This window comes from Pontibacter sp. GD7, from assembly GCF_058216375.1.
In genome coordinates, this window is sequence record NZ_JBYZMP010000003.1 from 230,686 (window position 1) to 346,028 (window position 115,343).

The following is a 115,343-nucleotide window of genomic DNA, read 5'->3' on the forward strand; positions in this document are numbered from 1 at the left end:
AGCCACAGGCCAGGTACACTTCCCATATAATGACCTGAAGGTACAACTACTGAACAAGCATGATCCCGATAACCCTGGTTTGGTTTTAAAGGCTGGTACCAGATTAATAAATATATTTATCATCAAATCCAATAACCCGTCAGCTTGGGGTAAATTTCGAGTGGGGGATGTTGAAGAGGAGCGTGATCCAAAGCGGTCTGTATCCTACCATATAAGCCAGTCCATGCTAGATGGAGTCACTTCCAGTTTGATGACAAAATTGGTGTATCAGATAGTCTCCAGATTTGTTGAACTATGACTTTGCTTGCTATCAAAGAAGTAGCTTCACTTACAGACTGTTTTAAAACTAGTTACGCTCAATGAACTGGACTAGAAGGTATTGGTAAAAGACCGGGAGTTCCTTTTACCAGCATTCGTCTGAAGTGCTGGAGCCAGCGCTAGAGCAGGGAAGCCTATTTTAGTTGTGGATGCTCTCGTGGTGTCAGAATAGTGTCCAAAATGCAAAAAAGGCCTTCAGTGATTACTGAAGGCCTTTTTAGTAGACCAACGGATGGAATTATCGAACCATTTCCACAGGGATTTGGCAGCTTTAGAAGCCAGTATAACCATAACCGAAGAATAACTTATTGAATCAGGTATTTCCTCATCATAAGTTTTGGGTTACCTACACCCCAATTATGAAACTCCATTTTATTATCCCTAATGCAGCATGCAAATTCTTTTTGTCGAAGCGTATAAATAAGGTTATTATAGGGATTAGAATTGGAAGGAAATAAACTTAGAGCATGAGTACTAGAGCAAGAGACCAACAAAAGAAGCAGCGCCAGAAAGAGTTCAAGGAAAGGAAAGAGCATCAGGAGGCCCTTAAAATCGCTTCGAAAAAAGGCAAAAGGAATTTATCTGCAAATGAATGCGAAATAGATAGGATGCCCAAAAGCGAAGACTAATTAGCAACTCTACTTTTTAATGCATTTTGAGGTGCTAAAATATCTTAAATGATACTTAAAGTGTTCATTGTAGACAGAAGCGTATGTTTGTGAGCTGTTGCTTCCAGATTCCTGAAAAGTTCGATAAGTCTAACCGAAAGTGAAATTTATCGAACCTAAAAAGGTACTGTGTTAAAAGTCAAGTAACTTAAGAGATTTTTTTCGTATATTTTATTGACGAAGGAGGGCTTCACTCGAGAGATCGGACGGAAGTTCATCCCGTGTAGGCAGGCCTGCTGGTCTGCCTACTTTGTTTCCAAAGACTTCGTCTTTGTGACGAAGGAGAGACTTTCTCTCCTGATCTCCGGAAGCCAAGGACCTGTCCTGAAACACCGTTCCGCTTTTCCACATGGAGTAGATGAGCAGCAGCAGTTTGCGCTGCAGACTCACCACGCCCACCATCTTACTTGCCTTGCCGGTGTTGACGCGCTGGTAAACAGTCCGCAGGGCTGCGTTGTGCCGGCTGGCCGCCAGGGCCGGGAAGTAAAGCGCTGCCCGGATCCTGCCGTTGCCTTTCTTGGAGATCCTGGTTTTGCCCCTAACACTGGAGCCGGACTCTCTTTCCACCACATCGAAGCCGGCATAGCTGGTGAGCTGTTTGGCGTTGCTTATCAAGGCAAAGCCCTGGGTCTCGGCGAGTACAATGGCCAGGCTCATAAGCCCTACTCCTTTGATGGTGAGCAGCTTGTTCACTTTCTCCTGCAGCCATCCCTCCTCCTGGAGCACCGCCTTTACCCGGGCCTCGCACTTGGCTATCTCAGTGTCAAACTTTCTGATCATCTCCCTGTGGGATTTGAGGACGAAGGCTTGGGGCTCATGGGCCGAGAGCAGGGCACTGAGCCTGTTGAGGAGCACGGTGCGCTCTTGCTTGAGGTCCGTGCGGTGGCGGGTGAGTTCCCGCAACGCCTTGAAAATCGGGGCCGGCGGTTGCCAGGCAGGCAGGTGGCGCTCCGCCCCCAGTTGGGCGATGACCCTGGCGTCAACACGGTCTGTTTTGCTTTTGACGTTGAGGCTCTTGCCCAAGTGCTTGACTTTGTTGGGCAGTAGAACAGAGACCGTCTGGCGGAGCTTGTGGAGGTGATAAGCCAGGGGCTCATAATACACGCCGGTGGCCTCCATCACAAACGTTATCGGTGGGCTGTCGCCGGTTTGCTTGCGTGCCCATTTAAGCAGCTGGTTGAAACCCCTGGTGCTGTTGTCAAAGGTTGCCACCTTGGAGAAGCACAGGCCGGATTGGGGGGAGAGTCTGCAAACGCAGGCGGTGAAGTCCTTTTTGGCGATGTCGATGCCCACGCACTGTCTTGTAGCTTGTTCCATAGCATGAGTGGTTATAGTTAGCGACCCTTCTTTCTCCTTCGTCTTGCCTTTTGTCTTACACTTGCTTATCCACGTTGATAGCCTTAAGTACTGTCCAGACTCTTAGAGAAAAGGTAGGGGGAATGGAGCTTCCTTTTTTACGGTATAGTACTGCTGACTTACCTGCCGCTCCATCTCTCATTCCCCCTGGTCAATGCACCTAGTCTAACTACGGTGAAAGGACCATTGTAAAACTTTGTATAAAGGTAAAAGCCGCTCCATATTATATGGAGCGGCTTTCAAGTAGCCCAAAGGATGGAATTACCGAACCATTTCCACAGGGATTTGTCGGTATTTGATGAGTATTTACAGCATAAACAGTCTTAGTCACTTTTCTTTTAATTCTTGACTATCCGTTGTGGGGTGGCATGGGCAGTTAAACTATTTACGCTCTAAAGTGCAGAAGTTAACGAACTGAAGTTGAGTATTTAAATATTAAGTTTAATCTAATGATTTTTCTTTTTCCTGTCTTTGTACCTTAAGTAAAATGTCAGGAGTGTAAGAAAAGACAAGAATACAAATAGGTAAAGTATGCTCATAGAATAGTTGCATTTATGGTGTAACTGTGTTTAATAGCAGATAAAAGCCCGCCGCAGTCAGCAGCGGGCTTTACAAATCAGCGCATTTCAACTAACTGCTTTGATCCGATATTGGAGCTTATAATGCTTTCCCATTTTTTTGCTAGTAGAAGCTCATTTGTGAAATTCAGGTTAGCCTCTCTGTCGTAGAACAGCAGGCTTATGTTAGCACGAGAGCCTTTAAAAATAAAGCTAAGCCTGATCTGGTCAATAACTCTGTTGTTGTTAACGTCTCGGTGATCATTGATGACCGTACATTTCTCTACCTCGGCCAGGCTAATGAGTGTGTAGCTTTCCTTATCAGTAACGCAAGTGAAGTAACACAGCACTTTTTTAGAGGTATCCAAGCCGATGGCATAATTTGAGTCCCAGAACTCGTAAAGCGAGAATACCAAACCTTGTTCTTTACCCAGATTGTCTAAGTGAAGCTTAATTTTGCTTTGTTCATTTCTTTGCTTTTTCTTAAAGAGAAAAATTGGCACAGCTATTAATATCAAAGCGCCTAATCCCATTATGATTTCTAAATCCATATTTTTTAAATTTTTGATTTTTAACAAACGATTAATGGCTACTTGCTGAAAGCCTGGAAATTCTACTAATGGACCAGTTCAGTTGGCTTCTTTGATACTTGCTTCTGTAGTTTGCTATGTCTGCGGCCATAGAGGAAGTAGATCACTACACCAATACCCATCCACACGATCAGGCGCAGCCAGGTGTCAAAGCCCAGGTTTACCATCATGTAGCCACAGATTAGTATGCCCAGGATAGGTATAAGTGGCACAAATGGCGTTTTGAAAGGCCGGTGAATGTTTGGATTGGTGCGGCGCAGGATGATAATACCAGCACACACGATCACGAAAGCCAGCAGCGTACCGATACTCACTAGTTCACCCAGCAATCCGATCGGGAAAATACCTGCTACCACAGCGGCTACTACGCCTGTGAGAATGGTGGTGACGTATGGCGTGTTGTATTTTGGGTGTACCTTGCCGAACATAGCTGGCAGCAGGCCGTCGCGGCTCATAGCAAAGAAGATACGCGGCTGCCCCATTAACATTACCAGTACCACCGAGGCAAGGCCTGCCACTGCGCCCACACCTGTAAAGAAGTATAACCACTTCAAAGCCGGACCGGCAGTCTCCAATGCCACCAGTACCGGATCCGGCACGTTCAGCATCTTAAACGGCACCATACCAGTCAATACCAACGACATCAATACATAAAGTAAAGTACAAACGCCTAATGAGGCCAGCATACCAATTGGCATGTCGCGCTGCGGGTTTTTGGCTTCCTGCGCTGCGGTACTTACGGCATCAAAACCGATGTAGGAGAAGAACACGATAGCGGCACCGGCTACTACGCCTTGCCAGCCATAACGGCTGCTTCCGTCGGTTAGAATTTCCTTAGCTGGGATGAATGGCTCCCAGTTAGCAGAGTTCACGTACTGGAATCCGAAGCCGATCACCAGTAGCACGATGGCCACCTTTACGACCACGATGATGTTATTGAACTTAGCCGACTCCTGTATCCCCACTACAAGCAGGGCAGTCATGACAAGTATAAGGATTATCGCGGGTAGGTTGATGATTGCACCTGTCAGTTCGAAAGAGTCGCCGTTGTAGGCAAGTGGGGCAGAGGCAATAGCAGTAGGGATGTGAATGCCCAGCGACTTGAGCAAACTCACAAAGTTACCACTCCAGCCAACTGCCACCGTAGCTGCTCCAAAAAGGTACTCCAGGATCAAGTCCCAACCGATGATCCAGGCGATAAACTCGCCCAGCGTGGCGTAGCCATAAGTATAGGCACTGCCGGCAATCGGTATCATGGAAGCGAACTCTGCATAGCACAGGCCAGCAAAAAGGCAGCCTAAGCCTGCGATCAAAAAGGAAATGACAATAGCAGGACCCGCAGCATTGGCGGCGGCTGTACCAGTAAGTACAAATATACCTGCCCCGATGATGGCGCCAACGCCAAGCATTGTCAGGTTAGAGGCAGTAAGCGTGCGCTTCAGGCCGTGCTCGCCACTCTCTGATTCTTTAATTAGTTTATCGACAGATTTTGTCGCAAAAATATTCTTAGCCATCTATATTTTGTTCTGTTAAGAGTACAGGAAACTGTTACAGCCACTTGTGAAGCAGACTGCAGCAATTTTCCGGTTGAATAAGTGTAATTTAGAAAGGCTGCGCCCGTGTAGAACACACCCTCAGGATAGGACAGGAGAAGTGGCTAAGGAGCATTGGGCAGTATCCGGAACTGCTCTGTGAGGGTAGAAAAGCCAAGGGTGGCTTTGGTTGGCATCAGGCGAAGCTTTGTTAGTTGCTGCACCTGTGGAGAATACACTGACACTAAGCCCGGCAGTACCGGATCTGGATTCGTAGCTCGTTGCGGTACAGAGGGCTCTTGCCAGGCTACTGGAAAAGCTTGCTCTTCCGTTGTAAGTTGTTCGGCGGATGTACTTAGTGAATTGCTGTCAGTATTAAGTTGTAGCTGCCCCGCCTTGAGGTAGCCAGAGAAGCATAGCAAACCAGCCCACAAAAGCAGTAGGGAGTACATCGCTATGTCTTTCTGGTTTTTCATTATAGATAGTTTATGCTTTAACTTCTGTTGCTTTGTTATGCAGTTTACTATTTCGATAACCGTAGGCGAAGTAGATTACCAGCCCCAGCGCCAGCCACGCTAAGAAACGGCTCCAGTTCGTCAGGCCCAGTTCCGTCATCAGGTATAGGTTAGTGAGTAGTCCCAGCACCGGGATTAAGGAGAGATTCCTGGTATAAGTTAGCACCGTAAGCACAGCCGTTACCACGATAAATCCGAGCAGGGGTATCTTATGCTGAAAATTTTCCCAGCCGCCGTTCATACTAAAGAAGGTATCCATTTCTTCTGAATTGTAACTGAACAAGAGTACTAAAGCAGCTAAAATCAGTAGTGGAAGTACATATTTTCCGTTGATGTAAGGCACCCTGAAGCCCTTATGCGCCGTAGTTGCCTCCTTTTGTTTTTCTTCCAGCAAAAGAATACCACCGCATACCAGCACAAAGGCGAAGAGTGTACCGATGCTCGTCAGGTCCGTTACCTCTGTCAGGTTCATGAACAAGGCAGGCACTGCTACCACTATACCCGTAACAATCGTGGCAAAGTATGGTGTTTTATGCTTTGGGTGGATACGTGAAAAGGCACCGGGCAGAAGACCGTCACGGCTCATGGTCATCCAGATGCGTGGTTGGCCGTATTGGAATACCAGCAACACGCTGGCCATTGCCACGATGGCACTCACGGCCACGATACCTGCAATGGCATCCAGGTTCACTCTCGAAAACACGTAGGCCAAAGGATCACCAACGGCTAGTTCCTTGAAAGGTACCATACCTGTAAGCACCAGCGCCAGTACTACATAGAGCACGGTACAGATCACGAGTGCAAAGATCATGGCACGTGGCAGGTCGCGCTGTGGATTCTCACACTCTTCAGCAGTTGTAGAAATGGCATCAAAACCAATGTAAGCAAAGAATACCGCCGATACGCCTTTCATGATTCCGGCCAATCCGTTCGGTGCGAAAGGCGTCCAGTTATCGGTACTCACGTAGAAAGCACCCACGGTGATCACCAGCAGGATTACCAGTAGCTTCAGCAGTACAAGAAAGTTGGCTGTGCGCTTCGACTCTTTGATGCCGATGTAGACGAGGTAGGTAATTAGCACAGTGATACTCAGTGCCGGAATGTCTGCCACTAACTTGAAACCACCAAGTGAGGGAGCCGTTTGCCATGCCAGATAGCCTTCTTGAATATTACCTGGCAGAGTAGCTAATGTTTGCCCTTGTGCCAGCAGATCCAGAGCTGTTTGGTAGCCACGGGATGCGCTGAGGTAGTCCATAGTCAGGAATTCTGGTATGCCTAGTCCTACGCCATGCAGCACCGCTGTAAAATAGTCGGACCAGGAAATGGCTACAGCAATATTACCAATGGCATACTCCATGAGCAGGTCCCAACCAATAATCCAGGCAATCAGCTCCCCGAAAGAGGCATAGGCATACGTATAAGCACTGCCAGACACTGGAATAGTAGAAGCAAACTGGGCATAGCAAAGGGCGGAAAAGCCGCAGGCAATGGCCGTAAAAATGAACAGCAGCGATACACCCGGTCCGCCTGCAGCGCTGGCATTGCCGATGGTGCTGAAAATGCCTGCCCCTATGATGGCAGCGATACCAAAGGATACCAGATCCTTTAGCTGAAGCGTGCGCACCAGATCAGTGCCGTGGATGTTGCCGTCCTGTTTATAGTCTGCCAGTAATGCCGTGGCACTTTTGCGGCGTGTCAGGTTCTTTATAAAGTTACTCATATTACGGCTGATCAACAGCTATCTGTAAAGTAGTTATGTGGTGGGTTTTTAGCTCTGGTTCAGCTGCGGGCTCAGAAGTATAAACTTTAGCCACCCAACGGGGAAAGACCAAGGTTCCAGCAAAAAGGTAAAGGTAATATGTTAGTAAGCGGTAGAGCAGCACAATAACGGTGGTAAAGCTGCCTAAAAAGGCACCAAAGAAGGCAGGGAAAGCTATCTCCGCAAAGCCTGAACCTCCGGGTGTAACAGATATCAGTAGCACGATTTTGTACACCAGGTTGCGTGCGAACACGATGAAGTGATCGGCCATACTTAACTCCGTAAAGGCCGCGATAAAGCAACCGATGATGGCATAGCGTGCTGTCCAGACAAAGGCAGTAGAGATGCTGGCATGTAACCAGTAACCCGCGCTTTTGGTGCGCAGGTGCTTAGAAGAAATCAATAACTCATTTGCATGGCGGAAAAGCGCCTGCCTCCAGCGTCGTAGTAGCCTGACCTGTCCCAGTCTGATCAGGAGCCGCTTAACTGCTTTCGGATTAATGAACAGCGCATAGAACATTGTGAAGGCATAGAGAGCAATCAGCAGGTATGAAGCAACGAAGGCAATGCCTAAGCTCTTCCGTACTGTTTCGTTTAGGGCTTCCAGTTCAGGCAGAATTTGTCCTCTTGTATACAGCAGCACCAGCGACACTGCCAGCACAAAGTACAGATTATCGAGCATGGCTGTTACCATCACCTGCGCAATGGATTTACCTAGAGCTATGCCTTCTTTGAACAGTATATAGGCCGCTATTGTGGAGCCGCCAACCACCGATGGCAAAGCACACGATGCAAATTCCCACAGCATGATCACCTGAAAGCTTTGTTTCCAGCTCAGCTTTTTATCGGTAATGTAACGGATGCGGTGCATGTAGCCATAGTCGCGTACCAGAAGTACTATCAAAGCCATTCCTAACCAGAAAGGACTTGCCTGCAGCAGCGTTTGTAATTGCCCCGGCTCATAGTTCTGGTAGAGCATACAAGCAACTACACCCAAGCCCAGCAGCATCGGCAGGATGAGCTTACGGGTAGAGAATTTTGCCTGAAGACTTTCTTTTGTTAACGCCATTTCAGTTCTTTTAAGCCCCCACTCTTTTGAGTTGGGGTAGTATTGCAGGCATTATCACCAGTGGCACCTTCTCCACTTTCACAGAGCTGGTGTCCAGCCCAAACCACTTGCTCTCGGAAGTAGCGAACTGCTTCAGGTTGAAGTACCATTCCATGATCAGGCGCTTCTTAAACGGAAGGTCGTTTTCGTAGGAGAGGAACTTCTCCAGCACCACAAAGCGGAAGTCGCCGATCAGGTGTTGTCTGCTCAGGGAATTGTAGCGGCTGGTGATGTCGACTTCACCGTTCTCTACAAGCTCCTCCACCACTTTTCGGAAGAAAAGGTTAATGCGCTGCTCCACCCGAAATCCCAGTTTAAAATCTATGCGAATCACATCATCCTCGGCAATGTGGCGTACCTTATACTCTGTAGTATAAGGCTCGTCCGTTGTTTCCACATGTATAAACCAGTAGATGTCGGCCCGCTTTGGCCGCTTCTGAAAGATAGAGTAGATGATCTTTGACTCCACTTCTTTCGGGTTGGCGGCGCTTGTCATGAACACCAAATGCGTGGTATACTTCGGGATTGTGTCATCTGAACTCAACTCTTTCAGGGCAGGCAGGTAATCTTTCAGGCGAACGTACTCCGTGAAGCTGCGCTTGATGTGGTAGGCGTTAATCCAGATGTACATCACCGTCAGCAACAGACCACCGATCAGCAATGACACCCAGCCTCCGTGCGGGAACTTGCTCAGGTTAGCCACCAGGAAAGCCAGCTCGATTGCCAGGTAAACAGCTAAGAACAGCGAAACCAGTACCTTTGACTTATATCTGGTGTGGAGGTAGTAGGACATCAGGATAGTAGTGGAGAGCATCGCCATCGTGATGGCCAATCCGTAAGCCGCCTCCATATGCTCCGACTCACGGAAGTATAGCACCACACCTACACAACCCAACCACAGCAGCCAGTTTACGCTTGGCACATACAGCTGCCCTTTAAGGTTAGTTGGATACACAAGCTTTACCTTTGGCCAGAGATTAAGGCGGATAGCTTCACTGATAAGTGTGAAGGAACCCGTAACAAGTGCCTGACTGGCAATGATAGCGGCGATTGTGGCTATAGTAATGCCAAAGAGTAGGAACCATCCTGGCATAAGTCCATAGAAAGGGTTCTCAGTCAGGAGTTTCCCCTCCTGTGTCATGAGCCAGGCACCTTGACCCAGGTAGTTCAGGATCAAGCTCATTTTTACAAAGGCCCAGCTTAGGCGGATGTTGGGTCTGCCGCAGTGGCCCAAGTCAGAGTATAGTGCCTCGGCTCCGGTGGTACACAAGAATACCGCTCCTAAAAGCCAGAAGCCATTCGGGTAGTTTGATAGCAGGTTATAGGCATAATAAGGATTTAGAGCCTGCAGGATCTCCGGGTGATGCAATAATGAAACTGCCCCAAGTGATCCCAGCATAGTAAACCACAGCAGCATGATCGGGCCAAAAGCCTTACCCACAATCTCAGTTCCAAAGCTTTGCATCAGGAACAAGCCTGTAAGTATAGCCAGCACAATGGGTACCGTTGGGATGTTTGGGTACAGGATGCGCAAACCCTCTATAGCGGAGGAGACAGATATAGGCGGCGTAATAATGCCATCCGCCAGCAGTGCTGCCCCTCCAACCATAGCAGGTATAATCAACCAATTTGCTTTACGCCTTATTAAAGTATACAAAGAGAAGATACCACCCTCACCATTGTTGTCTGCCTGTAGCGTGAGCAGCACGTACTTTAGCGTGGTTTGCAGGGTAAGGGTCCAGAAAACGCAGGAGATGCCGCCATATACCAGCGCTTCCGATATGGGAGCGTTCCCGATGATGGCTTTCATCACGTACAGAGGTGAAGTGCCAATGTCGCCGTAGATAATACCAAGCGATATAAGCACCCCTGCCGTGGAAACTGCATTGTCTTTAGATTGAAAACTCATTTAAATAAACTAAGTGGAAAAAGCCGCTAACGAGCAGCCGTAATGGTAGCTTTATTTTGTACTAAGGGCTTAGAATTATCTGTGTAGTCTCAGGCGCTGTTTAACCAGGGTAAAGACAGGAGGCAGCATTGATACACCGATGATTCCGAGCACCAGGAGCGAGAAGTTCTGCTTAATGGTGGGCATGTTTCCGAACAGGTAACCGGTCATGATGAAGAACACTACCCATAACAGTGCCCCTGCCACATTGAAGTATAGAAAGCGTCTGTAGTTCATCCTGGCCATACCTGCCACAAAGGGCGCAAATGTGCGCACAATAGGTATAAAGCGGGCATAGATGATGGTACGGCCCCCATATCGCGCATAGAACAGTTCTGCCTGGTGTAGGTGGCTCTGGCGTAGGAACCAGTAATTCTTATTGTATACTTTTGCCCCCAGTTTTATGCCTGTCAGATAGTTAAAGGAGTCACCAAGTATAGCCGCAACACAAAGTAGCCCAAGCAGGAGCAAAACATTAAGTCCAGCTGATGGAATGGCTGCCAGCGCACCCAGCGCAAACAGCAAAGAGTCGCCAGGCAGGAATGGCGTGACCACTAACCCTGTCTCACAGAAAACAATTATGAACAGGATCAGGTAAATCCATGTCTGGTATTCTTGTAACAGCACGTTCAGGTGCTGGTCGATGTGCAAAATAAAATCTAAGAGAGACTGGAGCAGCTCCATATAGAAAACCCGCAAGGGTATAAAAAATGATAGAAACGGATGTTCCTGTGCGTGCTGGCACAGGTAAATTAGCCTCTCTTATACTTGAGAGAAGGAAAGTAAAAGAAGTGTTTCTAAGGACCTTTGGTCAGGATGGTGTGCAGGCCGCAATCACCTTTAGAGGCAGGGTAAGAGTGCGGTGCCGGAGCTGTATTATGTGGCTGAGGGTATAACCTTTGCAGTAGTACCTGCAGGATTGGAGCCAGTAGTGACTTATCTAACTGAAGTACCGCTTCTGGTTCTCCCGATGATACTTCACCTGCAAACAATACCAGTTGGTTTTCTGCAGTAAAGTCTACATTTTCTTGCTGCTCAGTATCCGAAACTGGTGCAGCCTTAACGGTAACAGGCATGGCAAAAACAAAAACACTGCAAAGCAGGAGCGCCAGCAGTACGTTCAGTTTTTTAATAACCTGTATACCCATTGTTTTCATCGCAGCAAAGGAATGACGTTGATTTGATTAAAACAATAGGAAGGCTAACATATTTTGTTTCTATATAGTGCAGTTGCGCTACTTATCCTGATTTAGTTGTGGTATGGCTTTGTAGGAACAAGCCTGTTTACTTAAAGCTACACCAGAAGTATAAGAAGATAGCCTATATATAATGCCAGCAAAACTCCTCCTTCCCATCTAACTAATTGCCTTCCCTTACCTGTAAAGATGAAAATGAATAAGAGCAGGCCGGCTACTATGTTGATGGCTATATCGATGCCGGATTCCGGTTTTACCGGAACCTGTGTCACGACTGTTGATATGCCAAGTATAAAAAAGATGTTGAAGATGTTTGATCCCACCACATTGCCTATCGCAATGTCAACGTTGCGTTTTTTTACTGCTACTACAGAGGTGGCCAGTTCCGGTAAAGAGGTGCCAATGGAAACGATTGTAAGACCAATCACACGTTCTGATAACCCGAAAGCCTGTGCAATACTAACAGCACTTGTCACTATTAACCTGCCACCTATAATCAGTCCCGCCAACCCAATCAGCAAGTATAGCCCTGCCTGCAGGTAAGTGTAGTTTATCGTGGGGGTCTCATCCTCTCCCGATCCGCCTATAGCCAAAGAGATGTTATAAACTAAAAAGATGCAGAAAAACAGTAGCAGGATAATACCGTCTGTGCGCGATATGGCATCTGTGGCAAGTCCATCCAGAAACACATCATTCGCCAGAACAAGCACGGAGACCGCAGCCAAAAAGCTCAATGGAATTTCAAGCCAGGTTGTGTTAGACTTAACAGTAAGAGGATAAATAAGGGAGGTTATTCCTAGTATGCCCAGTACGTTAAAAATGTTACTTCCCAACACATTGCCCAGAATCATATCTGTGCTGTTATTTATCGCAGCGAAAACGTTCACAACTAATTCAGGGGCTGATGTGCCGAATGCTACAATGGTTAACCCTATTACGATGTTTGGCACTCCAAGTCTTGACGCAAGGCTGGAGGCTGCATCAACTAACTTAGTAGCGCCATAAATTAATGCCACAAATCCGGCTAAAAGTAGTAATACATCAGTCATTTCTACCTATAGTTTGATATTCTTAACTCCTGCAGTTTCTACTACGGGTACGCTGGCATTTTTACTACAATTATACATTCTTTATGGCCTAACGGTGAAAATCTGAACCTAAGCTTCAGCCTTTTTGTACCTTTGCCGGCTGCTTTCTTAACCTTAGTGTGTGCAGCGGGAAGAGGAGAATAATATATGAAATCTACACATACAGTACCGGGGTACATGGCGCAGCTGGACGGTCTTCGGGCAATTGCAGTAGCTGTTGTTGTACTTTTCCATTGGACACCGGAAGTGAAGCAAACGGGTTTAGGGGGACTTGGGGTGCAGCTCTTTTTTGTGCTGAGCGGCTACTTGATTACAGGTATATTGCTACAGGCACGCAACAAAGCCGAGGATCTGGGTGCTGGGAAAGCACAGATCATCAGGAGCTTCTACGCCAGGAGGTTTTTGCGTATTTTCCCGCTGTATTATGTAGTTATAGCCCTAGCAGCCTTACTTGGCTCTGTAAATGTGCTACAGTACCTGGGGTGGCACCTGAGCTATCTTACTAATTTCGCCATTTTTCAAGAAGGGCACTGGATAGGAGAGGCCTCTCACCTGTGGTCGCTGGCAGTGGAAGAGCAGTTTTACCTGCTCTGGCCGCTGGTTATACTTTATACCCCTAGGCGATACCTTGCTGTTACTATTGCCGGATTCATACTTCTTGCCCCAGCATTTAAATTATCGTGTCTCCTGCTTGGGGTAGAAGAGAGTAGGCTTGGCGTTCTTCCAATAAGTTCCTTTCATTATCTAGGGGCAGGATCACTGCTTGCTTTGCTCGGGATAATTGTCGCCTCTAATGAGAATAGGTGGTGGCGTGATCGGTTTAGTGCAGTTGTAAAGATAATAGGAATAATAGGTCTGGCTGGTTTTTTATTGCTGCATTTCTCAACTGAGTTGCTTAAAAACGCACCTGGCTTGGCAGTAGCTAAGGAATTCGGAATAATTGCGCTTTTTGTAAGTATAACTATGGGAGCAGCGCAAGGCTTTAAAGGTACGCCCGGGTGGTTACTTTCCTCAAAGCCCTTCGTTTATGTCGGACAGATCAGCTACGGACTTTACCTTTTTCATAATTTTGTTCCATACTTCACTGGAAAGCTGCTGCAACACTTCGAGATAGGCGAATTAAATCCTGTCTTGTTGCTAAGTATAAATACCTTTGTTTTGTTAGTTCTAAGTACAGCTTCTTGGCATTTTTTTGAAAGCAGGCTTAATAGTTACAAAAAACATTTTGTGTATGTAAATGCCTCGCATAAGCTAATTAAATAGCAATGCCATGGTGGGAAATAGTGTAGAAACTGAATGAAAAATAACCTAAGGGGAAATTATCAAACGAAAAAAGCCGCTCTAGTTTCCTAAAGCGGCTTTTTAGTAGCCCGTAGGATGGAATTATCGAACCATTTCCACAGTGATTTAGCAAATGTGGAAGAATATTTTGATCGGTATAATAAACTTTAAAACTTAGCTCAAATAGCTGTCTTACTGAATGATCCACATCAGCACACGTTTGTTTGAGGCCTGTATTTTCTCATCTATTTTTACCATCGCGTTGTCTGATACAGCCGGACATCCCCAGCCTTCCGGTGTGCCGGTAGGGTACACTTCCTCGTCGCTCACTCTTTCCCACGAATGAAAGACAATGTCTCTTCTGGTGGCATTATTGTTAGTGGGGTCCTGCCCATGCATCAGGTACTTTACCCTGATGCCCCACTGGCTAGGTCCGCGTTCTCCTAAAATATACTTTCCAACAGAGGAGCAATGGCTATTGTTAACATTACTTACTTTAGCCCGCTCTTTAGAAAGATCGCCAGCCCACGGGTTGTCGCACGCACCGTGGCTTACAAGGAAGCTGTCAGCTATGCTGTTGCTGTTCAGGTCCCACACAAAGAATCTTTTAAGCCCGGAGTGCATGCTTAAATCAATCAGAATGAAGAAATCTGTGTTCAGGTTTCTTTCCCTGCAGTACTGCTTGGCTTCCCTTGCCATTTCCTCCAGCTTTGCCAGGTCAGGCTCTAGCTTAGATTCTTCTGCAGAGAACATGTTTTCTGTGTCCATAGGGGTCCCACAGCTAATCAGCAGTAAGAAGAGTAAAGGGATAACATTTCTGAATGGCATGATAGCTTTAGGACTTTTGATAAAGTAATTTCCTCTTACCTGTATTCGCCTTGCTCCGCTTAACTCTGCTTAGCCTTATTTTCTGCACGATGAGCAGTAGTCCGAGCACTCCAGTTAGCATCGGCCACAGGAGAATGAAGATGAAGGTGTTGATCTCGTAGTATGATAGTCCTGTGAGGTTAGACAGGTTAATGACAAAGTCCGTGCAATAGGTAAATACCACCTTCACAACATGGGAGATTATTTCATACATGGCGGTTGCTGATTTTTCTGATTTGCAGCTCGATCAGTAGTGGCTTTATAAGCAGGTAGGAGAGAAGCAGCGGCCATAGTATTACCAGGAAAAGCACATTGGCTGCGCCATAGTTTCCTACCAACATTAAGGCGGAGATCATCCCGAAGTAAAGGGGATCAATAAACATGAAGAAGCTTTTTGATAGCTTCACATGGTTTTGCTTGCAGTAGGCCGTATAGTTATAGCACTTCCAGCTGCAGGCATCAGGTATGGCAATAGCTGTGTTCATCTTCAAGGTCTCCGTGCTCTTTTGTTCCACAGGCATGGTAGCCCTACAATATTCATTTACAACGATCATAGTTGTAAAGGCAAGCACCAAGGGAAGAAGGTATAAGGAAAGTCTTTTTAGAAAATTCATCTGTTTGCGTATTTATCTCCAGTCTATCGTGGTCAGGCTGTGTTTCTTTATTGTATTTAAACCCAACACTTCTACCCATTGCTCCTTATTCAGGGCAGTATGCACCATATAATCAGTCGCGTTTCCAGATTCAGCTAAATTGCCGCTTTCGCCAATGCCTCGCTCCGCTACTACTTTATTACTTTGCAGGTCCCACACAGAGTATCCTGTGTTGTCCTCGGCTATTAAATATGCGGCTTTACCTTCTATTAATACTTTCAGGTTCACCTTATCGCTGTAGTGGGCCGTATGGATTTCCCAGTCACTCGTCGCTCCGTCCTGGAGATCAAGCTGAATTGTTCTTCTTACCAAGCCATCTGCATTTAGAAAGTCTTCAGAATAAAGTGTGGCGCCCACTTCGCTATTTTGGGCAGTGAATTGTGCAGAGGCGAGTTGCTCCCTTGAAGTGCATGATGCCAGTATTAGGAGGGAAAGCAGTAAAATAATGTTTGTTTTCATGATAAGGAATAGGTACGCTTATACAAGTATAATGAAATTTATATATATTGTAAATGTGTAAATTATAGTTCACCATCAATGCACTTGTTGTCTGACAAGTCGATAACTTTAATTCAAGCCTACTTTTTTATAAATCAAGCATATGGTTCACTATGTTTCGATAACACAATCAAACCTATAGAAATTAATTAATCAGTTATGAAAACTTACAACGGAGCCATTGTGCAGGTAATAGGAGTGGGCGGCGCAGGCTGTAATACTGTTAATTACATCAGGCAGCAGCAACTACAGCAGGTACATCTAATTGCTTGCAATTCTGATATGGAAAGCTTAGATCGTTCTCCTGTAGAAGATAAGTTATACCTTGAATTGGAAGGTGAAGCAAACTGTAGCGAAAATGGTTACCCTGAAGCAGGTCGTAAGGCGGTTCTGAATCAGGAAGAGCTTATTAAGGCGAAGCTGCTGAAGGAAAGCTGCGAGATAGTGTTTATAGTTGCTGGTTTGGGCGGTGCAACGGGAACGGGCGCTGCACCTGAAATTGCCCGCATTGCCAAAGAACTTGGCCTGCTAACTATAGGTGTCGTAACCATGCCCTTCAGCTTTGAAGGCGAGCGTAAGCAAACTATAGCCGAAGCGGGCATTGCTGCCATGCGAGAAAATACGGACACAACCATAGTGCTTGCCAATGATAAACTACGTCAGGTATATGGTAACCTGCCTACAGGTGATGCATTCCGTAAGGTAGACGATTACATAGCAAATGCCGTCCGCGCTATCTCAGAAATAGTAACGGTAAGAGCTGAAGTAAATGTGGATGTGGAAGATGTGCGTGCGGTGCTGGAAGGCGCCGGCCCGGCTGTGGTGGGTACTGCAGTAACCGTAGGTCAGGGCAGAGCCTTACTGGCAGCGGAGCAGGCCACAGACTTTTCCTTACTCACTAAAACAGATATGGCAGGCGCAGGGCGTATTTTGCTATCCATCGTTTCTGGAGTGACGGCCGAACTTGACATGGAAGAACTGACCGAAATTGTTGAATACATTCAAGACAAGGCTGGCGAGCAAGCCGAAGTAATTTTTGGGCATGCTATTGACGATGAGTTGCAGGATAGTATTCGCGTTACCCTTATTGCATCCTGTTTTTCGGATAATTAACTATCAGATGCATCATTACAAGCTTGCAAAGTAGCGGATGTGGCTGGTGTAGGATACTATCTTTGTCCTGTACCAACCTACCCGCCTATGCAACAATCCTTGTCTTTTGTTCCTTACCCTTATGTATTGCTGCCCGACGAAAGCCTGAGCTTCGAGCCTACACTTTACGCAGCACCTGACCGCATCATCTGTAATGGTGAAGTAGCCTTCAAGACAAAACACTTCCCGCTGCAGCAGGCGCTTTCAGATAAGTTTAAAGAAGGATGGTCGCAGGAGATGGCAGATGAAATGGCCCGCCGGGTAATAAAGCAGGCTAAAGCAAACTTATTCGGGCGCGATCTGTATGTAAGCGCTTTTAATCTGCCTGCCTTTGCATTCTCTCATCTGCAGTTAGCCTACTGCGGACGCTACCCTGTTACCGGACGAGACGTAACCTATGGCTGGCCTTCTGGCAAAATCACCCGCATCACCAAAATACTTTATGGCTATACTACGGGCTTAGAATCCTGTGTGCTGTATGTGCAGCACGAAGAAGCTGCCCTCCCTGGCAGGGTGCATCATCAGTTAACGTTTAACATAGATCAGAAGTAGTTATGCGCCATAAACAGATCGTAACATTTTACATGCCCGAGCAGGTGGATGCTCGCAACGGTGAAGACCTATACACTCGTAGTCCCAACAAGCCGGCCTTACTTCTTGATAAGTTAAAGAATGATGGGCTAATGCCGTACTTTGATATGCGGAACTTTGAACCGTTTGCGCAGGAAGAGTTTTACCTTGCCCATACGCAGGAATATGTAGATTCATTTTTTACGGGAGCCAAACCTCTGGCTACCACCAACGGCCTTACCTGGAGTGAGAACCTGGTCAATTCTGTGTGTTACACAAATGCCAGCCTGTACCATGCTGTCAAATACGCCGTGCAGCACCCTGAAGTGCTCACCTTTAGCCCGACCAGTGGTTTTCATCATGCCAAACCTGATCGTGGCTCCGGTTTCTGCACTTTTAGCGGACAGGTCATTGCTTCGGCTAAACTGTACCGCGAGCTTGGCATCTCAGGCGCTTACCTGGACCTGGACCACCACTTCGGTAACTCCATAGAAGACAGCCGTAGTTTTGTGCCTGACCTGGGTAAAGCTATACCTGCCTATGCCAATGTAAACCTGAAGGGAACAAACGAAAGCTACCTTGCTGATCTGTACCGGAACCTGGCTATACTTAAAGAGAAGATACTATCCAAAAAGATTCATTATATAGTATGGTGCCATGGCGCCGACTCGCATGTATACGACGACCTGGGCGGAAGTGTAAATACAGATTACTGGTTGCTGGCAGCTGAACTGTTTTATAAATGGGTACTGGAAGTAGAGCAGGAACTGGGGCACCATTTACCGGTTGCAATGTCGCTGTTCGGCGGCTACCGCACAAATGCTTATGACTCTGTAATGTCGCTGCATACTGTTGATCTGGTAATGGGTGCCAACACTTTGCTCGGGCATAGAATTGCTTACGAGCCACAGGTGAAAGTAAATCCCTATATTAGCAAAGAGCCCTTTCGGGTTGCCATTGCGGCAGGAGAGACCACATTAGATTACTTGGACTAATATTTTGTAAGATTCCTATACTTTCTGAGTATATAATTTTGATTATATAGTATTTTTATATAATTTTGCAATACAATTCCCTTTATTTATTGGTTAGTGAGAGTAAAAGTGTTAAATGGGCCCTTTGTGTTCATTTGTGTCTGATTATCAACCTATAAACACCCTGTTAAATGAAAAGAGACTTTATTTGCCGCCAGTTAGATGAGATACGCACGTCCAATAAGCCCTTAGTGCTACATGAATCAAATGTAGACCTGAGCGGATTGAATTTATCTGGGCTTAACCTGAGCGGCTCTACCCTACAAGGTGTTTGTTTAAAGGGAGCTAACTTAAGTGGTGCAATTTTAAAAGGTGTTGCTTTTAAAGGCGTAGAACTGGAAGGGGCTAATCTGCAGGGAGCTTGCTTGGTAGATGCAAGCTTTGAAGGCTGTGATCTGAACAAAGCCAACCTGAAGGGTGCTGAAATGCGCTATACCAAAATATTCATGTCTTCTTTTCAAAGAGCCAACCTAACCAGAACAGACCTTTCAGGGTGTTCCATGGCTTACTCCGATTTTTCTCATGCCATGATGGATGAGGTAAACCTGTCTGGTGCCGACATCAACCTGATCGTGAATGAAGATGACGAGATGGATAAAAATGAATTCGCCTGTACTTCCATGTACGGTGCTATTATCACCTCTCCCGAAGTAAAGGTCTTTCTGATAGCAGAAGGAGCAGAGCTATAGTTTATACTTGGGCTATACAGTATTGATATAGCCCATCTAAACTTTTCATAACACAGCCTGTATGTTTTTTTAGAACTGTAACCAACAATAAATAATACATGATAGAAGTAATAGCTGGAGTTATTCAGCGAAGTGGTCTTTTTCTTATTGCCAGACGAGCGCCCGGCAAAAGCCTGGAAGGCTATTGGGAGTTCCCGGGCGGTAAAGTAGAAGCCGGCGAAACACATGAAGCCTGCCTGGCCCGTGAACTGAAAGAAGAATTGGACCTTGATGTAACGGTTGAAGAGTACATCGGCGAATCTATTTCCGGCGAAGGAGACAAGCAGGTACGTTTAGTCGCCTACGCCGCCAGAACAGAATACGAGCATATTTTTTCCAAAGATCACGACCAGCTAAAATGGGTCAGCATTTACGAGTTTGGTGACTATGATTTTGCTCCGGCGGATATTCCAATTATTAAAGCGCTGTTGATCAAACGAATTGCTATAATGGAACGTCTGGTGAAGGGAGTATAGTTTCTGATGATTTTCAATTGTAATGTAAAACCTTAACCGAAATATTATGATAACAAAGATTAGTGATTTTGTGACCTGCTTTAATAATATTAATAAAGAGGTACAGTTGGTGCGTTTTGCGGGGCAAAACTTGTATCATTCTGAACTAAACGGGAATCCTGACTATCAATTAGCTATAAATTTTATAGAATCTGCTGGTCACAATGATCCGGTTTGGTTTGACTTGTCAGAAAACAATATGAACATCTTACATCAAAAAGATGATTCTGGTAAGTTTATGTATTCTAACACGATTGTTATTGTGTTAGTGAATGATGGTCCCCGTAAGGGGGGGTATTTTATCAACACAAGAGCCAAGGACACTAACATCAAAACAGATACTACCATTCCTGAAGGACTAAGGAGGCTGAATTTTGTTCTAACTGAAGTAGGCCCAGACAAAAGACTTAATGCACCTAATGTTTGGAGATGCTATTTACAGAGATCAGCTACATTAGGATCTTTCTTCAGCATAGGCAGTGCCAACTCAGGAAATAAGGTTCCAATTCAACATAACAATCATTTATGTGAAGAACTAACTAACTGTGTTTATCAACTTACCCAGGATAAATAAAGAATTGTTGGTAGTGGTCTACAATGTATGATGCTGGAATAAGTATGGCAGCAAGGGTGTTTACAGGAAGTTATGTGCGAGATAACTATCCAGGTAAATTGCCCCTACTGCCACAGTGTGAAGGTAGTTAAAAACGGCGTAAAGCGCACGGGCAAGCAGAACTTCCTGTGCCATGGGTGCGGCAAGCAGTTTCAGTATGCCTACGGGAAGGCCGGCTGCCGGCCCCAGGCAAAGCAGCTGGTATTGAGCATGCTGGTGAGGAACTCCGGCGTCCGCGACATCGAGCAGGTGACGGGCGTGCACCGGCAGACCGTGCTCAGGTGGCTCAACCAGCGGGCCGAGGCCTGTGAGCTCAGGCCCCGCCTGCAAAGCTACGCCTCGGTGCAGGTAGACGAGGTGTGGACCTTTGTCAAGGAGCGGAAGAGGCGCAAGAGGTGGCTTTTCTACGCCTACGCCCCGGAGACGGGCGAGGTGCTGGCCTGGAGCTGGGGCAACCGCAGCCAGCACACGGTCAGAAGGCTCTACCGGCAGCTGGAGCACTTAAAAATAGGGTGCTTCTGCACCGACGACTGGCCGGCCTTTGCCAAGGTGTTGCCCAAAGACAGGCACAAGATAGGAAAGGCACACACCAGGCACATCGAGGGGGTGAACCTGTGCCTGAGGACCAGGAACAGGAGGATCGTGAGAAAAACGGCCTGCTTCTCCAAAAAAGAGCAGAACCATTACAACGCCATGAAGCTAATATTCTACTACAGAAACCATCATACATTGTAGACCACAACCGAATTGTTTTTGTATCCAAAGGACCGAAGAGCTTATGCATTACCTTTGGATTCATCTTCTTATGGTTAAGCAAAGAGTAGTTTACAAGCTTGTGAAGCTATAAGCTGTTAGGCTATCTAAGTTTAAATTTGTATACCATCATTAGTCTTAAATGCTCAAACACCCTTATCCTTCTTTTATTCCCTCTGCAGATGGAGGAAAGTTGTATGTTGCTTCCAATCGTTTTATAGGTGCAGGTAACTTTAGCTATGGAATTGATAGAGAGATTATAGAACAGGCTCTATTACAAGAATGTAAACAAAAATGGCCAGATAAAATTGCTCCGCAGATAGCTAGTGGATTATTAACTAGCTTAACCACTGGGTTCAGCCATAATTTGCCGATGATTAACGCGCTAGGTGTTCCTGATCATATAACGGAACAGGTACAACATGTTTTTTATGGGGATGTCGAGATTGCAGGACCTAAAGTAACTTATACTTGGCCAGATGGCAAAATTACCCAAGTCAGAAAAGTGATTAAGGCGTATTCCTTTCAAGACTCAAATGTGCTATATGTGCGACATGAGTCGGTACCGTCTCATAGCGAGATTAATTACTTCTTAAGTTTTGAATAGATCTCTAAACCTAGCCTTGAGTTTTATTTATTTGTACAAAGAGAGTTTTATGTAGTGCTAACATCTATAAAGGTATGATGCAAGTTCATTTAGTTCGTTCCAATAATTTTAGTTTTGAAGCTTTTGAAATGGTTCAGAACGTACTTAAATCTAAAGCAGGAATTATATCATTTATAGGGAGCAAATTCACATGTAGAAGCCTTGGCCTTAGTTTAGTCGAAGAAAACGACTCCGATAGTGGTACTGCAGATATTAGTTGGCAAAATCTTAATGATTTTTGTACCAGGTACCGGAAAGAAAATGGTGTAGCGCCAGATGATTTTGTCATATTACTCACACCCGAGCCATTATTTCTAAATTGGTTTACAGCTTTTGACGATGAAGAGAATAACATCTTTATCCGGACAGATGAGTGGGAGCAGTATTTAAACTGTAGCCCGGTATATCCTGTAGCTTATCTTGTGATGGCTCAGGTTTTACAGAAAGCATTTTATAAATCAACTGCCGTTAAGTTAGAATACACACATCATAAACCGGTAGGATGCATTAATGACTTTTGTAGCTACAAAAAGGATATAACTTTTAAGTTGCGTACGGCTGATATTTGCGTTTCCTGTTTGGAACAAATGATTCATGGTGGGCTAAAGCCGGAATACATCATACAAGCGCTATCACTCTTTGATGTCATACGTCAGGAAATGTTGTTTCGGCAGCGCTATCATTTAAACTTGGTACCCAAGAGCATTGCTATTAAGAGAAACAAGGGCAGAAAGAAAGGAATTGTTGTGGAGTTATTGGAGTCTCAACAGTTTGTTGAACTTAATCCAACACAATCCTTAGTTTACCTATTCTTTATAAATCATCCGGAAGGGGTAGTGTTAAGTAAATTGATGCATACAAGGTATAGGGAAGAGTTACTTTATCTTTACGCAAACCTTACCAATAGGAAAAGTAAAGATACTCATACGCTAAATCGATATGCAGGTATTGAAGGCACTATTGAGTCCTTAGTTACAAATGGCGTCATGCTTTCTCCTATCATTGCCAAGATCAAAAAGTTATTTATAGACAAAATTGGTCTTGAAAGCGCTAAGATGTACTACATTCAGGGCGAGAAATCAATGCCAAAGAAAATCAGCTTAGATCGTTCGATGATCACTTTTGATCAGGAAGTTATTGATTACGTGCTTGGACCATATCATTTAGCCGCAGCTGAAATATAATTCTGTTTTAGTACTTGCAATGTAGTGCCATTTATTAAAGAGAAGGTAATTGTATAACTATGAGAATCACTCTGCTTTTAAAAGCTACGTTACTGTTTTTGCTTCTCTCATGCGGCTGTATAAGCACAGTGGAAGCACTTAATAAAGCAAAGTTCTATACTAAGATTGAAAGGCTTTACCTAAGAGGCGAGTATGACGAAGTTTTAGAGGAGATCAGAAAGCTAGAGCAGGGAAGATTTGATCGAGAAGGCAATCTAAAGTATTCTCTTCGAAATGACATAACCTACTACCATTTCAAGCTGTCAGCGTTACTAAAAGGAAGTCAAAATAATAACCTCAGAGAGCTGGTTGGTCTATATAGTAGATTACAAGCACTAGATAGTACAGAACAGTATCTTGCGCTGCCACAATACAAATCTCTTCTAAAACACTTTAATCGGGCTGCCGAAGAGGTCATACAGACAGACCAGCTCACGCTAACAAGAAAAATCGTTAATATACTCGCAAAGCAGGGCGATACTATAAGGCTTTACAATAGTGTTTACCCTACGATTCAGACGTTAGAAAAAGCAAACAGAGCGGCCTTACAAGAGTTTTTGAAGAAGTATGACTTTACTGAGGTTGATGAAAAAGCACTAGCCGTTACAAAACAGGCTACAATCAAAGAACAGGCTTTAGAGTTAACCAAATCTCTGACTTATGATTTTGAGAAAGCAAGGGCTATCTATAGCTGGATTGTGTATAACATTACTTATGACTACAGCTATTCATACTACTTTGCCGGTGATACCTTCAGGAACAATTCAGGGGTATGTAATGGGTTTAGTTACTTGTTTAAAGAGATGTGCAATTACGCTGGATTAAATGCCACTCGTATAACTGGGAGAGCTCACAACGGAGCAGGCGTAGGAAGACATGCTTGGAATTCGGTGGAGTTATACGGTTATAACTTCTTTATTGAAAGCACATGGGCATCATGTGTCAAGGATAAAGTTGATTATTACTTTTTAGTAGATACTAAAGAGTTCTCGAAAACACACTTTCCAGATGCGAATTATTAATTCTTACTTCAATTGGAGAGCATGAATGAATTCTTTTAGCCACTATTGAGCTTGATTAATACCTCAGCATTTTAAACACTATGTAAAAGTCACTTACTAAATCTAATTTCCTGTTTGCTTAGGAATATGCCTACTTAAATATAGTTGTAAAAAAACTGTGGGAGCTTATATCTGATAACGGAGATATTTTAATTCTTCATTTTTCAAATACGGATTTTTGTATGCCTTGAATCTCACATCGTTTATGGTGTATGCGGAATGGGAACAGTAGTCTAACTACACTTCCTTTTTACCTATAAGAAGCTATTATATTCGTATAGATCTCTCCTGCAGCAGTCCATGTTTGATGTACAGTTTCTGCACCTGCTTTTTTAAATTCATCATCTATATAGCGTACGGTCTCCTGTAATGCAGCTTGATTCTTGTAATTTCGGGCTGGTTCTATGCTTGTAAGGAACTCTACATCGTGATAAAGCCTATCAGTTTATGCTTTCATGCGGCTTTACTAAAGTGTTGGTGATTATAAGTAATAAAACCCGGCTTACGCAATCAAGGATAAGCCGGGTTCTGTGACAATTTATCCGGAACTATGCATTACTCAATCTCTGCACCATGTTGGTTTCTAAACCTAAAAGGCGTAAAAAGCAGTTGCCTTTTTTTTACTAGCTCTGGCAGTATATCATCCACTTTTACCTGTGGGTTTTCAAACATACGGGTAGGTATATTCTCTAAATAGGCCAATTCCCCAACACTTAATTCAACAATGCCATGCCCGATAGCAGCATGACCAATAGAGCCACTAATGTTACTCCAGTCATCTGTTTTTGTTCCTTCTGGAGCAAAGTTGCAAAGCTCCATGGCTTCATATAAGTTCACATCCAAATTCGGGAATTCCTGACGGAGTTTTGCTTCATCTATTAATGTTAGCAGCAGGCCTTCGGGTACTTCAGTAAATTTAAACATAGTAGCAGCTTATAATTTATAGTTGTTTGTAAAGTCAGTAGTAACCTCTGAGTTTATTCCTGTTTAGGATCATCTTCGAAGTAATTCTCCTGTACATTTTCGTTCAGGTCCAGCTTTCGGAGATAATTCATTCTGGATGACCGCTCTTTTGCCCACATGGTGTTAGTACTTGCATCATTGGACTCAAACTTTAAGGTATTGGTAATAGAGATTGACATAGCCACCTGCTCTACATCATGGTTAGCTCCGATGTAGGTAAAAGTCCAGCCTTTTCCTTTTAGCTCTTCAATCAAAGATTTGATTTGCTTGCCGGTGTATTCTTTAGAAGCGTTCTCATAACCATCAGTCAGAATGGTAACCAGCACGTTCACGTTTTTTTCTTCTGTCAGGTCGTACTTTAGCTTGCTCACGCTGATGCCTATGGCGTCAAACAAAGGCGTCATGGAGTTCGGCTGATACATACGGCTGGTGAGTTCTTCCAACTCTGCTACCGGCACGCAGTATAACTTTGATTTGATACCGTCACCATTAAAGGTGTACAAGGATATAAAGTGCTCCTGGTCTGGGAAGTTGTCTTTTGCGCCTTTTATAGTCTGTACTACTTCGTTAAAGCCGGTTATAGTTGGTCGCTTAATAGACTCCATAGAACCGCTTTCGTCGAGGATGATCAGGTTGTGTATTTTTTTAGTGCTCATGTTAGGTGGCTTTGATTAATGAACGGATAAGAAAAAGGTGGCGGTGCCGGTTAAGGTCACCGCCTGGGGTAAGGGTTTAATTTAGCTGCGGCTTTGAGATTGGTGGGAGAGCCTGCTGCTCTGGTAAGCTGAGCAGGTCTACATCCTGTACCGAACTGCCTGCAATTCCTTTCACAGAGCCATAGATTCCAACAATATTCAGCAACGACTTTTCGAGCTGTTTCTCGCGTTCCTTCCAGAGCTTTTCCATTTGGGCGCGTTCGCGGGTAATGCCGCTCTTCATGCTGGCTATACCTTCGGCAACAGCCGCAAACTGTTGGCCGAACTGGTTACTGGTCAGGTAGTCGTAGAGCATTTGCATTTTGCTTCCTTTGTTCTCCTGGCTGGCAGTTGCGGCAGACACTTTCAATAGGCAGTCGCGCAATACCGTTACCATCGGGATCAGTTCCTGATAGGTACAAACCCACACGCCTTCAAACAAGCCAAAGTGCTGCATACCCCTCGGCAGTACTTCCGTTACCAGCACCATAATGTCAGCATTTGTAGCACGGGCATCGGCTTTCAGTTTCTCAATCCAGTCGTTGCCAAAGGCTTTGGTGCGTTTGCTTTCGTAGATGATGGTGCCACAGTCTTCGCCCAGGTTGCCGCGCACCGTCTGGACGGCATCCGCCCCGCGTACACCTTTGCCCACTTCGGCTATTTGGTCAAGTGGGAAAGTCTGCTGCAGTTTCTCTTCCAGGGCCAGCTCCTGTACTTCGCCTTGTAGCTGCATGGAACCCTGCTCGCTCTTGCGCTTCATTTCCTCCACCAGGCGCTTCATATCCTCTATCTGCTTGTCCTTCTCCTTGAGCTTGAGTTCGGTCTGCTCGCTTTCTGTCTGACGGATCTTTTGCTCCAGCTCTGTGCGCATGTTTAGAATGCGGTGCTCTGTCTCCAGTTCCAACTCGCGCTCTTTATCTTCCAGCTCACGCTGCCGGCGAAGCAACTGCAGTTCCTTTTCCTGCTTTTCTTTTAGCTTCTGCTCCATCAGGGTTTTCTCTTCTTTCAGCAAAGCCAGGTCGTTACCCATACTTTGCGTGAGTTCCACCTTCAGTTTGTTTTCAAGCACGCTACGTTCATGCGCTACCTGCTCCTGCACCAATCGGGCTTGTTGCTGGCGCATTTCCTCCAGCTGCTGTTTTTCTTTTTCCATTTCAAGGCGACAAGCCTCATGTTGTTTGTGTAGCTGGCTGGCCTGTTCGGCAAATTTGGACTTCAATTCCTGCTCTATGCGCGAGGCAATGGCAGCTTCGGGGTTAAACTCGTGTGAGCACTGTGGGCAGGAGATAGAGGTAGCGTTTTTCATAATCTATATAGCGTTTTGGTTATGAAAGCTACTTTGCAAAGCCGGTGCCAATGCCAGAAATAGAAAAAATGGTAGGTTTTTAGCCTTTGGTAAGTGTCATTTTCTGAAAAAGGGTATCAGAATATAACAGGGCAGGAGGTAAGGTGAAGTATTTTATAAAAGCAAAGCTTGGGTGGCTTTGCTCATGGATACCAGCGCCTGCTAGACTTTGCTTTTAAAGTGTAGAAAATATCATGACCTAAGGTGGCGCAGGTACAGTTCTGCACAGGCTAAGGCATCAGACAAAGCATCATGATGGTTAAGAGTAATATTATACTCTGTGCAAAGCATCTTAAGAGGCTTTTTGTAGATGCGATACGTGCATTGTTCCTCAAAAACAGGCTTAGGCAAGCTATAGTGGTAAAGGGTTTTGCTCAGGCAATCCATATCAAATTTTGAGTTATGGGCTACGACGGTCTGGCCGTCTATATAGGGCATAAGCTCCGGCCAAAGGTCAGCGAAGCAAGGAGCGTCTTTGGTATGATCTGGTGTAATGCCATGTATATTGATATTGTGGTATTGGTAAAAGTTGTCCGGAGGACATACTAATTTATTTACCTTCTCTACCACTTGTCCGCGTTCTACGCGAACCAGTCCAACCTGGCAGATGCTATGTCGCTTTCCCTGGGCGGTTTCAAAATCAATGGCTGTAAATGTATGTGGCATATTTAAGTTTGTTAGTTGTTATAGCTCAGGTCCTGAAATACCATGTCCAGAAAAGCATCTGTATTTCGCACATCGGTGGTGCGATCGCCAGTATTGCGGTGCAGACCGCCGTTTCGCCACTCGGCCAGCACAGCCGTATCTTCATTTTCGCTTACCGTACATTCTAAGGTATAGTAGCGGTAGGTTTCGCCGGGCTTGCGAATAGCAGCAGCCAGGTAAGCATCCGGAATTTGGAGTGGCTCCGGGAAAGTAAACAGAATGATCTCATGGCCATGCTGGTTCAGGCGTTTCATTGTATAGCCAGCACGGTCAGGTATAAGCTCAAAGCTGGTATTGAACCAAGCTTCGCGCCAGGTATCGTCCAAGAAGTTCTCATCGGGGTTGCTGTTCGCTGATCGGCCTTTGTGCAGTTCAAGTGTAGCCTCTAAGTCTGCCATCAGCTGCGCTATCACAGGGTCTGATTCATCTACTTCTTCCATGTCCTGTGACAGGTCGTCTTCAAAGTCTTCATCATCAAAGAAATCATCTGGCAGATCATGGGCATCTTCCTCAAAATCTTCATCATCAAACAGGTCTTCTGCCGTGATCAAATTTTCCGCTTGCTCGTCATCAAAAGCAAAATCAGGCATTTCGTCCTCAAAGTCGGAAGCCTCCAGACGCTTTTCTTCCTGTTCAGCAATGTGCCTGTCCAGGTCCGCTTCTCTTTCTGTCTGCTTTATCAGGTATGCTTCTTCGGTTGCTTTATCTGTCTCTGTAACTGCCATTGTTGTGCCGGCTTCACTTAAAAGGCCTTCGCCTTCCGGGTTGCTTTTAAGCAGCTGGTCTACTTGTTCTGAAAGTATAATATCAGGAAGTATGCGATGCTGCAGGTTATAATACAGGCGGTGCAGTTGCTCCAGGCGAGCCTGTTCAAAAGCGTTGTTTTCCATATCAGTTTGGATAGGTATGTTTTGGGAAGTATAAAAGAAGCAGGCTATAGTAGAGCCTGCTTCTTTTTAAGTTGTTAAAGCACTTCGGGGGATGCAGCGGTTTGCAGGTTGCCAAAGAAGTTGCGTTTCTGTAACTCCCAGAAGCAACGGGCTGTGGCGCTTACATCTACAAAACCATCGTGTGCTTCTTCGAAATACTCGTTAAACAGCTTGTAGTGCAGCTCCGACAGGGTAGGCCACTTATAGCCATAGGTGCCAGGTAAAGCACAGAAATTAGTGGTGCGCTCCATGGTGCAAATGTGATGCTTCTTAAACAGCGGGTGATTGATCTCAGCCCTGATAAACTCGGCACCAACAATATTCTTGTCGAAGTTTATGTTGTGCGCCACCACATGCGAGCAGGTGCTCAGCGCCTGCGCAAACTGCGACATCACTTCCTGCAAAGCGACTCCTTCTGTAAGGGCACGTTCAGTAGTGATGCGGTGTATCCTGCTTGCTTCGGCAGGTATGATAAAGCCATCCGGACGGATGATGTAATTGCCACTAGAGAGCCTCTGCCCTGTAGGTGAATAAACCTGCCAGGCCAGCTGTACCATGCGCGGCCAGTTGTTCGTATCGGTGTGCGGCGCTTTCCAGTTGCGTGGAAGTCCGGCTGTTTCGGTGTCGAAGAATAGGATCATGGGGTGTGGGTTAGACACCAATAAAATCAAGTATAACTTTCTCTGCTTGGGCCTTTGAAGAATAAGCTGGCGTTAACTTAAATCGTTTAACTCCAGACTTTTTAAGCCAGTCTGTCCAGAAAAGCTCAAGTATCTCTCTGTCTGTAGGAAAAACAGTAGTATTACCTGCAGCATTAAGTGACCTATCTTCCATTTGCATTACTAGTACTTCTAAGTCTTTTAAATTAGGATTTGCAACGGGCTTAATGCCATAGTTATGCTTTTCATAGAATTCTTTTAAATCTGTCATACCTGACTTTTTATAAGCTGCTCTGAAAGACTTTATAAGCTCGGAGCTCAGGTAATGGCATTGTTTCCCTTGACAGGCGTTTTTTCCAAACATACTAGCTTCAATGTAACCATCTGTTAATAGAATCATGATGTTTCGATACTCACTCGGATAGGTTTTGCCATTAAAAGATACTTGAGGTGGATCTTTCTTAATAAAGGTCTCATCTATACTCTCACTAAAGTAATTCCACAAATCCGCGCCAGCTGTATTTTTCGCCGCTGCAGAAGATACCCTGTTGTACTCCTTAATAAATGTAGCTTTATCTATTGCTAAGTTTTCAACTTTGTTTTTCCCATTTATATATTGGATACGCTGCAGCTGTTCTTTCTTGAAACGGGCAAAGTCTATTGTTAGCTTTTCAATATCTACATTATACTTACTAACAATATTGTTATTAATTATTGAAGTAGAGAATACATCATATTGATTCATCGCTCTACCATTAGTAAGTATCTTGGGATAAATATTGTTAAGAACTGAAGTAACAATATCGCTATCAGTAACAGGTCGGTTCTTTAAGAGCCTATTAGATAAATCAGGTGTGATAATGATATTATAGTGATAGGTAGTTTTAGGTAAAGCAGTAGTAACAGGCTCCATGTCCTTTTCGGAATTTGCTTTGGTGTCACAGCCCATACCAAAGAGAATTAAGGTAGCTAAAGTGATTTTAAAGAAATAATTGTATTTAATTAACATATGTTTAAGCTTTGATTCTACGGTCAATTGAATTGGTATGTAATTTAATGTTCTGCCATTCAGTAGCTGCCTCGGCGGCAAGCCTGCTCTTTTCTACAGCTTTAGCTATTGCATACTCATCATGTAAGAAATCATTCCATCCTTCTAGATAGATATTAATTCTATCTTTCATAGAATCGACTGAAATCGGGAGATTGTCGTTCTCAATGTGACTCTTGTAAATATCTGTGATTACATCAATGTGGTGAGACTTCATCGTAAACTCTGATTTACATTTTTCTATTGCGTTCAATCTCTTTGTTGGAAGCATATCTAGTTCGGCATCACAGATAATAACCTCGCTCTTATATTGAATAATATCCTTTTCGAATTGTTCGATTTCCTCTTTGAGATTAAATATTACTTTATTGTTTACTTCAATCTCTTGTTTTAGCTGCTCTACAAGTTTCTTACTTTTTTCAGCGTTAATGTCAGAGTTTCTTTCTTCGAAATAACTCATGAACTTATCAAAAGCAAATTTGAAGAAAAGCAAACCAGCAGCACCCATTACGAATACTAAATAAAAATTAGTGTCTTTGAATGCCATTGTTGCATGCCAATTCTCCGATACTTTATTGATAAGTATATTATTATTATGTATTGCTTCTGCTACCTTATATGCTATAGCAGCATCAATCACTATGATACCTACTGCAGAAAGAAAAATTGATACGAATTTATTTTTAGTAAATCTACCAGCCAATGCAAAAGCTAAAGGAAGAAATACAAAGAATAGAATAAATAATACAGCAACTCCCCCATGATTGATTGCTCCACTCAAAGCATTAGGATTAAAGACCTCTAATGGGAGAGGTTCTGCACCTGAGTTTTCCAGCCTTTCTATTTTTGAGTCTATCTCCGTAAATAATAGTATATAAGCGGCAGATGAATAGAATAGAATAAGGTATATTAGAAGTCCAAGATTTACTAAAGTAACAGGGATAAATTCAAACCATTTGAATGCAGGTTTTACAAAATCTCTCTCTTCTTTCTTTATCTTTTCATTAATGTCATGGTTTTTAACTTCAATCGCCGGAATTTTAGTTTTCTTAATATTCTCAATCTCTTTTTCATTTATAGAAATTTGTGATTGAAGACTAGCCTTCTTATTTGTAAGGTTTTCTCTTGTTATCTCAGTTTCAGCATCTATTGTTTGTAACTGTAGTTCGTGGTTCTCACGAAGCGCAACAACACTCTTGGTTTTTTGCTCTTCAATTTTAGTAATCAGACGAGCTTTCTTATCCTCAACTACATTTATGTCATTTATGAAAATAGAATATAAACTGTCGAGGCCTTTGCCAATTACCTGATGATCTCCATTATTAGCTTTGCTTCTGTCATAACCTTGTTGGCGAAGTAGCTCACGATCGAAGTTACTCACTTCAGCTGCAATCATAGAGTCAAGAACTTTTTCGTATTCAGTTCTTTTATCTACTACTTCAGCTACTTGTGGTGCTGGTACTTCAGCAGTTTCACTTGTACTGTCTACAACCTTTGCCTTATCCTTTTGAAATAAATTTGAAAAGAAATCTTTTGCTCTATTCAATGAGCTAACTGAAGCTGGTGCCATCTCTTCGGTTTTTTGCTTAATGTTTTCGAAGTTGCTAATGAAGCTATTAACTGTAGACTTATGGTTAGTAGCAATAATGCTTTCATGGTTGTTCTTCTTTGCATTAATAGTCCAGTTGTAAGAACCATGTAATACAACTGCTTTGTCTGTTACACAGAACTTTTGGTGCATAATACCATAGCCAGTGCTCTTTATCTTATACACTTTAGCTCCAGCATTTACTAGGTGCTGAAAGTCCAGCTTCTGATTATCTTTATTATCAGCGATAATGACTTCCACTTTAACCCCAGCCTTTGCTTTTTGAGTAAGTAGTTCCAGTAATTCTCCATCTGTGAACCAGGCAGAAGCTACAAGTATTTCTTGTTTTGCATCCTGGAGTTCCTTTACAATTCTTTCAAATATTTCCAGGTTATTATGGATTGCCTGTTGATCTAAAGTTTCATTTAGCATTGCTATTGGTATTAAGTTGTAATCAAAAAATATTTATCAGTTACTTTATTATTCTAAATATTAGTCTTCACTATCATTGAAATTAAATACTGGTTTAGCAGCTGTTTCAGCAGGGGGGGTGACCCAAATAACCTGCTCCAAAAAGTTTGCTTCATGGTAAAATATGTTAGTATTAATGAGTTTCTATGTAAATTCTATACCAGGTTTGGCAGGTACACTGATATGCTGCAAAACCACTTTAACCCACTTTGTAATTGAATGTGGGTGTCTGATTTTGTACAGGCATATCAGAATATGACAGGCTTGTGTGTTCAGGTAAGCGAGTAGGTGTAAGCTAAACCGGCATAGGAGTTACCTAAGTCAGTATAGAAACAAATTTAGAAAAATATGCAATAAATAGAATATTCAGGTTTTAAATTTTTTAGCCGGTAGCTTTTTGTAAATTTATACCAGTATTTTCCTGTATCAGCTATGAGCAAACTTTTAATATCCTGGGTAGCCCGGAACCATGATTTCGAGCGCTATGAAAACAATAGTTTTAAAGCCGTAAGTGCTTCTGGCCCACATTGCCAGTTCTACCAGCATTTCTTTAGATCAGGTAATTACGATAAACACCTGTTGTTATATTCTTCAACAGATCAGGAGCAATGGGTTGAAAGGCTGGAAAATGCGCTGCTCCACATTCAGCCGGATGCTGCCATAGAGGCCAGGCTTTTGGAAGTGAAGCGCGTGATCAGCTTAGACGAGATAAAACCGAAGGTAGAAGAGTTGCTGTTAAGTTTGCGGGAACATGAGATCGATATTTTCTTTTCGCCTGGTACTTCCATCATGCAGCTTAGCTGGTTCATTTGTCATCAGTCGCTTGGGCTAAATACCCGCCTGATCCAGACCAGCGAAGCAAAATTTAACAACGGACAACCACGTCTTGAAGAACTCTCTTTCGAGCGTAGCCAAACACCTCTTTCCGCTACGATAAAGCAGTTTCAGACAACACAGCCTAAAACTGATAGTCACTTCATTTTAACGCCAAGTATAGCGCCTGTCTATAAACGGGCCGAACAGGTAGCCCAAACCGATCGTGTTACTGTGCTCATACGCGGGGAAAGCGGTACTGGTAAGGAGCACCTGGCAAAACATATCCATACGATGTCGGCTCGCCATAATGCTGCTTTTCTGGCTATAAACTGCTCGGCTCTTTCGGATACCTTACTAGAGTCGCGGCTGTTTGGCCACAAAAAAGGCATGTTTACCGGGGCTGATAAAGACAGTATCGGCTTGTTTGAGCAGGCCGATGGAGGAACGATCTTCCTGGATGAGATTGGCGATATAAGTCCGCAGATGCAGCAGACGCTGTTGCGGGTGTTGCAGGAACGGGAGATACAACCGATAGGGGGTGAGGCTAAGAAAGTAAATGTGCGGGTAGTAGCTGCCACTAATGCGCCTTTGGAGCAAATGTGTAAAGAAGGCCGTTTCCGCTGGGACCTCTATTACCGCCTGGCCGTAGCAGAGCTGGAGCTACCAAACCTGTGTGACCGTGGAGTTGCAGAAGTAAAGCTATATCTGGAGCACTTTATTAAAGTAAAGCGTGTGGAGTTTGCTAAACCTAAAGAGTTAAAGTTTACAAAAGAAGCTTTTGCTGCAGTATTAAACTATACTTACCCGGGCAACGTGCGGGAGCTGGAGAACATGGTAGAGTCGCTTTACGTGTTCTGCGATGAACAGATAAACTATGCAGATCTGCCAAAGCGGCTGCGGCACCCCGATGCTGACCATTCCTTGCTGCTTGATGATGTAGAGAAGGCGCACATTATCAGGGTGTATCATTTGAAGAATCAAAATCTTACTCATACAGAGTTGGCTTTGGGTATCTCCAAAAATACCTTAAAGAAAAAGCTACGCTTGTATAAAATAATGACTGACGAAACAGAATTGGAAGAAGTATAAGCGGGTCAGTAATTGACACATCAGAATAAATATTGACAGTTTTTAGTGTCTTATTTAAGCTGTTAAACTCTTTTTTGATTTGGTAGCAGGTTTGCAATTGTCGGGCAAAACAACTTTAAAGATGATGCCTGATAACGAAAGCCTGCTGCACCAGATCCGTTTTATACTTTATGACGCGGGTACGCCGCTTTCAGCATACGAAATAGCTTACCGTCTGCTTACCACTAGACTGCAAACTTCTGAATCCGTGGAATTGCTTCGGCAACAGATATGCTGGGTGGTAGCTGCCAATCCGCTGCAATTGCTGCAACACCGTGGGCTGATAAGAGCAGCCAGCTGGCCAGATAGCCTGAAGCAAACTGTGGTGGCAGTACATCGTGCTTATACTTCTGCACTTATTACTGATCATGAAGATCTGCCGGAATGGTATCAGCCCATACTTTTAAGTCTGCTTTGTTACAGGTATTTATCTGAGGTTGAGGATAACGCAATTTCCGATCAAAGCCGGTTTAACTTTGTGTTGCAACATTCTACGCCACCACAATGGCCGCAACAATTAAGTGAAGTGTTGCAGGCTGTTACTCTTTCTGACCCTAAAGTGCAGGACCTGTTTACCTATGCTGCTTTGCGTTTGCCAGCTATTCAGGCCACTTTCCTTTACCAGGTTGTGCAGCAGGTGCAAAGTGCGGACTTCTTGGGTGCTGCGCCTTTTGCCTTTATACCTGTTGTCCGGAAGCTGTTTAGTGAGCAGATACGCGATGCAAGAAAATGGGTGCGGCTTAATACTGTGCCCAAACGAGAAGATAGTTTGGGTTAATTTTTTTAGGTTGTGTATCAGTAGTTTACCATGGATAAGATGCGCAACATCAAAGTGCAGCTTTGAAGACTCATTTTAAATGCAGACATTGTAATATCCTTATATTAGGCTGAAGTTTAACAACATCATATCAAACCAACTGAAAACAAATGAGCATTCTATCCCCTGAATCCGCACGCTATTACTACGACCAGATCCTATCCATAGAAGCTGCCGACGGGCCTAAGAAAACTGATAAATTTAAAGACCTCCGGGCTGTGCTTGATTCTCTATTTAAAGAGTTAACCAGCCAGGAAAAGCAATACTTTCAGAGCACGTTCAGCCGGTCAAGTTACGTTTTTGATAAGTATAACGTGGCCTCTGACATACGAGATGAGATAAACGGATTCAGAAGAAAGGCTAACGATGTAGTTCACACGGCTGGCGCCGATGTATCAGACGACGAAATGCTGACAGGCATGCGTGCACTTTCCCTGGCCATCAGCCATTTTGAAGGTGAGCCAATCCCGGAAGCTCTGCATACCCGCTTTAACGACAGGCCTGAGCTAACCTACCGCAGAAAGTATAAGCGCAACCACACGCATATAAAGGAGTTGGAGCTCATAGTTACCGAAGTGCAGCACGATCCGGCGGTTCCTAATAAAACAACCTTACGCGGCGATGCCGGGGAGTATGGTGATATAACGGTGCTGCTTTATAGTTCTACCGACCCGGATCGCAAGTGGCTGGATAACTTTGCCACCGCCGGAAAGATGTTGTCAAAATTTGCTCACGTCGCTTTTTATGATATTCAGCTCAACGAAGGCACAGAAAATGTATTCAGCACCAGACCTACCAGTATTATGGTAGTAGAGCCAGATTATCTGATCGAGGCATCTAAGCTGGCGGAGTGCTTTGATCGTGGTGGCATCAACCATAACATCTACCTGCTGGGCAAATTCAAGCAGTCGGAATCTAACTATAAAATGATGCTGGGTAACGTAGCCAACAGCATCCTGGACAGGCTGGCACTCAGCCCTAACACAACCCAGGCCGATATACGGACTGAGCCTATGAGCGAGCAGGCTTTTGGGTTACTATGTGTATCGCAGCAGGGTGGCCGCTTTAACCCGACCATGCTGGATACTATGCACAACGATGCAACGCCACATACGGCTGTAATTGCAAACGTGCTCGAAAACTACAAAAAGCATAAACTGCTGATAGAGCCAACGTATTTTTCTACCCGCTTCGGGCTACACGGCCGATTGGACATGATGGCCCAGGACCCCGCGGATGAGAAACGAAAGAATATCGTGGAATTGAAGAGCGGTAGTGCGCCAGGCATAAACTATAACGGTGGTTTGTGGGGGAATAACAAGGCTCAGGTACAATGCTACAACATGCTGCTCGAGTCTACTTTCCCGGGCCGTACTGGAGATAGCGCCATTTTATACTCAAACCCGGCTAACAACGAAGGGCGGCCTTTGCGTAACCATGCCGAGTCGGGGCAGTTACGCCAGGAACTGATGATGCTTCGCAACCTGGTGGTGCTGAATGAATTCTTGCTGGCCGAAGACCCTGCTAAAGTTCTGGCACGCTTTAAGCCCGAAAACTTTGGCCCCCGCGCGAGCTTTGATGAAGAACCTTTACAGGGAATATGGGCTGCTATGAAGAACGCCGAACCCTACGAGCTTCGTTACTTCCGCGATTTTGTAGGTTTTGTGGCCCGCGAGCAGCGCACAGCTAAAATAGGAAGCGATGAAGTGGAAGGCACTCCAGGCTTTGCAGCTTTGTGGCGCTCTACCCAGAATGAGAAGCGCAATACTTTTTCTATACTTGATTACCTGGAGTTTGAGAAGCTGACAGAGCACAGCGAAGTATACCTGAAGCGTGGCCTACTGTCGGATAAGATGAGTAACCTACGCGAAGGCGATATTACGATCCTTTACCCGCTGGTAGAAGGCGATGAGCAAGCTGCTATCAAACACCAGATCCTGAAATGCAACATCAAGCGCATTACTGACCGCGAAGTGGTGGTGGCCCTGCGCTCAAAGACCATGGACGCCGATTACTTTAAGAAGCACCCATACTGGGCCCTGGAGCGTGACCTGATGGAGAAAGGCTTTGATGATATGTATAAGTCGCTGGCAGCTTTTCTGCAGGCCCCAAAAACCAAACGCGATCTGCTGTTTGGCCTGCGTGCCCCTGAGTTCGGTACATTAAACTATACCGTTGCCGGCGATTTATCTGACGAGCAGCGTGAACTGTTGCAACGTGCGCTTAGCGCGAAAGACTACTTCCTGCTGCAGGGCCCTCCGGGCACAGGCAAAACTTCTTACATGCTGCGCAACATGGTTCAGAGCCTGTTTGATAGTACTGATGAGAACATTATGGTAATGGCCTTTACCAACAGCGCCGTGGAAGAGATCTGCCGCCACCTGGATAAGGCCGGTTTGCCCCACATCCGTCTCTCACGCAGCGGTTCTGCAGCCAACTGCTTTAATAAAATGGCCGAGCAGAAATCAGTAGTTGAGCTAAACAATGCGATAGAAGAGACACGCATTTTTGTGTGCACACAGGCAAGTTTCGGCGGCTTCAATCATATTGCTAAGCTTAAGAAATTTAACACCGTTATCATTGATGAAGCCTCGCAGCTGCTGGAGCCGCACCTGGTGGGTATACTTCCGTTATTCGGTCGTTTTATACTGATTGGAGATGAAAAGCAATTGCCTGCCGTTGTGACACAGGCCGATAAGTATACTTTAGTAGAAGACCCGGAACTGACGAAGTTCAATCTAAGGTCGCTGAAAAATTCGCTGTTCTCCCGCTTGCTGGCTACCTGCCAATCCAATGGCTGGGATAATGCCTATGGTATGCTTACCCGCCAGGGCCGTATGCACCACGACATCTGTGCTTATGTTAGCCGTGAGTATTACGAAAACAGACTTCAGCCTTACCCGGGTAAACAATTTGATGCTCAAACTACCTTTAATTCAGCGTCGGATAACAAGTATGAGCGGGCCTTGGCGAAATCCCGCCTGATATTTGTGCCTGCCCCGCGCGAATCCAAAGCAAAAGTAAGCGAAGCTGAAGCTCGTATAGTTGCCGGATTCATCAAAACAGTTCATAAAGTATACGCTGATAATTTCTGCCGGAATAGTGTAGGCGTTGTTACACCTTACCGTTCGCAGATAGCCACTATAAAGCGCAGCGGTACCGTGGAGGAAGCCATTATGAAGGAGGTGGACGTGGACACAGTAGAGCGCTTCCAGGGAAGCGAGCGGGATGTGATCATCATATCGCTCGCTGTGAACCACGGGAAGCAAATGAAGTTCCTGGAGTCGCTGACCGAGGATGGCAAAGTAGACCGCAAATTAAACGTAGCTCTTACTCGCGCTAAGCAACAGGTAGTAGTAATTGGCTGCGAAAGCGTGCTACGAGCCAGCAGCAGCTACCGGAACTTGCTGGACTACATACAGGAAACCGGCGGTTATGTAAACCTGGAGCAGATCTAAACTATAGAAGGGCAGGGGAAGAGATTTTCTCCTGCCTTTTTTAACTATTTTCCTGTCATTTTCTGATAGACTATGCTGCTTTTTGATCTGCTGTAACTGTAATAGCGGTGCTTAAGCTAAGTTTTAGGGGTTGGTATGATATTCTCAAGCGAGAAGAGTATGGAAGTTTAGCCGTGTCTCAAATATCAACAACGAATAAGGGCAGTCATTTCATTAAAACTTTGTGTTTATGGCACGAGTCGAAGACGCTCGTACCAGCAAATTAAAGTATAAAACGCATCGGCTCCTCGTAGGGCTAAGGGTAAGCCCGAAAGCTCTTTCGGATTTGCAATCCGAAAGCAGGTTACTATCAGGATTTTTAATCCGCTTTCATCCCTGCGAGCTTCCTATAGCAATTTTGGTGATAAATCGGATTGCAAATCCTCATAATATATACTTCGGGATTACAAATCCCGAAGAGCAAATACTTAAGTTGATAGCATTTACATCATTTTTAAAACTGAACTATGGCCTTCTTCTTTCGCAAATCAATCAACATCGGCCCGATCCGGATAAGCTTCTCTAAAAGTGGGGTAGGGATAAGTGTAGGTGTACCTGGTGCCCGGGTAGGTAAAACAGCTGCTGGCAAAACTTATGTAAGTGGTGGTGTGCCGGGTACGGGTGCTGGTTTTCGTAAATACATAGGCAGTAAAAACAAGAGCAAATAATAAAATGGATATAGCAGAAAGATTTAAGGGCAGTCTGTTGGGGCTGGCCGTTGGAGATGCTTTAGGCACAACGCTAGAATTTACCCAACCAGGCAGCTTTGACCCGATTACCGATATAATAGGCGGCGGGCCCTTTGACCTGGAGCCGGGCCAATGGACCGATGATACTTCTATGGCGCTTTGCCTGGCAGATAGTTTGATCCATTGCAACGGCTTTGACCCGAAAGACCAGATGGAGCGCTATGTGCGTTGGCTGCGGGAAGGGTATAGAAGCAGTACCGGCAGATGTTTTGACATAGGCAATGCAACTTATAGTGCTTTAGCAAATTTCGAAAGAACCGGAGAGCCCTACAGCGGGTCAACCAATCCTAACTCAGCCGGCAACGGCTCAATTATGCGCCTGTCTCCTGTGCCGCTGTACTTCTACCAACAGCCAGAGCTTGCCCTGAAGTATGCCGCTGACAGCTCTCGTACCACTCATGGAGTAAAAACTACTATAGATGCCTGCGTGTATATGGCAGGAATAATAGTTGGTGCATTGCAAGACAGGAGTAAAGAAGAGCTACTTCAGCCACTTTTCAGTCCTGTTTCAGACTATTGGCAAAAGTATAAACTATCTCCGGAAATAGAAGAAGTAGTCAAGGGTTCCTTTAAGGAGCATGATCCACCTTATATCAAAGGCAGCGGCTATGTGGTTAAATCTTTGGAGGCGGCGCTGTGGGCCTTTTACAATAGTAATTCTTTTGAAGAAGGTGCTTTACTGGCCGTGAATTTGGGAGAGGATGCAGATACCACAGGTGCTGTGTACGGGCAGATAGCTGGTGCTTATTATGGGGTGGATGGTATACCGGCGCATTGGCTGGATGTGGTGTATGATAAGCAGGGTATAAGTTCTCTGGCTGAGATACTGCTTGAAAAGTCGATGTCTGAATCTTATTAGGACTCATAGTGTCTATGGCGCGAGCGTCCTCGCTCGTGACCTGCTATAGCTGGGCCTCTGGCCCAGTTGGATTGCAAATCCAACGGTATAACAAGTCACGGATCACAGATCCGCGCCAGCAAAAAATAGAATGAAACGGACCTGCCCTCAAGGGGACAATTCTTCTAAACAAGGGCTTTTTCCATAAAAGTTATGGGACAGGATAAGGCTTCCTCGCTCGTGACTGGCTATAGTGTGGGCCTTCCCGAGTCAAGCCCGGGATCTATGACTGGCCCAGTCGGATCACAGATCCAACATGATATAAAGTCACGGATCACAGATCCGCGCCAGCAATTAGTAGAATGAAACGACCCTGCACTTGAGAGGACCGCAGGGGTATAAAGCTACGAAGCAAGTTGCTTTATATCAGTTAGGTTAGATATTTTATCAGGTGTAAACACCCTTATGAGGCGCCCTTCGGAGGTTTCGAACTACCGTTCTCACTTGTCCTCAAGGGGACAATTCTGGTATATCCGGTTCAGTTCCTGAAAAGTTGTGGGACATGATAAGGCCTGAACGCTTGCGCCATGGTAGTGGTAAAACTTAGAACTTAACGGCCCTTCCGGCAAGGGCAAACCTGCAGGGTATTCTTTCGGCTTCGTTCCCGTAGCGCAAGTTATTTTACAGTCCTTGTTATTTCAGGCCCAGCCGCGAGAACCTTTCCTGAATAATTTCTTTACAGGTATCCTTATAAGCACTACTCAGGAAACTTATATCAATAAACTCCTGCCACCTGGTTTTTGAGCGAACCATCTTTTTAAAGATGTTTTCCTGCTGTTTAGCGCCAAGCTTAGCAGTAGTAAATGCGGCTGTAAAGTCCTGGAGCTTTATTTTTTTCTTCTTTCCATTTAGGGCTAAAGCTAAATCTTCATCATCTGCCGGGTTAACAACAGCCGTTGCAACCATGTCGTAAGCCGGGGCAAGTATAGGACCCATTCCGGGTTGGTATAACAAAGAGAAATTCTTTAGGTGCATGTCAGCGTTGCCAGTTAGAAAAGAGAACAGAACCTGTTCGTAAAAGTTAACGACATCCAGCAACGGGTTCGCAGAATACTTCAGGATGGCCTTAGCTATCTGTTCATAAGAACCGCGGTACTTATCTTCTGTCAGCCTTTCGGTAAGCTGGCACATGTCTTCCATGTGCAGTTTCATTTGCGGAGTACGGTCAATGCGTTTTGTAATGTAAGCCAGCGAGCCAGATTGTAGCCGTATCAGGCTATGTGGTACCGTATTTATTTTGGCTATGCGGGCCAAGTGCATGGTGGCATCTTCCAGTTCGGGCAACTCAGGGTAGTGAGGGGTAGGAGGTTTAAGGATAAAGTTCCCCCATAAACCCACAATAGTAAAGCGCCCCGGCTCCTTTGGTTGTGCTGCCGGACTTATCTCCAATGACAGTTTAGGCTGTACACCTGTAACCGCTATCTGACTTCGTACCACCTGCTCAGCCAATGCTTCCATTTGGGTTTCACTATAGGGTAGAAGGGGAGGCGTGCTTTGCCCGAAAATTTTTCTGCTGCAGGCCTGGTGAAAATCACCTTCCCCAGCTGGTAGGATCTGGTAACAGTACAGACACTTCTTCATGGTCCTACTTCTTCAATAATAGGGAGTATACTTACAGCGCCTATGCAATCTTTACAGCAGGCTAAGAGCAGCCCCATTCTGTCACGTGGATTCAGCTTCCAGTTTTTTTCGGCAATGTCCAGCAACCAACCTTCAGGTATAAGCCCGTCGAAAAAAGGAAAAAGCACGTTGCTATGAAATGGTTCGTTTTGCAAAGGCAACGTCAAACTAACCGGATCGGGTGCACCAGAGGCGAGATATGCCGGATCATACAGGAAATGGTACCCATTTTCATCTTGTGTAAGCCACCCTGCAGTAGCGTCACGTATTTTTACCTCAGCTTTTCTCATTTAACAATTCTGTCCGGTTTAAAGGTAAGGCACCCACCTGGAAGCCAAATAATTGTAATACCTGGTTTACCTTGTCGAGGCGCAATGTTTCTTTACCTTGTTCCAGGTCTCTTATAAACCGTAGGCCTACGCCTGCCTTCTCAGCCAGTTCAGGTTGAGTTAGGTGTGCGGCAGCCCGTTTCTCTTTTACAAACTTTGCTAGTTTCATTTGTATACCCTTTCGGGTATAAATATACGATGTTTTTTAAATTTATACCTTATCGGGTATAGATAAGTTTATGTAAGCTGTTTCTATACCCGATAAGGTATAAATTTACCTTGCACAAGGCAGCAAATACCTTGGCCTCCGTGGCAATACAGTTACCAGGCCGTTCCAGATGTAGGTAGATGCCACTCCATCACAGTACCTCACGCGCCGCTCCGCTGGCTCCTGGCGTACCAGCCGAATGGCCTCACGCGGAATGTCATCGAAGGTGAAGATGTGATCATTATTCTTGAACAGGCCAGGGTCTGAGTACCAGATACTCTTGCACAGAGGCGTGTCGATCTCCCAGATGTCGTATAACCAATCAAGGTAGTTAGGATCATCGTAATCAAACATTTCTTCAAAGAAAGGCCACCAGAAGAAGTTGTTGAGCGCGTCCAGGTTATTGGCAAACACGGCAGGCGGGTACTTGAACTTTGGCCCGAAGCGCACGTCGTTGCGCGAAAGGATGCCGAGGCGATCAATGGAGTCGCGGTTCTCGGCGGGGGAGATGTGGTACACGTAGCGGATGGGCTTTACAGCCGGCAAGTTGAGATAATCTTCTCTGCACATAACAAAAATGTTTAAGATTTTGAACATGCCACTCCTGTTGCCGCACTTTAGACGGTTTCAGGTGATGGATAAATTGTTAAAATCTTGTGTGCAGAGCAGCAGTAGCTGCTAAATGGAGTTATATCATTTGGTACGGGTTACAATTTGTTAATTTGATTTAGATCTGAAATGGTTGATTTCCTGGAGCACCCATTCGAAATGAGTGCTCCAGGAAATCGCTTCAACTTATTTTAAATAATAAGCTTCTTTATAGTCTTCAAGTGCACCTTCAATGTCATTTAACCGTGCTTTCAACTCTGCGCGAAGAGCATAAGACTCCGGTTTATTATAGACTTCAATGGCCTCATTCAAATCTTCCATTTCACCTGCATCATCAAGTATAAAGCTTCTCTTTGTAGATAGCCAGGTATAATAATCATACGCAGTATCAGCTTTCATATAAGCCTGTTTTAGAATACGTTCAGCTTCATTATCCATGCCCATGCCTGCATAGCAGAATCCCTTAAGAACAAGGTAATCTGCCTGCTGAGGATTCATAGCCAGAGCCTGCTCGCAATCGTACAGCGCACTTGACCATGCTTCTTCTAAAGCATTTACCTGCGCTCTTCTGAGGTAAAGCTCTTCCAGCACCTTAAGAGAAGTTTCCTTATCTGACGACACTAGCTTAATGGCTGCATTTAAGTCAGCAATAGCATCTGTGTGTGCACTATTATTGAGAAACTGCTCAGCACGAAGTGCAAAGTATTCGTAGGCCTCATCATTTAACTCGATTGCCTTGTTAAGATCATTAAGGGCACTTATTTCTTTGCCGAGCTCGACTTTTAGGGTAGCTCTTCTATAGTAGGCGTAATCATCAGTAGGGCGTAGCTTTAGTACCTGGTCATAGTCACTCTTAGCATGACCAAGTTCATTTTCCATGATAAGCGACTCAGCTCTTTCTATGTAGTACACTACATTGCTAGGCTGTAATTCTATTGCTTTAGTATAGCAAATAATTGCCTGTAGCCAATTTTGCTGAGCATCAAAGGCTTTGCCCCTTTCAAAGTAACAGTTAGCTGAGTTAGATGAAGTAGCAATAAGGTATTTTTCTGGCTTGCACATAATTGAAAAAGTTTAACATTTTTGAACATACCAACCCCGTTGATCCCTTTGATCAACTTTTAAGGCATTGGAAATTGTTAAACTCTTGTGTGCAGTAACACCTTACTTATAAACTACATCATATTAGATAGGTTTTCTATGAGTGTTATTTCAAGAGCAAATATATTTATTTTTAATATATATCAAAAATAAATATACAAAAGTTGAGATTAGCAGAAAACAGGGCTTAGAATTAGTTGTGGGCTAGGTATTGTTGATGTGGCGGTAAATATTACAGCAATTGATACTGATTTTTATAGCTGACATAAAAATCCAGGACCCGTTGCAGGCAAAACAAGCATACTTCCAAATCCTTTGCACTCATGGTTTCTGGGTTACGTTTTGCGGCTGTGGCACTATGAGCTTCTGCATTACCAAATTCACGCAGTACATGCATATAGCTCTGCACCCACTTGGCTATACCCAAGTTGTCTAATAAACGGATGTTATGAAGTAAACTATAACTTTGACCATATTCAGGTGAGATGTCAGATAATATAAACTCTACCATTTTTCGGGAGTTCACACCCAGGTCAAAAGATCTGCACTCGCCGGTAATAATGCGTTTCAATTCCTTTACAAGATAGTCTGCCACTCCCAATGTTTCTATCTTTCCCAGCTCCCGAAGTATCTCCGATTTCAGTCCATCAATCATAGGGCCGTTTGCTACGCGCACGTTACTGCGACCCAGCACGGCATCCATCACTTCGTTTAATTGTTTGGCCTGCTCCTCATCGTGTACCACAAAAATGATTTTCTTCAGGTAGCGGGCATGCATTAAAAAGTCCAATGCCTGGTTTACCAGTATTGGCACAATTTCTTTTGGGTTAATACGCTGGCTACCGGTGCCGAGCATGGGCAAAGCAATGGTTTTGTTACGGTAACCTTTAATCTCCAACACCGACAGTACAGAGAACAAACTACGAATGGCTTCTTCAAACGTGAAACCCGTACCACGTATCTCCAGACAGATCAGATTTTTAAAGTTCTTATTTTCAAAGGGCTCTGATACCCAAGTGCCGAAGCTATCACGCAGGTCCAGCGAAGGTTGTTCGGCCAGAGCTTCCACATCTATACCCTGCTCATAAAACGACCGGATAACCGAACCCGGAGTTGGTACATAACTGCCTTTGTAAGCCGAGAAAGCAACCAGATCTACCTCAAAACCTAAGTTGGTAATATCGGCAGCATGCAGCTCAAACTCGCTGTAGCCCGATTTGGTTTTTATCTCGATGAAGTTGATTAGGGGCATAGAATTGAAAAATTTTGTAGAGTAAAACTAATCAAAAACTTTTAACGCTGCTTTAGACTTCACCTTTATATCGGCTTTAATGACTTTATAATTGGAAGATAGGTTAGTATATTGTATGCTCTATATTTAACATCTGTATAAAATGAAAACCGCTTACCTCCAACACATTCAAACAAGCTTTAATCCTGATTATATCCAGAAGAAATTTGAAGCTAAAATGCCAGCAAGGGATGAGTATGATCGAACTCATGTAAGGCCATCCCTCAGTCTGTATTACCCTAAAGAAATTGATGGTTATACTTATACTGATTATTTAAAAGATGTAGAGCAGGTATACACAAACTCTGGCCATAAGTATAGCGAAGAGCTGGCGCAGGTTTATACTTTCCTTTTCCTTAGCATTTACAAAGTAACTGGCAGCGCCCGCACAGCCATAGATAAATTAGAGAAATGCTTTACCAGGGCAAGTTTACAGATGGTGTTTCCGATGAAGGTAAACTATGCCGAAAAAGAGTACTTGAAGTTAGAGCGCTTTTTGTTTGGGAAGTTTAAACTGCAGGATGTAAAGAATACCATCAAGCGTAACATACCTACCACCGATTACTGGGAACGATACATTAAGTATAATAAACTGAATGAACTGGTAATGGAAGACTTCCTGGCGATACAGCGCGATAAGCAGGAAGTAAAAGTACTTAACATTTTGGAGTTGTATAGATACTTGCCGGATGGGTACCGTGATTTTGTGTTTGATGTATACTTTGAAGCGCTGAGCGAACTGAAGTGGAAACAGTTTTGGGAAGAGTTTAGCCAGGACCTGGCAGATGCTGTGGCATTTGGTATGGCCTTTTATGACAAGCGCATTTTTTATGAGATGGGCTTAGGTGATGGCACCCAATTTACCATGTTTACGCACATAGATGGCAATGCCCAACAAGGTTGGATGATACCTATTAGAACAGCTGGCCACCAGATACACTACGGTTGGCGCCATAGCATTGAGCATGTAAACCAGGCTGTAGAAGCTTACCAGGAAATGAAGCAAAGGGAAGAGAGTGAATTTTTGCACCTGCACGATGTGCTGAAGTCTTTTGCCACTACGGCTGCCATACATTTGCAGGACGACCGTACTTCCGATGCCTTTATAAACCTGACGGCTGGCCTGGACGCGGTGCTTAACGCTGATACTGAAGAAGCCAGATCTAACACGCTGAAGAACCGTATGGCTATACTTACTTTTAAGCGCTTAGGGGTAGAGTTTAAACCGCATTACTTTGCTATGTCTGATATGTATAAGCTGCGGAGCGAATTTGTGCATGCAGGCAAGGCTATTGACCGTGAGAAGACATTAGAACTTTTTAAGGTGGTGGACCAGGTAATGATTGCCCTACAGCAAATGCACCAGCTACACCACGAGTACGAAGATTTTACCAAAGCCAACTGGTACCGGGATATGGATAGCCTGGTTGATGACGCACATAAAAGATTACCTTTTAATACAGAGCTATTGGAAAATGTTGGGGCTTTAGATCTTCAGTAAAAACAGAGGTGCCTATATGTATATTTAGGCACCTCTGTTTTTATGGTTCTTACAATTAAATAATGCAAAGGGAGGTGTATCCAGTTTATAAAGTATAACAGAGAACTGAATTTATATTTACAATAAAATGCTATACCCTATACCCCGGATAAAGTCTGGCTGCTGCTCAGTAGTAATTATATAGTGTGCCAAATTACGTCATTGGCTTTATTGTGCTTTCAATGAAAGAAACCTCTTCCTCTGAAAGTTTATATTTATCATACAACTGTCGATCAATCTCAGGTATTGATTTATTCCAATCTATATCAGAATTAGAAGTAAAGTCTTGTATAGGAACAAAGCAAAATTTATCTTTTGCAATGTTCTGAGTGAGAAGAATAGATGATAAAAGGGATCGAACAAATTTAGATTTAATATAATTGACTAAATTCGATGCGTTTTTTTTATCATCAAATACTTTTACAAGTAAGTATGATTCTGAACAAACATGATTAGGCGGAAGAACTTCTACCCTTGATAACACTTTTTTTCTACCCTCTTTGTCCGATTGCCCTGCATGTTCAGAACTAGTCTTAGATATAATTACCTTCCACAAGGGAATCAATGTATCATTTACTTTAACAGCATTAGAATTTGTATAATACATACCACTACTGCTGAATACTGATATTGCATTGCTAAATGGATCCTTAATTTTAAGGTCATTATTAGTTATCCCGAATGGATTACGACTATGTACTATTGAAGACAAAAATTCTGGCTCTGTTTGCCTTACTTTATTTACTATGCTTATAGATTCAATATGTCTGATAAATAAATCAAACTCATCCAAATTCCTTATACTTTGAACACGTTTACCATTACGTATGCTCTCAAATATACATGTTCCTTTAGTGGTTCTATCCCATAAATAGTAGCAGATACCACCAGCAATATCAACAGTTGGAAAACAATCTCTAGAATCTTCGAAATCAGCTAAATAACGAACACTTTTGTCTTTTAACATTTTATCTCGAAAACCATCAAGCCCTTTACCTCCTGTATACCACTTTGCTGGCATAATCAAACTAACATAATCTGGCCCGATTTTTTCTGCTATTTCAACGAATCGATTATATATAGGAACAGCACTTGTCCCTGCTCCACCTCCATCCATTATTTGATAAGGCGGATTTCCTACTATAGCATTAAATTTCATATCGTTGTTATTTTCTGATTTCCAGTAAGCTTTCCCTTGCTTTACTTTATCAATAAAGTGTTGAGGCTTGTTTGTAATCTGCCCTATAAGGTCTTCAAAGCAGCGAGTGTTTACCTTCGCATTTCTGAAACCAGCCAAAGTGCGTTTTGTAATACGCTTCGCCATAGGTGTTTTGCAGATTACAAAAATATTCTCTTTTAACACCTTATCCCATACTTTAAGCTGCTCCTCAGGAGTTAATGTTTCTGCATCTTTGCGCTGCGATACTATAGATCGGTAAACCCCATAGGCCATAAATAAGGGGTACAAACCAGATTTAGAGTTAATTTCAAGAATTCGGGTATCTGCATTATACACATCGTCTGTTACTTTGCCTTGGCTTACAAAGCGGGGCTGCTCAAGTACTTTTTCATATTTTTCATCATAAAATACATAGCCGCCCATGCAATCACCAATGTGCATATTTACCACACGCCATGGCGTTAGTACTGTTTCTTTATCCGGGTTCCGGAAGGTGCTGAAAATGGAAGTAATACGAGCTATGCGTTCCTCTACAGTTAATTTATCTGCTGCACGAGCCATTTCCCGTATGCGCTTGCCAGCAGCCCTAAACACATCGGACTCGTAATATTTTTTAAATTTTTTAAATTCTTCTTTGGTTACTCCTTTGGGCATAAACTCATCCCATGACTGATCATCTATAAGGGATTCAAAGTTTTCTATAGTTAGTTCCTTGTCCTCGTTATCTACATCAGCGCCATATATCAGTAAAGGCATTCTTATGGAAATACCACGAAGAATTGAAATAGCCGTATCACGAATTTTCTTTTTTTCTTCCTTCTCCTTTAGAAGTTCTTTCTCTTCCTCTGTAAGTTCTTTTCTTGTACGGCTCTTCTTAGCTGCATTTTCTAACTGTTCGTATTCTTCATCGGAGAAGCCCTGTTTGTTTATATCAATATCACCGCTTTTGGGCATCGCCTTTGTGGTACCAATAATTTTTTTGAGCCCGTCAAAGTCTTCTAACTCAACAGTATCAAGCTTCATCAGCTGGTCGTTATTGTATAGGTAGCCATCTTCAAAGCCATTGTTAATTACTCGCTCAACATAAACTTTTTTGAGCTGCTCCAGCATACCATTTACATCATATTCATGCATGCGAGAACCGTGCACCGAAATAATAGGGCAGTAGTTCAGGAACTCTCCCATAGTTTGTCGGTCATCGGAGGTAGTTTTACCTGCTTTCGAAGAAATTTTTGCAGTTTCAGCTATTACCTTTAGGGTTCTGTCCGGGGCAAAATCAAACACAAAGCAATCTTCTTTAATTCTGCCATTTATAGTTGCCGGGGTCTGAACTCTAAATATAGTTTGCATGTACCCGGAAGCAGATGTATTAAAGGATCCGGCAAGCATAAACACAGCCGTCCAAGCTGGTACAGATACGCCTGTAGTGAGTCTACCACATGAGAGAGTGATTGTGTAAGTCTCGTGAGGCTTATCAGATATTGCCTTTTTAACTTTACTTAAAGCTTCATCATTCTCAGCTTCTTCATCCCCATCACCGGCTACATTTACTATAGTGAACTGACTAAAAACAGGGTGCTTCTGCAACATATCGCTGAGTGCCTTGGCTTCTTTCACCCCGGGTACCATCCAAAGCGAATGCCTGAAGTTATCACGGTACTCCTTTGTCGCGTACGGGTAATTACTATCCTTATCTTCTTTGCATATTAAGTTTAAGAATGACATTACATCTTTATCATGTAAGAAGCTGCCATCTTCTTTCACCCTGAAGAACTCACGGAAATTAAATGCAACGTCTTCATCTTTAAATTTTTCAAGCAGGTTGCCAAGGTCGTAGGTATAAATATTTAACCGTGGAAGCGAAGCATAAGGATTGGGATCACCGAATCGATTTTCGTACCATTCTTTCTTAGCACGTTGCTCCATTACGTAGTCCCAGGTATAAATTTCTTCTTCTTTATACCCATCTAGTAAATTGAAAGGCGTACCAGATAAATGAAGAACTTTAGTATTTGTTTTAGCAAGTTCGTTCATTACATTCCGTCCGAGCTCGGTCTGCGTACCTTCGTGGGCCTCATCTACAATAATAAAGTCCCAGGAAGTTTTAAATATATCGTAGTTTTTAAGATGATTTCCTCCTACTTTATCAGATCCTCGCAAATCCTGCATAGAGGCAAAATAAATATAGTTAGTACCATCTTTAGCATGCTTGTTTTCAAGCGAAGTAAAACTGTCCCCCTTAGTTTTAGAACCATACCTAAAATCGGAACGATCGTAGAAAATTTTACTAAAATCCTCAAACCAACCGGCATCCACTACAGGTCGGTGTGTGAGAATAAGCGTACGCTTAAACTCCATTTTTTTTACCACCTGAAGCGCAGAAAGTGTTTTGCCAAAACGCATTTTGGCATACCAAAGCATTTCGTTACCTTTTTTGAATTGCTTTATAGTTTTATCAATAGCCTCTTGTTGCTCAGGTCTAAAAGCAATGGGGTTACGGTTTGTACTTATCTCGTTTGCATTAAGAGATTCCTTACCTTCTTTTACTGCTTTGATTGCTTTCTGCACAGTCTCGAGGTCAGTACAAAACCATTCATTAGCGTTATTGCCGTTATCGAAAGTTTTTCTTTTTATACCAGAACGTACAAGCACTCTATGTACTTCTGAATCAGAAAAAGATTGAAGTCCTTTTTTATTATTAAATACTGAAACCTCGGTATAAAGTAATTCATATTTAATACCTGCAGTCTGAGTATATTGGTTTATGCGATTTTTTGCCGCATCATTCAGAGCTTTGCTATTAGGTGCAAGTCCCCAAATATTTTCATTGTCAGACGTTGTCTCACCAATTTTTAAACACCCTTTATGAGCTTCATCGTTAATACGGAATACATAAATCAATTTTAATTTTAGAGCTGAAGTAAATTTCATAGCGGATTATTTTTTGATGAGATCAATGAATTTAATTTTGGTACCTTTTTTTCCTGAAGCAGCATCTTTTTTGCTCCAATCTTTTATCAGGCAGTAAATTCCATTGTGCTTTCTAATCTCACCGTTCAAACACCCCTCACAATGTTTATGCGTAGTTTCAGTTACTCCAAATAAGTTTTGTATACTTTGTGATTTAACACCACAGCTTTGTGGTATCACACCCTTTAAGCCATCCATTTGCCATACATTCCATGATATTATGTAGGCAATGTATTTTATAGATTTTAGTAGAGGCTCTCTACCAAATTTTAAAGTATAATTTTCGATAAAAGTGATAAGCATTGCTTCCCGAGCTAGCAACAAGCTATCGCCCTGCCACTCAAATGCATAAGTGTTTTTATAGGCAATTTGTGCTGCTTCTAACCACTTCCCAGAGGTGTCAACATTCTCACTAATTACCCTAAGTTTTCTATCTAACAAGCCGATGCGATTCTGAACAGGTATAAACTCACCGGTAGTAGTATCATAACGACTGGTTATATATGGTGCTTCTCCGCAGGCCATTTCAAGCCTGGTATCCCGTATATAGTGCCTCCAAGTTTTATTGTTAGGGAAAGTAATCATTTCGGGGTTAGTCTGCCAGGTCTGCGTGCCATCGGCATTTGTCACTTCAGTGTTGAATACATTTTCACGGCCAAACCATGCCGAATCAATTAAATTATTTTGAGCACAGCAAATCCAGGAGGGTGTAAATACTTCAGCCATATCCCTTGCTCTTGCTTGTTGCAGCGATTTGTGCTTCTTAACCCTCGGCATTATCAGATTACCATTTTGCCCCGTAATTAATTCAGGTAATATAGGAGATGAAAAATTATAAGCTTCACCCAACTGCTGATAATTATCTGTAGCCCAAAATATATTTCTTTGTGTAGTATGATCACGCAATAAAGTCTCAAGCACTTTAGGGTACTTTTCGAGTATTTCGTTTTCTTTTATATCAACTCCAGCGTGCATTTAATTCAAAAGCGTAAAAGAGTAATCAAATTTATTAAAAGCTTGCTAGTCAAAATTGTGAAAATTTTAGGTGCCGCTTTTAGTTTAGAACTATTTTGTTTTTGATCAACAAAGCAATTTAACCAGTTTACAAGTTATTGATAAAATAGCTAAAAAAATATATTGACTTAAATAAGATATTTTTAAAATACTATAGTGTTTATGACCTATTTAGGGTATAATTCTGCTAAAGCGCCAGCTAAACTATAGCTGGTACTTTAGCAGAATAAGTAAATTGGGTATTACAAAAACAACTCTTCTATAATTTCCTTTATTTCCATCGAGTCAATACCTCCGTCAGGTTTGTCTCGTGTTATAATTAGTTGCTTATCAGCGTTGTTATCTGTTTTGTAATCCACAATGCCGTTACGCTCATACCATTCCTGCTTTCGTTTCCACTTGCTGCGGTAGTCGTCTTTGGTAAGCAGGCCCAGGTGTTCCCAGTAATAAGTTATACCGGTGTCGCTATCTTCAATGGTAAAGTCAGGATGTATGGTAATGCCTTGCTCATCTGTTATAGCGGTTTCGTAGGCATACTTTATATTATTGTGGTGCAACTTATCAGCAATAATCACTTCCGACTTAGAGATCATGAACTCACCTTTTTCGGATACCTGTATGTAGTTGGAGTCGTAGTATTTGTTGTTAACTACTTTCAGAGTTGGCTCCTTTAGCAGGTCGGTAAGGCGCCTGCCGGTTTCAGAGTATTCACCTTTTGTATACTTTTGGAAATCCTTGAAATTGCCCTGGTGCAAAATCACAATGCGGTCTTCCTGCCTGGTAAGGGCCGTATAAAACAGCTCTCTGGAAAGCGTAGGACAGGGGTTCGGCAACACAAACAGCACTACCTTAAAGCCACTTCCCTGTGCTTTATGTACTGTAATAGAGTATGCCAGTTCCATCTGTATATCCCCATCCTCCTGAAAGTGTGACTCTCTGAACTCGTAAGCATAATCCGGTTGCGACGAGAAGGCAATGTGTAGTGGCCTAGGAAAATCATACTTCCATTTACCATATCTACCTACATGTATGCCAATTTCTCCGTTTGCCATATACTTTAGTAGTCCGTCATCTGCCAACTTTTTGGGGTTATCAACTTTATTCCAGGGCTTATCCCAGCGGGTATTTTTAGTATTTATAACCTTATCGCCATAAACGATACCGTCCTCACCAACTGGCCTGTGCATTTTTCTTGGTTTAAACTGACCAGGGAAAATAGCTTTTTCTTTTGTTTTGCCTCTGTAAGTATTTTGAATTTGCTGGTTAAGAACTTTGGTGCCATAACCAGCCGTACGGGTAGGCGAAAGTATCTGCCAATTTTCTATTTCAGCAGCTGAATCTATGCTAAACCCAGACCATTTATAATCTTCAAAATACGTGGCCCCTAACGATGCGTCAAAGTTATCCTGTGGGTTGCGGAGCACTTTCCCCTCCATACCTCTAAGCAATTGCTCAATTTCGGCGTCAACGACACCTGTTAGTATTTCTTCGAGGTGCTTTACACTATGCCATTCTATAAACCTGATGTTTTCCCAGTTCTTAGTTGGGTGCTCAGCAATTTCTTTAAATATATCAAGGTCCTGCTTCTTAATGTCATCTTCGCTAAACCATTTACTTAAGCGCACATCCAATCTTTCATCTGCAACCTCCATTGTGGCGCTGTCAGCTTTCTGGCGGAACAATACTTTTAGTTCAGCAACGCCCTTCTTTTCCTGTTTCAGGAAATTATAAATGTCTACAAACGGACGGCCTGCACCAATTGGGGGTATCTGCCTGTAATCGCCTACAAGTATAAACCGTTCTACACCAGTTAAACTATCTAAAAGAGCAGCCAGTTGCTCTTCCGTAAGCATCGATGCCTCGTCTACAATTACGGTGTCATACTTAAGAGTCACGGCATCCGGGTTCATCACATAGCGTCCAGTTTCAGGGTCGTACCGTTTGGCCCTGATCAGGAACTGAGCAAGTGTTCTGGCATCTTTACCCATTTTTACACGGGCTTTACCGGTAGGGGCTAACTTTAAAATAGTGCCTGAGCTGATAAAGGGCTGCTGGCAGAATGTTTCGAGCAAGGTGGTTTTACCTGTACCTGCAGGCCCAATTAAAACCGATATTCTGCTGTTTGATAATACGTTAAGCGCATGTGCTTTTTCATCTCTGGCTTGCCTGTCTTTCTCCTGAAACCAGCTAGGTTTAGAAACATCAATGGCTCCAAATTTATTTTCTATCAGTTGCAGCCAATCCTGCTCAATAGCCGGTGAAATATTTCGTCTTAATCGTTTTTGAACAAACTTCCGGATCGTATCCTTTATGTCGTCAAATCGCTTCAGTTTATAGTAATAGTTTTCATCTTCACCATCGAGTGTATGGCGCGTCAGCTCATGTTTTAAATATTCCTCAATAGCTGCCAGGTTTCTGGTAGAAGGATTACAAAGTGGCTGTAAGGGTTGTTCATCATACTTCGTCACTAACTGGGTATCGGTAAGTAAAGTATGGCCTTCTTCGGCTGCCTTTTCAAGTATATGCACACCAATAGCTCTGGTTCGGCGTTCGTCGAGTGGGGCTGTAATATCAGTGAGGTCCGGTAGAGGAAATCTCTCTAAAGTATTTTTGTCATTGAAAATGGCTTTATCAATAATAGCTACTGGAAACTGTATACTTCCTAAGCGGTGCTGCTCGTAAAGTAAGTATGGGTTTTTAAGGTATTCTATTTGATCTTTCTCTTTAGCGTTTATTACTTGTTCAACCTGAGTGTTGTCCAGGTGCATGCGGCTTAGTAACTGCAAAAAGTCTTTCTCTTCCTTGCTGAAGTTATTCCAGGTAGCTTGGTCGGTAAAGCTAATTTTACGCTGTAAGTTTTTTGATAAAAATGACGTATCGCCTTGGTAAATTCGGTTCACAAAGTCCCACGGGTTTTGAGTTACTTCATCGTTTTCGTCTCGTACCAGTTTATCAATCTCCCAGGCAATTAAGTTTCCGCCTTCTAGTTTTAAACCAGAAAGAACAGCACCTAAGCCAGGGAAAGGTCCCCGCATTTTCCATATTCTGGATAACTCCCTGTCGATCCATTGGAGCTGTTTCTGATAATTTTTTTCAGGTAATAGCTGCTCAAATTTTAAAAGCTTTTCATGTAAGATCAGTAGCGATTCTATTGCAGAGTCATTGCTAACCCATTCAGAGCCATAAGAAAACTCCTCAAATGTTGGAGCGAAGGCGATATAATCTGCAATGTTAATGCTTTCGTCTTTCTCTGCCAGTTGAAAAAACTCGTGGTATGGTAAAAGAAAACCGTCCTCAAAATCTTCCCGAATTGTATGATAAACCGGTCTTTCCCATAAAGTACTCCTGAAAGTTACTTCAGCGCCTTCCTGATATTCATATTCTGTTAGCTTACCAATTTCAGAAATATGGCCTACACCAATTAAAATGCGGGCAGTAGATTCAATGAAAGGGACATTCTTGGCATAAATAAAAACAAGCGACTTTTCAGGTTTTATCGGACTTATAAATGTGTCAAGCAGGCTTTGCTGATTGTCTTTTTGCTGTACCCACGTATTCTCAAAGCTAAGAGCGGGTTCTTTTTTAGGATCGAAGTTAAGTTGTAGTGCATTCGCTTTATCTGATGTATTGTCTTTACCCTTTTTGAGCATCCAGTTGTATGGCACTACTGAAAAACTGTAGCCAGGATAGCAATAAGTTGTTTCTTTGTAGTGCCCATAAAATTTACTGTTATTATCATTCTTGCTATAAGGGTGGTGCATTTTCTTATAGAGGTTGTGTGGCGACATAAAATTAACTTTCTCGCCTACACAAGGTGGCAGCTGACTTTGCTGCAGCTCATGCAACCATGAGCCAGCAATTGATTCCTCGTGGTCTGGGTTCTTCGATTGACCGATTCTGGGGAGGAACATGCAGGAGCCGTTTTCTTTTGGGTTGCAGCACAATTTGCCATTCCATCCGGCATCATGCCAAGGTACTCTTACAGAGAGGTGTTGAGTAGGTATGTTTAACATAGCTTGTTATATTTTGGAGTTTAATTCTTCAATTCTATCCTCGTAGGCATTGATTCTATCGATTGCTTGAAGCAGTTCACTTGTCCAGATACTTTCATCAGGCAACTGAAACCACAGCGGGTTTCCTCCCTGGCTTGGGTAGCCTACATGGTCGGCATTTCCATTCCAGCGCATGGCTAGTCTGGTGTCGCTATCTTCCCATTTTCCGTAGGCCACGGAAAAGCCATTTTTGTTGTAAAGGATAGTATGAACTTTAAATTTTGCTGGTTTTACTTTTTCCGGTTGCATGTTTTTTCGCTATAAGAATTTTGGTTTTAATCAGGATTACTTCCCACAAACCCCAGCATACCCACAATACTTGCAGCCATCTGTATCTTCCCGCTGATCCAAGGTACCATCTGCCGACAGTACTTCTTGTAACAGATTCTTAAGCTGCTGCTCCACCTCTTCAGTTTGTGCCTCTGTCAATGCAAGCAGTTTTTCATCTCCTGTACTAAGCCTCGCATCGAAATCCTTGCTGTATAGTTCTTTGCTGTTGTATAGCGCAGGCACCACTTGTTTGCCATCGAGTGATTCTTTGTTATTCTGGGCATAGAGCAGCGAGTAGATCAGTACCTGCATGGCTGCTTTGTTTCGATCGTCTTTTTCGCGATCGAACAGCTCAGGTATGGATTTGAAGGCGCGTGTATCTTTGCCGGTCTTGTAGTCCAGTACCCTTATTTCTCCGTTTTTCTCGTCGATCCTGTCGATGTGGCCTTTCAGGCGCATGGTTTTGGTAGTGTCGCCGTAGGGTACTTCTACCGGGATCTCATAGTCCTGTTCCAGGGCTACAATACGGAAAGGGGCATAGGCTTTGTCTACTTCCAGTACCTGCTCTACCATGCTGGCGATCATGTGAATGGGCAGGCTGTTGCGGCCTAAAAACGGCACAACGCCATGCTTTTGCTGGTAGGCCTCCAGTACTCGAACCAAAACAGACTTGGCATCAATATTTTGCTCAATGCTTTCTTTTGTTACTTCAGCACCCGGGCCATACGCCCCGTAGAAGTTCTCCAGCACCGTATGCATCAGCTGTCCGAAAACAGAAGCATCCACGTCTTCCTGCACTTCATCAGGCTCTTTGATGTTAAGCAGGTATTTGAATGCGAATTGTATGCGGCAATGTAGCCATGTATTGAGTGCGCTGGGCGAAAGTGCCCGGGCAGGCGCACCGTTATCCGTAAATTTATGCAGCGACGACTGAAGCTCTTCGCTGCTTAGCTGTATGGCGGCTTCGGCGGCTGGCCGTGCCTGCAGGTGCAACTGTTGCGGCTTTACAGTTGGCCACAACTCAAATAGAAGCTGGCGTACAAAGCGGCTAAGCTCGCCTTGTTTGCCGCCTGCGCGGTACGTGCTATAGTATAAATGCACATTTTTAGCCCGCTGCAACAGCCTGTAGAAGTTGTAGGCATACACGGCATCGTGCTCATCGGTAGTTGGCAGACCGTGCGCGCTCCGGATAAAGTAAGGTATAAGCGATGGCTCATCGGACGCGGCTGGCAGCACCCCCTCGTTTACACTTAAGATGTACAGGTTGTCAAAGTCAAGGCAGCGGGTTTCGAGCATACCCATGATCTGCAGCCCTTGCAATGGCTCACCCACAAAAGGGATTTTGAGTTGCTGCAATTGGTAGCGGATCAGCTTTTCCAGCAGTTCAGTTTCTAGTTCCACCTGGGCTTCATCAGCAATTTCCAACAGGCGTTCCAGTTGGGTACGTGTTCTGGAGATGTACTCTTCCTCCAGCGTAACCTGCTCTGCCTTTTGTTGCCGCAAGTGTGTGTTAACCACATCCAGTACCTGTAGCAGGTACTGCGCCAAGCCTTTACCTGCCGGGGCGCAGCTGAAAACAAGCTGCATAAACGTGTCTTGCCCCTGACCACCGTTGTCTGTATTCCAGAGAAACTGCTCGTCTACATAACTCAGATTATGCTGCTCAATGTATGATAACTTGTTATAGGCGAGCTTTGCGTCTATGCCACGCAGGTAGGGGTGACGTAGTAGGTTTGTTACCGGTCGGTAATAAAAGTAATTGGTGCCGTCTTTTTCACCGCATGAGTTCTGTAATTCCAGCAAACCTTCGAGCAGGCTGTAAACCGGTGTAACCCGTAGCGGCACACCCATGGTAATGTTCACCGTAGAGCCTTGCAGCGCTTCGGGCAGTTGGTAGAGTAGGGGGAACAGCTGGCTTTCATCGGGCAGTACGATGGCCGTTCGGGTAAACTCCTGGTCGTTAGGTATGCCGTTAGCTTCGAGGTGCTGCTGCAACCGGCGGCCAACTTCTCTTGCCTGCACATGCTCCAGCGGCAGTTCCGTCAGGCTGATCGAGTCCTGTAGTTTTTCAGCCAGGCGATTGGGGATAGATCGGGGGAAGGTGTCTTTGAACACGTCATCTTTCTGCCAGCGGAGCATAAACAGACCGGCTTCCTGTTCTGGTTTAAGTATGTGCTCGTCCACGTCCCAGTACATGCGGGCTATGCCTTTTTTTACCAGATACTTTATGGTTTTTTCTTCAGCTTTGGTAAGTGCATTAAACCCGCAGAAAAGCACTTTCTTGCCTTGCAGCACTTCTTCAAAATTACCAGATTCGGCAACTTGTCGTGCGATCAGGCCACTATACCCGATCTTTTCTTCAAGCAGCTGCTCCTTAAATGCTGTGTATAGTTTCGGCAGCATTTCCCAGAACTCCATAAAGCGGTTTTTGTGCTGGCTGCTATTACCACTACCTTTCTCGAAGCTGTCATAAAATGAGCTTAGGGCTTCTTTTTGTTCATCACTTAACAGGTCGTCGGTACTCAGTACTTTGATGTCTTTTAAGTGGTAAAACACTTTCTCGGCTTTGGCACATTGCTGGTCCAGGCTGTTAAAATCGCGCAGCATGATCTCGGCCCAGGGGTAGAACTGATCAAAAGTTTCCTGCCTGGGCATAAGCTGCTGATAAATAGGGAAGAGCTTAAAGCACAGCAGTAAGTTGTCGGCTCGTTTAAGATCGGTGAACTGCTCCAGAAACTCCGTCATGCTCATAACCTGCGGTGCCCATATAGGTTCGGTACTGGCATTGGCCAGGTGGCGCAGCAAAAACTGGCCTGCCCTGCGGTTAGGAAAAACGATCTGCAGGTTATGCAGTTCCGTGCTATAGTTTAACTTAATATCGTTGGCAATCTCTTGTAAAAAGTCTATCGTCATGATGCTGGTGCTTATAGGGTTAGGCAGTTACTTGTTCAATTGGGTTTTCTTCGCTGATGTATAATAGGTATGCTTCCACGCTATACCCCATTCGCTCAAGTTGCTGCTTGTAGCGCTTCAGTTGGTCGTGGTAAGACTTTTTGCGCTCACCGGTTTTGTAGTCTATCACCACGGCTGTTTTATCTTTTATGATGATGCGGTCGGGGCGGTGTACTTGTCCGTTGGTAGAGAGGATCGGCTGCTCGTTCAGCACAGTCCAATCTTTCCCGAACCAGGATGCCACCTGTGGTATGCCTAAAAGGGCATTCAGCTTTTCGCGTATAAGATCGGCGTCTTTCTTCGAGATCTCGGCAGCCAACTGCATACGCTCAAGTACATCTGGCAGGGCGTCTTCATACTTCACTTTAGCCAAAACATCGTGCACCAGCGTGCCATGGTCTATGCTGGCGGAAATATACGCGTTCTGCTGTATATAAATTGGTTTGGCGTTTCGGCGTAGGCGCAGAATGTCGTCCCAGGTATGCAATGGCGTATGCGGGGCGGATTGGTTTGCAAGTATGACCTCATCAGCTTGTACTGACTTTGACGGTAATTCTCCAAAAGTATGCTGGGTATAATCAAATGAGATCTCACCCAATTTGTCAGATAAAGATGCTTTAGCCGATTTCATATGTCCCAAACAGTCCTGTAGCACCCGGCCAACATGCCAGGTCTTGCTGGTTTTGGGGTCTTTTACTTCTTCGGCTGTTATCAGGAGCACTTCTTCGGCACGGGTGAGGGCCACGTAGAGCAGGTTCAGGTTGTCTAAGTATGCCTGAAACTTCTCCTGGAGTAACTCAAATCCAAAGTAAGTGCTGCTTAATCCGCTCTTATAACTAACTGGCACATTGGCCAGCGGGAGGCCATCGAAAAACGAACTATGGCTGATAGGGGTATCCGGTTTCTGACAGCCGGCCCATATAATATTGGTTTTGCCCTGCGTGTCTACATCCAGGTTCCAGTTGCAGTAAGGTATAAGCACCACAGGGTATTGCAGGCCCTTACTTTTGTGTACCGTTAGGATGCGAATAGCATTTGGTGCCTGCTCGCGTTTCAAGCTTTGTTTGTAACCCTGTGTATCCCACCAGTCCAGGAAGCCGCCCAGATCACCTTTTTCTTCGTGGCTGTAACGGTGCACTTCGTTTAAAAAGGCTTCCAGGTAGTGTTCTTCCTCTGTAACCGCATCCAGTCCAAACATGCGTGTAAGGCGGCTGCACAGGTCGTACAAGGCCATACGGCTCAGACTGATGTGTGATGCTAGAAAGTCTGCCGGAAGCTGGCCGTCCAGGTCTTTGATAACGCCCGGGTTTACTTTTCTCAAAGCCGCAGCATCGGGCTGGGGAGCCTTACGAATACTCGCGTATAGTTTGATAGCCGTAGCGATAGCAGGTTTGTTCTTAATATTGTGCAGTAGCTGTAACACACTTAAAAGCAGCTTTACTGTTTGCGCGGTGTTTATCTGTAGTGCTTCTTCGCTTAATACATCGTAGCCGTTTGTGCTTAGATAAGTGGCCAACTCACGCGCTTCGCCATTGCTGCGCACCAGCAGGGCAATGTCCTGCAAAGTATAGCCCTGTGCAGTCAGGTGCTGCAGATCGTTAAGTAACAGCACGCGGGCCTGCTGCTTAAAGGATATTTTTGGCTCTTTTCTTGCCTGACTTTTGTCTTGAAGAAACTGCACTTGCACAAACCCTTGGTGCCTATTGCTTTTCGTTTCCGGGAACAACTGGCCGCTGTTATGGTACACGGCATCAATGTTATCCAGCAGATTCTGCAGTATGGCTTGTTCGCTGTCAGGGAAGCTGGTATTAGGCATAGACTCTTTTGCCTGCTCTGCCACCAGCGAGGCAGCGTTTTGAAACAAGCAGTTATTGAATTCGATCACCTCCGGGCAGCTGCGCCAGTTAAATTCCAGCGCATTTTCATCCACCTGCAGCAGTTGGGCCTTCACGTCCTGTAACATCAGCCTTAGGTCGCCTCCACGCCAGCGGTAAATGCTTTGCTTGGGGTCGCCCACGATCAGGTTGCGGTGGCCGGAGCCGATGCTGTTAGAGAGCAGCGGCCGGAAATTGTTCCAATGCAATAGGCTGGTATCCTGAAACTCATCGATCAGGAAGTGGTTGTAACGGTTACCGATTTTCTCATACACAAAAGGAGCGTCATCATTGTCGATGATCTTGTTCAGTAAATCAGCAACATCAGAGATCAGCAAAGCTCCTTTTTCTGTTCTATAGTTTTGGAGCAGGTGCAGGTAATGGCCCAGCAAGGCGCAACTGGTAAAATGTTCCAGCACAGCACAGGCAGAATTATACTCTGTGTGCACGTTGGTGTATAATGTAACAGCTTCCCCCAAACAGATCAATAAACAATCATTGCTCAGGCCGTCAATTCTATTTTTTATTTCATCGGCCTGGGTTCTGGAATACCAGTTGTCTTCTCCAGAAAGAACTTTAAACACACGAGCGCCAGGCTCATAGGCAGTTCCTTGTGCAATCTTTATAAAATAGCCCACAGCACCGCTTTTTCCATAGCTAAAATCTTCAATTTTCAGACCTGCTCTTTCAATAGCTTGCAATGCGTTTTCTCCATACTCGCGCATCTCGTTCTCAAATTCATACTTGACTCCTTTGAGTTTTTGCAAAAACGTCTGGGCTAAAGCGGGTTCCTTGTGAAGCACATCCAAACCGGCCGATTGCTCCATAAAGCCTTCCTTCACCACCTCCCCAATAAGTTTGTACAGGTTTCTACGGATGTCCCACGACTTGCCCTGGCTAAGCTGCTCCTTTGAAAACTGCACGAGCCAGTCTTGTAAGTGTTTATCGTGCTCTGCCATGTTCAGGAGCTGGTCGGTTAACTCTTCTAGTACCTGGGCTGTGTTCAGTTCAATTTTATAATTTGCCTGTAGATCTGCTTCGCGGGCAAAACTCCGCACCACCTTCTGAAAGAAACTATCGATCGTGCTGACGCTGAAGTGGCTATAGTTGTGCAGGATGCAAACGAGTGCGCTGTGTGCCCTTTTCTGCAACTCGCTCTCTGACAACTTAAGTGTATCTAACAGCGCCTTACCCATCCCTGATGCTACAGCGCCGCCTGCAATTGCTTCAAGCTCTTTCAGAATGCGGGATTTCATCTCCTGGGTAGCCTTATTGGTGAAGGTTACGGCCAGAATACTGCGGAAGTAATCGGGGCGATTTTCTTTTAGCAGTAACTCAAGGTAATTTAAGGTCAGGGCATAGGTTTTGCCGCTGCCAGCCGAAGCACGGAGTATGGTTAAGCTCATTTAAATAGTTTGAAAGGTGGTAGTTGGTATATTTGGTATAAGCAATATATCTATTTTAGTTAAAAAGTATATAAGATCAGTAATATAGTTTAACCGGATTTGGCAACTTAAAACTGATGTTACTTATCTGGATCATACTTGAATGCTGCTAGCTAATCCAAAATTAGATTTTGGCACTACAGCAGTTTTCTGATCAACTTTTTCAAGTAATTTTATAAACTCAACCGGCAGACTGGCGCGAACAAAATCCAGTATCTCGGCAGGTATATGCTTATAATAAGCAGCTGCTATACCTCCTGCTATACAGGCAATGGTGTCGCTGTCGCCACCAATGGAAATAGCTAAGCGAATAGCGCATTCATAGTCTGTGCTGTCTAAAAATGCAACAATGGCTTGTGGTACAGAACCCTGGCAGGACACATCAAACTTATAGTGTGGGCGGGTGCTTTCTATAGTAAAATCCAGGTTGTAGTTAAACTGGCTGATAATATAATTCCGGATCTCTTGTTTGGTGGCACCGGAGTTAGCTAAGAAGATGGCTGCAGCAGTTGCCTGAGCGCCTTTTATACCTTCGGGGTGGTTGTGTGTAACTTCGGCACTCTGTTTGGCTACTTGTAGTACTTCCGGTAAAGTATCATAAACACAACCTATGGCACTTACGCGCATCGCTGAGCCATTGCCAAAACTATAGTAAGGCTTAGGGTCTTCTGTATGCAGCCATTCCCTGAACCTTCCGCCATAGCCACGATTAGTATACTTCCGGCCATACTGCCAGATAGTCTTTCCAAACTCATTGCTATTTATAATGGCATCTGTAACCGCCATCGTCAATACCGTATCGTCGGTAAACCGTGTCTGAGTGGGGAACAGCGGGAAGTTAGTGGACTTAACATTACGCCTTTCGTAGACAGAACCAATCACATCACCGGCTATGGCACCTAATATGGGAAGACAAGTATTTTTCATCATAAATAGGGTATATAGTTCCAATTTTATACTTCTGATTTAGCTATAATAATGCCTGCCTGTTTTTAAAGTATTTGATGAGCACCGCGCAAAAAGCTAAAAATGCCTTCCGATAGCTTTGCAGGGTATTTTATGCTGTTCTTTTTGCTGTCATGAGTTCCTGATCGGTTCTCCGGAAATATTATTCAACTGTCAATATCTGAACTATACTGGCACTTTCTGATAGTTTGCAAGCTTGTAATTAGCTACTGTGGCTGGTTTTTTAAGCTGGCACAGCTTTGGAGCTTTGTAGTAAAGAGCAAATATTACCACCTCGCTTAAATCACATTATAGATTAGAATTATGAGAACACTGCTACTAATGGCTTTTGTAGCCACGGCTCTTTTCATCCTGGGAGGAAATATTTATACCTATACTTTGGAATCTCAGATAAGTCTCCTGGCAGAACGACAGCAGGTAACAGAAGATAGTATAGCTTATTATAGTTATGAGTATAAGCACTCTACCAGCGGCACACGAAGGCATGTGGGCAAGGCACTTCAGAAAGTTGTAGATCGGTTATCGATACATGAGCAGGTGCACGCTATCAGGCAAAATAAGCTTCAGGAGCTAAGAGAGATGAGGCAGCAGTTTTCAGAGACTTTCTGGTAGGTAGTCTTTTCCGACGTATCAGCTTAGCAATAATGATAGCACCTTACCATTTTTACAATCATATAATCTGCTTGTTACTTGATGATCAATACAGAAAGCAAATTACTTTCAAAGGAGAAGCTGCTAAAGTTACTGGTGCGTCGTAAGCTGCGTGTTCATGTAACAGCATTAAGTTATAATGCAGATGTAATAGTGATTGAAGACAAAAGCAAAAGGTATACTATAAAACACATGAACCCAGACTGCACAGACCATTACCTGATTCCAGTTGCCAGACGAGGAGATTATTATTTGCGGGAGTGGGTTAGCAATACCATCATTATCCGGAGAAGGGAAAACCTTTTAGGCCTGAACCAGATAAGCACGCTAGTAAACCTGCTCTGGAGTATGCTTTAGGCTATACTTTTATACTTTGAAGCATGAAGAGGTTTCTAATTTTGATCCATATTAGCTAAAGGTAGAGTGTCAATAAATGATCAGTATATTAGAATATTGACAGTTAATTAACTGTTTTCCGTTTCATAAAGCCAGTTCTTACAGATGGCACTACCCTTGCAATTCATATTTTATATCTAACAAATAAAAGCATGGCAAAAGTACGCATCAAGATCAAGGTCAGCAGGCCGAAGCGGTAAAGCTGACGCGGTATTGCTGCTTAATACAACTGAGCATTACCAGCTTGCAAAAAAGCAAAGCCGGGAATGGCTTAAGTTTATTTTGTAATTAAGATCATCTTATAAACTATGTGGATAGCATCAAAATTTGGTTTCTTCTCTATTGTAGCAAAAGGAGAGGAGTTTCATGTAAGAGCCAGGGTAAAACAGGACCTGGAGCAGCTTTTAACAGCAACAGAGATAACCGAACCGGTACAGGGCTGGCCGGGGGCAGATTACCGCTACAGAGTTATTGTTGGGCCGAAAGATATTCCGGTTGTATTTCAGAAGCTGGCCGAATCAATTGACTACAGCAACTTTAAAAGTATGATACAGGCTACCCCTTCTCAGCGTGATAAGAAGCAAGCATACAGTAAGATATGGAGCGTAATGTACCAGGGGCAGGAAGACGGAGAAGATGAATTGATGTAGTGTTTTTAAGTAGCCTATCTTAACGGTCTTTCAATAGAGACAACTCAACTTGCGATATATGATAAACCAAGCAGGTGTAAACACACCCCTGTGCCCTCTCTTTAAAGAGGGCTCCTACCCCCAGAGGGGAGTTTTTACTTACTGCTTCTACTTTAATCTTGATATTCTCAGTTCCTCCATTTTGTCATCCTGTAAGGATCTTGGTGGAAGGGAGGTTAAGCGTAAAAACAGGATTTATACTTTTACCAAAGTAATGCAAGAATTCCCCGCCTTAAACAAGTCTGCGATCCCGGACTGGATTCGGGAGAGGGGTTAGGAGTAGTTGGAGCCGGTATTGCCTAAATACTCTACTCTTGTAGACAAGCCAAAACGTGCGTTTTGAGCTAGCGAGCGCAGCTCTTTAGGGGTGGGTTAATCGTAACTTGAGTTAGATACATCCTAACACTTATACTTTCATTAACATCTCTGAAATTACAACATGCAGGAAAACATACTTTACAAACCAACAGCTGCAGATTTTATGGAAATGTGGCGCCACCTGAATTTGATGGCACACGAAAGTGGCATTGTGAAATCGGCGTTAGAACGACATAATTTCAACGGTTCCGACTGGCTTCACTATTACCTGTTCAGAAATAATTTCCATGTCGTAGGGCAATCGTTGCTGGAGTATTGCCTGCAGGAGATGCTCGATATTGCTGCCACAGACCAGTTCTCTGATTTTGATCTGACAGGTTATGCACTTGAGCCGGAAGAGGCGTGCTATCAAGGCGATGGGGCAGCTGTAAGGCAGGCGCTGATGGAAGAGGATGTTTTTCAGCTGCTAAGCTTGTATTCGGTGGCTGAAATAAAACAGAAATTAGCTGCTTTTGTAGCAGCTGTCGGGAGCTTGAAGGTGTTGGTTATACCAGGTGAAGAAACGCAGAGTGCATACGATATGCTGCACCAGATTGAGCGGGTGTTATTTAACTGCAAGCTAGATGGAGAGTACATTGTGCTGATGGGGCGAGTGACACCGCACAGAGAGGTAAGTTGGTTCTATCGCATTTATAGCGAAGAAGGCACAACCGATATGTTGGCAATGCAGCAGTTAGTCTGATAGTGTGTTATTGAACGACAGGAAAGTAGTCCAGGTATGAAGAAGTTTATGATGATACTTTTGGCCGGTATTGCGGTATATGTGCTGGCCATGAAAGGGTATGAGCGGTTTGCACGGGTGTATAACAGCCACATAGTGGCCGAGCGTGAAAGTATAAAGCTGCGCGTACAAAGCATTCGAGACAGTATACCGGCAATGGAAAGCAGGTACAAAGAATTAAAGCGCATACAAGAGCTAAGTTTTACAAGTCCAGTTACCCCGGAACATGTGCGTGGTGAAGAACTCAGGGCTATGATAGAAGGAATGGATGCCAGCGCATTGTGGCTATCCAACAGAAAAAATGAACTGGAGGCCCTTGAAGAGTATATTGCAGAACTAAATGAAAGCCTTATATCTCTGCAGTAAAAGACTACTATGGTGTAGTCTATTTATATTGGTTTCCTGCGGATCAAAAGAGATGTCGGCACAGGAGCGTTTCGACCTGTACCTGCAAACGCTCCAGGGGGATAGTACCGGTTACCGAATAGAGTATGTGACGGCAGAGTCAGTAGACACGCTGTATGGTGTATACAATTTATCGTTGCCTTATATACCACTAAAGGAGAAACTGGATCTTTACGACTCGCTGATCTTAAAGTATATGGCAAAGCGGGACAGTACGTTCAGGCGGAAGTATGTGCCATCTACCGATAAAGAACACTCCACTTACCTTAACTGGAACCGTTTTAATGATAGTGCAAAGTTTTACTTAAGCAGAAGTACAACTCTGCGTCAAAAGATTGAGCAGGAAGCTATCCGGCATAACAAGAAAATCAAAGGCTACATCATCGACTATAGGGTTGACCTGATTGGAGCAACAGACACTATTATAGCTCACCAGTTTGACATCTGGCTGAAGCAGGATTTTCCCATAGACGGTATAAAACATGATCGGGTAAAGGCACATTGAGGTCTAGTGTCACGAATTAACATCCTTGTAAGTATATTCCTGGATTTTAACTTTATATGTAGCTTATGAATCTGGAATTAGATACTTTCCTTTCCGTGGCAAGAAACATCTTGGCTGAGAAAAACATAGAGCTTTCTGAGCTTAAACGCATGTCCAACACGGAAATTTTGGAATTCGGGGCAGACGAATACAACACCACCATCAATGGCAATCTCGATTTTATTGGTGTATTTACAGATTTCGTCATCACCTGTGCGCAAATGCTGAATGCTGATTTAACGGTGGGAGATGTGCTGGCCGAAATGATGAGCCGTAGCGACGAGACTGAAGACAAATTCAACATAGCCTTAACTGTACTTTGCTGCGAAGTGATACTGGAGAAATACCTGTACATTGACTTGGATAGCCTGCTCAAATAGTGGCTCATTAACATTCCTGAAAATTAGATATTATTACTACTTATGAACACCCTTATACTCCACATTCCGCACGCTTCTACTAGTATACCTTTAACAGATGGTTATACTGCGTACTGGCAGACGGTTGAGCGAGAGGTAAATCTACTCACTGACTGGTTTACTGATGAATTGTTTGCACATAAATATGCCATTCGTGTGGTAGCTCCTTTCTCAAGAGTATTTTGTGATGTGGAGCGATTTTCGGATGATGCGGATGAGGTGATGGCTAGGTTTGGAATGGGCATGTTATATGAGAAAACAGATGCAGGGCAGGAGCTTAGGCAGGTAAGCCCAGAGCTGCGAAGCCTTATCAAAAGTGACTACTATGACCCACATCACGCTGCCTTGACCAAGGCTGTGGATGCTGCTTTGGCAGAAAAGGGTGAAGTGCTGATACTGGACTGCCACTCTTACAGGGATACGCCTTTTCAACGTGATCTGATCAAAAAGCAGCCTCGTCCGGATTTTAACATCGGTACAGATGCCTTCCACACAAGCAATGCATTACGTCAATTTTCACTTGAGTTCTTTACATCCAGGAGCTACTCCATCCTTGACAACGATCCCTACGCCGGAGCAATCACACCACTCAAGCACTATGGTAAGGACAAAAGGGTAAAGTCTATTATGCTTGAAATCAACCGAAAGCTGTACATGGAGCAGGAAGGGGCGGAGGTCCCGGTTAGGTCAAGTAGCTTTTATTCAACAAGGCAGGTGGTGCAGGAGTTTATTGACGGACTTTTGCTGTGTGAGTTGCGATAAAATTTTGCGGAAATGGTTTAATATTGAAGTGTAAAACGCAAGAAGTCTGCATTGGTTTGCAGCAGAGTGTAAAATTGCTGTGCTGTTATATTGGTGGTTGCTGGAGAGATAAGCAGACGTCGGAGACGCGGAAGAATCCAAGTGGCCGAGCAGTCCGACTGGGAAGGGAAGGGTTGCTTAACTGTCTGTATGTATAACACAGGCTGCAGTTGCACTATGGGTAGGCGCGCTGCCGCGCTAAAGTCTACGCCGGAATCCGCGAAAAACGGGTGCTCCGGTCTGCTGTTTTATAATTGTTTATGCACGGGTTTGGCAGACGGAAAAATGCGTTAATATCCGGTGTTTTTACGTGCGGAAAACAGTTGATTTATACTTTCTATTGCTGCCTGAATCCGGATTTGATTACGGAACAAAAAGAGCGTGCCGGAAACGCGGGTAACTTAATGTAATGGCCTTTCCGGACGCGGAAAAAGCTCCGCAACCAAACGTGATCCTGCCTGTGATTTCAGCTCCGGAAAAGCAGCGGTTTGGCGCAGCTTTTTTTAGACCGCAAAAACAGTCTGCATCGGCGGCGCTACAGGGTGTTTTCCGTGTGCGGATTTGCCGCTTTTTCCCGTGCTTGTTTCCGGCGTTCTTTTTTGCTGTCTAGGCACATGCTGTCCTTGGTATTTTGCCGTGAAATCAGCCTGTGAAATCTCACGCATCCTGAGGTCGGTTCTAAAGCCTGTTTCCGCCCCTGCGGCGCGGAGCTCCGGAAAACGCTGTTTTTGCCTGTTTTCCGGCTTTAAAAAATGCTGTAACTATCTGGTAGCTCGTGAGTTGCGTCTCTTGCTGGAGTGCGGTTTCAGCGGCTGTTCCAGGAGTCTCGTGCGGAAGGCGGTTTTGCCTGTTCCGCAGCGGATGCTAAATAGTGGTGGTTTCCGTCTCATTTCCGTCCGCGGAAAGCCTATGCTCCGACGGCTGGTTTTCCTGTTTCCTGCACTTGTAAAAGTGGTTGTAACTGCCTGTGCGCACGTTACTTACCTGCCCGCAAAAGTCTCCGCAAAACATGCGGTGGAAGCCCTGTCGCGGCATTCTACTTTTCTTGCCGCAGATGATGCTTTTCCGTCCTGTTTTCCGCCTCCGCAAACCTTGCCGACACTTCTATAATTGCGCTCGCCTGCGCATCATGCGCGCGAGTTCGCGCACGCGAGATCCGTTTTCAGATTTTCATCACTAACTCATTCCCTTACTTAAGCTGCTGTTTTAAGCTCAAGAACCGGATTTGTAAAATATTTTACCCTGGAATAAAACAAATATTGCAAACATGTTGTATAGTTGAAACTAAATATTACCTTTGGGGAATATACAGGAATTGACCATACATGGAACAGGAGACACCACAGCCGGAAACCGGCGCGGAGGACTTTTCGCTGCAGCTTGATTTGCAGGAGATGGACCAGATACCCGAGCTCTACGAGAAGCTGCGCGAGCCGATCTTTACCCTGAAGCAGACTGGGGTGGCCCCCAAGCTTTACGTGGACTGGAAGAAGGCGGGCCTGGCACCCAAAACGGAAGAACAGGCCTGGACCAGGCTCAGCTTTCTGGAGTACCTGTGGCTCAAGATGGCCAAAGAGCTGCGGGAGCTGGGACTGCCGCTAGCGCGGGTTAAAGCCCTGCGCGAGTACCTGATGAACGTACAACAAATACCTGCTGATGCGCTTACGCCAGAGATGATCGCAAAGCTTCGGGAAGAGTTACTGAAAACGATGCCCGCTAAACAAGTTGAAGCGCTGATAGAAGAATACCTCAGCGGGCAGGCGCAGGCCGCACAGGCCAGCTACGGTGTCCGGTTCTCTTTACTCGAAACATTAATCTACTCCGCCTTGTACCGCAAGCAGGAAGCAGGCGTGCTCATCTTCCCGACAGGCGAGCTGGCACCGTGGCTCGACGAGATGCAGGGCATGGGGCCGGAAGGGCAGGTGTTGCTAGGCAGAACGCACGTGTTTTTGTCTATCACCCAGCACCTGGCCGCCTTTATCCTGGACGAGAACAAGGCCGACTACATTCCGCGCCTATCGCTGCTCTCAGAAGAAGAGCTGCAGGTCGTAAGGGCCATTCGCAGCAAAAGCTTCCGGCAGGTGGCCGTCACCTTTGATGAAAAGCGCCAGATCACCCTGCGCACCACAACTGATGGGGTGTTGGACGAGGCTCTGTCGAAAGAGCTGATCGAGACGCTGGCCCTGAAGAATTACCAGTCGGTGGAGCTGGAGAACCGCGGGGGCTCCAGGCTGAAGTTTACTAAAGAGCACCGCCGTCGCATTTAGTAACAGTAACTCCTTACAGTAGCTTACTCTTGCCGGACGCTGATCCGGCAGGAGTCAAGGGCAGCGGTCGCCCCGCGCCCTAACCGTAGAAGCCCGCCCCGGTACCGATCGCCCCGGACCTGTGGCATTGGCAAACACCAAATTGAAGACTATACCTAAAAACCAAAAACAGAAAAACCAAAGACCAAACAAAAAACAGCGTGTAGTAAGACCCGGTAGCATCAATCCAGTTGCTGCCAACGCGCAACCTGAACAAGAACAGCTTAGCGCTTATGATAGCTACTATGAGCAGCTTTCGGAGGAGTTGGAGTCGGTAGAGCGCCACGTGCGCGAGCTACGGAAGACGCCGGGGCTGGAGCACCTGACCCAGGAAGAGGCTCACGCGAAAGTGGACTTTATACTGCGCTTCTCGGCCTGGGCGTTCAACCGGTACCTGCAGGAGCAGCTGGCAGCCACTGTGGCAGGTGAAGCTGAACCAGACCCTGAGTCAGCAAAAGCAGCGAGCGTGCAAAAGCCGAAATCCAAGCGTAACAAAAAAGTAACAGCATCCCTTTCCCTTTAACCTGACAGAACATGAAAAAGCAAACCAACGCAGTTAAGCTTGAAGTAGCCAAGGCTGCACCCAGAAAGAAAAGAGCAGCTAAGCCTGCAGTTGCAACGAAAGCCAAAGCTGCAGCGGCTACGAAGGCGCCGGCGAAAGCAGCTGCAAAGACATCTATGCGTACTGCTGCCAAGAAGCCTGCTGCGCTTCGGGCTGCGACCGGGAAGGGGAGCGGGCTGAGCGTCTTCGCGCGGCCACTGCAGAAGGGCGGCAAGAAGTCCGCGCCGCGCGGCAAGGTGGCCATCATCTACACCCGCGTCTCGACCAAGGAGCAGGCTGAGACCAATCAAAGCCTCTCCACGCAGCTGGTAAAATGCACGGACTACGCCGAGCGCCACGGCTACCAGGTGGTCGGGCAGTTCGGCGGCACCTACGAGAGCGCCAAGTCGGACGAGCGCAAGGAGTTCCAGCGGATGCTCGAGTTCGTGAAGAAAAGCCGCCTGCGCGTGGGCTATATCCTCGTCTACTCCCACGACCGCTTCTCCCGCACGGGCTCCTCAGCGATAGGCATCGTCGACGCGCTGGGCCGCATGGGCATCGCCGTGGTGGCCGTGACCCAGCCGGTGGACACGCAGACGGCCGCTGGCAAGCTGCAGCAGGGGGGGCAGTTCCTCTTCTCGCAGTTCGACAACGACCTGAGAAGGGAGAAATGCATGACCGGCATGGAGGCCCGCATCCGAAGAGGGCAGTGGGTGGGCAGGGTGCCGATGGGCTACGACAAGGTGATCGTGGGCAGGGAGGTGCTGCTCAAGCCTAATAAAACAGGGAAACTTATTCGCTTAGCATTTCAACTTAAAGCAGAGCAGGGGTTATCAAATACAGACATCATCAAGCGCCTGAAAGCACAAGGGTTGATACTCTACAACCAAACCATAACAAAACTCTTTAAAAACCCCTTCTACTGCGGTTTAATAAGCCATGGCTTACTCGAGGATGGGGAAGTCGTGGAAGGCCAGCACGAGCCGCTTATCACGCGCCAGATGTTTCTAAAAGTAAATGGTTTACAGGCGCAGAATGCGCATGGCTACACCCAGGTCAAAGTAGACGAAGAATTGCCCCTGCGTCATCATATCAAGTGTGGTAGCTGTAAGAAGCCTTTAACAGGCTATGAGATGAAGAAAAAGCAGATCCACTACTACAAGTGCAATACTATCGGCTGTAAACTTAACCGCAATGCTGGAAAGCTGCATAACCTGTACGAAGGCTTTTTGTCTGAACTCGAGGTGGATGCCATGTACCTGCCCAAGCTCTCGGAGATCATGGAGGAGACCTACTATAAATTAACCGAAGAAAGCAGAAGTGAAGAAAAACGTTTGCAAACCCAGCACACGGAGCTGAAAAAGAGATTAGATGTAATAGAGCGACGCTATGCCTTTGGTGAAATTGAGAAAGAAATGTTTGTTAAGTACAGCTCAGAGCTAAAAGCAGAGTTGTTGGAAATCGAGCAAAACATGGTAAAGTGCGTGCCAGCCTTATCGAACCCCAAAGAGTTCATCAAAATGGGTTTAGAAAAAGCGGTAACTATCTCACAATCATGGTCTAAGGCAAATGTGCAAGGGCGTAAACAACTGCAAGCGATGATGTTTCCTGAAGGCGTGTATTTTGACCGTGAAATGGAAGGTTATCGAACCCAAAGAGTGAATGGCTTTTTCGCCCTTTCCAGCCAGATACAGCAGTTTTTGGAGCAAAAAGAAAAAGGGAAAAGCGATCAAAATAGTCACTTTTCCCTTTCAGTAGCCCGTAGGGGAATCGAACCCCTGTTACCAGAATGAAAATCTGGCGTCCTAACCCCTAGACGAACGGGCCGTTCTGTCTGATTGTGGTGCAAATATAGCGGGTGTTTTTATACATGCAAATACTAGAACATAATTTTTTTTGAGTGACTGGTTAAAGTGGCTGAGTATCAATTTTAAAATTTTTGATGCAGGAATCGAGCTTGCAAATTTTAACCATAAAAGCCTTCTTGCGTTAGACACTAAACAAAGTATAGCTATCAAATTATGAGCATAAAAGTTAAGTACAACAACATAAAGCAGGAAGCCTTTGAAGAGATGAAAGGAAGGCTTAAGCAAATGGGGCTTACCCTGCAGGGTAACAATGGCAGCTTTAGCGAAAAAGGCGTGTCGGGGAAGTATAACTATAGCCAGGAAGCCGAAACACTGGAGATCGATGACCTGAAAGTGGGGTTCCCGGCGAGCATGATGCTTAGCGCCGATACCTTGCACCAACGCATGACAGAACTTGTGGTGCAGTATGGCGGCACTCCGGCAGCTCAGTAAAGCCTTTGCCGGCTTAGTACCGTATACTTTACTAAATGCAATTTTTTCAGAACCTATAAATTAAAACTATGGACAATACAAACTCTGACAATAAGGAGAAGCAGAACCAGCAAAACAAAGAGAACCAGGGAAATAAGAAAAACGGTGATGAAGGGATCCTGACGCTGTTGCAGCCGCACGACATGTCAAAGACGGTAGAGTCTGCGATGCACGTGATGCAGGGACGCCCTGAAAAGCTTCCGGACCTGATGCATGACCTGGGAAATATAATTCTGAAAGCCGCGCGCCGCATGACCACCACGCAGTTGGTTCTTACTGCGGGGGCCATCACAATTGGGGCTGTGCTGCTTTCCAGCTACATATCCGACGAAGAAGAGTACTCTGTTTCTTAGCGGATAAAGATGCTTTATGATACTAAATGCCTTTGGTGTGCTTGCCAAGGGCATTTTCTTTTACAGGCGATTGATTGTGGTACAGGATTTGATTAGCTTGATCCTATATAGGAGAAACGTATGCTTACTAGCCTCCTGCATGTATAATCTTTATAAAAACAGACCATGAAAAAAACAAAATTGATCAGTTTGCTAGTGTTGGTATTTGCCGTTTTTCAGGTGCAGGCACAGCAACCAAACTTACCTCCACTGGTAAGTGTAACCGGAATTGGGGAGGTACGGGTGCAACCCACCGAAGTGCTGGTAAACCTTGGAGTCGAGACCAGGGAAAAGACACTGGATGCGGCCCGAAAAGACACTGATAAGAAGGCCGCTGCCATTATCAATTACCTTAAGAAGAACGGCGTTGATACCAAAGACATTCAGACTTCTTTTGTAACAGTACAACCCATCTACAACAGAGGTGAATATGGCGTAACGACCCCGGATATGTACATGGCCATCAAAACCATGACCGTAAAAATCAAGAAGCTGGACAAGTATGACGAGATTCTGTCCGGGTTGTATGGTGTAGGAGCTAACCGTGTGGATGGCATACGTTTTCAGGTAGCCGACATGGACAAGTATAAAGCAGAGGCCCGCAAAAAAGCTGTGGCAGATGCTAAGCAGAAAGCAACAGTGCTGACAAATGAGTTAGGAGCAAAGGTAGGCCGTGTTTATGCCATTAACGAGTCTACGTCTGGTGGTGGGCCAAGGCCCATGTATAAGATGGCCATGATGGAATCTGCTGCGGCCGATATGGATGGCGGGCCTTCTATTGCAGGCGGAGAATTGGTGATATCCAGCCATGTAGATGTGAGTTTTATTATTGAGTAAACCGAAAACACGCGAGGCAGGTGAATGTACCTGCCTCGCGTGTTTTTATACTTGCTCTACCTGCTTAAAAGTGTTTTCCTCTGTCAGCAGAAAGCTAAGGGGGTGTTTTGGGTCCTTCAGGATCTCAGCCTCACGTATTCCCCAGGGCTTCAGCATCTCCTCCAACATGTGGGCATAGGCTGTCATTTCCCAGGGGTTAAATATCTCGTTGGTCACATCATCAATCAGCGTGTCCAGCACAAGGTGGTCATCTTCAGGCTTAACCGGACGTATAAAGTACTCTGGTACTACATTGAAAATATAAGCTGCGTAGAACACTCGCGCCTTAAACTCAGCAAGCTGTATCGGGTGCAGTTGGTGGCTCTGGGTAACCTGCGTTAACCTGCCTAAAGCTTTCTCAATGATCCCGTTATCCAACAAAGTGCATACTATGGCCACAGAGCCCAGTTTTATACTAAATACCATGGTTGTAAGCTCATCCTGGTACTCGAATGGCAGCTGATCCTGCTCTGGGTTTACCTCTAGTATGAAAAAGGAGCAAGGCAAAAAATCCGAGAAAACCATCGGTACTCTTAGCGACTGCAAGACCTGGAAGAACGCGCGGAACTTACCCAGCATTCTGGGGTCTTCGCTAACGGCATACTGTGGCATCACCAGCGGGTCCATCTCTTTGATGAGCTCCGTTACCAGCGTGCCATAGTACATTTTACCTATCCACTGGAAAAGTTTCTGACGGTCAAGTGCTTTGATGCCTTCTATGCCATTTGTTGCGGCCTGCTCAACCTCGGCCTCCAGGGGCAAAATGTAATGCGTGTGACAACGGTCGCAGCAGGGTATTGTGAGCTTACTGAAAGTGGTTACACTCTTGTCCAGCAAAAGAAGCTCCTTGTCTTGCAGGCTATACTTGCGCTGAAGCCACTCCCCGAAAACAGGAGTACGATGCTCGGATGTAATGTTAGTGCCGCACAAAAAGCAATTTGTATCGGTAAACTGCATCTTCTCAAACGGGTCGTATAGGGTTAGATCTAGCATATTGTCTTCTGATTTTGCGGTGCAAAGATAAGCATACTCGTTAGCAGTTCCGAGTTGGTGGCAGAATAATCTTTAGTGTAAATGTTATGTTAAGTATAAGAGGTTTGCAAGTATAAGATGGAGGTGAGGCAAGGCAAGGAGATGTGTTCCATACTGCCAGCCCTTACTGTGAGTTCTCAACAGCAAGTAGAATAGCCATTGCCTTTTAAGTGTTGGTGAAAAACACCAACAATGGCGGATAAATCTTTTGACCGGATACTCAAAAAGTGATTACGGATAACGAAACCAAACGCTATGTAGCTGACAAGACGCAAAATATTGCGTCTCTACATTCATCACGATCAACGATTAACGAACAACGAATGAGAGGGGAAAGTATAAAAATTAACAGCAAGCCTGTAAGCCGGGTTCTGTCGCTACGCCCGAAGGCGTGCGTCTTATCATTTATCTAGGCCTGCACTCACGCACAGGCTCCATCGACCTACCCACCGACATCGGACGAGCAGCCCTTAGCCCCACCGAAGCGAGACGCTGCCGGCCTATTTGGTCTTTCAACTCCTAAGGTTTACCCAGCCGGACTGGTCACCCAGCCGCTGGTGCGCTCTTACCGCACCTTTTCACCCTTACCTGATTTGTTAGTCATTACTGGTTGTTTGTTATTGGTAGAAGTTAAAAACTAATAACAAACAACTAACAACCGGTAACCAAAACAGGCGGTTATTTTCTGTGGCACTGGCTGTAGCCTTTCCGTCTCCAGAAAGGCCCCTTCCTGTTAGGAAGTAGGATGCTCTATGTTGCCCGGACTTTCCTCTCCTCCCCGAAGGAAGCAGCGATAAGACGGCTTGCCGTTATTTTTTATACTGCAAAGGTAGTTAATTGTTGATTGTTAAACTGCTTAATTAACTCAAGTTGCGAGCTTCCTATTCAAAAACTGGATTTACCCACCCCTTAGAGCTACGCTCGCTAGCTCAAAACTCTCGTTTTGGCTAGTCCAGAGGAGGGGAGTTTTACTCGTGCATTTGATTCCCCTCTTGAGAGGGGTTAGGGGTGTGTTGCACATACCAGAAAACAAACTGTTGTTGTATCTCACAACTTGAGTTAATTATTGTTTCCGTAACTGCTTAAAGTATAACTCTGAGCAATTAACAATTCAGATTAATCAATAGTGTTTTAACAATCAACAATTTAACAATTATTTCAATCTCACCAACGTGGCGCCGTAGCCGAATTTTTCTTTGCGGGCGTCTTCAAAGTACTTGATGCCAGGCGTGCGGCTCAGCAATTTCTGAATTTCTTTGCGTAGTACGCCGTTGCCGGCACCGTGTATAAAAACGATCTCGTGCATGTTGGTTGCCAGGGCGCGGTCCAGGGCATCCTGAAATCTCTCGAGTTGCAGCTTAAGTATGGCGTTGTTGCTCATCCCACTATGGTCCTCAGTCAGTTTCTCGATGTGCAGGTCCACTTCGTGTTCCGGGGCAACAAGCTTAAAGTTAGGGTGTTGCTCAGTGGCTTCGGCCAGCTGCTCCTTAATTTTGTCAGGGTCTACGGAAACTGGCTTTTGATCCAGGTGAAAAAGATAGGCTTCTTTGTTGATGACCGGTGCCATTTTTTTGCTTTTGTAAAACGAGTTTGCCCTGAATTGTACCCGTTTGGTAACCGGCTCAAAAAGGGTAGGGCTGCCGTTTCGGTGCTGCATAAACTGTATCAAAAGGCCAGGCCATTTCTCAAAGTCTTTCAGGTGATAATGGGAAATAACCCGGGTTGCCTTCGGAGCAAGCTTGTCATTCTGCAGGCCACGGTATTTGCTGTCGCGCTCTTCGCCGGCTGTAAACAACAGGTCATAGTCAGAGTTGTTGATCATGGTTACGGCAAGCAACTCCTCAGACTGGTGCACCAGCGCTAAATAGATGCCCTGGGTAGCCAGAACAGGAGCCATAGGTTCTCTTTTCGTGATCGGCTTGAAGTCTTCTTCCTCTGTTTTCAGGTATTTGGCTTCGTCGGCTGCAATAACCACCACCTCGCGGCGCGCCACCGGTATCGTAAAATCATTATCGATGGCAACCTCTACAATATTGTTATCTAAAATGCGGGTAATAATGCCTTCCTCACGGCCCGACATTAAGCGCACTCTGTCTCCTACGTTCATGTTTTTGTTGTTTAATTTGATTGTTGTTCAGGCTACTTTTGTTTAGCCTCTGCCATTTTAGTGGCATTATACGCCACTGATCGCCCTTTTGGGATGGATAAGGATGTCCAGTCGCCGTTGCGCAGCATTTTGCCAATATAAACAATCTGCCCAATATGGTAGGGGTAATGAGCCAGTTGCCTGTTAATGGCGTCTGTAACAGTGTGCTTCTCCTGGCGTATTGTTACCTCTTTTTCCAGGTCGGCTTCGGTTAACGAGTTTAAAGCATTGAAAAGGCATTCCCATCCTTCGTTCCATTTGGCAAGCAGGGATCCTCTACTGTTGTTTTGGTTTTCAAACTCAGCATCTCTGTTGCGCCATTCCTTTTCACCGTCCGTGGTCAGGAAATCCGTCCACCGCGAAAGCATGTTGCCATGCATGTGCTCTATAATTGTGGCGATGCTGTTGCTCTCTTCGTTCGGCTGCCAGTGCAATTGCTCATCGGTCAGCTGCAGAAATGTTTTGTCGCCCACGGCTTTGTAAGAGCTAAGCTGCTTTATAACGCTGTTTAAATAGGTGTTTTCCATAGTTGTTCTGAATGTTTAGCTACCTGTTTAAAGGTATGAATAATGTTGCCCGCAAAATGGTGAGGTGTAATGTGAGGCTTATACTTCGGAGCGGCCATCAGAAGTATAAAGCATGCCACCTGAACCCATTCTTACGATTATACTCCAAAGCCGGGGCAGGCACTTTGATAATGCTGAGCAAATAAAGCGCAGTGTTCCATACTTTGCTTTCGCCCTTAAAGTGCATCAGGTTCAGGTCAGGGCTCAGGTAGAATTGCCGGTGCGCATCAAACCAGGATGCCTTATTGCCTGTTTCGCTGTTGTAAACGATCTCCTCGGCGCCATAGCCTACTGCTATACTCAACCACTTGGGATACTTTGATTCTTCCTTTAAAAAGTCACCGATATTAACCGATAGCCAATAGGTCTGGCCGTTATAGTCTTTTAAAACTTGCTCACTCAGATTTTTACCCAGCACATTTGGCCGTACGTTAGCATAGCGTGTAGTATGGAAAGAGAACTTGGGCATGATACGGACCTCCTGCCAGGCCAACTCCTGGGCAACCACGGCTGCCGAGCCAACTGTATTGGCAACCAGATCTCCGACAGATGCTCCATAATCGGACTGGTAGCCATCAAAAAGCTCTATCGGGGTTTGGAGCAGCACACCGGTAAGGCCGCCGTAAAGTATAGCTTTTTTCTCGGGAACGCCTGCCCAGCGCAGCAGGTCAATGCCCGCCCGACTCTGGTGGAAAGCACTCCAGAAGTGACCAGCCTTGTCTACCTGTTTCCATTGCTTGTTGTCGTTGAAAAAATGGAAACCGGTGCGCTCCTGCTCTGCATACCAGGCGTTGTTCAGGCCGATAAGCATGGAAGTGTAGCCAGCCGTAAAACCAGTGCCCAACACCAACAAGCGCGTTTTATTAAGCTCCACGCTATCTGGCGCAGCGTTTTGTGCCTTGGCTGTAAAAACAAGGCATTGCAGTAGCAGCAATATGATCTTAAACCGTTTCAGGAGCATTACACCAAAGATAGCGGATTGATTTTAGGGGTGCTATACTAATACTGTCAATTTAGGAATAATGTAAAGCTAAGCAGCACATGCTTAGCTGCGTTACGGAATACGGGGACAAGGATGTCCCCTGGTAGTTTTGCTTTCGGACTGAGAAGTCCGAAAGAGCTTTTGCTTAAGTTGATGGCAATGGGTGCTATACTATGTCAGATATTTCTTCAAGAACAATTGCTTTTGAACAGCTTTTAAACCGTATTACTTACCGGTTGCGGCAATGGATTTCTTAAAAGCGGCTACGGCCCGTTCACGGGCTTTGCTGTGGTCAACCATAGGTTCGGGGTAATCGGAGGTGTCGTATTCAGGTACCCATTTTTTGATGTACTCATAGTCTTTGTCGAATTTCTTTATCTGACTGTCCGGGTTAAACACCCTGAAGTATGGCTGAAGGTCGGCACCGGTTCCTGCCACCCATTGCCAGTTTCCCACGTTGCTGGCCATCTCGTAGTCCAGCAGTTTTTCGGCAAAGTATGCTTCGCCCCAGCGCCAGTCAATCAGCAGGTCTTTTACCAGAAAACTGCCTGTAACCATGCGCACGCGGTTGTGCATAAAGCCTGTCTGGTTTAGTTGCCGCATGCCAGCATCAACCAACGGAAAGCCTGTTTTGCCCGCGCACCATTTCTCAAATTCCTGTTCGTTATTCCGCCATTTTATCTGGCTGAACTTTTGGGAGAAACTATCATCTGCAGACTCCGGAAAGTGATAAAGCAACTGCATGAAGAACTCCCGCCAGATAAGCTCCTCCAGCCATACGTTGTTATACTTTAAACCCAGTTGTACGGCGTGCCGCACACTCTCTGTCCCGAAGCGCAGGTGAGCCCCGATCCTGGAAGTGGCATCCAGGGCTGGCAAGTCTCTGGTTTTGTCGTACTTTTTCAGCGTTTCGGCAGTCAGGTCGGGTTTAGGTACTTTAAGCTCAGACTCGGTAAAGCCCATTTCCTTCAGCGAGATTACCTTGGTTTTTTTATGCGGGTGCAGGTTCTTGAAGTACTTTTTAGCATCGAAAGGCTCCGCCATACTTTTATCGAAAGCCTTAAGCCAGGCGTTTTTGTAAGGGGTATATACTTTGTAAGGCGTTCCACTTTTCGTCAGAATCTCCTCACGCTCAAAGATCACCTGGTCTTTGTAGGTCTTAAATTCGACGTTATGTGTAGCAAGCAGCTTTTTTATCTCTTCGTCGCGTTCCCTGGCGTAAGGCTCGTAGTCGTGGTTAGTATAAACGCCATCCACTTCATACGCTTTTAAGAGTTCTTTAAACACCTCCACTGGTTTGCCATACTTTACCAGCAGCGTACTTCCTTCTTCCTGTAGTTGCTTGTGCAAATCCGAAATGGTTTCATGTATGAATGTTACCCTCGCATCCTGCTTGTCTTCCAGCTTGTCCAAAATTTCTGTGTCGAAGATAAATACAGGCAAAACCTGTTTACCCCTTTTCAGGGCATGGTAAAGACCAGCATTATCGTGCAGGCGCAGGTCACGGCGAAACCAGAATAAGAGCATGTGTTTTTTCGTTGTTAGTTGTTCGTTGATCGTTGTTCGATTTTAAAGACGAGTATTTGTTAATGGTCGTTGGAAAGTAGAGACGCAATACTTTGCGTCTTGCTTGCTACAGGTTAGTAGGTTTAGTTATTGGTTGCTGGTTATTTGTTATTGGAACTGTAGAGAAGTAATATTTTGCGTCTTATTTGCTACAGGGCATATCTATCTGCCAGTACATTACAGCAGCTTAACACTACTCATGCCGCCATCCAGGTGCAGCACTTGTCCTGTCATCCAGCTGGCATCATCGGAGAGCAGGTACAGGGCTGCCTGCGCCATGTCCTGTGGAGTACCCACGCGACCCAGCGGGTGCCTTTTGCCAGCAGCTTCTGCCTTTTCGGGTGTGTTCAGCAGTGAGGCGGCCAGGGGAGTATCCGTCAGGGAAGGGGCTATGGCGTTGAACCTGATGCCTGAGACTGCATACTCTGCGGCAAGCGAAACCGTTAGCCCAAGTATGGCTGCCTTTGCCGTTGCGATGGAAGTATGAAACGGCATGCCCAGTTGTGCCGCTACCGTACTGAACATAACCACACTGGCATCCTCGGCTTTCTTTAACAAAGGCATGACTGCCTTCAGTACCTGCACCGCACCCAGCACATTCAGTTCCAGGTCGTTCCGGAAATCTTCCAGTTGCAAACGCTCAAAGGGCTTCAATTTTATACTTCCGGGGCAATAAACCAGGCCATGCAGCACATCGGGCAATTGTTCGGTAAAGCTATTATCCAATTGCAACACATCCAGGGTAATGTGCTGCAAGTCTGTATCCGTTTCCGGTTTTTTGCGTGATGCCGTAATTATGTTTGCGCCTTTAGCCTGCAGCGCTTTAGCGGTTTCTAACCCAATGCCGGAAGTGCCGCCAACCACAAGTATGTTTTTGTCTTTAAAGCTCATGCTAATTCGTGTAGCTGTGTGTATTCGTGTATGCCTGTTAAACCCTGTCCGCTCATATTTGTTCTGCGACGTGTTAAGGTTTTTATAGGAATGTTGATGCTGGCTAGAGTATAGTAAAATTGCATTATAACCTTCTGAACAAAAATCAGGTATTATTGGGCAACCAGGGAGTACAGTGATTCTCTTTAGCATCCGGTTGGAGCCAGCTTTTTAAATGTCCCTGAAATGCCAATTGTAAAGATCAAAATAAAGCATACCTCACCTCACCTTATATGAAAATTAAGAAAGTACTTGTTGCGAACCGTGGCGAGATAGCCATACGTGTGTTGCGTGCCTGCACCGAGCTTAACATTCAAACTGTTGCCATTTATACTTACGAAGACCGCTATTCGCTGCACCGTTACAAAGCCGACGAAGCCTACCAGATCGGCAAGGACAACCAACCTCTGCAGCCTTACCTGGATATCGACGGAATTATTGCCATTGCCAAGGAAAATGGTGTGGATGCCATTCACCCGGGCTATGGGTTCCTCTCCGAAAACCAGCATTTCTCTCAAAAATGTGCCGACAACGGCATCATCTTTATAGGTCCGAAACCAAAGGTGATGGCCTCGCTGGGGGATAAAATAGCTGCCAAGAAAGTGGCCCAGAGCTGCGATGTGCCAATTATCCAGAGCAACGACCTGGACCTGAACACTTATGACACGGCCCTGGAAGAGGCGCACCGCATAGGCTACCCGCTTATGCTGAAGGCAGCCGCTGGAGGTGGTGGCCGGGGTATGCGCGTTATCCGGGATGACGACCAGTTGGAACGCGGCTTTTTTGAGGCTAAGAACGAGGCCCAGAAAGCCTTCGGCGACGATACAGTTTTCCTGGAGAAGTATGTGGAGAATCCCAAGCACATTGAGGTGCAGGTAGTGGCCGACAACTATGGTAACATCATACACCTTTTCGAGCGCGACTGCTCGGTGCAGCGGCGTTTCCAAAAGGTGGTGGAAGTGGCGCCTGCCATTAGCCTGAACGAGGAAACAAGGCAGAAGCTTTACGACTATGCCATTAAAATCTGTAAAGCAGTAAACTATAACAACGTGGGCACGGTGGAGTTTTTGGTAGAGCCGCACACCGACAACATCTACTTCATTGAGGTTAACCCGCGCATACAGGTAGAGCATACCGTAACGGAGATGATCACGGGCATCGACCTGATTAAGACCCAGATATTAATTGCCGATGGTTATACCCTGGACCATGAAGAAGTGCTTCTGGGGCCACAGCACAATGTGCGCGCCAACGGGGTGGCCATACAGTGCCGTATTACCACCGAAGATCCCGAAAACGATTTTAAACCCGACTATGGCACCGTGATCGCCTACCGCAGCGCAGGCGGTTTCGGTATCCGCCTGGATCAGGGCAGCGTGTACCAGGGGGCCAAGATCAGCCCGTTCTTCGATTCGTTGCTGGTAAAAGTATCTGCACATGCGCCAACGCTGCGCCATGCGGCTACCAAAATGTCGCGTACCCTGGATGAGTTCAGGATCAGGGGGGTAAAGCACAACATCCAGTTTCTGCAGAACATCATCAATCATCCGGAGTTTATTTCTGGAGATTCAACCGTGGATTTTGTGAAGACGCACCCGGAACTATTCGTGTTTAAGCAGATCAAGGACAGGGCTACTAAAATGCTCACTTTCCTGGGCAACGTGATCGTGAATGGTAACCCTATCGTGAAGAAGCAGGACAAAGACAAGGTGTTGCGAAAGCCTGATTTCTTTGGGCAGCGCCTGGGCCAGCCATACGAAAAAGGTACCAAAAACCTACTGACGGAGTTGGGACCGGATGTATTCTCGAAGTGGCTGCGCAACGATCCGCTTATCCATTATACCGATACCACTTTCCGGGATGCCCACCAGTCGTTGCTGGCCACGCGCATGCGCACCTTTGACATGCTGAAGATAGCCGAGGGCTTTGCCAAGGATCATCCGCAGACCTTTAGTATGGAAGTATGGGGCGGTGCCACCTTTGACGTTTGCCTGCGCTTTCTGCACGAAGACCCTTGGGACCGCCTGGCTCAGATCAGGAAAGCGGTGCCGAACATACTTTTGCAGATGCTGATCAGGGGCTCGAACGGGGTAGGTTACAAGGCCTATCCGGATAACCTGATCGAAGCCTTCGTGGAGAAATCATGGGAAACCGGCGTGGATATTTTCCGAATCTTCGACTCCCTGAACTGGCTCAAAAGTATGGAGCCTTGTATTAACTATGTGCGCAAGCGCACGCAGGGTTTGGCCGAGGTATCCATCTGCTATACCGGCGATATCCTGAATCCGCAGAAAACAAAGTATACTTTAGAGTACTACCTACAGCTGGCAAAGCAAATAGAAGATGCCGGCGCGCACATACTTGCCATAAAAGACATGGCCGGCCTGTTGAAACCCTATGCTGCCACCATACTTGTAGAGGCGCTGCGCGATACAGTAAAGCTGCCGATTCACCTGCACACCCACGATACATCTTCTATACAAGCTGCAACTTACCTGAAGGCTATTGAGGCAGGCGTGGATATAGTGGATGTGGCGCTTGGCTCTATGTCCGGGTTAACCTCGCAGCCAAACTTTAACTCCATTGTGGAGATGATGCGCTTCCAGGAACGGCACCGCGAGTTTGACCAGGTAAGCCTGAACAAGCACTCCAACTACTGGGAAACCGTGCGGGAGTACTACTACCCGTTTGAGTCGGGCCTGAAGGCCGGCACTGCCGAAGTATACCACCACGAGATTCCCGGAGGGCAGTACTCCAACCTGCGTCCGCAGGCAAATGCACTTGGGCTTGGCGATAAGTGGGAACTGATAAAGGAAACCTATTCGGAGGTAAACATGATGTTTGGCGATATTGTAAAGGTAACACCAAGCTCGAAAGTGGTAGGGGACATGGCGCTGTACCTGGTATCCAACAACCTGACCACCATTGATGTGCTGGAGCGCGGTGATCAGATCTCTTTCCCGGATTCTGTACAGGCATTCTTCAGAGGTGACCTGGGGCAGCCTGCCGGCGGATTCCCGAAGAAGATACAGGAAATTGTGCTGAAGAATGAGAAGCCGTTCACTGACCGGCCAAACGAGCACCTGGAGCCAGTGGACTTTGACCAGGAGTTTGCCGAATTCCAACAAAAGTTTGGAAAGGAAACCACGATACTCGACTTCCTGTCATATCAACTCTATCCGAAAGTATACGAGGACTACTACAAGCACTATGAGCTGTATGGGGATGTTTCTAAGATACCGACCCGTCTGTTCTTCTATGGCATGCAACCCGGCGAGGAGGCTATCATCGACATTGCCCGTGGTAAATCCATCGTGATCAAGTTTCATTCGGTGGGTCCGGTTGATGAGGACGGCATGCGTACCGTGTTCTTTAAACTGAATGGGCAGACCCGAAACATTGAGGTGCGGGACAGCTCGGTAAAAGTAGAGCGCGTGCAGCACCAGAAAGTAGACAAAGCCAATCCGAAACAGGTGGGTGCGCCGTTGCAGGGCCTGCTGTCGAAGATTCTGGTAGAGAAGGAGCAGCAGGTAAAGAAAAACACGCCACTGTTCATAATCGAGGCCATGAAGATGGAAACCACCATAACTGCGCCGGAAGACACCAAAGTAGGTGCAGTGCATCTTACGGAGGGCTCCCTGGTTAACACCGATGACCTGGTGCTGACCCTGAATTGATAAAGTATAAGCTAAAGTATAAAGCCACAGCTGCAGGTTTGTAGCTGTGGCTTTTTTTGCTCACGAGTTTATTCGCTCTATTGGATTTGCAGTCCGAAAGTATGTTATTATAAGGATTTTTAATCCGATCTTGTATTTTGCTCCTGCTGACCTGCGGTTAAATAGCTAAAAGCCGGATTGCAAATCCTGATAGTAGATGCTTCGGGATTACAAATACCGAAGAGCAACATGTGGCAGCTACATGAAAATCATACTTTAGTACCGTTACTTATCATACTTTATTTTATTCCCGTACCTTTATAAAACCTCAGGCTTATACTTAAACAAGCCTTTAGATTTCTTTCAATTTTAAATTCACTACATGTTTATTGCCCTAAGCACATTTACCATAGCCAACGATATGGCCGCTGAAGTAAGAGAAGCCTTTAAGAACAGGCCACACATGGTTGATAAAGAAGCGGGCTTTCTTAAACTGGAGGTAATGTACCCGCAGGAGAACGAGAACGAGATCTGGCTGATGACCTACTGGACCGATGAGGAAAGCTACAAAGTATGGTTTGCCAACCACTACAAAGACTCCCACCACGGCATCCCGAAAGGATTAAAGCTGGTGCCTGGCAGCACCAAGATCAGGTTTCTGGAGCACGTTTGCGGATAAGTATAAAGTATAAGAGCAGCCCTAAACAAGCTGCTCTTATACTTTATACTGCTTCGCAGGGACAGGTCGTGACCCAATGCCATCAATTTAAGGATTTAGTGAAGCTGATTCGGACATCCTTGTCCGCGTTGCGGAATACGGGGACAAGGATGTCCCCTGGCAGTTTACTTTCGGACAAAGAAGTCCGAAAGAGCGACTCCCGTAAGTTGGCGGCATTGGGTCGCGACCTGTCCCTACGAGAAATTCGCTGTATATCAAAGCATTTTATACTTGATGGTGCAATCAATAACTCCAAACCTTTACCTTACGGTAATCCTGAAAATATTTTAGATCCCGTAAATCCTGATTCAGACAAACAAAAAATACTTACAGCAGTTTTATAAGTAGGGTTTGGAAATATGCTGCATGCATACTATTTTTGGAGTAAGCAGTTCGGGGAATACTAGTCATCCTCGTAATCCAGGCCCATCATTTTATTGTAGGCTTGCTGCAATTCTGAGAAAGCGTGCAGGTTGCCTTCCCGGCGACTGATCAGCATTCCTTTCTTATAAATTCGTTCAGCTACATCGTTATTGCCAAACTCTTCGTATAGTTTGGCTGCGTGGTAATACGTACCTACGTAGTTCTCATGTTCGGCTAGCAGTTTTTCATAGTATTCCATGGCCTTCTGCTTGTCCAGGTTGCGGTATTCGGTGGCGATGGCATACAGTGTAAAGGCATCGTTCGGGTCCTCTTCCAGGAATTTGAAAAGTTGTTCTAATCTATTTTGAGACATTTCGATTTGGCTATATTTTAACTAACTTCGCACAAATTTAACTTTTAATAAGCTAACATTTCGCATATGAAAATATTAGTTTGCATCAGTAACGTTCCCGATACTACTTCGAAGATCAACTTCACGGGAGATAACAAAGAGTTCGACAAGAACGGCGTTCAGTATGTTATCAACCCATGGGATGAGTACGCACTGACCAGGGCCATAGAGCTGAAAGAGGCTAAAGGCGGTTCGGTTACAGTGCTGAACGTAGGAGAGGCCGATACTGAGCCGAACATCCGCAAAGCGCTTGCCATTGGTGCAGATGATGCCATCCGTGTAAACGCATTCCCTAAAGATGCTTTCTTCGTGGCACAGCAGATCGCTGCCGTTGCCAAGGAAAATAACTACGACATGATCCTGATGGGCAAAGAGTCTATCGATTATAACGGCTTCCAGGTGCATAACATGGTGGGCGAGATGCTGGGCATTCCGTCTGTTACGCCTGCCTTTAAGCTGGATATGGTTGACGACAGCACGGCGCGTTTGGAGCGTGAGATCGAGGGTGGTAAAGAAGTGGTGGAGGTGAAGCTGCCATTCGTGGCCAGCGCACAGCAGCCAATGTCTGAGCCAAGAATCCCGAACATGCGTGGTATCATGACTGCCCGTACAAAGCCACTTACAGTTAAAGAGCCGGTTGGCGCTGAAGTAAAGGCCGAGTACGTGGGCTACAGCAAGCCTGAGAAAAAAGGCGGCGTTAAAATGATTGAGCCTGAGAACGCAGGAGAACTGATTACATTATTGAGAAACGAAGCTAAAGTACTATAACCATGTCTGTATTAGTATTTGTAGAAGGTCTTAACGGAGAGATCAAAAAATCCTCGCTGGAGGCAGCCTCTTATGGCAGCCAGGTTGCACAGCAAATGGGCACAACTGCCACTGCTGTTGCTATTGGCGAGGTACACGAAGATGCACTTGTTAAACTGGGTGAGCAGGGGATCAGCAAAGTATTATACGATGCAGACGATCGTTTAAAGCAGTTTGTGGCAGATGCCTATGTAAAAGTGATCGCGAAAGCGGCGCAGCAGGAGAGCGCTAAAGTGCTTGTGTTTGCCAACACAAACATTGGTGCTGCGGTTGGCTCTAAGCTGGCTGTTCGCCTGAACGGATCGCTAGCCACTAACGTAACCACGCTTCCTAACACGGATGGTGGCTCGTTTGTTGTAACGCGTGGCGTTTTCTCTGGTAAAGCTTTCGCCGATGTGAACCTTACATCTGATGTAAAGATCATCGCTGTTAAGAAAAACTCTTTTGAGGTCACGCATAACAACGGTGCAACTGCCACAGTAGAGAAATTGTCTGCCGACCTGTCGGATGCTGATTTTGCCGCTGCTCCTAAAGAGACTGTGATGCAGGACACTGACGGTGGCGTGCTGCTACCAGAGGCGGAGATCGTGGTATCTGGTGGCCGTGGCTTGAAAGGCCCTGAGAACTGGCACCTAGTAGAGGATCTGGCAAAGGCGCTTGGCGCTGCTACAGCCTGCTCTAAGCCTGTGTCTGACCTTGACTGGAGACCTCACCATGAGCACGTTGGCCAGACAGGTATAACTGTTAGCCCGAATTTGTATATTGCCATCGGTATTTCCGGCGCAATTCAGCACCTGGCAGGGGTTAACTCTTCTAAAGTGATTGTCGTTATTAATAAGGATCCGGAAGCACCGTTCTTTAAAGCTGCCGATTACGGCATAGTAGGTGACGCTTTCGAGGTTGTTCCTAAATTAATTGAAGCTGCGAAAGCTTTAGACAAATAGACTTAGAAGATACTGTGAAGAAAATTCAGTTAGAGATACTCGGGCTTTCATCAAGCCAGTCGCAGACAGGTTCGTTTGCTCTGGTGCTGGGTGAGAGAGACGGAAACAGAAGGCTGCCGATCATCATTGGGATGTTTGAAGCACAGTCCATTGCCATACAGATAGAGAAGATCAACCCAAACAGGCCACTTACACACGACTTGTTCAAGTCGTTTGCTGAGCAGCTCGATGTGCGGGTAACAGAGATCCTGATATCAGACCTGAAGGAGGGGGTTTTCTACTCCAAGATCATGTGCACCAATGGTACAAGTGAGTTTGAACTGGATGCACGCCCTTCTGATGCCATAGCGATAGGTCTGCGTTTTGGGGTACCGATCTATACAGTGGAAAGCGTGCTTTCTGAGGCAGGTATCATACTTAGCGACCTGGAGGACGAAGAAGAGGAAGAAAGCGAAGAAATGGCTGTGAAGAGCAGTTCGCCTTCGGCATCCTCGTCAACCTCAAAAGAATCGCTGAGCCAAACTTCTGTGGATGAGCTTAATAAGATGCTGAACGATGCTCTTGAAAAAGAGGATTACGAAAAAGCAGCTAAAATCCGCGACGAGCTGAATAAGCGTAACTGATTTTAACAATATCTGAATATTTGAAAGTCCTGTGCCTAAGTGGCGCAGGACTTTTTGTTTTAAAAGATATTAGGGTTACTTTTGGCAAATTTTGTCCCAAAGCATGTACGATATTTTCAGAGGGCTCATAGGATTAGTAGTTCTGTTGGCCATTGCATTCTTGTTCTCAAAAAACAAAAAACGTATTGACTGGAAGCTGGTAGGCTTCGGTGTTTTTCTGCAACTGCTGTTTGGCGTTCTGGTAACCCAGGTGCCGCTGGTAGCCGATGGTTTTGCTGCCGTTAGCCGTGGTTTTGTTACCTTCCTTGATTTCTCGCAGGCAGGTGCGCAGTTCCTGTTTGGCAACCTGGCCAACCCTTCTCAAAATGCCGGCTTAGGATTTATCTTCGCTTTCTCGGTGCTTCCAACCATTATTTTCTTCTCTACGGTTTCAGCTGGTTTATACTACCTGGGCGTACTCCAGAAAATAGTATATGGCATTGCCTGGGTTATGTCGAAGGGCATGCGCCTATCGGGTGCTGAGAGTTTGTCTGCGGCAGGCAACATTTTCCTGGGCCAGACAGAGGCACCTTTGCTGGTGCGTCCGTTTATCGGCCGCATGACGCGCTCTGAACTGATGTGCTTAATGACGGGTGGTATGGCTACGCTTGCTGGTGGTGTACTGGCTGCTTACGTGGCCTTTCTGGGTGGCGACGACCCTGCACAGAAGGCGATCTTTGCCGCGCACCTTTTAACGGCCTCTATCATGAACGCGCCGGCAGGCATTGTGCTTGCCAAGATACTGGTGCCGGAAACAGAACCGGAGAAGATACATACAGAGCTTGAAATGAACCAGGAGCAGCTTGGTGTGAACCTGGTAGACGCCCTTTCGAGAGGTGCTGCAGATGGCCTTAGACTGGCTGCGAACGTGGGTGGTATGTTGCTTGCCTTTATTGCGGTGATTGCCCTTGTGAATTACCTGTTAACTGACCTTGTAGGAGACCTGACCGGCCTGAATGCATGGGTTGTTTCCAGCACAGACGGACGTTTCTCTGGTTTCTCGTTGCAGTACCTGCTTGGCCAGATCTTCAGAGTGTTTGCGTTTATCATGGGTGTGCCGTGGCAGGATACTTTGCTGGTAGGCAGCTTGCTTGGTCAGAAAACAGCCATCAACGAGTTTGTGGCTTACCTGGACCTGGCAGAAATGAAAAATAACAGCCTGCTTTCGCCAAAGTCACTGATCATGTCTACGTATGCCTTGTGCGGTTTCTCAAACTTTAGCTCTATTGCTATCCAGATCGGTGGTATCGGAAGTATGGCCCCTAGCCAGCAGGGTAACCTGTCTAAGCTGGGTTTCCTGGCCTTGTTGGGTGCCTCGCTTGCCTGTATGATGACGGCAACCGTTTCGGGCATGCTTTACGGTATTTAGAAGTATAAATAGTATAAAACAGCAGCGCCTGCCATTGTTAAGTGGCAGGCGCTGCTGTTTTATACTTTTCCGGAGAATGTAATTTATACTTAGGCTTCGCCTTCTTCCACTTTTTTGGCGTCGCGCATCAGGCGGTTGGCAAAGATAAACTCATTCAGTTCCGGCACGTCAGAATCCAGGATGTTGTCGCGGTTGCCTTCCCACAGCTTTTTGCCTTCGTACAGGAACATAATCTTATCACCGATTTCGATCACGGAGTTCATGTCGTGGGTTACTACTATGGTAGTAATATTATACTCCTCGGTAATCTCCTTGATTAGTCCGTCTATTTTAAGGGCAGTTAAAGGGTCCAGACCGGAGTTTGGCTCATCGCAGAACAGGTAGGTACAATCAGGGGCAATGGCGCGTGCAATACCCACTCGTTTCTTCATACCACCGCTAAGTTCAGAAGGCATCTTTTTGTTTGCGTTCTCCAGACCAACGCGCTTCAGGCAAAAGTTTACCCTGTCCATGCGTTCGTCTTTGGGCATTTTAGCGAGCATCTTGAGCGGGAACATCACATTTTGCTCCACGGTCATGGAGTCGAACAGGGCAGAGCTCTGGAACAGCATTCCGATCTTACGACGGATTTCCTGCCGTATGTCCAATTTATTATTCGTAAAGTAAGTGCCGTCAAAAGTAACGCTGCCCAGGTCGGGTTTTATCAGGCCTACAATACACTTCAGCAGCACGCTTTTACCTGTACCGCTGGCCCCAAGCAACAGGTTTGTTTTACCTGTTTCAAAAACACCGCTAATGCCGTCCAGTACTTTTTTGTCGCCGAAGGTTTTATGTATGTTATGTATTTCGATCATGTTAGCTAGGCTAGAAGTATAAATAATCCTTACAGAAGCAACTGGGCACACACATAATCGCCTATAAGTACAGCGATGACGCTGTTTGTTACGGCGGCAGTACTGGCGCCTCCCACTTCAAGGGCACCACCCCTTGTATTGTAGCCTCTGAAAGATGATATAGATGAGATCAGGAAAGCAAACACAACAGACTTAATAAGGGCGAAGGTGATGTTATAAGGCACAAAATCGCCACGAATTCCGGTGATGTATTCCTGTGCAGTTAAGGCATTTGTAACGGTGCCTGCCACGTAGCCACCCGCAATAGAGAGAAACATGGCCAGAATCACAAGCATCGGGAACACCAGCAGCGAGGCAATTACTTTAGGCAGCACCAGGTAAGAGGCGGAGTTGATGCCCATCACTTCCAGTGCGTCTACCTGTTCTGTTATCTGCATGGTGCCCAGGCCGCCGGCGATGTTAGAGCCTACTTTACCTGCCAGCACGATAGAGGTGATGGTAGGGGCCAGCTCAAGTATGGTCATTTCCCGCACCATAAAACCTATTGTGGATCTTGGTATGAAGGCATTGTTCAGGTTATAGGATACCTGCACACAAGTTACGGCACCGATAAAAGTTGACACAATAGCCACTATGAAAATGGAGTTTATACCTATAAGTATAGCCTCGTCGATTGTTCTGTTAAAGAGTATCTTTGGCGATTCAGTTCTGGTGAAAAGGCTCGTCATGAAGAGCAGATACTGTCCGAAGTGTTGCAGCATATGGGGTTCAGATGCGTGTTAAAGCTTGTTATTAAACAAAAATAAGGTATTAATAGCTATATTACGTGTAAAATTGCAAAACATATAAAGTAGTACATATTTATGCAACGATACATTCTGGTAACAGGCGGCACAAAGGGAATCGGAAGGGCTGTGATTGAACAATTTGCGAAAAACGGTTTCCATATCATTACCTGTTCCCGTAACGAAAACGACCTGCAGAAGTTAAAGATCGAGATCGAACAGAGTTATACTTTCTCGAAAGTTCTTTACAAAGAGGCTGACCTTAGCAAACCTGACTCGCTGAAAGATTTTATCAAGTATGTGAAAGGGCTTAAAGTTAGGATAGACGTGCTTGTTAACAACAGTGGCCTGTTTATCCCGGGCAAGATTACCGAAGAGGACGATGAAGCCCTGCCGTTTATGATCAACACAAATCTATACAGCGCCTATTACCTCACAAAGGCCGTGGTAGGCGACATGATCAAGCGCCGCTCAGGGCATATCTTTAACATGTGTTCCACGGCAAGTATAACCCCATACATTAACGGCGGCTCTTACTGCATTTCGAAGTATGCGCTCTACGGCATGACCAAAGTGCTGCGCGAAGAAACCAAAGAGCACAATGTAAGGGTAACGGCTATACTTCCGGGAGCTACTCTCACAGCCAGCTGGGAAGGTGTGGACCTGCCGCCAGAGCGTTTTATGAAATCTGAGGACGTGGCCATGGCCGTGCATAATGCTTATATTCTTTCAGAGAACAGCGTGGTGGAGGAGATGCTCATCAGGCCGCAACTGGGGGATATTTAAGACAATTTTGAATGAGTGAATGAGTGAATTTTTCCATTGTAAACAAACCAATTACATACTACATGAAAACAAAATTTTTACCTATTGCCTTAGGGCTATTCTGTACAACTATAGCGTTCGGACAGAAACTGGAAATTGGCGTACAGCTTAACTCAGGCTTATCACGCTTTGGCGGTGAGTCTGCTGCAAGTACAAGCAGGATGTATCATATGCCTCAACATGGATCTGTCTATACTTCTAATCCATACGGAAACAAATTTGCCGCTGCGTATGGCATATCCGCTCAGTTGCAAAAGGTTAATACACGTAACTTTATTGTAGGTGCTCAGCTTGGTTTTGAGTCGCTGAAAGGAGAAGTTAAAATTGATAGGGTGTTGGTATCGGAAAACAATACACAGCGCAGCGAAGCGGCTGAAGGCTCTACAACCCTGCGTTATGATTTCCTGAACCTGCAACCATACTTTGGACGAAGGTTTGAAACGGGTAAGTTTTACCATGACCTGACCATTGGCGCAGACCTTGGGTTATTGGTTATTGCCCGTGAGAAATCGGTTGTGACTTATGGGCAGAATGAGGAAATTGAATTTAGCAGAGAATTAGGTGTAATGGCTTCAACCTTTGATTTCAGACCTCGAATAGGTATCACTTCATACTATAAGCATGTGGGGTTATCTGTTAGCTATGCACATGGCTTAACCGACCATAAACCTAATTTGGAGGGAGGAGTTGACCAGGACGTATTTTTTAGAGTACTACGATTAGGGTTGATCTATAAAATCAAATAAGAACCTATTATAAAGTATAAAACTATGAATTTAGAAGGTAAAGTAGCGGTTGTAACCGGAGTAAGTAAAGGTATAGGGTTGGCCACAGTTAAGGCCTTACTAGACAAAGGGGCAAAGGTAGCAGGCTGGGGAAGAACCAAGCCTGATCTGGAGCATGAGAACTTTTACTTTTTTGAGTGCGATGTGCGTTACAACGAGTCGGTGCAGCAGGCTTTGGACCAGACCTTTGCGCATTTGGGTACACATATACAAATCCTGGTAAACAACGCAGGTTTGGGAGTAGCCGGTTACCTGGAAGACATTAGCCTGGATGACTGGCACCTGATGTTTGAAACCAACGTGAACGGCATCTTCTACTGCACCCGATTGGTGGTACCCGGCATGAAAGAGCTGGGAGAGGGGCACATCATTAATATTTCATCAATAGCAGGCACCTCAGGCATTGAGCAGATGTCCGGTTACTGTGGCACTAAGCACGCTGTTCGTGGTATTTCGCACTCGCTTTACAAAGAGGTGCGCGACTATGGCGTAAAGGTTACCTGCATTTACCCTGGCTCAGTGCAAACCAACTTCTTCGATAACATTGATAGCGTTACGGTAAACGAGAACATGATGCGACCAGAGGATATTGCCTCTACTATTATTCATTCACTGGAATCGCACCCGAACTACCACCACGTGGACATTGAAGTGCGCCCTCTGATGCCGAAAGGCAGGAAGACATACACGAAAGAACAATAGATTGGCAAGTTCTTTATACCTTTGGGACCGGGATTTGGATCAGGATTCTCAGGATTAGAAGATCAACAGGATCGTTGTATTAAACCTAAAGTATAAAGTATACTTTTAGTAGTATAAAGTATGTACGCTAAGTACACAGAAAGTGGGCTAGTTTAACATAAGTGCTTATAAACAGTCTTTCGTCCTTTGTCCAAAAATCCTTTGTCTAAATTATTCATCACTAGTTATTAACATACTTTGTCTGTTGAAGTAAAAAATCTCACGAAGATTTTCGGGTCGCAGCGTGCTGTGGATGATATTTCGTTTACAGTAGAGCAGGGGCAGATACTGGGTTTCCTGGGGCCGAACGGTGCCGGAAAGTCCACGACCATGAAGATTGCCACCTGCTATTTGCCTCCAACTGCAGGTACGGTGGTGGTAAACGGCTTTGATGTGGTGCAGGACCCCATTGCCGTGCGCCGCAACGTGGGGTATCTGCCGGAGCATAACCCGCTTTACCTGGACATGTATGTGCACGAGTACCTTAACTTCATTGCTTCCATTTATGGCCTGAAAGGTAAGCATGCCAAAGCGCGTGTGCAGGAAATGGTAGAGCTGTGCGGCCTGACCATAGAGCAGGGCAAGAAAATAGGAGCCCTATCAAAAGGTTACCGTCAGCGTGTAGGCCTGGCGCAGGCGTTGGTGCACGATCCGCAGGTGCTTATACTTGACGAGCCTACCACGGGCCTGGATCCTAACCAGATCGTAGATATCCGTGCGCTAATAAAGCAGATCGGCCAGAACAAAACCGTTATTTTCTCGACACACATCATGCAGGAGGTAGCCGCTATCTGCGACAGGGTGGTAATCATAAACCGCGGCAAACTGGTAGCTGACAGTGATGTGGCCAGTCTGCAGGCAGGTGGCAGAAACGAGAAAGTTACGCTGGTTGAGTTTGAGGCGCCGGTAAATGTGGCCTTACTGCAAAGTATACCGGGTGTAGTTGTGGTAGAGCAAGCGCAGGGCCATACTTACCGCATAACGTCCAACCGCGATGCCGATGTGCGCTCTAACGTGTTCCGGATTGCCGCAGAGCAAAACTGGCCACTGGTAGGTCTTCGTCAGGAAGAAAACTCACTCGAAAAGATATTCCAACAGCTTACAAAGAATTAAGAATTAGAAATTATGAATTATGAATTAGGAGAGGAGGCAAAGTATACTCATTCATAATTCATAATTCAGCATTCATAATTTAAAATAAATGCTCGCAATACTTAAAAAAGAATTCAACGGCTTTCTGAACTCGCTGATCGCCTACATCGTGATTGCGGTGTTTCTGGTGGCGATCGGCATGTTTATGTGGGTGTTTCCGGAGAGCAGCGTGCTGGAGTATGGCTTCGCCGACATGCAGACGCTTTTCAGCATGGCTCCGTGGGTTTTTCTGTTCCTGATACCGGCCATCACCATGCGTACTTTTGCCGAAGAGAAAAGGGAAGGCACGATTGAGCTGCTCCTGACAAAACCCATTTCAGACCTGCAGCTTATACTTGGCAAATACTTTGCGGCGCTATTGCTTGCTTTATTTGCGCTGTTGCCTACACTGCTATACTATTACTCGGTTTACGAACTGGGTAGCCCGCAAGGCAACGTAGATTCGGCGGCTGTGGTGGGGTCATACTTGGGTCTTGTTTTCCTGGCGGGTGTGTTCTGTGCCATTGGGGTGTTTGCCTCATCGGTGTCCAGCAACCAGATCATATCCTTTGTTATCGCCGTGTTCCTTTGCTTTATCATTTACACCGGCTTCGATTCGATTGCCTCTATCCCGGTGTGGGGCAAGTACAGTTACTTTGTAAGCCAGCTGGGCATTTCTTACCACTACAATGCCATCAGCAAAGGCCTCGTCGATTCCAGGGATGTGCTATACTTTCTGAGTGTGATCGCGATCATGCTACTGTCCACCACATTAGTTTTAAAGAGCAGAAAATGGTAACCGAAACAGCACCTACTAAAAGCAAGCGCAGCAGCGATCTGCTTAAATTTGCAGGCTGGCTGGTAGCTATTATCCTGCTAAACATACTTGCCGCCAATTTCTTTTTCCGCCTGGACCTTACCGAGGACAAGCGCTATACTATCTCGCCGGTTACGAAGCAGATGCTGGGGCAACTTGAGGATGAAGTGGTAGTAGATGTGTACCTGGAAGGCGACTTCCCGGCCGGCTTTAAACGCCTGCAGCAATCAGTGCGCGAAACACTGGATGAGTTCAGGATATACTCCGGGGGTAATCTGCGCTACAATTTCATCGACCCGAATGACATCAGCGACGAGAAGCAGCGCAACGAGTTTATGATGAGCCTGGCCCAGAAAGGCATTAACCCAACCAACCTGCGCGCCACTGAGGATGGGAAGCAAGTGGAGCGCCTTGTTTTTCCGGGAGCCATCATAAAGTATAAAGGAAAAGAGGCAGCTGTTAATTTTCTGAAAGGCAACCTTTCGGCCTCTGCCGACGAACGCCTGAACCAGTCTGTGGAAGGTGTGGAGTTTGAACTGGCTACGGCAGTGCGAAAAGTGGCGTTCTCGGGTAACAAGATCATTGGTTACATAACCGGGCAAGGCGAGTTGGAGATGCAACAGGTAACCGATCTTTTGGGCTCTTTGCAGGAATATTACCGTGTGGCCCGTGGCGAGCTGGATCAGATACCAAGCCTACAAGGGCTGGACCTGATCATCGTAGCCAAGCCGACCTCGGCATACTCTGAGCTGGACAAGTATAAGATAGACCAGTTTATCATGAACGGGGGCAAGGCCGTGTTTTTTGTGGATGCCCTGAATGCAAATATGGATAGTGTAGGGGCAGGAGGGATGTTTGCACTGCCGTACAATCTAAACCTCGAAGACCTGCTTTTCCGTTATGGTGTGCGTCTGAACCATACTCTGATCATGGACATGAACGCTGGGTTTATACCTATGGTAACCGGCTACATGGGCGACAGGCCACAGACAGAGATGATAAGCTGGCGCTTTTACCCATTGCTGAACAACTTCAGTAAACACCCCATTACCCGTAACCTGGATGCTGTTTACTCCAAATTTATCGGAACCATGGATACCGTTAAAGCCGATGGGATACAGAAGACGCCGCTTGTGTTTACTTCTAAATACTCCAGGATACTGCAGGCGCCGGCCCCGATTAGCCTGGAGGAGGCACGCATACAGGTAAACCCTGAGTTGTACCAGGCAGGCTCGCAGCCGGTTGGCTACCTGCTGGAGGGTAAGTTCGCGTCGCTTTTCCGTAACCGCCGTGCGCCTGCGGGAGCGGCAGAAACCACCGTGAAGGAAGATGGCGTTGCGACGAAGATTGCCGTTTTCTCGGATGGGGACCTTGTCAGAAATGAAATTAACCCACGAACAGGACAGGCGTATGAGCTTGGTTTTGACCGTTATAACAACATAAAGTTTGCAAATAAAGAGTTGGCCATGAATACAATTCATTATTTGTTAGACTCGGAAGGCCTGATTAACGTACGCAGCAAGGAAATACAGCTGAGGCCACTAGACAAGGTGCGTGTGCGCGAAGAAAAGAGCTACTGGCAACTGCTTAACCTGGTAGTGCCTATTGTGTTGCTGGTAGTCTTTGGAACTGGCCGCTACTACCTGCGCAAGCGTAAATACGAACGTTTTTAGAATTTATACTTTTTCGCCTAAAATACTGCTAAATCACTATATTAGGTGGTGGCATAAATGCGATTTATTTATAACTTTGTCCAAATAACATTATAGATAGCATAATGAAATTTATCGTCTCTTCATCTGCTCTCCTGAAGCAGTTATCAAGTATAAACGGTGTGGTAACCAACAACCCTGTGGTGCCAATCCTGGAAAACTTCCTGTTCGAGATCAACAACAGCACGCTAACCATCACAGCCAGCGACCTGGAGACATCCATGATCACGCAGCTGCCGGTGGAGGCAAAGGAAAACGGCCGCATTGCCGCCCCAGCCAAGATCCTGTTGGAGACCCTGAAGAACCTTCCGGACCAGCCAGTTACCTTCACCATTGACGAGGAGACTTACACCATTGAGATCAGCTCATCGAATGGCCGATACAAGCTATCCGGGGAGAACGCTACGGATTTCCCGCGTGTACCTGTGGTACAGGGTGGCACTGCCATCGAGATTCCGTCTAATGTGCTTTCAAGAGCTATCAACAAGACCATCTTTGCGGTTAGCAATGATGAGCTTCGTCCGGCCATGACAGGTATCTTTGTGCAACTGCGCAACGACAACGTTACGTTTGTAGCCACAGACGGACACCGCCTGCTGCGTTACCGCCGCACCGACATTGCCACTAACCAGGATGCTTCTCTGATCATACCTAAGAAGGCTTTCATGCTGCTGAAGTCAACGCTGCCATCGGAGGCAACGGCTGTGCGTGTTGAGTTCAACAACTCCAACGCATTCTTCAGCTTCGACAACATCCGCATGATCTGCCGCCTGATCGATGAGCGTTACCCTGATTACGAAAATGTGATTCCGGTACAGAACCCTAACAAACTGGTGATCGATCGCCTGGACCTGTTAAGTTCTGTGAAGCGTATCTCGATCTACTCTAACAAAACAACACACCAGATCCGCCTGAAGCTTTCGGGCTCAGAGATGCAGGTGTCTGCCGAAGACCTTGACTTCTCTAACGAGGCGAACGAGCGTTTATCCTGCCAGTACGAAGGCGAGGACATGGAAATCGGTTTCAACGCTAAGTTCCTGATGGAAATGCTGAACAATATCGACTCTGATGAGATCTCATTTGAGCTTTCTACACCGAACCGTGCCGGCTTGTTAATGCCGATCGTGAACGAGGAGAACGAAAGTGTGCTAATGCTGGTAATGCCGGTAATGCTGAACAACTACGTTTAACACGTATAAAGTATAAAACAGAAGAAGGTGGGCCCGACAGCCCACCTTCTTCTGTTTTTAGGTAAGTGGTGGTTTCCGTTTTGTCTTCCGCACCTGTATAAACACCGGAAAGTGATCGCTTGGCCCTCCGAAATACGTTGTGCCGGAGAAGGTGGGCAATGGGGTGTCCTTGTACTTGCCGTACATGAATTTGATCTCGGTAGGATTGAAGATCTTGGCCGAGCCCCTCACATACTCAAGCCCATTTCCACTAACCAACGATTTAGATATGATGATCTGATCTAGCATCTTGAAATCGCCGCGGCTATGGTAGCTGCCAAGGCCGTTTACGTAGTGCATGTAAAATGTATTGAACAGTTCCTGTTTATAGTATGGGTTTGGCCTGCCAGTAGCCTTTAATACCTGCTCCATCACCGAGGATTTAGGCTCTGTGTCAAAGTCGCCCATTACAATAATGTTGGCATCAGGGTTTTTGGCCTGTATTGCGTTTATTTCCTTACGGAGTGTGGCTGCTGCATTGGGCAGCAGGCTGTTTTCCTGGCGGCCACGGCGTGTGTTGGCCCGTGCAGGCCAGTGGTTCAGGAACAGCGTTAAGGGCTCACCCTGCAGTTTACCGTTAACTTGTATAATGCCCTTACCTTTAAGGTTTTGGTCATAGTCAATCTTTATACTTTGCTTCGATTCTACCTTAAACAGATTGGGTTTATAGAGCAGGGCCAGGTCCAGGCCTTGTGCATCTTCTGATTCAAAGTGCACATATTCATACTTCATCTTGCGCAGTTGCGGCGTTTTAAGCAAATCCTGTAGTACAAGTGCATTCTCAACCTCCGTAAGACCAATTATGGCCGGGCCGTTTCCGCCTCCTATGCGTTCTATAGTGCTGGCCAGCTTTTGTACTTTGCGGTTATACTTTTCCTGGTCCCATTTCATGCTGCCATTCGGTGTAAAATTATTATCGGCAGTGTTGGGGTCATTTATCGTGTCGAAAAAGTTTTGCGTGTTGTAAAAGGCTATCGTATGAAGCTTGCCTTTTGAAGAAGGCGAAAGTACCCTGGAGCAGCCTAAAAGAGTGCTTAGGGTAAAAATGAGTAATAGAGTTTTTATTCCGTGGCGCATCGCGTAACTTTGTGCATCTATATGTTTAAAGCATAGTACGTGATATATATAGTATAAAGTTTAAAAACCGAGAAAATGAAAAAATCAGAGATATATTTCAGCATAGCCCTGGACGATAACCGTATCCCGGAAGCGATCAGCTGGAGAGCTACAGACGCAGGAGAGAAGATCCATTTTGCAAAGGCAATCAACATTTCGCTATGGGACCGTGATGAGGCCGGCACCATGAAGATTGACCTTTGGACAAAGGATATGCCTGTAGATGAGATGAAATACTTTTACGTGGACACCATTGGTGCCATGGCACAAAGTATAGCCACGGCTACAAGCGATAACGTGATGGCCCAGAAAATGCGCGCCCTTTGCGAAGACCTGATGAAGCACATCGAAGAGCAGCAGAAGAACAACACGAACGGTTAGTTTACAGCCCTTAAAGTATAAAAACAAAAGAGCCCCACATGTGGGGCTCTTTTGTTCTATTTAAAAATAGAAGCTTCTGGTTTAGTTCAGGCTAACTGATGTTGCCGGGGCAGCCTCGTTAACGGAAGCGGTCTGATTACCGTTTTCCTGCTGGTTAAGGCTAGCCATAAAATCTTTCTCGGTCTGGTTGTATACTTTACGGTCACCGAAGTACTCGTTATACTGCTTAGTGCTCAGTACGTTTTCTAATTGTACATCGCGCTCATTGCAGATCTCTTTGCACTTCAGGTCGATGATGGCCTGGTTGCCTGCAAACTCAGCTTCAACGGCCATCTTCTGGGCAACAACATCACTATTTATCTCTCTTATCTTGCGTGACTGGTAATTATTTAATCCCAGATCAACGATCATTCTGTCTGAAAGGTATTTTGCTCTTTGCTCAGCAACTACAGCAGTTTTCTTATCTAACTTTACTGTTTTCTTCGCGGTTGTCTTCGCACCACCGCCAGCAGCAGCAGTAAACACACATCCAAACATCATACAAGTCATTACCAGTAGCTTCTTCATTTCTTTATCCTTTTCTATAGTTTTATATTTAATTTCCCGATTTAAACTTACAACGTGGAGGGCTTTCAAAAAATTCCTGTATACGTTACAAATTATTTTCGTCTAATATAGTACAGATATTATGCCAAAAAAGGCTGATCTACCCTGTAAATCAGCCTTTTTTAAGAAAAAATAAGATATTTTACCACTCATTCATCCACATCATGGATTCTACTGGAGTAATGGTGCGGTTATTATACTTGGCGTTCTGTTTCTTATTGTAATAGTTCTCAATTCCGCCTTTTACCTCAAAGTATATTAACTGGCCGATCGGCATGCCATAGTATACCCTAACAGGCTGCGATACAGAGATCTCCAGTGTCCAGGTGTTGCAGAAACCTACATCGCCTTTTCCGGCTGTTGCATGTATGTCAATACCCAAACGGCCTACACTAGACTTACCCTCCAGGAAAGGCACATGGGCATGGGTCTCGGTATACTCCAGCGTAACGCCCAGGTACAGACGTCCCGGTTGCAGCACATAGCCTTCTTCCGGTATCTCAAATGTCTCGATCTCGTTGTGCTTGCGTGCGTCCAGCACCTCGTCTTTGTAAGTAGCCAGGTAGCGGCCCAGGTGAACATCGTAGGAGTTGGTGCCCAGGCAATCGCGGTTAAAAGGCTCCACCAGGATGGTGCCGTTCTCCATCTCCTCTAAAATCTGCTTATCAGTTAATATCATAAGGGTAAAAGTATACTAATGAGTAAATGTAATCAATTCAGGCCACAGTTTTGAGCGGCCTCAGCTGATTTGATCGATAATTAATGTGCTTGATTACAAGGCTTCTTTTAATGCTTCCAGATTGGCTTTAATATACTCGTCGGCTATACTTTCAGTGATGGCAGTGGACACAAACAACGCTTCGTACTGCGAAGGTGCCAGGTAAACGCCTCTCTGCAGCATGGCATTAAAGTAACGGCCGAAAAGGGCTGTGTCTGATGTCTTGGCGCTATCGAAATCGGTTACCGGCTGGTTGGTGAAGAACACGCTGAACATAGAGCCAACACGGTTAAGCGTAAAGTTTACGCCTAGCTCCTGCATGTTCTGGCGCATGCCATTTACAAGCTTGTCTGTAATGCTGTTAAGCTGCGTGTATACTTCAGGGTGCTCTTTCAGGTAGGTTAGCATGGCCATACCGGCAGCCATGGCAATTGGGTTACCGGATAAGGTGCCCGCCTGGTAAACAGGACCGGCCGGCGCCACGAAGTCCATTATCTCTTTTTTGCCGCCATAGGCACCCACAGGCATGCCGCCACCGATGATCTTGCCCAGTGTGCTCATGTCCGGGGTAACACCATATAGCTCCTGTGCACCACCCGGGGCCAAACGGAAACCTGTCATCACCTCGTCAAATATCAGCACGATCCCTTCCTGGTCGCATAGGGTGCGAAGGCCTTGCAGGAAACCTTCTGCAGGTGTTACCAGTCCCATATTGCCAGCCACTGGCTCCAGAATAATGGCAGCCACCTGGCCTTTGTTTGCTTCAACCAGCATCTTTACGGCATCCAGGTTGTTAAATGGAGCTGTCAGGGTATCATTAGCAGTACCTTTGGTAACGCCAGGGCTATCCGGCACACCAAGTGTAATGGCGCCACTGCCGGCCGATATTAGGAATGAGTCGCCGTGGCCATGGTAGCATCCTTCAAACTTAATTATCTTGTCACGGCCTGTATATCCGCGGGCAACGCGTATAGCCGACATGGTTGCCTCGGTACCGGAGTTTACCATGCGCACTTTCTCGATACTAGGCACCATGCTGACGATCAGTTCAGCGATCTCGATCTCTTTGCGGGTAGGCGCACCAAACGAAAGGGAGTTAGGTATAGCCTTTATCACTGCCTCTTGTACCACCTCAGCGGCATGGCCCAGGATCATCGGGCCCCATGAGTTTATAAAGTCGATGTAGCGGTTACCATCCTCATCATACATATAGGCTCCTTTTGCCGAAACCATAAAGCGCGGGTTGCCGCCTACTGCTTTAAAGGCACGCACAGGGGAGTTCACACCTCCTGGAATTGTGTTCTGGGCACGAAGAAAAAGGTCGTTGCTAACGGGTGCTTGTATCATATATCTTGTAAATCTTTTGTAATTCTTTAAAAAACAGGGTTTACCACGATCAGCTCAAGGTTTTCCAGCTTAGTGATGGGAACATACTGGTTATCGTGGCGAACTTCGTTCTTGCCGCCCTGGTCAGCGTAACCGATGCCAGTGTAGAGCACACCTGGCTTCACGTTGCTGTTCTGTAGCTGCTGGTTAAACTGCGGGCCATACTTCTTCAGCATCTGCCCGAAATAATACATCATCTCAAAGCCGGCATAGGCAAAAGGAGAGGGCGTTAAGTTATACTTGCTCACATACTTTTTGCGGAACCAGTTGTTGCCCGGGTTTTGCTTGTTAATATACTTTGGGCTGATGAAGTATACTTCCAGGTTGTCGAGTTGGCGCAGTGTTATCTGGTTTATTTCCAGCCACTTGTCATAGGTGATGATAGGCAGCTTCGGGGCTTTGCTTTGCACGGCGCTGGTGGCATTTACCGCAGCCGTCATTTTATCTGAGAAGACGGCAATATGCCCAAGTTCTTGCAGGTTAAGGCCATTGAACAGGGTGGCCGTTGCCGTGGTCTGGGCAGAGTTTATCTTGCGATAGGTTCTGACCTTACCCCCTAAGCGGATATACTCCTGGCGGTAGTACCGCGCAAACGTGGTATCGTCCCTGGACTCTTCGAACAAGATCGTAGCCACCTTAGGAGAGAAGTTTTGGTAAGCGTATGCGGCAGCCTGCCTGGCCTGCGTTGCTATTGATGCCTCGAACAGGAACGTGTTTGTATTACCACGTACCATTTCCGGGTCCTGAGAAAGCGGATTGATCACGTTGATGTTATTTTGGGCGGCATAGCGGGCCGCTACCTTCGCCGTTGACTTGTACAGCGGTCCAATGATCAGGTCCATCTGCTTCAGTTCAGGCAAATCCAGCACGCGCTTCACGCTCATGGTGTCGGCACCGGTGTCGTAAGTATACAGGTTGATATTTATGTCCTGCTTCTGAAGCGAGTCCTGGGCAAGTTTAATACCTGCATAGAGGTCTGTTACAAACTGGCTGGAGCGTGCGGTTTGCTTGTAGTCCTGGTTAAGCTGAAAGGGGAGGAGTAATGCCACGTTGTAGCCTTTCTCACGAAGCACATCTTTATTTAAATAGCGGCTGCGGTCCAGGTTATGGCGTGATACCAGCGTTTCCAGCAACTCCCTGTCCTGTGTGCGGTACCAACCCCCGATCAGCTTATTGGCAAAGGCCTGGGCCACTTCCTTGTCCTTGGGGAAGCGCTGCACCAATTGCTCAAAAGCGGCCCTGTCGTTCAGGCTGCTCAGGTAAAAACGTTTCAGGTTACCGGCATCGGCTGCCAGTGGCGTGCCTTGTAACTCCTGTAACTTGCTGATACCACGCTGGTATTCTCCCTGCTCAAGCAACACATTGGCCAGCAGGTAGTCCGCCTCGTTCATACCATACCAGTTGGGGTGCTGGTTCTGCAGTTGCAGCAGCATGTCGTATGCCTCTTTCAGTTTATTGCCTTTAAATGCGGCAAGTGCATACAAGTAGTTAGCCTCGGGTGCATAAGCTGAATTGCTGCTGATAACCGGCCTTAACTCGGCCATGGCCTGGTCGTACTTTTGCTGCTGCAGCAGTATTTTACCATTGCTGTAAGCTATGGCCGGGTCCTGTACCTGTGCCTGCGCGGGCATTGCCAGTACTACCAGCAGCATTAAGCCAGCAATTTTTTTCAAGAAGCTAGAGTTCATACTTTCATGATTTCTGAATGAGCGAATGAGTGGCCTGGTGAATCGTTAAACTATTTAATCCACTGGGCCACTCATTCAAAGATCAATCCATTATACTTATTCCCACTCAATAGTGGCTGGTGGTTTAGAGCTGATGTCGTACACCACGCGGTTTACGCCTTTCACCTTGTTGATGATCTCGTTGGATACATCTGCCAGGAATTCATACGGTAAACGACTCCAATCCGCTGTCATGCCGTCTATACTTGTTACGGCGCGCAGGGCCACCACATTTTCATAGGTACGCTCATCACCCATCACACCAACCGACTGAAGCGGCGTAAGTATAGCGCCTGCCTGCCATACTTCGTCATAAAGTCCGTCTTTTTTCAGGTTGTTGATGAAGATATGGTCTACCTGCTGCAGGATGTTTACTTTTTCCGGGGTTACATCGCCAAGTATACGGATGGCCAGACCCGGACCCGGGAACGGGTGGCGGCCAAGTATAGCATCATCTATTTTAAGTGCCTTGCCCACCAAACGAACCTCGTCTTTAAACAAAGTCTTCAGTGGCTCAACAACTTTCAGTTTCATAAAGTCTGGCAAACCACCCACGTTGTGGTGCGATTTAATAGTAGCAGAAGGCCCTTTCACGCTCATCGACTCAATAACATCCGGGTAGATGGTGCCCTGTGCCAGCCACTTCACATCCTCTATCTTGTGCGATTCTTCGTCGAACACCTCAATAAATACCCTGCCGATGGCTTTGCGCTTCTGCTCTGGGTCTGAAATACCGGCCAGTGCCGAGTAGAATTTATCCTTAGCGTCAACGCCTTTTACATTAAGGCCCATGTGCTTGTAAGAGTCCAGCACCTGCTCAAACTCATTTTTGCGCAACAGGCCATTGTCCACGAAAATACAGTACAGGTTCTTGCCAATTGCCTGGTGAATCAGCATGGCAGCCACGCTGGAGTCCACGCCGCCTGACAGGCCAAGCACCACTTTATCATCGCCTAGCTGCTCTTGCAGATCAGCTACGGTGGCATCTATAAATTGCTCGGAGGTCCAGTCTTGCTGGCAGCCGCAGATATGCACCACAAAGTTGCGAAGCAAGGTTTTGCCTTCTTCGGAGTGCGTTACCTCCGGGTGGAACTGGATACCATAGGTTTCCTGTCCGCGCAGTTTGTAGGCGGCCACGCGCACACTCTCTGTGCTGGCAATTACCTCGAAGTTCTCAGGAGTATCCTTAATGGTATCGCCATGCGACATCCATACTACAGAGCCTAAAGTAAGTTCTTTCAGGAGCTTGTCGTGGTTGTGCAACTCGCTTATGCGTGCACGGCCATACTCTCTGATAGTAGATGGCATAACCTCGCCACCAAGTTCGTGCGCCATTAGCTGAGCGCCATAGCAAACACCAAGCACCGGAACATTGCCTAAAAACTGGTTCAGATCTATGGTAGGGTGTTCGTGGTCACGTACGGAGCATGGGCTACCTGAAAAGATCACACCCTTTACATCTTCTGCAAGGGCTGGAACATTGTTGTAGGGGTATATTTCGCAATATACGTTTAGCTCGCGCACCCTTCTGGCAATTAGCTGGGTGTATTGGGAGCCAAAGTCGAGGATGAGAATTTTTTCTGGCATGTGCAAAGGTAAGGCTGTTTTATAGTATTTGCCAATAGAATCTGTTTTTATTGGTTGTGGGGTTTTGGTGGGGGAGTGCCGTGTATACTTATACTTGAGCTATTCTATCGAGCTTGCTTTTTTCCTCAGCCCCACTTGCCTATCGTTTCATATTATAGTTTGGTGCCCTCAAGGCCGGGTGGCCTCGCCTTCGGGCATCGCGCTACACCGTCTTCCTGCCCTCGTACCTCTGGCTGCCTCACTCCGTTCGTCACCGGAACCCGCTAAAGCGCTCAACCCAAAGGCTGGGATTGACACTTCTTGGTTAAAGCCTTCTGCAATTGGCATAAAAGTATAAAACAGTAATAGCAGAAACTCCCCCTCCTTGGACAATCGAGAACGAGAGTTCGAAGATTGCGAGCGTAGCTCTGAGGGGATAAAGGGGTGGTTTGACCCAGTAATACCAGACACTCGCAGGAGCTTCGCACGCTGCGAGGTCTTTTAACTCTGGCATTTTTGAGGGGCGAACGACCTGTCCGAGGGCGGCATGAACAATGAAACTTACATCTCAATTCAGCAATGGCCTAGACTCCCCTCTTGCAGACTAGCCCAATCGAGCGATTTGAGCTAGCAAGTGTAACTCTTAGGGATGTGTCAATCGTTCACTGAAAATCCCCCTCCTGTTGTTAGGAGGGGCTAGGGGAGGTAAATTCCGCTCTCGAGAGGGGCAGGGGTGTGTCAATCGTTTCCAGAAAACGCACAAGCGAGTCTGGAGACTCGCACCCACTTGGCGGCACCAGCTGGATGCTGGCGCAAGTAAACCAGTAAATATGAAAGCTCCCTCTCCATTTCCCGCCTTTTAATTGTTGGTGGTTTCACCAACAATTAAAAGGCACTGGCTATTATACTTGCTGGTGAGAACACGCAGCAAGGGCAGAAGTCCCTTTCCTGGTTTGGGGTAAGGGGCCCTCGACAAAAGGAGGGGCTAGGGGAGGTAAAGGGTGAAGCAGTTCCAAAAAATCCCGTCCATCCACTAATCCTGCAAATCCTGATTCTGAAAAGAGATTTTTTTCTCCCTGATCATCAGGGTAAAAGCCCTTTGAGTACTTGAAAAGTATACTTTAAAAACATATTTGTTTGCATTAAATCAAATTGTTCGTACCTTTGCAACGGCAAATCGGCACGGCCAGCTCCCGCTGAATTCCCCCAGGACCGGAAGGTAGCAAGGGTAGGTGGTTGTAGCGGCGCGATGTCGGTTTGCCACTTTTTTTTGCCCTTACCCCAAAGGGGCTCCTCTCCGTCAAATTTCCAGCTATTACTTTCCGGATTCTCAATTAATGCGTTAGATTTGTAGGCATAATCTACTACACTTCAGCATTATGAAATTCTTTATCGATACTGCAAACCTGCAGGAAATTCAGGAAGCGCACGACTTAGGCGTTTTGGATGGCGTAACCACTAACCCATCTTTGATGGCGAAAGAAGGTATTTTCGGCCACGACAATGTAATGTCGCATTACAAGCAGATCTGCGAGATCGTAGACGGTGACATCAGCGCTGAAGTTATCGCCACTGACTTTGAGGGCATTGTGCGTGAAGGCGAGTTGCTTGCCGAACTGCACCCGAACATCGTGGTAAAGGTTCCTATGATCCGCGACGGCGTGAAGGCTATCCGCTACTTCAGCGAAAAAGGCATCAAAACAAACTGTACGCTGGTATTCTCTGCCGGTCAGGCTCTATTGGCTGCTAAAGCCGGTGCCACATACGTGTCTCCGTTCATTGGCCGCCTGGATGATGTTTCTACGGACGGTTTAGCCCTGATCGAACAGATCGTGCATATCTATGGTAACTATGGCTACCAGACACAGGTGTTGGCCGCCTCAGTGCGCCACGTAATGCACCTTGTGCAGTGCGCTGAAGTGGGTGCAGATGTGGCAACCTGCCCGCTTAAAGTGATCACTGGCCTGCTGAAACACCCGCTTACAGACAGCGGACTTGAGCAGTTCCTGGCCGACCACGCAAAAGGGAATAAGTAATTCCCAATTATGAATTAAGGATTATGAATTATGAATGGTGCAGTGGATAGTACTGCGCATTTGTAATTCATAATTCATAATTTAAAATTCATAATTCAAAAAGAGATGTACATCATCAAAGTAAAAGGCAAGGCAAAAATTCCGGATTATATTCAGCTTCGGGATGATAATTTTGTGCTAATTGCTTATTTTAGAGCCGACAGACCTCTGAAGAACCTGGACCGTTATGGGTTGGAGGGGAAAGAGGATGCGCTTGCTGCCCTTATCGAATCGCTTGAATTTGGTAAGCTTCAGAAATTAGAGATTTAAACCCTTATATGAATTTTTCTACTTCACCAGTAGTATCGCTTCGCGAAGTTGCTATTTATCAGGATGTGCATACAATTCTCAGCAATGTCAATTTTGATATTGAAAAAGGAGAGTTCGTGTACTTAGTGGGGCGTACCGGAAGTGGAAAAAGCTCATTGCTGAAAACCTTGTATGCAGACCTGCCTTTGCTGACCGGCGCTGCAACGGTTTCAGATTTTAATCTATCAAAGCTGCCTAAAAAGCAGGTGCCTTACCTGCGCCGCAAGATCGGTATCATTTTCCAGGATTTTCAGTTGCTTTTCGACAGGACCGTTGCTGAGAACCTGCTGTTTGTGCTTCGTGCTACCGGCTGGAAAGACAAATCCAAAATAAAACAGCGTATCTCTGAAGTGCTGATGCGTGTTGGCCTGGATGCTGCTGCGTCTAAAATGCCGCACCAGCTATCGGGGGGTGAGCAGCAGCGTATTGTAATTGCGCGCGCATTGCTGAATGAGCCTGTTATACTTTTTGCCGATGAGCCTACCGGTAACCTGGACCCAATGGTTGCCGACGGCATCATGAAACTGTTCGAGGAGATCAACAACAGCGGTACAGCTATTCTGATGGCCACACACAACTACGAGATCATTAACCGCTACCCAAAGCGCGTGCTTAAATGTGAGAATGGCAAGGTACTGGATTCTAAGGTGGAGCAATTTGCATTAACAAATGGTTACTGAGGTATCCATACTCATACCTGTTTATAACCAGGATGTAACGGCGATGGTGCACACACTGATAGCCCAGTGTAAGCGTTTAGCCATTCGTTACGAGATCCTGCTTTACGACGATGGCTCGGATGAAGAAATAAAAGCCATTAACCGGCCACTTGCCAGGCAAAAAAAAGTTGTTTACCTCGAGTTGCCTTCCAACATAGGCAGGGCAGCCATCCGCAACAGACTTGCCACCGATGCCCGCTTCGATTACCTGTTAATGCTGGACAACGACTGCTTGCCAGTTTCGCATAATTTCCTTTACAACTATTTAGTTGCCGGCCACAAAAGCGAAGTAGTCATTGGCGGGATCGTATACGTGTCTAAAGCGCCGGAGCGGCCTTACAGGTTGCATTGGAAGTATGGCAAACTGCGTGGTTCCAAAAGTATGAAGGAACGGCAGCTTAACCCTTACGCGGATATTTACCTGTGCAATGCCTTTATCAGGAAAGATATTTTTCTTCACTTCCCGCTGCGCGAGAAACTAAAGCGGTATGGCCACGAAGACACTGTTTTTGCCCAGGAGCTGAGGTATAACCATATCCACATCAAGCATATTCACAACCCGGTGGTGCACCTGGGGCTGGAGCAAACGCCTATCATGCTGGCCAAAACCTACCAAGCCGTAGATAACCTCGTGCAGCTTTACCAGGATGGGGAAGCCCTGAATCAGATCAAACTTGTAAAGTCTTTTGAGGTATTGAACGAGCTCAGGCTTGTGAAGGCCTATACCCTGGTGTTTTCTACCCTGGAAAGGCTGGTGCGCCATAACCTCAATTCTGCTAACCCCAACCTGCTGCTTTTTGACCTATACAGGCTATACCTGTTTGGGCGCAAAGTAAAGCAGGTAACCAACCGGGTATTAGTACCTGCTTAGGCAGGTGTTGCAAATCTTTTCCTGATCTCCAGGTACTTGTCTGTTGCCTCCTTGATTCTGTTACTATCTGCTGCACTTAACTGGCTTGCCAGTTCATCTTTTCTGTTATTCAAGGCTGCCCACCAACCCTCCACCAGGTTCCATTCTTTTCCTTCAAATTCTACGGCTAAGGCTTCAAGTTTTTCTACAAATCTGTTGTAAACTGCAGGTAGTTCAGCAGCGGTTATCGGGCTCAGGTCGTCGGCACTGACAGGCAAGCCCAGCATTTCTTCGCGTAGCCTGTAGCGGCGGCTCACATCCTGGTAGCGTTGCTCACGTTTTTCCATCGCACTTGCATAGCGTGTGTCCAGGTCTTCAATCTCTGCTTGCCTGGCTTCGTCGTAGGTATCAAACTGGTCGCGCACTCTTTTTTCCCTTGCTTCATACTGTTGCATCAAATCTTCAGACTCTGTTTCCCAAATCACTGTGTCTTCGATTGCCTTTCGCATGGCCCTTAGTTCAGTCTCGGTAAGGTCAGTGGTTGAGACTGTTTCTGCTTCCATTACAAAGTCCCGGTATTCAGCAAAAGCCTGTTCTGCATCGTCTTCTGTTTCTTTCGTGTTGCATGATACAAACATCAGGGTAGGTAAAATAACGAGCAGGAGCGTCAATGTTTTTCGCATAGTATCTATGTTTTTGATGAACAGTAATCTATAACGCAGGGCATGGGCTATGGTTTCTGAGGAATGCTTTTGACTTTGTATGCTGGTTTTAAGGCAGAAATAAAAGCTTTACTTATCTTTGTTAAAGCGCACATCAGTAACCTGCAGCATGGAAGATATAAAAATGGTAGACCTGAAAGCCCAGTATGCGAAGCTAAAGCCAGAGCTTGACGCCGCATTCGGGGCCGTGATGGAAAGTATGGAGTTTATTAACGGGCCACAGGTAAATAATTTTGCCCGCAGCCTGGAGCAGTACCTGCAGGTGCGCCATGCTATCCCGTGCGCCAATGGCACCGATGCCCTGCAGATAGCGCTGATGGCACTGCAACTGCCTCCGGGGGCTGAGGTTGTCGTGCCTTCTTTTAATTATGTGTCGGGGGCTGAGGTGGTGGCTTTACTTGGCCTGAAACCTGTGTTTGCTGATGTGCTGGCAGATACCTTCACCATAGACCCAAACTCAGTAAGAAAAGTAATATCGGAAAAGACTTCCGCCATTATTCCGGTGCATTTGTTTGGACAGGGGGCTGCTATGCAGGAGATCATGGAGCTGGCACACGAGCATGACTTATATGTGATCGAGGACAATGCCCAGTCGCTGGGTGCGGTGTACGTGAAACCCGATGAGCATGAAGTAAAGCTTGGTACGATCGGTCATATAGGCACTACCTCATTTTTCCCTTCCAAACCGCTTGGTGGCATGGGGGATGGCGGTGCGGTTTTCACGAATGATGATAAACTGGCAGAGGAGATCCGAAAAATTGCCAACCACGGACAGTCTGAAAAGTATAAGTTCTCTACAGTTGGGGTAAACTCGCGTCTGGATACTTTGCAGGCGGCTATGCTTGATGTGAAGATCAAGTATGTGGACGAGTACAATGTTGCCCGCCAGGAAATTGCTCGTTTCTACGATAACGCCTTTGCCGAGACTGCTGCCGTTCAGGCGCCTCATCGCGCACCGTACAGTTCGCATGTCTATCACCAGTATACCATAACCGTTGCCCCGGAACTACGGGATGGTTTAAAAGATCACCTTCGTGATAACTTTATACCAAGTATGGTATATTACCCCGAGCCACTGCACCTGCAGGAGGCATATACTTACCTGGGCTATAAAGCAGGTGATTTTCCGGTGTCGGAGCTATTGAGTAAAAGTGTTTTGTCGCTTCCCATGCACTCCGAACTGAAAGAAGACCAGCTTTCTTATATATGCCAGCATGTGCTGGATTTTGTGAAGCGTCATGCGTAAAGTTACTGATATAGCTGTACGGTTCGCCGTGATCGGGGTGGGGCACATTGGCCGGCGCCATGCCCAGCTAATTTCCGATAACCCGGAAGCGGAACTGGTTGCCCTAATCGATAACCGGGAGGGATTTTTAACAGAACAGGACTTTGAGGGCATTACCCGGTTTGAGAGCCTGAAGGCTTTTATACTTTCAGGAATACGGACAGATGTGCTATGCGTGTGCACGCCCAATTACATGCACCATCCGCATACGGTGCAGGCGCTTGCGGCAGGTTTGCATGTGGTTTGCGAAAAGCCAATGGCCCTTAAAACAGCGCATTGCCAAGAAATGATTACTGCCGCAAATGCCACTGACCGCCATATTTTCTGTGTGATGCAGAACAGGTATAGTCCGCCGGCGGTGTGGTTAAAGCAAGTGGTAGAGAGTGGCGTGTTGGGAGAACTTTACCATGTGCAGGTGAACTGTTTCTGGAACCGCGATGAACGTTACTATTTGCCAGGTGGCTGGCGCGGAACCACTGCTCAGGATGGTGGTACGCTTTTCACCCAGTTCAGCCATTTCGTGGACATGCTGTATTGGCTTTTTGGCGATATCTCCAACATTAAAGGGCTATTCCGGAATAATAACCACGCAGGCTTAACCGAGTTTGAGGACAGCGGCTACCTGCAGTTTGAGTTTGAGCAAGGCGGCTTCTGCACCTTCAACTACACCACTTCAGTTCACTCCCAGAACCTAGAGAGCAGCATCACCATCATTGCCGAAAACGGAAGTATAAAAGTGGGAGGGCAATACATGAACAGCGTGGAATACTGCGACATCCGAAATTATACTTTACCAGCGTTACAGCCTTGCCAACCGGCCAATAACTACGGGCATTATACCGGCAGCGCCGCCAACCACCAGTATATTTTTGAGAACGTGATCAGCACGCTGCGAAATGAATCAACGGCTACCACCAACGCCCACGACGGACTGAAAGTAGTTGAGATGATCGAGCGTATGTATGCTTTAAAGAAAGCAGGCATTAAACTATAGTTTCCAGCCAGTTGTGCTGTACACGATCTTCCGTAGCCAGTCATTCATAGCAGGATATACTTTCAGGCCAACTGTCAGGCCACCGTATATTGCTGTTATCAGCAGAGAGCGCACGATAATATCCAGAAACACATTGCCCAGGTATGGTAACAGGTAGGAAACTGCCAAAGCCACACCGGCGATCACGGTTATCGTTACAGAGCTCCATGCAAACGGCTGAATTTTATATGCCCACTGCACGAAGAAAAGACGGGTCAGGTTTATCACCACATACGAGATCATGGAGGCCAGTGCGGCGCCCTCAATGCCATACAGCGGAATAAAGATATAGTTCGTCCAGATGGTGAGTCCGGCCAGCACCACGTTAAACAGCAGGTCCCATCTATACTTTTCTGAGGTAGCCAGGATGATGCCGTTGATGCCGGTGGCAAGATCCACGAT

General features: G+C 45.7%; 105 protein-coding genes, 1 tRNA gene and 2 other RNA genes (2 of these 108 only partly in view). 55 read left to right on the top strand and 53 right to left on the bottom strand.

All coding sequences use genetic code 11. The annotated features are described in order from the left end of the window. Both AC4BAP_RS06500 and AC4BAP_RS06505 read left to right on the top strand, forming a co-directional pair. On the top strand, positions 1-298 hold the final stretch of the coding sequence (locus AC4BAP_RS06500) for a hypothetical protein (RefSeq protein WP_490581811.1). The gene continues 3,221 nt to the left of window position 1, outside the view; only the last 298 of its 3,519 coding nucleotides appear in the window; its start codon lies beyond the left edge, outside the window; it ends in the stop codon at positions 296-298. 487 nt (positions 299-785) lie between these two features. Further along, positions 786-947 carry a hypothetical protein gene (locus AC4BAP_RS06505; RefSeq protein ID WP_490581812.1) on the top strand — a complete coding sequence of 54 codons (162 nt, stop codon included), beginning with the start codon at positions 786-788 and terminating at the stop codon, positions 945-947. 210 nt (positions 948-1,157) lie between these two features. Here AC4BAP_RS06505 and AC4BAP_RS06510 read toward each other — a convergent pair whose 3' ends face one another. From AC4BAP_RS06510 to AC4BAP_RS06555, 10 genes are all read right to left on the bottom strand, one after another. Further along, positions 1,158-2,303 (bottom strand): IS110 family RNA-guided transposase, encoded by a 1,146-nt coding sequence (locus AC4BAP_RS06510; RefSeq protein WP_490581813.1) that lies wholly within the window; start codon positions 2,301-2,303, stop codon positions 1,158-1,160. Between the two features lie 655 nt (positions 2,304-2,958). Beyond that, positions 2,959-3,450 (bottom strand): hypothetical protein, encoded by a 492-nt coding sequence (locus AC4BAP_RS06515; protein ID WP_490581814.1) that lies wholly within the window; start codon positions 3,448-3,450, stop codon positions 2,959-2,961. Positions 3,451-3,515: 65 nt separating this feature from the next. Then, positions 3,516-5,003 (bottom strand): amino acid permease, encoded by a 1,488-nt coding sequence (locus AC4BAP_RS06520; RefSeq protein WP_490581815.1) that lies wholly within the window; start codon positions 5,001-5,003, stop codon positions 3,516-3,518. Positions 5,004-5,146: 143 nt separating this feature from the next. Continuing rightward, positions 5,147-5,497 (bottom strand): hypothetical protein, encoded by a 351-nt coding sequence (locus AC4BAP_RS06525; protein ID WP_490581816.1) that lies wholly within the window; start codon positions 5,495-5,497, stop codon positions 5,147-5,149. Between the two features lie 10 nt (positions 5,498-5,507). Beyond that, positions 5,508-7,256: an amino acid permease gene (locus tag AC4BAP_RS06530; RefSeq protein WP_490581817.1), complete on the bottom strand. Its 1,749-nt coding sequence runs from the start codon at positions 7,254-7,256 to the stop codon at positions 5,508-5,510. Position 7,257: 1 nt separating this feature from the next. Next, positions 7,258-8,364 carry a lysylphosphatidylglycerol synthase transmembrane domain-containing protein gene (locus tag AC4BAP_RS06535; protein ID WP_490581818.1) on the bottom strand — a complete coding sequence of 369 codons (1,107 nt, stop codon included), beginning with the start codon at positions 8,362-8,364 and terminating at the stop codon, positions 7,258-7,260. 10 nt (positions 8,365-8,374) lie between these two features. Further along, positions 8,375-10,312: a KUP/HAK/KT family potassium transporter gene (locus AC4BAP_RS06540; RefSeq protein WP_490581819.1), complete on the bottom strand. Its 1,938-nt coding sequence runs from the start codon at positions 10,310-10,312 to the stop codon at positions 8,375-8,377. Positions 10,313-10,387: 75 nt separating this feature from the next. After that, positions 10,388-11,035 carry a DedA family protein gene (locus tag AC4BAP_RS06545; RefSeq protein WP_490581820.1) on the bottom strand — a complete coding sequence of 216 codons (648 nt, stop codon included), beginning with the start codon at positions 11,033-11,035 and terminating at the stop codon, positions 10,388-10,390. A gap of 113 nt (positions 11,036-11,148) precedes the next feature. Next, positions 11,149-11,508, bottom strand: coding sequence for a hypothetical protein (locus AC4BAP_RS06550; RefSeq protein WP_490581821.1), 360 nt, complete (start codon positions 11,506-11,508; stop codon positions 11,149-11,151). A 137-nt stretch (positions 11,509-11,645) separates the two neighbouring features. Further along, a complete protein-coding gene (locus AC4BAP_RS06555) occupies positions 11,646-12,596 on the bottom strand; it encodes a calcium/sodium antiporter (protein ID WP_490581822.1) in 951 nt (316 codons plus the stop codon). 186 nt (positions 12,597-12,782) lie between these two features. On the opposite strand from AC4BAP_RS06555, the gene AC4BAP_RS06560 reads away from it, so the two are divergent. Then, positions 12,783-13,898, top strand: coding sequence for an acyltransferase family protein (locus tag AC4BAP_RS06560; RefSeq protein ID WP_490581823.1), 1,116 nt, complete (start codon positions 12,783-12,785; stop codon positions 13,896-13,898). A 210-nt stretch (positions 13,899-14,108) separates the two neighbouring features. Here AC4BAP_RS06560 and AC4BAP_RS06565 read toward each other — a convergent pair whose 3' ends face one another. From AC4BAP_RS06565 to AC4BAP_RS06575, 3 genes are all read right to left on the bottom strand, one after another. Continuing rightward, positions 14,109-14,684, bottom strand: coding sequence for a murein L,D-transpeptidase catalytic domain-containing protein (locus AC4BAP_RS06565; protein ID WP_490581824.1), 576 nt, complete (start codon positions 14,682-14,684; stop codon positions 14,109-14,111). A gap of 305 nt (positions 14,685-14,989) precedes the next feature. Next, positions 14,990-15,397 (bottom strand): hypothetical protein, encoded by a 408-nt coding sequence (locus AC4BAP_RS06570; protein ID WP_490581825.1) that lies wholly within the window; start codon positions 15,395-15,397, stop codon positions 14,990-14,992. Positions 15,398-15,409: 12 nt separating this feature from the next. After that, complete coding sequence (locus AC4BAP_RS06575; RefSeq protein WP_490581826.1) at positions 15,410-15,895, bottom strand: hypothetical protein; 486 nt, start codon at positions 15,893-15,895, stop codon at positions 15,410-15,412. Between the two features lie 198 nt (positions 15,896-16,093). Between AC4BAP_RS06575 and AC4BAP_RS06580 the strand changes: the two genes are divergently transcribed. The 10 genes from AC4BAP_RS06580 to AC4BAP_RS06625 all read left to right on the top strand — a co-directional run bounded on the left by AC4BAP_RS06580 (position 16,094) and on the right by AC4BAP_RS06625 (position 24,190). Beyond that, entirely contained in the window at positions 16,094-17,047 is a 954-nt protein-coding gene (locus AC4BAP_RS06580; protein WP_490581827.1) for a cell division protein FtsZ, read from the top strand. An 87-nt stretch (positions 17,048-17,134) separates the two neighbouring features. After that, on the top strand, positions 17,135-17,638 hold the full coding sequence (locus AC4BAP_RS06585) for a hypothetical protein (protein ID WP_490581828.1): 504 nt from the start codon (positions 17,135-17,137) through the stop codon (positions 17,636-17,638). 2 nt (positions 17,639-17,640) lie between these two features. Beyond that, a complete protein-coding gene (locus AC4BAP_RS06590) occupies positions 17,641-18,651 on the top strand; it encodes an arginase family protein (protein WP_490581829.1) in 1,011 nt (336 codons plus the stop codon). 170 nt (positions 18,652-18,821) lie between these two features. Next, positions 18,822-19,379 (top strand): pentapeptide repeat-containing protein, encoded by a 558-nt coding sequence (locus AC4BAP_RS06595; protein ID WP_490581830.1) that lies wholly within the window; start codon positions 18,822-18,824, stop codon positions 19,377-19,379. 98 nt (positions 19,380-19,477) lie between these two features. Continuing rightward, on the top strand, positions 19,478-19,894 hold the full coding sequence (locus tag AC4BAP_RS06600) for a (deoxy)nucleoside triphosphate pyrophosphohydrolase (RefSeq protein WP_490581831.1): 417 nt from the start codon (positions 19,478-19,480) through the stop codon (positions 19,892-19,894). Between the two features lie 46 nt (positions 19,895-19,940). Further along, positions 19,941-20,507 (top strand): hypothetical protein, encoded by a 567-nt coding sequence (locus AC4BAP_RS06605; RefSeq protein ID WP_490581832.1) that lies wholly within the window; start codon positions 19,941-19,943, stop codon positions 20,505-20,507. Positions 20,508-20,579: 72 nt separating this feature from the next. After that, on the top strand, positions 20,580-21,281 hold the full coding sequence (locus AC4BAP_RS06610) for an IS1 family transposase (RefSeq protein WP_490581833.1): 702 nt from the start codon (positions 20,580-20,582) through the stop codon (positions 21,279-21,281). A gap of 160 nt (positions 21,282-21,441) precedes the next feature. Next, the gene (locus AC4BAP_RS06615) at positions 21,442-21,906 is read left to right on the top strand and encodes a hypothetical protein (protein ID WP_490581834.1); all 465 of its coding nucleotides are present in this window, start codon (positions 21,442-21,444) and stop codon (positions 21,904-21,906) included. Between the two features lie 74 nt (positions 21,907-21,980). Then, a complete protein-coding gene (locus tag AC4BAP_RS06620) occupies positions 21,981-23,129 on the top strand; it encodes a hypothetical protein (RefSeq protein ID WP_490581835.1) in 1,149 nt (382 codons plus the stop codon). Positions 23,130-23,188: 59 nt separating this feature from the next. Then, positions 23,189-24,190: a transglutaminase domain-containing protein gene (locus AC4BAP_RS06625; protein WP_490581836.1), complete on the top strand. Its 1,002-nt coding sequence runs from the start codon at positions 23,189-23,191 to the stop codon at positions 24,188-24,190. A gap of 594 nt (positions 24,191-24,784) precedes the next feature. Here the strand turns inward: AC4BAP_RS06625 and AC4BAP_RS06630 are convergent. The 8 genes from AC4BAP_RS06630 to AC4BAP_RS06665 form a co-directional block, all read right to left on the bottom strand. Then, entirely contained in the window at positions 24,785-25,153 is a 369-nt protein-coding gene (locus tag AC4BAP_RS06630; RefSeq protein ID WP_490581837.1) for a hypothetical protein, read from the bottom strand. A 53-nt stretch (positions 25,154-25,206) separates the two neighbouring features. Next, positions 25,207-25,848 carry a VWA domain-containing protein gene (locus tag AC4BAP_RS06635; RefSeq protein WP_490581838.1) on the bottom strand — a complete coding sequence of 214 codons (642 nt, stop codon included), beginning with the start codon at positions 25,846-25,848 and terminating at the stop codon, positions 25,207-25,209. A gap of 76 nt (positions 25,849-25,924) precedes the next feature. Further along, positions 25,925-27,193, bottom strand: coding sequence for a DUF2130 domain-containing protein (locus AC4BAP_RS06640; protein WP_490581839.1), 1,269 nt, complete (start codon positions 27,191-27,193; stop codon positions 25,925-25,927). A gap of 231 nt (positions 27,194-27,424) precedes the next feature. Next, the gene (locus AC4BAP_RS06645; protein WP_490581840.1) at positions 27,425-27,898 is read right to left on the bottom strand and encodes a 3'-5' exonuclease; all 474 of its coding nucleotides are present in this window, start codon (positions 27,896-27,898) and stop codon (positions 27,425-27,427) included. Positions 27,899-27,909: 11 nt separating this feature from the next. Then, positions 27,910-28,827, bottom strand: a complete 918-nt coding sequence (locus AC4BAP_RS06650) for a hypothetical protein (RefSeq protein WP_490581841.1) — start codon at positions 28,825-28,827, stop codon at positions 27,910-27,912. 74 nt (positions 28,828-28,901) lie between these two features. After that, positions 28,902-29,507 (bottom strand): 3'-5' exonuclease, encoded by a 606-nt coding sequence (locus tag AC4BAP_RS06655; protein ID WP_490581842.1) that lies wholly within the window; start codon positions 29,505-29,507, stop codon positions 28,902-28,904. A 10-nt stretch (positions 29,508-29,517) separates the two neighbouring features. Next, entirely contained in the window at positions 29,518-30,534 is a 1,017-nt protein-coding gene (locus tag AC4BAP_RS06660; protein ID WP_490581843.1) for a hypothetical protein, read from the bottom strand. Positions 30,535-30,538: 4 nt separating this feature from the next. Then, positions 30,539-32,593, bottom strand: a complete 2,055-nt coding sequence (locus tag AC4BAP_RS06665) for a phospholipase D-like domain-containing protein (RefSeq protein WP_490581844.1) — start codon at positions 32,591-32,593, stop codon at positions 30,539-30,541. 471 nt (positions 32,594-33,064) lie between these two features. On the opposite strand from AC4BAP_RS06665, the gene AC4BAP_RS06670 reads away from it, so the two are divergent. The 5 genes from AC4BAP_RS06670 to AC4BAP_RS06690 all read left to right on the top strand — a co-directional run bounded on the left by AC4BAP_RS06670 (position 33,065) and on the right by AC4BAP_RS06690 (position 40,498). Continuing rightward, positions 33,065-34,537 (top strand): sigma 54-interacting transcriptional regulator, encoded by a 1,473-nt coding sequence (locus tag AC4BAP_RS06670; protein WP_490581845.1) that lies wholly within the window; start codon positions 33,065-33,067, stop codon positions 34,535-34,537. A gap of 121 nt (positions 34,538-34,658) precedes the next feature. Next, entirely contained in the window at positions 34,659-35,354 is a 696-nt protein-coding gene (locus AC4BAP_RS06675; RefSeq protein ID WP_490581846.1) for a hypothetical protein, read from the top strand. A 149-nt stretch (positions 35,355-35,503) separates the two neighbouring features. Then, positions 35,504-38,851, top strand: a complete 3,348-nt coding sequence (locus tag AC4BAP_RS06680; RefSeq protein WP_490581847.1) for a DEAD/DEAH box helicase — start codon at positions 35,504-35,506, stop codon at positions 38,849-38,851. Positions 38,852-39,357: 506 nt separating this feature from the next. Next, a complete protein-coding gene (locus AC4BAP_RS06685; protein WP_490581848.1) occupies positions 39,358-39,558 on the top strand; it encodes a DUF4236 domain-containing protein in 201 nt (66 codons plus the stop codon). A gap of 4 nt (positions 39,559-39,562) precedes the next feature. After that, positions 39,563-40,498, top strand: coding sequence for an ADP-ribosylglycohydrolase family protein (locus tag AC4BAP_RS06690; protein WP_490581849.1), 936 nt, complete (start codon positions 39,563-39,565; stop codon positions 40,496-40,498). Positions 40,499-41,170: 672 nt separating this feature from the next. Here the strand turns inward: AC4BAP_RS06690 and AC4BAP_RS06695 are convergent. From AC4BAP_RS06695 to AC4BAP_RS06720, 6 genes are all read right to left on the bottom strand, one after another. Continuing rightward, complete coding sequence (locus AC4BAP_RS06695) at positions 41,171-41,995, bottom strand: HipA domain-containing protein (protein ID WP_490581850.1); 825 nt, start codon at positions 41,993-41,995, stop codon at positions 41,171-41,173. A gap of 119 nt (positions 41,996-42,114) precedes the next feature. Next, entirely contained in the window at positions 42,115-42,447 is a 333-nt protein-coding gene (locus AC4BAP_RS06700) for a HipA N-terminal domain-containing protein (RefSeq protein ID WP_490581851.1), read from the bottom strand. After that, positions 42,434-42,655, bottom strand: a complete 222-nt coding sequence (locus tag AC4BAP_RS06705; protein WP_490581852.1) for a helix-turn-helix transcriptional regulator — start codon at positions 42,653-42,655, stop codon at positions 42,434-42,436. The genes AC4BAP_RS06700 and AC4BAP_RS06705 overlap by 14 nt, the downstream gene beginning before the upstream one ends. A gap of 105 nt (positions 42,656-42,760) precedes the next feature. Further along, positions 42,761-43,264 carry a hypothetical protein gene (locus AC4BAP_RS06710; RefSeq protein ID WP_490581853.1) on the bottom strand — a complete coding sequence of 168 codons (504 nt, stop codon included), beginning with the start codon at positions 43,262-43,264 and terminating at the stop codon, positions 42,761-42,763. Between the two features lie 225 nt (positions 43,265-43,489). Continuing rightward, positions 43,490-44,365 (bottom strand): tetratricopeptide repeat protein, encoded by an 876-nt coding sequence (locus AC4BAP_RS06715; RefSeq protein WP_490581854.1) that lies wholly within the window; start codon positions 44,363-44,365, stop codon positions 43,490-43,492. 271 nt (positions 44,366-44,636) lie between these two features. Next, entirely contained in the window at positions 44,637-45,656 is a 1,020-nt protein-coding gene (locus AC4BAP_RS06720; protein ID WP_490581855.1) for a macro domain-containing protein, read from the bottom strand. 142 nt (positions 45,657-45,798) lie between these two features. Between AC4BAP_RS06720 and AC4BAP_RS06725 the strand changes: the two genes are divergently transcribed. Next, on the top strand, positions 45,799-47,196 hold the full coding sequence (locus tag AC4BAP_RS06725; RefSeq protein WP_490581856.1) for a hypothetical protein: 1,398 nt from the start codon (positions 45,799-45,801) through the stop codon (positions 47,194-47,196). Between the two features lie 193 nt (positions 47,197-47,389). Here the strand turns inward: AC4BAP_RS06725 and AC4BAP_RS06730 are convergent, their stop codons facing one another. From AC4BAP_RS06730 to AC4BAP_RS06760, 7 genes are all read right to left on the bottom strand, one after another. Further along, a complete protein-coding gene (locus AC4BAP_RS06730) occupies positions 47,390-51,346 on the bottom strand; it encodes an Eco57I restriction-modification methylase domain-containing protein (protein WP_490581857.1) in 3,957 nt (1,318 codons plus the stop codon). 6 nt (positions 51,347-51,352) lie between these two features. Then, positions 51,353-52,360 (bottom strand): hypothetical protein, encoded by a 1,008-nt coding sequence (locus tag AC4BAP_RS06735; RefSeq protein ID WP_490581858.1) that lies wholly within the window; start codon positions 52,358-52,360, stop codon positions 51,353-51,355. 281 nt (positions 52,361-52,641) lie between these two features. Beyond that, positions 52,642-56,310, bottom strand: coding sequence for an AAA family ATPase (locus AC4BAP_RS06740; protein WP_490581859.1), 3,669 nt, complete (start codon positions 56,308-56,310; stop codon positions 52,642-52,644). A gap of 108 nt (positions 56,311-56,418) precedes the next feature. Then, positions 56,419-56,700: a hypothetical protein gene (locus AC4BAP_RS06745; protein ID WP_490581860.1), complete on the bottom strand. Its 282-nt coding sequence runs from the start codon at positions 56,698-56,700 to the stop codon at positions 56,419-56,421. Between the two features lie 36 nt (positions 56,701-56,736). Then, positions 56,737-59,634, bottom strand: a complete 2,898-nt coding sequence (locus AC4BAP_RS06750; protein WP_490581861.1) for a PD-(D/E)XK nuclease family protein — start codon at positions 59,632-59,634, stop codon at positions 56,737-56,739. 19 nt (positions 59,635-59,653) lie between these two features. Continuing rightward, positions 59,654-62,953: a UvrD-helicase domain-containing protein gene (locus AC4BAP_RS06755; RefSeq protein ID WP_490581862.1), complete on the bottom strand. Its 3,300-nt coding sequence runs from the start codon at positions 62,951-62,953 to the stop codon at positions 59,654-59,656. Between the two features lie 132 nt (positions 62,954-63,085). After that, positions 63,086-63,922, bottom strand: a complete 837-nt coding sequence (locus AC4BAP_RS06760) for an ADP-ribosylglycohydrolase family protein (RefSeq protein WP_490581863.1) — start codon at positions 63,920-63,922, stop codon at positions 63,086-63,088. Between the two features lie 339 nt (positions 63,923-64,261). Between AC4BAP_RS06760 and AC4BAP_RS06765 the strand changes: the two genes are divergently transcribed. From AC4BAP_RS06765 to AC4BAP_RS06820, 12 genes are all read left to right on the top strand, one after another. Further along, positions 64,262-64,570: a hypothetical protein gene (locus AC4BAP_RS06765; RefSeq protein WP_490581864.1), complete on the top strand. Its 309-nt coding sequence runs from the start codon at positions 64,262-64,264 to the stop codon at positions 64,568-64,570. An 81-nt stretch (positions 64,571-64,651) separates the two neighbouring features. After that, positions 64,652-64,966, top strand: coding sequence for a hypothetical protein (locus AC4BAP_RS06770; protein WP_490581865.1), 315 nt, complete (start codon positions 64,652-64,654; stop codon positions 64,964-64,966). 347 nt (positions 64,967-65,313) lie between these two features. Further along, a complete protein-coding gene (locus AC4BAP_RS06775) occupies positions 65,314-65,655 on the top strand; it encodes a hypothetical protein (RefSeq protein ID WP_490581866.1) in 342 nt (113 codons plus the stop codon). Positions 65,656-66,133: 478 nt separating this feature from the next. After that, positions 66,134-66,754 carry a hypothetical protein gene (locus AC4BAP_RS06780; protein WP_490581867.1) on the top strand — a complete coding sequence of 207 codons (621 nt, stop codon included), beginning with the start codon at positions 66,134-66,136 and terminating at the stop codon, positions 66,752-66,754. Positions 66,755-66,790: 36 nt separating this feature from the next. Further along, positions 66,791-67,159 carry a hypothetical protein gene (locus tag AC4BAP_RS06785; RefSeq protein ID WP_490581868.1) on the top strand — a complete coding sequence of 123 codons (369 nt, stop codon included), beginning with the start codon at positions 66,791-66,793 and terminating at the stop codon, positions 67,157-67,159. 52 nt (positions 67,160-67,211) lie between these two features. Next, positions 67,212-67,703, top strand: a complete 492-nt coding sequence (locus AC4BAP_RS06790; protein WP_490581869.1) for a hypothetical protein — start codon at positions 67,212-67,214, stop codon at positions 67,701-67,703. A 65-nt stretch (positions 67,704-67,768) separates the two neighbouring features. Next, positions 67,769-68,122 carry a hypothetical protein gene (locus AC4BAP_RS06795; protein ID WP_490581870.1) on the top strand — a complete coding sequence of 118 codons (354 nt, stop codon included), beginning with the start codon at positions 67,769-67,771 and terminating at the stop codon, positions 68,120-68,122. A gap of 42 nt (positions 68,123-68,164) precedes the next feature. Then, a complete protein-coding gene (locus tag AC4BAP_RS06800) occupies positions 68,165-68,923 on the top strand; it encodes an N-formylglutamate amidohydrolase (protein ID WP_490581871.1) in 759 nt (252 codons plus the stop codon). 448 nt (positions 68,924-69,371) lie between these two features. Continuing rightward, positions 69,372-69,572, top strand: coding sequence for a hypothetical protein (locus AC4BAP_RS06805; RefSeq protein WP_490581872.1), 201 nt, complete (start codon positions 69,372-69,374; stop codon positions 69,570-69,572). Between the two features lie 715 nt (positions 69,573-70,287). Then, positions 70,288-71,229, top strand: coding sequence for a hypothetical protein (locus tag AC4BAP_RS06810; protein ID WP_490581873.1), 942 nt, complete (start codon positions 70,288-70,290; stop codon positions 71,227-71,229). A 142-nt stretch (positions 71,230-71,371) separates the two neighbouring features. Then, the gene (locus AC4BAP_RS06815) at positions 71,372-71,791 is read left to right on the top strand and encodes a hypothetical protein (RefSeq protein ID WP_490581874.1); all 420 of its coding nucleotides are present in this window, start codon (positions 71,372-71,374) and stop codon (positions 71,789-71,791) included. Positions 71,792-71,946: 155 nt separating this feature from the next. Next, positions 71,947-73,602: a recombinase family protein gene (locus AC4BAP_RS06820; RefSeq protein WP_490581990.1), complete on the top strand. Its 1,656-nt coding sequence runs from the start codon at positions 71,947-71,949 to the stop codon at positions 73,600-73,602. Here the strand turns inward: AC4BAP_RS06820 and AC4BAP_RS06825 are convergent. Further along, positions 73,565-73,636, bottom strand: a tRNA-Glu gene (locus tag AC4BAP_RS06825). The two genes, AC4BAP_RS06820 and AC4BAP_RS06825, sit on opposite strands and share 38 nt — an antisense overlap. 194 nt (positions 73,637-73,830) lie before the next feature. Here AC4BAP_RS06825 and AC4BAP_RS06830 point away from each other — a divergent pair. The 3 genes from AC4BAP_RS06830 (at position 73,831) to AC4BAP_RS06840 (ending at position 75,377) form a co-directional block, all read left to right on the top strand. After that, entirely contained in the window at positions 73,831-74,109 is a 279-nt protein-coding gene (locus AC4BAP_RS06830) for a hypothetical protein (protein ID WP_490581875.1), read from the top strand. Positions 74,110-74,177: 68 nt separating this feature from the next. Beyond that, entirely contained in the window at positions 74,178-74,501 is a 324-nt protein-coding gene (locus AC4BAP_RS06835; RefSeq protein ID WP_490581876.1) for a hypothetical protein, read from the top strand. A gap of 165 nt (positions 74,502-74,666) precedes the next feature. Beyond that, positions 74,667-75,377 (top strand): SIMPL domain-containing protein, encoded by a 711-nt coding sequence (locus tag AC4BAP_RS06840; RefSeq protein ID WP_490581877.1) that lies wholly within the window; start codon positions 74,667-74,669, stop codon positions 75,375-75,377. A gap of 45 nt (positions 75,378-75,422) precedes the next feature. On the opposite strand, the gene AC4BAP_RS06845 is transcribed toward AC4BAP_RS06840, so the two are convergent. The 7 genes from AC4BAP_RS06845 to AC4BAP_RS06875 form a co-directional block, all read right to left on the bottom strand. Then, a complete protein-coding gene (locus tag AC4BAP_RS06845) occupies positions 75,423-76,409 on the bottom strand; it encodes a hypothetical protein (protein ID WP_490581878.1) in 987 nt (328 codons plus the stop codon). Positions 76,410-76,792: 383 nt separating this feature from the next. Continuing rightward, positions 76,793-77,258: RNase P RNA component class A (gene rnpB, locus AC4BAP_RS06850), an RNA gene on the bottom strand. Between the two features lie 343 nt (positions 77,259-77,601). Continuing rightward, positions 77,602-78,555: a Smr/MutS family protein gene (locus tag AC4BAP_RS06855; protein ID WP_490581879.1), complete on the bottom strand. Its 954-nt coding sequence runs from the start codon at positions 78,553-78,555 to the stop codon at positions 77,602-77,604. A 32-nt stretch (positions 78,556-78,587) separates the two neighbouring features. After that, entirely contained in the window at positions 78,588-79,121 is a 534-nt protein-coding gene (locus AC4BAP_RS06860) for a DUF1572 domain-containing protein (protein ID WP_490581880.1), read from the bottom strand. A gap of 97 nt (positions 79,122-79,218) precedes the next feature. Beyond that, the gene (locus AC4BAP_RS06865) at positions 79,219-80,121 is read right to left on the bottom strand and encodes a DUF2279 domain-containing protein (RefSeq protein ID WP_490581881.1); all 903 of its coding nucleotides are present in this window, start codon (positions 80,119-80,121) and stop codon (positions 79,219-79,221) included. 246 nt (positions 80,122-80,367) lie between these two features. Further along, a complete protein-coding gene (locus AC4BAP_RS06870; RefSeq protein ID WP_490581882.1) occupies positions 80,368-81,669 on the bottom strand; it encodes a cryptochrome/photolyase family protein in 1,302 nt (433 codons plus the stop codon). Positions 81,670-81,885: 216 nt separating this feature from the next. After that, positions 81,886-82,599 carry an SDR family NAD(P)-dependent oxidoreductase gene (locus AC4BAP_RS06875; protein ID WP_490581883.1) on the bottom strand — a complete coding sequence of 238 codons (714 nt, stop codon included), beginning with the start codon at positions 82,597-82,599 and terminating at the stop codon, positions 81,886-81,888. Positions 82,600-82,871: 272 nt separating this feature from the next. Here AC4BAP_RS06875 and AC4BAP_RS06880 point away from each other — a divergent pair, with 272 nt between their 5' ends. Both AC4BAP_RS06880 and AC4BAP_RS06885 read left to right on the top strand, forming a co-directional pair. Continuing rightward, entirely contained in the window at positions 82,872-86,315 is a 3,444-nt protein-coding gene (locus AC4BAP_RS06880; RefSeq protein ID WP_490581884.1) for a pyruvate carboxylase, read from the top strand. Positions 86,316-86,676: 361 nt separating this feature from the next. After that, positions 86,677-86,973 carry an antibiotic biosynthesis monooxygenase family protein gene (locus AC4BAP_RS06885; RefSeq protein ID WP_490581885.1) on the top strand — a complete coding sequence of 99 codons (297 nt, stop codon included), beginning with the start codon at positions 86,677-86,679 and terminating at the stop codon, positions 86,971-86,973. A 442-nt stretch (positions 86,974-87,415) separates the two neighbouring features. Here AC4BAP_RS06885 and AC4BAP_RS06890 read toward each other — a convergent pair whose 3' ends face one another. Next, positions 87,416-87,748 (bottom strand): tetratricopeptide repeat protein, encoded by a 333-nt coding sequence (locus AC4BAP_RS06890; RefSeq protein ID WP_490581886.1) that lies wholly within the window; start codon positions 87,746-87,748, stop codon positions 87,416-87,418. A 66-nt stretch (positions 87,749-87,814) separates the two neighbouring features. On the opposite strand from AC4BAP_RS06890, the gene AC4BAP_RS06895 reads away from it, so the two are divergent. From AC4BAP_RS06895 to AC4BAP_RS06910, 4 genes are all read left to right on the top strand, one after another. Next, positions 87,815-88,555, top strand: coding sequence for an electron transfer flavoprotein subunit beta/FixA family protein (locus AC4BAP_RS06895; RefSeq protein WP_490581887.1), 741 nt, complete (start codon positions 87,815-87,817; stop codon positions 88,553-88,555). A gap of 2 nt (positions 88,556-88,557) precedes the next feature. Then, a complete protein-coding gene (locus AC4BAP_RS06900; protein ID WP_490581888.1) occupies positions 88,558-89,538 on the top strand; it encodes an electron transfer flavoprotein subunit alpha/FixB family protein in 981 nt (326 codons plus the stop codon). Between the two features lie 14 nt (positions 89,539-89,552). Beyond that, positions 89,553-90,161: a bifunctional nuclease family protein gene (locus AC4BAP_RS06905; protein ID WP_490581889.1), complete on the top strand. Its 609-nt coding sequence runs from the start codon at positions 89,553-89,555 to the stop codon at positions 90,159-90,161. A gap of 103 nt (positions 90,162-90,264) precedes the next feature. Further along, positions 90,265-91,569, top strand: a complete 1,305-nt coding sequence (locus tag AC4BAP_RS06910) for a NupC/NupG family nucleoside CNT transporter (protein WP_490581890.1) — start codon at positions 90,265-90,267, stop codon at positions 91,567-91,569. An 89-nt stretch (positions 91,570-91,658) separates the two neighbouring features. On the opposite strand, the gene AC4BAP_RS06915 is transcribed toward AC4BAP_RS06910, so the two are convergent. Continuing rightward, entirely contained in the window at positions 91,659-92,423 is a 765-nt protein-coding gene (locus tag AC4BAP_RS06915) for an ABC transporter ATP-binding protein (protein ID WP_490581891.1), read from the bottom strand. Positions 92,424-92,452: 29 nt separating this feature from the next. Further along, entirely contained in the window at positions 92,453-93,184 is a 732-nt protein-coding gene (locus AC4BAP_RS06920; RefSeq protein ID WP_490581892.1) for an MlaE family ABC transporter permease, read from the bottom strand. A gap of 102 nt (positions 93,185-93,286) precedes the next feature. Here AC4BAP_RS06920 and AC4BAP_RS06925 point away from each other — a divergent pair, with 102 nt between their 5' ends. The 7 genes from AC4BAP_RS06925 (at position 93,287) to dnaN (ending at position 100,409) form a co-directional block, all read left to right on the top strand. Continuing rightward, positions 93,287-93,994: an SDR family NAD(P)-dependent oxidoreductase gene (locus AC4BAP_RS06925; RefSeq protein ID WP_490581893.1), complete on the top strand. Its 708-nt coding sequence runs from the start codon at positions 93,287-93,289 to the stop codon at positions 93,992-93,994. 62 nt (positions 93,995-94,056) lie between these two features. After that, a complete protein-coding gene (locus AC4BAP_RS06930) occupies positions 94,057-94,779 on the top strand; it encodes a hypothetical protein (RefSeq protein ID WP_490581894.1) in 723 nt (240 codons plus the stop codon). A gap of 24 nt (positions 94,780-94,803) precedes the next feature. Continuing rightward, on the top strand, positions 94,804-95,520 hold the full coding sequence (locus tag AC4BAP_RS06935; RefSeq protein WP_490581895.1) for an SDR family oxidoreductase: 717 nt from the start codon (positions 94,804-94,806) through the stop codon (positions 95,518-95,520). Between the two features lie 237 nt (positions 95,521-95,757). After that, positions 95,758-96,672, top strand: coding sequence for a gliding motility-associated ABC transporter ATP-binding subunit GldA (gldA, locus tag AC4BAP_RS06940; RefSeq protein ID WP_490581896.1), 915 nt, complete (start codon positions 95,758-95,760; stop codon positions 96,670-96,672). A gap of 88 nt (positions 96,673-96,760) precedes the next feature. Next, complete coding sequence (gene gldF / locus AC4BAP_RS06945) at positions 96,761-97,489, top strand: gliding motility-associated ABC transporter permease subunit GldF (RefSeq protein ID WP_490581897.1); 729 nt, start codon at positions 96,761-96,763, stop codon at positions 97,487-97,489. Then, positions 97,483-99,180: a gliding motility-associated ABC transporter substrate-binding protein GldG gene (gene gldG, locus AC4BAP_RS06950; protein WP_490581898.1), complete on the top strand. Its 1,698-nt coding sequence runs from the start codon at positions 97,483-97,485 to the stop codon at positions 99,178-99,180. Before gldF ends, gldG begins: the two co-directional genes overlap by 7 nt. A 104-nt stretch (positions 99,181-99,284) precedes the next feature. Beyond that, positions 99,285-100,409: a DNA polymerase III subunit beta gene (gene dnaN / locus AC4BAP_RS06955; protein WP_490581899.1), complete on the top strand. Its 1,125-nt coding sequence runs from the start codon at positions 99,285-99,287 to the stop codon at positions 100,407-100,409. A 57-nt stretch (positions 100,410-100,466) separates the two neighbouring features. Here the strand turns inward: dnaN and AC4BAP_RS06960 are convergent, their stop codons facing one another. Beyond that, on the bottom strand, positions 100,467-101,525 hold the full coding sequence (locus tag AC4BAP_RS06960; protein ID WP_490581900.1) for an endonuclease/exonuclease/phosphatase family protein: 1,059 nt from the start codon (positions 101,523-101,525) through the stop codon (positions 100,467-100,469). A 75-nt stretch (positions 101,526-101,600) separates the two neighbouring features. Here AC4BAP_RS06960 and gldC point away from each other — a divergent pair, with 75 nt between their 5' ends. After that, a complete protein-coding gene (gldC, locus tag AC4BAP_RS06965; RefSeq protein WP_490581901.1) occupies positions 101,601-101,945 on the top strand; it encodes a gliding motility protein GldC in 345 nt (114 codons plus the stop codon). An 81-nt stretch (positions 101,946-102,026) separates the two neighbouring features. Here the strand turns inward: gldC and AC4BAP_RS06970 are convergent, their stop codons facing one another. The 5 genes from AC4BAP_RS06970 to guaA all read right to left on the bottom strand — a co-directional run bounded on the left by AC4BAP_RS06970 (position 102,027) and on the right by guaA (position 107,969). Continuing rightward, positions 102,027-102,512, bottom strand: a complete 486-nt coding sequence (locus AC4BAP_RS06970) for a DUF4890 domain-containing protein (RefSeq protein WP_490581902.1) — start codon at positions 102,510-102,512, stop codon at positions 102,027-102,029. Positions 102,513-102,693: 181 nt separating this feature from the next. Next, entirely contained in the window at positions 102,694-103,230 is a 537-nt protein-coding gene (gene dcd, locus AC4BAP_RS06975; RefSeq protein ID WP_490581903.1) for a dCTP deaminase, read from the bottom strand. A gap of 93 nt (positions 103,231-103,323) precedes the next feature. After that, entirely contained in the window at positions 103,324-104,616 is a 1,293-nt protein-coding gene (gene hemL / locus AC4BAP_RS06980; protein WP_490581904.1) for a glutamate-1-semialdehyde 2,1-aminomutase, read from the bottom strand. A 26-nt stretch (positions 104,617-104,642) separates the two neighbouring features. Continuing rightward, positions 104,643-106,328 carry an ABC transporter substrate-binding protein gene (locus AC4BAP_RS06985; RefSeq protein ID WP_490581905.1) on the bottom strand — a complete coding sequence of 562 codons (1,686 nt, stop codon included), beginning with the start codon at positions 106,326-106,328 and terminating at the stop codon, positions 104,643-104,645. A 111-nt stretch (positions 106,329-106,439) separates the two neighbouring features. After that, a complete protein-coding gene (gene guaA, locus AC4BAP_RS06990; protein ID WP_490581906.1) occupies positions 106,440-107,969 on the bottom strand; it encodes a glutamine-hydrolyzing GMP synthase in 1,530 nt (509 codons plus the stop codon). A gap of 1,148 nt (positions 107,970-109,117) precedes the next feature. Between guaA and ffs the strand changes: the two genes are divergently transcribed. The 5 genes from ffs (at position 109,118) to AC4BAP_RS07015 (ending at position 111,922) form a co-directional block, all read left to right on the top strand. Next, positions 109,118-109,215, top strand: an RNA gene (gene ffs / locus AC4BAP_RS06995) — signal recognition particle sRNA small type. 112 nt (positions 109,216-109,327) lie between these two features. Beyond that, positions 109,328-109,984 (top strand): fructose-6-phosphate aldolase, encoded by a 657-nt coding sequence (gene fsa, locus AC4BAP_RS07000; RefSeq protein WP_490581907.1) that lies wholly within the window; start codon positions 109,328-109,330, stop codon positions 109,982-109,984. 105 nt (positions 109,985-110,089) lie between these two features. Continuing rightward, positions 110,090-110,293 carry a fructose-6-phosphate aldolase gene (locus AC4BAP_RS07005; RefSeq protein ID WP_242927157.1) on the top strand — a complete coding sequence of 68 codons (204 nt, stop codon included), beginning with the start codon at positions 110,090-110,092 and terminating at the stop codon, positions 110,291-110,293. Between the two features lie 8 nt (positions 110,294-110,301). Next, entirely contained in the window at positions 110,302-111,012 is a 711-nt protein-coding gene (locus AC4BAP_RS07010) for a cell division ATP-binding protein FtsE (protein ID WP_490581908.1), read from the top strand. Then, complete coding sequence (locus AC4BAP_RS07015) at positions 111,002-111,922, top strand: glycosyltransferase family 2 protein (protein WP_490581909.1); 921 nt, start codon at positions 111,002-111,004, stop codon at positions 111,920-111,922. The genes AC4BAP_RS07010 and AC4BAP_RS07015 overlap by 11 nt, the downstream gene beginning before the upstream one ends. Here the strand turns inward: AC4BAP_RS07015 and AC4BAP_RS07020 are convergent. Beyond that, positions 111,919-112,584, bottom strand: coding sequence for a hypothetical protein (locus AC4BAP_RS07020; RefSeq protein ID WP_490581910.1), 666 nt, complete (start codon positions 112,582-112,584; stop codon positions 111,919-111,921). The genes AC4BAP_RS07015 and AC4BAP_RS07020 overlap by 4 nt on opposite strands. Positions 112,585-112,732: 148 nt before the next feature. Here AC4BAP_RS07020 and AC4BAP_RS07025 point away from each other — a divergent pair, with 148 nt between their 5' ends. Continuing rightward, complete coding sequence (locus AC4BAP_RS07025) at positions 112,733-113,869, top strand: DegT/DnrJ/EryC1/StrS family aminotransferase (protein ID WP_490581911.1); 1,137 nt, start codon at positions 112,733-112,735, stop codon at positions 113,867-113,869. Then, positions 113,862-114,902, top strand: coding sequence for a Gfo/Idh/MocA family protein (locus AC4BAP_RS07030; protein WP_490581912.1), 1,041 nt, complete (start codon positions 113,862-113,864; stop codon positions 114,900-114,902). Before AC4BAP_RS07025 ends, AC4BAP_RS07030 begins: the two co-directional genes overlap by 8 nt. Here AC4BAP_RS07030 and AC4BAP_RS07035 read toward each other — a convergent pair. Then, a protein-coding gene (locus AC4BAP_RS07035) for a lipopolysaccharide biosynthesis protein (protein WP_490581913.1) crosses the window boundary here: on the bottom strand, positions 114,897-115,343 show its end. It continues 1,044 nt past the right edge of the window; the window shows 447 of its 1,491 coding nt (coding positions 1,045-1,491); its start codon lies off the right edge, out of view — the gene reads right to left on this strand; it ends in the stop codon at positions 114,897-114,899. The genes AC4BAP_RS07030 and AC4BAP_RS07035 overlap by 6 nt on opposite strands.

Bases quoted from the DNA above. Each gene is read 5' to 3' on its own strand.
- AC4BAP_RS06505 (WP_490581812.1), top strand. From the start codon at position 786: ATGAGTACTAGAGCAAGAGACCAACAAAAGAAGCAGCGCCAGAAAGAG.
- AC4BAP_RS06510 (WP_490581813.1), bottom strand. From the start codon at position 2,303: ATGGAACAAGCTACAAGACAGTGCGTGGGCATCGACATCGCCAAAAAG.
- AC4BAP_RS06515 (WP_490581814.1), bottom strand. From the start codon at position 3,450: ATGGATTTAGAAATCATAATGGGATTAGGCGCTTTGATATTAATAGCT.
- AC4BAP_RS06520 (WP_490581815.1), bottom strand. From the start codon at position 5,003: ATGGCTAAGAATATTTTTGCGACAAAATCTGTCGATAAACTAATTAAA.
- AC4BAP_RS06525 (WP_490581816.1), bottom strand. From the start codon at position 5,497: ATGAAAAACCAGAAAGACATAGCGATGTACTCCCTACTGCTTTTGTGG.
- AC4BAP_RS06530 (WP_490581817.1), bottom strand. From the start codon at position 7,256: ATGAGTAACTTTATAAAGAACCTGACACGCCGCAAAAGTGCCACGGCA.
- AC4BAP_RS06535 (WP_490581818.1), bottom strand. From the start codon at position 8,364: ATGGCGTTAACAAAAGAAAGTCTTCAGGCAAAATTCTCTACCCGTAAG.
- AC4BAP_RS06540 (WP_490581819.1), bottom strand. From the start codon at position 10,312: ATGAGTTTTCAATCTAAAGACAATGCAGTTTCCACGGCAGGGGTGCTT.
- AC4BAP_RS06545 (WP_490581820.1), bottom strand. From the start codon at position 11,035: ATGGAGCTGCTCCAGTCTCTCTTAGATTTTATTTTGCACATCGACCAG.
- AC4BAP_RS06550 (WP_490581821.1), bottom strand. From the start codon at position 11,508: ATGAAAACAATGGGTATACAGGTTATTAAAAAACTGAACGTACTGCTG.
- AC4BAP_RS06555 (WP_490581822.1), bottom strand. From the start codon at position 12,596: ATGACTGATGTATTACTACTTTTAGCCGGATTTGTGGCATTAATTTAT.
- AC4BAP_RS06560 (WP_490581823.1), top strand. From the start codon at position 12,783: ATGAAATCTACACATACAGTACCGGGGTACATGGCGCAGCTGGACGGT.
- AC4BAP_RS06565 (WP_490581824.1), bottom strand. From the start codon at position 14,684: ATGGACACAGAAAACATGTTCTCTGCAGAAGAATCTAAGCTAGAGCCT.
- AC4BAP_RS06570 (WP_490581825.1), bottom strand. From the start codon at position 15,397: ATGAATTTTCTAAAAAGACTTTCCTTATACCTTCTTCCCTTGGTGCTT.
- AC4BAP_RS06575 (WP_490581826.1), bottom strand. From the start codon at position 15,895: ATGAAAACAAACATTATTTTACTGCTTTCCCTCCTAATACTGGCATCA.
- AC4BAP_RS06580 (WP_490581827.1), top strand. From the start codon at position 16,094: ATGAAAACTTACAACGGAGCCATTGTGCAGGTAATAGGAGTGGGCGGC.
- AC4BAP_RS06585 (WP_490581828.1), top strand. From the start codon at position 17,135: ATGCAACAATCCTTGTCTTTTGTTCCTTACCCTTATGTATTGCTGCCC.
- AC4BAP_RS06590 (WP_490581829.1), top strand. From the start codon at position 17,641: ATGCGCCATAAACAGATCGTAACATTTTACATGCCCGAGCAGGTGGAT.
- AC4BAP_RS06595 (WP_490581830.1), top strand. From the start codon at position 18,822: ATGAAAAGAGACTTTATTTGCCGCCAGTTAGATGAGATACGCACGTCC.
- AC4BAP_RS06600 (WP_490581831.1), top strand. From the start codon at position 19,478: ATGATAGAAGTAATAGCTGGAGTTATTCAGCGAAGTGGTCTTTTTCTT.
- AC4BAP_RS06605 (WP_490581832.1), top strand. From the start codon at position 19,941: ATGATAACAAAGATTAGTGATTTTGTGACCTGCTTTAATAATATTAAT.
- AC4BAP_RS06610 (WP_490581833.1), top strand. From the start codon at position 20,580: ATGTGCGAGATAACTATCCAGGTAAATTGCCCCTACTGCCACAGTGTG.
- AC4BAP_RS06615 (WP_490581834.1), top strand. From the start codon at position 21,442: ATGCTCAAACACCCTTATCCTTCTTTTATTCCCTCTGCAGATGGAGGA.
- AC4BAP_RS06620 (WP_490581835.1), top strand. From the start codon at position 21,981: ATGATGCAAGTTCATTTAGTTCGTTCCAATAATTTTAGTTTTGAAGCT.
- AC4BAP_RS06625 (WP_490581836.1), top strand. From the start codon at position 23,189: ATGAGAATCACTCTGCTTTTAAAAGCTACGTTACTGTTTTTGCTTCTC.
- AC4BAP_RS06630 (WP_490581837.1), bottom strand. From the start codon at position 25,153: ATGTTTAAATTTACTGAAGTACCCGAAGGCCTGCTGCTAACATTAATA.
- AC4BAP_RS06635 (WP_490581838.1), bottom strand. From the start codon at position 25,848: ATGAGCACTAAAAAAATACACAACCTGATCATCCTCGACGAAAGCGGT.
- AC4BAP_RS06640 (WP_490581839.1), bottom strand. From the start codon at position 27,193: ATGAAAAACGCTACCTCTATCTCCTGCCCACAGTGCTCACACGAGTTT.
- AC4BAP_RS06645 (WP_490581840.1), bottom strand. From the start codon at position 27,898: ATGCCACATACATTTACAGCCATTGATTTTGAAACCGCCCAGGGAAAG.
- AC4BAP_RS06650 (WP_490581841.1), bottom strand. From the start codon at position 28,827: ATGGAAAACAACGCTTTTGAACAGGCTCGCCTGGAGCAACTGCACCGC.
- AC4BAP_RS06655 (WP_490581842.1), bottom strand. From the start codon at position 29,507: ATGATCCTATTCTTCGACACCGAAACAGCCGGACTTCCACGCAACTGG.
- AC4BAP_RS06660 (WP_490581843.1), bottom strand. From the start codon at position 30,534: ATGTTAATTAAATACAATTATTTCTTTAAAATCACTTTAGCTACCTTA.
- AC4BAP_RS06665 (WP_490581844.1), bottom strand. From the start codon at position 32,593: ATGCTAAATGAAACTTTAGATCAACAGGCAATCCATAATAACCTGGAA.
- AC4BAP_RS06670 (WP_490581845.1), top strand. From the start codon at position 33,065: ATGAGCAAACTTTTAATATCCTGGGTAGCCCGGAACCATGATTTCGAG.
- AC4BAP_RS06675 (WP_490581846.1), top strand. From the start codon at position 34,659: ATGATGCCTGATAACGAAAGCCTGCTGCACCAGATCCGTTTTATACTT.
- AC4BAP_RS06680 (WP_490581847.1), top strand. From the start codon at position 35,504: ATGAGCATTCTATCCCCTGAATCCGCACGCTATTACTACGACCAGATC.
- AC4BAP_RS06685 (WP_490581848.1), top strand. From the start codon at position 39,358: ATGGCCTTCTTCTTTCGCAAATCAATCAACATCGGCCCGATCCGGATA.
- AC4BAP_RS06690 (WP_490581849.1), top strand. From the start codon at position 39,563: ATGGATATAGCAGAAAGATTTAAGGGCAGTCTGTTGGGGCTGGCCGTT.
- AC4BAP_RS06695 (WP_490581850.1), bottom strand. From the start codon at position 41,995: ATGGAAGCATTGGCTGAGCAGGTGGTACGAAGTCAGATAGCGGTTACA.
- AC4BAP_RS06700 (WP_490581851.1), bottom strand. From the start codon at position 42,447: ATGAGAAAAGCTGAGGTAAAAATACGTGACGCTACTGCAGGGTGGCTT.
- AC4BAP_RS06705 (WP_490581852.1), bottom strand. From the start codon at position 42,655: ATGAAACTAGCAAAGTTTGTAAAAGAGAAACGGGCTGCCGCACACCTA.
- AC4BAP_RS06710 (WP_490581853.1), bottom strand. From the start codon at position 43,264: ATGTGCAGAGAAGATTATCTCAACTTGCCGGCTGTAAAGCCCATCCGC.
- AC4BAP_RS06715 (WP_490581854.1), bottom strand. From the start codon at position 44,365: ATGTGCAAGCCAGAAAAATACCTTATTGCTACTTCATCTAACTCAGCT.
- AC4BAP_RS06720 (WP_490581855.1), bottom strand. From the start codon at position 45,656: ATGCCCCTAATCAACTTCATCGAGATAAAAACCAAATCGGGCTACAGC.
- AC4BAP_RS06725 (WP_490581856.1), top strand. From the start codon at position 45,799: ATGAAAACCGCTTACCTCCAACACATTCAAACAAGCTTTAATCCTGAT.
- AC4BAP_RS06730 (WP_490581857.1), bottom strand. From the start codon at position 51,346: ATGAAATTTACTTCAGCTCTAAAATTAAAATTGATTTATGTATTCCGT.
- AC4BAP_RS06735 (WP_490581858.1), bottom strand. From the start codon at position 52,360: ATGCACGCTGGAGTTGATATAAAAGAAAACGAAATACTCGAAAAGTAC.
- AC4BAP_RS06740 (WP_490581859.1), bottom strand. From the start codon at position 56,310: ATGTTCCTCCCCAGAATCGGTCAATCGAAGAACCCAGACCACGAGGAA.
- AC4BAP_RS06745 (WP_490581860.1), bottom strand. From the start codon at position 56,700: ATGCAACCGGAAAAAGTAAAACCAGCAAAATTTAAAGTTCATACTATC.
- AC4BAP_RS06750 (WP_490581861.1), bottom strand. From the start codon at position 59,634: ATGACGATAGACTTTTTACAAGAGATTGCCAACGATATTAAGTTAAAC.
- AC4BAP_RS06755 (WP_490581862.1), bottom strand. From the start codon at position 62,953: ATGAGCTTAACCATACTCCGTGCTTCGGCTGGCAGCGGCAAAACCTAT.
- AC4BAP_RS06760 (WP_490581863.1), bottom strand. From the start codon at position 63,922: ATGATGAAAAATACTTGTCTTCCCATATTAGGTGCCATAGCCGGTGAT.
- AC4BAP_RS06765 (WP_490581864.1), top strand. From the start codon at position 64,262: ATGAGAACACTGCTACTAATGGCTTTTGTAGCCACGGCTCTTTTCATC.
- AC4BAP_RS06770 (WP_490581865.1), top strand. From the start codon at position 64,652: ATGATCAATACAGAAAGCAAATTACTTTCAAAGGAGAAGCTGCTAAAG.
- AC4BAP_RS06775 (WP_490581866.1), top strand. From the start codon at position 65,314: ATGTGGATAGCATCAAAATTTGGTTTCTTCTCTATTGTAGCAAAAGGA.
- AC4BAP_RS06780 (WP_490581867.1), top strand. From the start codon at position 66,134: ATGCAGGAAAACATACTTTACAAACCAACAGCTGCAGATTTTATGGAA.
- AC4BAP_RS06785 (WP_490581868.1), top strand. From the start codon at position 66,791: ATGAAGAAGTTTATGATGATACTTTTGGCCGGTATTGCGGTATATGTG.
- AC4BAP_RS06790 (WP_490581869.1), top strand. From the start codon at position 67,212: ATGTCGGCACAGGAGCGTTTCGACCTGTACCTGCAAACGCTCCAGGGG.
- AC4BAP_RS06795 (WP_490581870.1), top strand. From the start codon at position 67,769: ATGAATCTGGAATTAGATACTTTCCTTTCCGTGGCAAGAAACATCTTG.
- AC4BAP_RS06800 (WP_490581871.1), top strand. From the start codon at position 68,165: ATGAACACCCTTATACTCCACATTCCGCACGCTTCTACTAGTATACCT.
- AC4BAP_RS06805 (WP_490581872.1), top strand. From the start codon at position 69,372: ATGGCCTTTCCGGACGCGGAAAAAGCTCCGCAACCAAACGTGATCCTG.
- AC4BAP_RS06810 (WP_490581873.1), top strand. From the start codon at position 70,288: ATGGAACAGGAGACACCACAGCCGGAAACCGGCGCGGAGGACTTTTCG.
- AC4BAP_RS06820 (WP_490581990.1), top strand. From the start codon at position 71,947: ATGCGTACTGCTGCCAAGAAGCCTGCTGCGCTTCGGGCTGCGACCGGG.
- AC4BAP_RS06830 (WP_490581875.1), top strand. From the start codon at position 73,831: ATGAGCATAAAAGTTAAGTACAACAACATAAAGCAGGAAGCCTTTGAA.
- AC4BAP_RS06835 (WP_490581876.1), top strand. From the start codon at position 74,178: ATGGACAATACAAACTCTGACAATAAGGAGAAGCAGAACCAGCAAAAC.
- AC4BAP_RS06840 (WP_490581877.1), top strand. From the start codon at position 74,667: ATGAAAAAAACAAAATTGATCAGTTTGCTAGTGTTGGTATTTGCCGTT.
- AC4BAP_RS06845 (WP_490581878.1), bottom strand. From the start codon at position 76,409: ATGCTAGATCTAACCCTATACGACCCGTTTGAGAAGATGCAGTTTACC.
- AC4BAP_RS06855 (WP_490581879.1), bottom strand. From the start codon at position 78,555: ATGAACGTAGGAGACAGAGTGCGCTTAATGTCGGGCCGTGAGGAAGGC.
- AC4BAP_RS06860 (WP_490581880.1), bottom strand. From the start codon at position 79,121: ATGGAAAACACCTATTTAAACAGCGTTATAAAGCAGCTTAGCTCTTAC.
- AC4BAP_RS06865 (WP_490581881.1), bottom strand. From the start codon at position 80,121: ATGCTCCTGAAACGGTTTAAGATCATATTGCTGCTACTGCAATGCCTT.
- AC4BAP_RS06870 (WP_490581882.1), bottom strand. From the start codon at position 81,669: ATGCTCTTATTCTGGTTTCGCCGTGACCTGCGCCTGCACGATAATGCT.
- AC4BAP_RS06875 (WP_490581883.1), bottom strand. From the start codon at position 82,599: ATGAGCTTTAAAGACAAAAACATACTTGTGGTTGGCGGCACTTCCGGC.
- AC4BAP_RS06880 (WP_490581884.1), top strand. From the start codon at position 82,872: ATGAAAATTAAGAAAGTACTTGTTGCGAACCGTGGCGAGATAGCCATA.
- AC4BAP_RS06885 (WP_490581885.1), top strand. From the start codon at position 86,677: ATGTTTATTGCCCTAAGCACATTTACCATAGCCAACGATATGGCCGCT.
- AC4BAP_RS06890 (WP_490581886.1), bottom strand. From the start codon at position 87,748: ATGTCTCAAAATAGATTAGAACAACTTTTCAAATTCCTGGAAGAGGAC.
- AC4BAP_RS06895 (WP_490581887.1), top strand. From the start codon at position 87,815: ATGAAAATATTAGTTTGCATCAGTAACGTTCCCGATACTACTTCGAAG.
- AC4BAP_RS06900 (WP_490581888.1), top strand. From the start codon at position 88,558: ATGTCTGTATTAGTATTTGTAGAAGGTCTTAACGGAGAGATCAAAAAA.
- AC4BAP_RS06910 (WP_490581890.1), top strand. From the start codon at position 90,265: ATGTACGATATTTTCAGAGGGCTCATAGGATTAGTAGTTCTGTTGGCC.
- AC4BAP_RS06915 (WP_490581891.1), bottom strand. From the start codon at position 92,423: ATGATCGAAATACATAACATACATAAAACCTTCGGCGACAAAAAAGTA.
- AC4BAP_RS06920 (WP_490581892.1), bottom strand. From the start codon at position 93,184: ATGCTGCAACACTTCGGACAGTATCTGCTCTTCATGACGAGCCTTTTC.
- AC4BAP_RS06925 (WP_490581893.1), top strand. From the start codon at position 93,287: ATGCAACGATACATTCTGGTAACAGGCGGCACAAAGGGAATCGGAAGG.
- AC4BAP_RS06930 (WP_490581894.1), top strand. From the start codon at position 94,057: ATGAAAACAAAATTTTTACCTATTGCCTTAGGGCTATTCTGTACAACT.
- AC4BAP_RS06935 (WP_490581895.1), top strand. From the start codon at position 94,804: ATGAATTTAGAAGGTAAAGTAGCGGTTGTAACCGGAGTAAGTAAAGGT.
- gldF (WP_490581897.1), top strand. From the start codon at position 96,761: ATGCTCGCAATACTTAAAAAAGAATTCAACGGCTTTCTGAACTCGCTG.
- gldG (WP_490581898.1), top strand. From the start codon at position 97,483: ATGGTAACCGAAACAGCACCTACTAAAAGCAAGCGCAGCAGCGATCTG.
- dnaN (WP_490581899.1), top strand. From the start codon at position 99,285: ATGAAATTTATCGTCTCTTCATCTGCTCTCCTGAAGCAGTTATCAAGT.
- AC4BAP_RS06960 (WP_490581900.1), bottom strand. From the start codon at position 101,525: ATGCGCCACGGAATAAAAACTCTATTACTCATTTTTACCCTAAGCACT.
- gldC (WP_490581901.1), top strand. From the start codon at position 101,601: ATGAAAAAATCAGAGATATATTTCAGCATAGCCCTGGACGATAACCGT.
- AC4BAP_RS06970 (WP_490581902.1), bottom strand. From the start codon at position 102,512: ATGAAGAAGCTACTGGTAATGACTTGTATGATGTTTGGATGTGTGTTT.
- dcd (WP_490581903.1), bottom strand. From the start codon at position 103,230: ATGATATTAACTGATAAGCAGATTTTAGAGGAGATGGAGAACGGCACC.
- hemL (WP_490581904.1), bottom strand. From the start codon at position 104,616: ATGATACAAGCACCCGTTAGCAACGACCTTTTTCTTCGTGCCCAGAAC.
- guaA (WP_490581906.1), bottom strand. From the start codon at position 107,969: ATGCCAGAAAAAATTCTCATCCTCGACTTTGGCTCCCAATACACCCAG.
- fsa (WP_490581907.1), top strand. From the start codon at position 109,328: ATGAAATTCTTTATCGATACTGCAAACCTGCAGGAAATTCAGGAAGCG.
- AC4BAP_RS07005 (WP_242927157.1), top strand. From the start codon at position 110,090: ATGTACATCATCAAAGTAAAAGGCAAGGCAAAAATTCCGGATTATATT.
- AC4BAP_RS07010 (WP_490581908.1), top strand. From the start codon at position 110,302: ATGAATTTTTCTACTTCACCAGTAGTATCGCTTCGCGAAGTTGCTATT.
- AC4BAP_RS07015 (WP_490581909.1), top strand. From the start codon at position 111,002: ATGGTTACTGAGGTATCCATACTCATACCTGTTTATAACCAGGATGTA.
- AC4BAP_RS07020 (WP_490581910.1), bottom strand. From the start codon at position 112,584: ATGCGAAAAACATTGACGCTCCTGCTCGTTATTTTACCTACCCTGATG.
- AC4BAP_RS07025 (WP_490581911.1), top strand. From the start codon at position 112,733: ATGGAAGATATAAAAATGGTAGACCTGAAAGCCCAGTATGCGAAGCTA.
- AC4BAP_RS07030 (WP_490581912.1), top strand. From the start codon at position 113,862: ATGCGTAAAGTTACTGATATAGCTGTACGGTTCGCCGTGATCGGGGTG.